At 43.8% G+C, this 115343-nt stretch carries 96 protein-coding genes and 6 pseudogenes (1 of these 102 running past the window's edge); 53 read left to right on the top strand and 49 right to left on the bottom strand.

Annotated elements, in window-relative coordinates:
* From speA to C942_RS03815, 11 genes are all read right to left on the bottom strand, one after another.
* A protein-coding gene (gene speA, locus C942_RS03865; protein ID WP_007462672.1) for a biosynthetic arginine decarboxylase crosses the window boundary here: on the bottom strand, window positions 1-632 show its beginning. The gene continues 1279 nt to the left of window position 1, outside the view; only the first 632 of its 1911 coding nucleotides appear in the window; the start codon lies at window positions 630-632; its stop codon lies beyond the left edge, outside the window.
* A 277-nt stretch (window positions 633-909) separates the two neighbouring features.
* On the bottom strand, window positions 910-1812 hold the full coding sequence (locus C942_RS03860; RefSeq protein ID WP_083882300.1) for a DMT family transporter: 903 nt from the start codon (window positions 1810-1812) through the stop codon (window positions 910-912).
* Window positions 1813-1981: 169 nt separating this feature from the next.
* Window positions 1982-3985 (bottom strand): methyl-accepting chemotaxis protein, encoded by a 2004-nt coding sequence (locus C942_RS03855; protein ID WP_007462670.1) that lies wholly within the window; start codon window positions 3983-3985, stop codon window positions 1982-1984.
* A gap of 259 nt (window positions 3986-4244) precedes the next feature.
* Complete coding sequence (sctU, locus tag C942_RS03850) at window positions 4245-5291, bottom strand: type III secretion system export apparatus subunit SctU (RefSeq protein ID WP_007462669.1); 1047 nt, start codon at window positions 5289-5291, stop codon at window positions 4245-4247.
* Window positions 5288-6064 (bottom strand): type III secretion system export apparatus subunit SctT, encoded by a 777-nt coding sequence (gene sctT, locus C942_RS03845; RefSeq protein ID WP_036798676.1) that lies wholly within the window; start codon window positions 6062-6064, stop codon window positions 5288-5290. Before sctT ends, sctU begins: the two co-directional genes overlap by 4 nt.
* The gene (sctS, locus tag C942_RS03840; RefSeq protein ID WP_007462667.1) at window positions 6061-6327 is read right to left on the bottom strand and encodes a type III secretion system export apparatus subunit SctS; all 267 of its coding nucleotides are present in this window, start codon (window positions 6325-6327) and stop codon (window positions 6061-6063) included. The genes sctT and sctS overlap by 4 nt, the downstream gene beginning before the upstream one ends.
* A gap of 69 nt (window positions 6328-6396) precedes the next feature.
* Window positions 6397-7053, bottom strand: a complete 657-nt coding sequence (sctR, locus tag C942_RS03835; RefSeq protein WP_007462665.1) for a type III secretion system export apparatus subunit SctR — start codon at window positions 7051-7053, stop codon at window positions 6397-6399.
* The gene (locus C942_RS03830; RefSeq protein WP_157372546.1) at window positions 7037-8233 is read right to left on the bottom strand and encodes a hypothetical protein; all 1197 of its coding nucleotides are present in this window, start codon (window positions 8231-8233) and stop codon (window positions 7037-7039) included. Before C942_RS03830 ends, sctR begins: the two co-directional genes overlap by 17 nt.
* A 14-nt stretch (window positions 8234-8247) precedes the next feature.
* The gene (locus tag C942_RS03825) at window positions 8248-8679 is read right to left on the bottom strand and encodes a hypothetical protein (protein ID WP_007462662.1); all 432 of its coding nucleotides are present in this window, start codon (window positions 8677-8679) and stop codon (window positions 8248-8250) included.
* An 82-nt stretch (window positions 8680-8761) separates the two neighbouring features.
* Entirely contained in the window at window positions 8762-9247 is a 486-nt protein-coding gene (sctO, locus tag C942_RS03820) for a type III secretion system stalk subunit SctO (RefSeq protein WP_007462660.1), read from the bottom strand.
* A 2-nt stretch (window positions 9248-9249) separates the two neighbouring features.
* Complete coding sequence (locus C942_RS03815; protein ID WP_007462658.1) at window positions 9250-10683, bottom strand: FliI/YscN family ATPase; 1434 nt, start codon at window positions 10681-10683, stop codon at window positions 9250-9252.
* 187 nt (window positions 10684-10870) lie between these two features.
* Between C942_RS03815 and C942_RS03810 the strand changes: the two genes are divergently transcribed.
* The 12 genes from C942_RS03810 to C942_RS03755 all read left to right on the top strand — a co-directional run bounded on the left by C942_RS03810 (window position 10871) and on the right by C942_RS03755 (window position 19883).
* Window positions 10871-11956 carry a TyeA family type III secretion system gatekeeper subunit gene (locus tag C942_RS03810; RefSeq protein ID WP_007462656.1) on the top strand — a complete coding sequence of 362 codons (1086 nt, stop codon included), beginning with the start codon at window positions 10871-10873 and terminating at the stop codon, window positions 11954-11956.
* Window positions 11946-12395, top strand: a complete 450-nt coding sequence (locus C942_RS03805; RefSeq protein WP_007462654.1) for a hypothetical protein — start codon at window positions 11946-11948, stop codon at window positions 12393-12395. The genes C942_RS03810 and C942_RS03805 overlap by 11 nt, the downstream gene beginning before the upstream one ends.
* Window positions 12388-12777, top strand: a complete 390-nt coding sequence (locus C942_RS03800; protein WP_036798674.1) for a hypothetical protein — start codon at window positions 12388-12390, stop codon at window positions 12775-12777. Before C942_RS03805 ends, C942_RS03800 begins: the two co-directional genes overlap by 8 nt.
* 127 nt (window positions 12778-12904) lie before the next feature.
* A complete protein-coding gene (locus tag C942_RS03795) occupies window positions 12905-13234 on the top strand; it encodes a hypothetical protein (RefSeq protein WP_007462650.1) in 330 nt (109 codons plus the stop codon).
* On the top strand, window positions 13231-15300 hold the full coding sequence (sctV, locus tag C942_RS03790; RefSeq protein ID WP_007462649.1) for a type III secretion system export apparatus subunit SctV: 2070 nt from the start codon (window positions 13231-13233) through the stop codon (window positions 15298-15300). The genes C942_RS03795 and sctV overlap by 4 nt, the downstream gene beginning before the upstream one ends.
* A 155-nt stretch (window positions 15301-15455) precedes the next feature.
* Complete coding sequence (locus C942_RS03785) at window positions 15456-15755, top strand: hypothetical protein (protein ID WP_007462647.1); 300 nt, start codon at window positions 15456-15458, stop codon at window positions 15753-15755.
* Between the two features lie 27 nt (window positions 15756-15782).
* Window positions 15783-16796 (top strand): DUF1521 domain-containing protein, encoded by a 1014-nt coding sequence (locus tag C942_RS03780; RefSeq protein ID WP_007462645.1) that lies wholly within the window; start codon window positions 15783-15785, stop codon window positions 16794-16796.
* Window positions 16797-16808: 12 nt separating this feature from the next.
* On the top strand, window positions 16809-17084 hold the full coding sequence (locus tag C942_RS03775; protein WP_007462643.1) for a hypothetical protein: 276 nt from the start codon (window positions 16809-16811) through the stop codon (window positions 17082-17084).
* A gap of 13 nt (window positions 17085-17097) precedes the next feature.
* Window positions 17098-17598: a hypothetical protein gene (locus tag C942_RS03770; protein WP_007462641.1), complete on the top strand. Its 501-nt coding sequence runs from the start codon at window positions 17098-17100 to the stop codon at window positions 17596-17598.
* A 15-nt stretch (window positions 17599-17613) separates the two neighbouring features.
* Window positions 17614-18120 carry a SycD/LcrH family type III secretion system chaperone gene (locus C942_RS03765; protein ID WP_007462639.1) on the top strand — a complete coding sequence of 169 codons (507 nt, stop codon included), beginning with the start codon at window positions 17614-17616 and terminating at the stop codon, window positions 18118-18120.
* Window positions 18098-19081 (top strand): type III secretion system translocon subunit SctE, encoded by a 984-nt coding sequence (gene sctE, locus C942_RS03760; RefSeq protein WP_007462637.1) that lies wholly within the window; start codon window positions 18098-18100, stop codon window positions 19079-19081. Before C942_RS03765 ends, sctE begins: the two co-directional genes overlap by 23 nt.
* A gap of 7 nt (window positions 19082-19088) precedes the next feature.
* On the top strand, window positions 19089-19883 hold the full coding sequence (locus C942_RS03755) for a hypothetical protein (RefSeq protein WP_157372545.1): 795 nt from the start codon (window positions 19089-19091) through the stop codon (window positions 19881-19883).
* Between the two features lie 163 nt (window positions 19884-20046).
* On the opposite strand, the gene C942_RS03750 is transcribed toward C942_RS03755, so the two are convergent.
* A complete protein-coding gene (locus C942_RS03750) occupies window positions 20047-20493 on the bottom strand; it encodes a hypothetical protein (RefSeq protein ID WP_036798669.1) in 447 nt (148 codons plus the stop codon).
* Between the two features lie 22 nt (window positions 20494-20515).
* Entirely contained in the window at window positions 20516-21334 is an 819-nt protein-coding gene (locus tag C942_RS03745) for a winged helix-turn-helix domain-containing protein (RefSeq protein WP_007462631.1), read from the bottom strand.
* 1185 nt (window positions 21335-22519) lie between these two features.
* Between C942_RS03745 and gltS the strand changes: the two genes are divergently transcribed.
* The 3 genes from gltS to C942_RS03730 all read left to right on the top strand — a co-directional run bounded on the left by gltS (window position 22520) and on the right by C942_RS03730 (window position 25469).
* Complete coding sequence (gene gltS / locus C942_RS03740; RefSeq protein ID WP_036798711.1) at window positions 22520-23740, top strand: sodium/glutamate symporter; 1221 nt, start codon at window positions 22520-22522, stop codon at window positions 23738-23740.
* Window positions 23741-23995: 255 nt separating this feature from the next.
* Window positions 23996-25162, top strand: coding sequence for a mannose-6-phosphate isomerase, class I (gene manA / locus C942_RS03735; RefSeq protein WP_007462627.1), 1167 nt, complete (start codon window positions 23996-23998; stop codon window positions 25160-25162).
* An 85-nt stretch (window positions 25163-25247) separates the two neighbouring features.
* Entirely contained in the window at window positions 25248-25469 is a 222-nt protein-coding gene (locus tag C942_RS03730) for a DUF3820 family protein (protein WP_007462624.1), read from the top strand.
* Window positions 25470-25538: 69 nt separating this feature from the next.
* Here C942_RS03730 and C942_RS03725 read toward each other — a convergent pair whose 3' ends face one another.
* The 3 genes and pseudogenes from C942_RS03725 to C942_RS25430 all read right to left on the bottom strand — a co-directional run.
* Complete coding sequence (locus C942_RS03725; protein WP_007462622.1) at window positions 25539-25961, bottom strand: DUF3010 family protein; 423 nt, start codon at window positions 25959-25961, stop codon at window positions 25539-25541.
* A gap of 92 nt (window positions 25962-26053) precedes the next feature.
* Entirely contained in the window at window positions 26054-27640 is a 1587-nt protein-coding gene (locus tag C942_RS03720; RefSeq protein ID WP_007462620.1) for a putative bifunctional diguanylate cyclase/phosphodiesterase, read from the bottom strand.
* 24 nt (window positions 27641-27664) lie between these two features.
* Window positions 27665-27775: pseudogene (locus C942_RS25430) on the bottom strand (metal-dependent hydrolase); the annotation flags it as partial.
* A gap of 428 nt (window positions 27776-28203) precedes the next feature.
* Here C942_RS25430 and C942_RS03715 point away from each other — a divergent pair.
* Window positions 28204-30072, top strand: coding sequence for a hypothetical protein (locus tag C942_RS03715; RefSeq protein WP_007462616.1), 1869 nt, complete (start codon window positions 28204-28206; stop codon window positions 30070-30072).
* A 260-nt stretch (window positions 30073-30332) separates the two neighbouring features.
* On the opposite strand, the pseudogene C942_RS03710 reads toward C942_RS03715, so the two are convergent.
* Window positions 30333-31244: pseudogene (locus C942_RS03710) on the bottom strand (IS3 family transposase); the annotation flags it as partial.
* Window positions 31245-31310: 66 nt separating this feature from the next.
* Between C942_RS03710 and C942_RS03705 the strand changes: the two are divergent.
* On the top strand, window positions 31311-32345 hold the full coding sequence (locus tag C942_RS03705) for an IS110 family RNA-guided transposase (protein WP_007462611.1): 1035 nt from the start codon (window positions 31311-31313) through the stop codon (window positions 32343-32345).
* Between the two features lie 188 nt (window positions 32346-32533).
* Here C942_RS03705 and C942_RS03700 read toward each other — a convergent pair.
* A pseudogene (locus C942_RS03700) lies at window positions 32534-32857 on the bottom strand (transposase); the annotation flags it as partial.
* Window positions 32858-32912: 55 nt separating this feature from the next.
* On the bottom strand, window positions 32913-33779 hold the full coding sequence (locus tag C942_RS03695; RefSeq protein WP_007462606.1) for an IS5 family transposase: 867 nt from the start codon (window positions 33777-33779) through the stop codon (window positions 32913-32915).
* Window positions 33780-34104: 325 nt separating this feature from the next.
* On the opposite strand from C942_RS03695, the gene C942_RS03690 reads away from it, so the two are divergent.
* Window positions 34105-35001, top strand: a complete 897-nt coding sequence (locus C942_RS03690; protein WP_007462605.1) for a hypothetical protein — start codon at window positions 34105-34107, stop codon at window positions 34999-35001.
* Window positions 35002-35226: 225 nt separating this feature from the next.
* On the opposite strand, the gene C942_RS03685 is transcribed toward C942_RS03690, so the two are convergent.
* The 4 genes from C942_RS03685 to C942_RS03670 all read right to left on the bottom strand — a co-directional run bounded on the left by C942_RS03685 (window position 35227) and on the right by C942_RS03670 (window position 38326).
* Window positions 35227-36108 carry a DUF4238 domain-containing protein gene (locus C942_RS03685; RefSeq protein ID WP_232428133.1) on the bottom strand — a complete coding sequence of 294 codons (882 nt, stop codon included), beginning with the start codon at window positions 36106-36108 and terminating at the stop codon, window positions 35227-35229.
* 25 nt (window positions 36109-36133) lie between these two features.
* Window positions 36134-36448: a hypothetical protein gene (locus C942_RS03680; protein WP_157372544.1), complete on the bottom strand. Its 315-nt coding sequence runs from the start codon at window positions 36446-36448 to the stop codon at window positions 36134-36136.
* Between the two features lie 165 nt (window positions 36449-36613).
* A complete protein-coding gene (locus C942_RS03675; RefSeq protein WP_036798663.1) occupies window positions 36614-37210 on the bottom strand; it encodes a tyrosine-type recombinase/integrase in 597 nt (198 codons plus the stop codon).
* A gap of 96 nt (window positions 37211-37306) precedes the next feature.
* Window positions 37307-38326 (bottom strand): helix-turn-helix domain-containing protein, encoded by a 1020-nt coding sequence (locus tag C942_RS03670; protein WP_007462601.1) that lies wholly within the window; start codon window positions 38324-38326, stop codon window positions 37307-37309.
* Window positions 38327-38570: 244 nt separating this feature from the next.
* Between C942_RS03670 and C942_RS03665 the strand changes: the two genes are divergently transcribed.
* The 4 genes from C942_RS03665 to C942_RS03650 all read left to right on the top strand — a co-directional run bounded on the left by C942_RS03665 (window position 38571) and on the right by C942_RS03650 (window position 43028).
* Entirely contained in the window at window positions 38571-39923 is a 1353-nt protein-coding gene (locus tag C942_RS03665; protein WP_007462599.1) for a metal-dependent hydrolase family protein, read from the top strand.
* Between the two features lie 153 nt (window positions 39924-40076).
* The gene (locus C942_RS03660) at window positions 40077-40709 is read left to right on the top strand and encodes a DUF3299 domain-containing protein (RefSeq protein WP_036798701.1); all 633 of its coding nucleotides are present in this window, start codon (window positions 40077-40079) and stop codon (window positions 40707-40709) included.
* A 134-nt stretch (window positions 40710-40843) separates the two neighbouring features.
* A complete protein-coding gene (locus C942_RS03655) occupies window positions 40844-42079 on the top strand; it encodes a carbohydrate porin (protein ID WP_007462597.1) in 1236 nt (411 codons plus the stop codon).
* Window positions 42080-42281: 202 nt separating this feature from the next.
* The gene (locus tag C942_RS03650; protein ID WP_007462595.1) at window positions 42282-43028 is read left to right on the top strand and encodes an SAM-dependent methyltransferase; all 747 of its coding nucleotides are present in this window, start codon (window positions 42282-42284) and stop codon (window positions 43026-43028) included.
* Between the two features lie 438 nt (window positions 43029-43466).
* Here the strand turns inward: C942_RS03650 and C942_RS03645 are convergent, their stop codons facing one another.
* Entirely contained in the window at window positions 43467-46037 is a 2571-nt protein-coding gene (locus C942_RS03645) for a hypothetical protein (RefSeq protein WP_036798630.1), read from the bottom strand.
* 799 nt (window positions 46038-46836) lie between these two features.
* Here C942_RS03645 and C942_RS03640 point away from each other — a divergent pair.
* A complete protein-coding gene (locus C942_RS03640; protein ID WP_036798627.1) occupies window positions 46837-47040 on the top strand; it encodes a hypothetical protein in 204 nt (67 codons plus the stop codon).
* Window positions 47041-47357: 317 nt separating this feature from the next.
* Here C942_RS03640 and C942_RS03635 read toward each other — a convergent pair whose 3' ends face one another.
* From C942_RS03635 to C942_RS03625, 4 genes and pseudogenes are all read right to left on the bottom strand, one after another.
* Window positions 47358-48551, bottom strand: coding sequence for a hypothetical protein (locus C942_RS03635; RefSeq protein ID WP_007462591.1), 1194 nt, complete (start codon window positions 48549-48551; stop codon window positions 47358-47360).
* A 367-nt stretch (window positions 48552-48918) separates the two neighbouring features.
* On the bottom strand, window positions 48919-49998 hold the full coding sequence (locus C942_RS03630; RefSeq protein ID WP_036798623.1) for a hypothetical protein: 1080 nt from the start codon (window positions 49996-49998) through the stop codon (window positions 48919-48921).
* Between the two features lie 558 nt (window positions 49999-50556).
* Window positions 50557-50843: pseudogene (locus tag C942_RS25780) on the bottom strand (transposase); the annotation flags it as partial.
* A 325-nt stretch (window positions 50844-51168) separates the two neighbouring features.
* A complete protein-coding gene (locus C942_RS03625; protein ID WP_036798621.1) occupies window positions 51169-52161 on the bottom strand; it encodes a hypothetical protein in 993 nt (330 codons plus the stop codon).
* 431 nt (window positions 52162-52592) lie between these two features.
* On the opposite strand from C942_RS03625, the pseudogene C942_RS03620 reads away from it, so the two are divergent.
* Window positions 52593-53441, top strand: a pseudogene (locus C942_RS03620) (IS5 family transposase).
* A gap of 76 nt (window positions 53442-53517) precedes the next feature.
* Here the strand turns inward: C942_RS03620 and C942_RS03615 are convergent.
* On the bottom strand, window positions 53518-54939 hold the full coding sequence (locus tag C942_RS03615; RefSeq protein WP_007462583.1) for a DEAD/DEAH box helicase: 1422 nt from the start codon (window positions 54937-54939) through the stop codon (window positions 53518-53520).
* Between the two features lie 5 nt (window positions 54940-54944).
* Window positions 54945-55496, bottom strand: a complete 552-nt coding sequence (locus C942_RS03610) for a hypothetical protein (protein ID WP_036798619.1) — start codon at window positions 55494-55496, stop codon at window positions 54945-54947.
* Between the two features lie 133 nt (window positions 55497-55629).
* On the opposite strand from C942_RS03610, the gene C942_RS03605 reads away from it, so the two are divergent.
* From C942_RS03605 to C942_RS03585, 4 genes are all read left to right on the top strand, one after another.
* A complete protein-coding gene (locus C942_RS03605) occupies window positions 55630-55836 on the top strand; it encodes a helix-turn-helix domain-containing protein (RefSeq protein WP_036798617.1) in 207 nt (68 codons plus the stop codon).
* Between the two features lie 1543 nt (window positions 55837-57379).
* Window positions 57380-57982 carry a hypothetical protein gene (locus tag C942_RS03595; RefSeq protein WP_157372543.1) on the top strand — a complete coding sequence of 201 codons (603 nt, stop codon included), beginning with the start codon at window positions 57380-57382 and terminating at the stop codon, window positions 57980-57982.
* Window positions 57983-58168: 186 nt separating this feature from the next.
* Entirely contained in the window at window positions 58169-59560 is a 1392-nt protein-coding gene (locus C942_RS03590; protein ID WP_007462574.1) for a hypothetical protein, read from the top strand.
* Window positions 59561-60177: 617 nt separating this feature from the next.
* Window positions 60178-60684, top strand: coding sequence for a YgjP-like metallopeptidase domain-containing protein (locus tag C942_RS03585; protein ID WP_007462570.1), 507 nt, complete (start codon window positions 60178-60180; stop codon window positions 60682-60684).
* Between the two features lie 43 nt (window positions 60685-60727).
* On the opposite strand, the gene C942_RS03580 is transcribed toward C942_RS03585, so the two are convergent.
* The 5 genes from C942_RS03580 to C942_RS03560 form a co-directional block, all read right to left on the bottom strand.
* Entirely contained in the window at window positions 60728-61210 is a 483-nt protein-coding gene (locus C942_RS03580; protein WP_007462568.1) for a hypothetical protein, read from the bottom strand.
* A 2-nt stretch (window positions 61211-61212) separates the two neighbouring features.
* On the bottom strand, window positions 61213-63366 hold the full coding sequence (locus tag C942_RS03575) for a hypothetical protein (RefSeq protein ID WP_007462566.1): 2154 nt from the start codon (window positions 63364-63366) through the stop codon (window positions 61213-61215).
* A gap of 2 nt (window positions 63367-63368) precedes the next feature.
* The gene (locus C942_RS03570; RefSeq protein WP_007462564.1) at window positions 63369-65720 is read right to left on the bottom strand and encodes a hypothetical protein; all 2352 of its coding nucleotides are present in this window, start codon (window positions 65718-65720) and stop codon (window positions 63369-63371) included.
* A 1-nt stretch (window position 65721) separates the two neighbouring features.
* Window positions 65722-67131 carry a tyrosine-type recombinase/integrase gene (locus tag C942_RS03565; RefSeq protein WP_007462562.1) on the bottom strand — a complete coding sequence of 470 codons (1410 nt, stop codon included), beginning with the start codon at window positions 67129-67131 and terminating at the stop codon, window positions 65722-65724.
* Between the two features lie 70 nt (window positions 67132-67201).
* Window positions 67202-67633: a YgjP-like metallopeptidase domain-containing protein gene (locus tag C942_RS03560; protein WP_007462560.1), complete on the bottom strand. Its 432-nt coding sequence runs from the start codon at window positions 67631-67633 to the stop codon at window positions 67202-67204.
* 206 nt (window positions 67634-67839) lie between these two features.
* Here C942_RS03560 and C942_RS03555 point away from each other — a divergent pair, with 206 nt between their 5' ends.
* The 3 genes from C942_RS03555 (at window position 67840) to C942_RS03545 (ending at window position 70170) form a co-directional block, all read left to right on the top strand.
* A complete protein-coding gene (locus tag C942_RS03555; RefSeq protein ID WP_036798613.1) occupies window positions 67840-68292 on the top strand; it encodes a methyltransferase family protein in 453 nt (150 codons plus the stop codon).
* A gap of 102 nt (window positions 68293-68394) precedes the next feature.
* Window positions 68395-68727, top strand: coding sequence for a hypothetical protein (locus tag C942_RS03550; RefSeq protein WP_007462556.1), 333 nt, complete (start codon window positions 68395-68397; stop codon window positions 68725-68727).
* A 156-nt stretch (window positions 68728-68883) separates the two neighbouring features.
* The gene (locus tag C942_RS03545; RefSeq protein ID WP_007462554.1) at window positions 68884-70170 is read left to right on the top strand and encodes an L-cysteine desulfidase family protein; all 1287 of its coding nucleotides are present in this window, start codon (window positions 68884-68886) and stop codon (window positions 70168-70170) included.
* A gap of 146 nt (window positions 70171-70316) precedes the next feature.
* Here C942_RS03545 and C942_RS25710 read toward each other — a convergent pair.
* Window positions 70317-70436 (bottom strand): annotated as a pseudogene (locus C942_RS25710) (transposase); the annotation flags it as partial.
* A gap of 304 nt (window positions 70437-70740) precedes the next feature.
* Here C942_RS25710 and C942_RS03540 point away from each other — a divergent pair.
* Both C942_RS03540 and C942_RS03535 read left to right on the top strand, forming a co-directional pair.
* Complete coding sequence (locus tag C942_RS03540; protein ID WP_036798611.1) at window positions 70741-72369, top strand: methyl-accepting chemotaxis protein; 1629 nt, start codon at window positions 70741-70743, stop codon at window positions 72367-72369.
* A gap of 370 nt (window positions 72370-72739) precedes the next feature.
* A complete protein-coding gene (locus C942_RS03535; RefSeq protein WP_007462549.1) occupies window positions 72740-73474 on the top strand; it encodes a beta-ketoacyl-ACP reductase in 735 nt (244 codons plus the stop codon).
* Window positions 73475-73627: 153 nt separating this feature from the next.
* Here C942_RS03535 and C942_RS03530 read toward each other — a convergent pair whose 3' ends face one another.
* From C942_RS03530 to C942_RS03520, 3 genes are all read right to left on the bottom strand, one after another.
* Window positions 73628-74440, bottom strand: coding sequence for a bifunctional 5,10-methylenetetrahydrofolate dehydrogenase/5,10-methenyltetrahydrofolate cyclohydrolase (locus C942_RS03530; RefSeq protein WP_007462547.1), 813 nt, complete (start codon window positions 74438-74440; stop codon window positions 73628-73630).
* A gap of 232 nt (window positions 74441-74672) precedes the next feature.
* Window positions 74673-75242 carry a YceI family protein gene (locus tag C942_RS03525; protein ID WP_007462545.1) on the bottom strand — a complete coding sequence of 190 codons (570 nt, stop codon included), beginning with the start codon at window positions 75240-75242 and terminating at the stop codon, window positions 74673-74675.
* Window positions 75243-75244: 2 nt separating this feature from the next.
* Window positions 75245-75781, bottom strand: a complete 537-nt coding sequence (locus tag C942_RS03520; RefSeq protein ID WP_007462542.1) for a cytochrome b — start codon at window positions 75779-75781, stop codon at window positions 75245-75247.
* Between the two features lie 570 nt (window positions 75782-76351).
* On the opposite strand from C942_RS03520, the gene C942_RS03515 reads away from it, so the two are divergent.
* On the top strand, window positions 76352-77149 hold the full coding sequence (locus C942_RS03515) for an EAL domain-containing protein (RefSeq protein ID WP_007462540.1): 798 nt from the start codon (window positions 76352-76354) through the stop codon (window positions 77147-77149).
* Between the two features lie 50 nt (window positions 77150-77199).
* Here the strand turns inward: C942_RS03515 and C942_RS03510 are convergent, their stop codons facing one another.
* Together C942_RS03510 and C942_RS03505 are read right to left on the bottom strand one after the other, a co-directional pair.
* Entirely contained in the window at window positions 77200-78585 is a 1386-nt protein-coding gene (locus C942_RS03510; protein ID WP_007462539.1) for a class II fumarate hydratase, read from the bottom strand.
* 11 nt (window positions 78586-78596) lie between these two features.
* Window positions 78597-78980 carry a hypothetical protein gene (locus C942_RS03505; protein ID WP_007462537.1) on the bottom strand — a complete coding sequence of 128 codons (384 nt, stop codon included), beginning with the start codon at window positions 78978-78980 and terminating at the stop codon, window positions 78597-78599.
* A 311-nt stretch (window positions 78981-79291) separates the two neighbouring features.
* Between C942_RS03505 and C942_RS03500 the strand changes: the two genes are divergently transcribed.
* Window positions 79292-79570, top strand: a complete 279-nt coding sequence (locus C942_RS03500) for a PepSY domain-containing protein (RefSeq protein WP_083882295.1) — start codon at window positions 79292-79294, stop codon at window positions 79568-79570.
* Between the two features lie 57 nt (window positions 79571-79627).
* Here C942_RS03500 and C942_RS03495 read toward each other — a convergent pair whose 3' ends face one another.
* The gene (locus C942_RS03495) at window positions 79628-81049 is read right to left on the bottom strand and encodes an alpha-amylase family glycosyl hydrolase (protein WP_036798608.1); all 1422 of its coding nucleotides are present in this window, start codon (window positions 81047-81049) and stop codon (window positions 79628-79630) included.
* A gap of 367 nt (window positions 81050-81416) precedes the next feature.
* Between C942_RS03495 and glgC the strand changes: the two genes are divergently transcribed.
* The 3 genes from glgC (at window position 81417) to C942_RS03480 (ending at window position 86503) form a co-directional block, all read left to right on the top strand.
* Window positions 81417-82634 carry a glucose-1-phosphate adenylyltransferase gene (gene glgC, locus C942_RS03490; protein ID WP_007462530.1) on the top strand — a complete coding sequence of 406 codons (1218 nt, stop codon included), beginning with the start codon at window positions 81417-81419 and terminating at the stop codon, window positions 82632-82634.
* Window positions 82624-84147, top strand: a complete 1524-nt coding sequence (glgA, locus tag C942_RS03485; protein WP_007462529.1) for a glycogen synthase GlgA — start codon at window positions 82624-82626, stop codon at window positions 84145-84147. The genes glgC and glgA overlap by 11 nt, the downstream gene beginning before the upstream one ends.
* 469 nt (window positions 84148-84616) lie before the next feature.
* The gene (locus tag C942_RS03480; RefSeq protein ID WP_007462527.1) at window positions 84617-86503 is read left to right on the top strand and encodes a methyl-accepting chemotaxis protein; all 1887 of its coding nucleotides are present in this window, start codon (window positions 84617-84619) and stop codon (window positions 86501-86503) included.
* Window positions 86504-86618: 115 nt separating this feature from the next.
* On the opposite strand, the gene C942_RS03475 is transcribed toward C942_RS03480, so the two are convergent.
* Window positions 86619-87524, bottom strand: a complete 906-nt coding sequence (locus tag C942_RS03475; protein ID WP_007462525.1) for a LysR family transcriptional regulator — start codon at window positions 87522-87524, stop codon at window positions 86619-86621.
* 250 nt (window positions 87525-87774) lie between these two features.
* Between C942_RS03475 and C942_RS03470 the strand changes: the two genes are divergently transcribed.
* Together C942_RS03470 and C942_RS03465 are read left to right on the top strand one after the other, a co-directional pair.
* Window positions 87775-89412 (top strand): glycoside hydrolase family 13 protein, encoded by a 1638-nt coding sequence (locus tag C942_RS03470; RefSeq protein ID WP_036798694.1) that lies wholly within the window; start codon window positions 87775-87777, stop codon window positions 89410-89412.
* Window positions 89413-89647: 235 nt separating this feature from the next.
* Entirely contained in the window at window positions 89648-90598 is a 951-nt protein-coding gene (locus tag C942_RS03465; RefSeq protein WP_232428130.1) for a tyrosine-protein phosphatase, read from the top strand.
* An 84-nt stretch (window positions 90599-90682) separates the two neighbouring features.
* Here C942_RS03465 and glgX read toward each other — a convergent pair whose 3' ends face one another.
* Window positions 90683-92632 carry a glycogen debranching protein GlgX gene (gene glgX / locus C942_RS03460; RefSeq protein WP_007462519.1) on the bottom strand — a complete coding sequence of 650 codons (1950 nt, stop codon included), beginning with the start codon at window positions 92630-92632 and terminating at the stop codon, window positions 90683-90685.
* 376 nt (window positions 92633-93008) lie between these two features.
* Between glgX and C942_RS03455 the strand changes: the two genes are divergently transcribed.
* The 5 genes from C942_RS03455 (at window position 93009) to C942_RS03435 (ending at window position 101613) form a co-directional block, all read left to right on the top strand.
* Window positions 93009-94364, top strand: a complete 1356-nt coding sequence (locus C942_RS03455) for a carbohydrate porin (RefSeq protein WP_007462517.1) — start codon at window positions 93009-93011, stop codon at window positions 94362-94364.
* A gap of 134 nt (window positions 94365-94498) precedes the next feature.
* Complete coding sequence (locus C942_RS03450) at window positions 94499-95398, top strand: MalM family protein (RefSeq protein ID WP_007462515.1); 900 nt, start codon at window positions 94499-94501, stop codon at window positions 95396-95398.
* A 95-nt stretch (window positions 95399-95493) separates the two neighbouring features.
* Window positions 95494-97293: an alpha-amylase family glycosyl hydrolase gene (locus C942_RS03445; RefSeq protein ID WP_007462513.1), complete on the top strand. Its 1800-nt coding sequence runs from the start codon at window positions 95494-95496 to the stop codon at window positions 97291-97293.
* Window positions 97294-97493: 200 nt separating this feature from the next.
* The gene (malE, locus tag C942_RS03440) at window positions 97494-98675 is read left to right on the top strand and encodes a maltose/maltodextrin ABC transporter substrate-binding protein MalE (RefSeq protein WP_007462511.1); all 1182 of its coding nucleotides are present in this window, start codon (window positions 97494-97496) and stop codon (window positions 98673-98675) included.
* A gap of 130 nt (window positions 98676-98805) precedes the next feature.
* A complete protein-coding gene (locus C942_RS03435; protein WP_007462507.1) occupies window positions 98806-101613 on the top strand; it encodes an amylo-alpha-1,6-glucosidase in 2808 nt (935 codons plus the stop codon).
* A 141-nt stretch (window positions 101614-101754) separates the two neighbouring features.
* On the opposite strand, the gene C942_RS03430 is transcribed toward C942_RS03435, so the two are convergent.
* Together C942_RS03430 and malK are read right to left on the bottom strand one after the other, a co-directional pair.
* On the bottom strand, window positions 101755-101982 hold the full coding sequence (locus tag C942_RS03430; RefSeq protein WP_232428129.1) for a hypothetical protein: 228 nt from the start codon (window positions 101980-101982) through the stop codon (window positions 101755-101757).
* 367 nt (window positions 101983-102349) lie between these two features.
* The gene (gene malK / locus C942_RS03420) at window positions 102350-103459 is read right to left on the bottom strand and encodes a maltose/maltodextrin ABC transporter ATP-binding protein MalK (RefSeq protein WP_007462501.1); all 1110 of its coding nucleotides are present in this window, start codon (window positions 103457-103459) and stop codon (window positions 102350-102352) included.
* Between the two features lie 635 nt (window positions 103460-104094).
* On the opposite strand from malK, the gene malE (C942_RS03415) reads away from it, so the two are divergent.
* The 3 genes from malE (C942_RS03415) to malG all read left to right on the top strand — a co-directional run bounded on the left by malE (C942_RS03415) (window position 104095) and on the right by malG (window position 107817).
* Window positions 104095-105276 (top strand): maltose/maltodextrin ABC transporter substrate-binding protein MalE, encoded by a 1182-nt coding sequence (malE, locus tag C942_RS03415; protein WP_007462499.1) that lies wholly within the window; start codon window positions 104095-104097, stop codon window positions 105274-105276.
* Between the two features lie 64 nt (window positions 105277-105340).
* Window positions 105341-106915 carry a maltose ABC transporter permease MalF gene (gene malF, locus C942_RS03410; protein ID WP_007462497.1) on the top strand — a complete coding sequence of 525 codons (1575 nt, stop codon included), beginning with the start codon at window positions 105341-105343 and terminating at the stop codon, window positions 106913-106915.
* A gap of 11 nt (window positions 106916-106926) precedes the next feature.
* Entirely contained in the window at window positions 106927-107817 is an 891-nt protein-coding gene (gene malG / locus C942_RS03405; RefSeq protein ID WP_007462495.1) for a maltose ABC transporter permease MalG, read from the top strand.
* Window positions 107818-107949: 132 nt separating this feature from the next.
* On the opposite strand, the gene C942_RS03400 is transcribed toward malG, so the two are convergent.
* Window positions 107950-108282 carry a DUF3392 domain-containing protein gene (locus C942_RS03400; RefSeq protein WP_007462493.1) on the bottom strand — a complete coding sequence of 111 codons (333 nt, stop codon included), beginning with the start codon at window positions 108280-108282 and terminating at the stop codon, window positions 107950-107952.
* Window positions 108283-108462: 180 nt separating this feature from the next.
* Here C942_RS03400 and C942_RS24545 point away from each other — a divergent pair, with 180 nt between their 5' ends.
* Both C942_RS24545 and arfB read left to right on the top strand, forming a co-directional pair.
* Complete coding sequence (locus C942_RS24545) at window positions 108463-108615, top strand: DUF2256 domain-containing protein (RefSeq protein ID WP_083882294.1); 153 nt, start codon at window positions 108463-108465, stop codon at window positions 108613-108615.
* Between the two features lie 45 nt (window positions 108616-108660).
* Window positions 108661-109074 carry an alternative ribosome rescue aminoacyl-tRNA hydrolase ArfB gene (gene arfB / locus C942_RS03395; protein WP_007462491.1) on the top strand — a complete coding sequence of 138 codons (414 nt, stop codon included), beginning with the start codon at window positions 108661-108663 and terminating at the stop codon, window positions 109072-109074.
* A 200-nt stretch (window positions 109075-109274) separates the two neighbouring features.
* On the opposite strand, the gene C942_RS03390 is transcribed toward arfB, so the two are convergent.
* Window positions 109275-110426 carry an iron-containing alcohol dehydrogenase gene (locus C942_RS03390; RefSeq protein ID WP_036798600.1) on the bottom strand — a complete coding sequence of 384 codons (1152 nt, stop codon included), beginning with the start codon at window positions 110424-110426 and terminating at the stop codon, window positions 109275-109277.
* 285 nt (window positions 110427-110711) lie between these two features.
* On the opposite strand from C942_RS03390, the gene C942_RS03385 reads away from it, so the two are divergent.
* The 3 genes from C942_RS03385 to C942_RS03375 all read left to right on the top strand — a co-directional run bounded on the left by C942_RS03385 (window position 110712) and on the right by C942_RS03375 (window position 112822).
* The gene (locus tag C942_RS03385; RefSeq protein ID WP_007462487.1) at window positions 110712-111608 is read left to right on the top strand and encodes an AraC family transcriptional regulator; all 897 of its coding nucleotides are present in this window, start codon (window positions 110712-110714) and stop codon (window positions 111606-111608) included.
* A 131-nt stretch (window positions 111609-111739) separates the two neighbouring features.
* Entirely contained in the window at window positions 111740-112303 is a 564-nt protein-coding gene (locus C942_RS03380; protein ID WP_007462485.1) for a hypothetical protein, read from the top strand.
* A 144-nt stretch (window positions 112304-112447) separates the two neighbouring features.
* Window positions 112448-112822, top strand: coding sequence for a hypothetical protein (locus tag C942_RS03375; RefSeq protein ID WP_157372542.1), 375 nt, complete (start codon window positions 112448-112450; stop codon window positions 112820-112822).
* Between the two features lie 145 nt (window positions 112823-112967).
* Here C942_RS03375 and C942_RS03370 read toward each other — a convergent pair whose 3' ends face one another.
* On the bottom strand, window positions 112968-114581 hold the full coding sequence (locus tag C942_RS03370) for a CHRD domain-containing protein (RefSeq protein WP_007462482.1): 1614 nt from the start codon (window positions 114579-114581) through the stop codon (window positions 112968-112970).
* Window positions 114582-115343 lie beyond the last annotated feature (762 nt).

The raw sequence follows: 115343 nt of genomic DNA, 5'->3' as shown, positions 1-115343 counted from the left end.
TTGCCTGCACCCTGAGAGGCAAGACGAATCCTCAGACCAAGCCGTGGTGTTACACCAAGCTTTTTTGCTTCATTGAGTACCAATTCAAGTTCAGACAGTTTTTCCAGTACGATGAATACACGATGGCCGAGCTTTTCACCAATTAATGCCAGGCGAATATATTCTTTGTCCTTGTAACCGTTACAAACGATGACCGAACTGGCTTGCTGAGCCAGTGCAAGTACAGCCATCAGTTCTGGTTTACTACCGGCTTCCAGACCTAACTGTTTGTGTTCCAGCTGCTTTTGGCTTGCCAGAATCGCATCTACGACGTCTTTCTGTTGGTTAACTTTTATCGGGTACACCAACAGGTAGCGGTTGTCATACTGGTAGTCTTCAATAGCCTGATTAAATGCCGCACAGATACTATGCACACGCTGGTGGATGATCTGCGGAAATCGGATCAATGCTGGCAGGCTTAAATTACGTTGTTCAAGCTGTTGAGCAATCTGGCTCAGGGGAACTTGATGAGCGCAATTGCTGCGCGGTGAAACATAAACTTCACCTTTCTCATCAATACCATAAAAATTCTGGCTCCAGTACTTTACGTTATACTCGGTACGCACACGATCCAAGTCGACTGAATGTTCCATTACGTGTTTCTCACAAGGAAAAGATGATAAACACCCTCAAAAGGGCTGCCTGACATTCCTGATGTCGCGTGCATTAACGTTGAATACTGCTCGTAAGTCCAACAATGAAATTTCATCGTTATGATGAAAAAAATACGCTTTACGAGGAGCTGTCTGTGGTGATTTATTGGGTAGTTTTTCTGTGGAATGGAGAGTCAGATAATAGGTGGTAAAAGTGAGATGAATTTGAAAAGCCCGCTTATTTTGAGCGGGCTTTTGTTTGCTTATTTAGAGTAAATCAAGCGGTACGCGTTTTCTTACCAGACATTTTTGCACCAAACATGTTGATTAGTGCACCGGCAACGATTAAGCCGCCACCGATATAGGTCTCGAAGGCCGGGTATTCTTGAAACAACATAATACCGAGGACGACCGAGAAGATAATCTGGACATAGGAGTAAGCCGAGGCTTTGCTCGCATCCTGAGTTTGCATAGCTTTGGTTAGCCCCAGCTGTCCGACCTGAGTGAAAAGGCCGACCAGGATCAGCAATCCGGTTAAGTAGAGATCCGGCATTACAAAACTGTCACCGATAAGCAGCACCGAGGTTGGCAAAGCTATCAGCGGGAAGTAGAAGATGATTACCGAACTGTCTTCAGTTTTGCTTAGCTTTTTGACGATAACATAAGCAACTGAACTGGCCATGGCGCCAAACAGGGCAATCATAACACTGAATAGCGGTAATTCTGCCGGGTTATTTACATTGATGGTTGGCTGAACGATGGTATACAAGCCCAGCATACACAGTACAATGCAGACGACAGACGAAAACTGGATGCGCTCTTTAAGAAACAGAACGGCGAGCAGCGCAGTGAATACTGGGTGGAAGTACTGCAAGATGGTAGCTTCTGCCAGTGGCAGGGTGGTAACGGCATAATAGACGCACATCAGTGCGCAGGTTCCGATTACACCACGTAGCAACAACAACTTCCGGTTGTTCCCCCAGATCGACATCCTTTTGCGTTTGACATCCAGGTAGCTGATAACAAGCGAGACAAAAGCACGCGCGGCGACGATTTCAAAAACGGGAATACCGTGGGTGCTGACCAGCTTAACGCAAGCGGTCATCAGAGCGAACCCCAGCGCCGAGAGCAGCATAAAACGCACGCCGACAGGGATATGTTGGTTAAAAGTTGAGGTCATGGAAGTTAAAAATATATCAGGCAACAAGAGAGAATAAGCTGCTGATTATCCTCTTGTCGGGGCAATATTCAAGTTAATCAGTGTCCTGAAAGCCACCGCTATCCGTTTCTCAAAATCAGAAAAGAAAATGGATAGCGATGTTCTTTAACTCTGGTGAAACGTTACCGGGTTATTCCACTGCATTGATTTGATTACGCATAATCGAAATTGATGTGGCGTGTTTAATGGTTTCTTCACCGATCTGGTGCAGGTCATTGGTGATTTCATTACTGGATTTCAGGAAGGTCACCGTATCGATCGCACTTTGATTAATATCGCCCATCGCGTCTTGTATCAGCTTAACTTTCTGCGAAGTGGAATCCATTTGTTCAGAGAGCGTAATGATTACGTCTGAAATTTGCTTGATACGCTTGATCAAGCCTGACACATTTTCATTGGAGTTATGCAGCGAATCCTGAGTGTTTTTTGCCAGACCGCGAACCTCATCCGCAACAACGGAAAATCCCCGGCCGAACTCACCAGCGCGTGCTGCCTCAATGCTGGCATTCAGCGCTAACAGGTTAGTCTGATCAGCGATCTTGTTGATGATCGACAGTATCTCACTGATGCTGGCAACATCGTCATTCACGGCGCTGACATCATCAGTCAGTGAATTGGCTTCACTGGCCAGTGTATGAACGAGGTTGGTAAACTGACCCAGATCTTTGTTCAGTTCAATTGAGTTTGAGCTGATAGATTCAATCGCCTTTAGTGCGTCGTTTGTTAACGATGTTGAGTTTTTTGCTACATCCATCGTCTTCATGTTGTCCTTAATAATATCGTCCTGAATATTAATAAGCAGGCGCTGTGCCATAGAGCGTAACTCTTTATTGTACAGGGAGTATTTACTGTAATCTAAGGCAAATGAACCGTGAGACAGTTGCTGTGGATTTTCCCTTTTGTAGAAGAAAATCGCACTGAGGGTTTCGTTGATATTGACACCATGCAGTTCACCAAAAGTCGAAAATCCGGCTGCCGGAAAGCTGTTAAAACAGGTCAAGTTGGAAAGTGCATGACTGTTTTGCAAACGGCGCAAAATACAGTCGAAGAACACTCCACCGACAGGTTCACCATGGCGGCGACGCAGAGAGGTATAGTCTTTTTCGGTTTGCTCGACAAAGTTGGTTCGCTTCATCAGGTGTAACTCAGTACCCAGTGGCGTGTTACAGAAAAAGCTGATTTCCTGATTGTTCAAATCAATATCTGATATTGAACGAATAAAATAATCATCACCGATTTTGGTTGCAAACGTGTAGTCAGATAAAACATCTGGCAGTTTATCCTGTGAGCAGCGGAAATACTGGCTTAAAGCTGACGTCGGTGTTGTCAGTTCTTTATTTTTAGGATTGATGAATGATTTTACTTTTCTGGTGGCAGAACAGGAATCGGCAATAAACCAGGAATCACTAACCGGTTTAAAGTTCTGGGTTTTAAACAGCTGATAATCAAATTCAGGCTGTAGCTCGACAAAAATAAAGATAGCGTGTTCGTTGCGTATTGCCTTGCCGTCATGGAAAGGGGCTGATTTGAAATCCAGCTTACCTGCCGAAGAACCACCAACGAACGGAATCGGGAACAATGCTGATTCATAAATGGCTTCCATCAGCCAGTCTTCACTGTTTGTTAAACCGTTCACTAAAGTGAAAGCAAACATGTTTTCAGCGTTTAAGTTTTTGCTGATGTGGATTCTTTTCAGTTGCTGAATCAAATGATCAACGCGTTGTGAGTCTGTCAGCTCTATTTTGCCCTGTTTAATATCGCTGCAAGGCAACTCGATTAAATGGGTTTGAGAGAAAGCAATCAGTCGTTGGGAGAAAAGTTGAAGGACGATTTTGTCTGATTGTGAGCCAGAGTAAAAAGGCGATTGTGATGAAGAAAGCTCGCCGGCTGTGGATGTCAGAATAACGTTTCCTTGTATTTGCCGTGAAACGCTTCTGTTAACCTCATTCAGGTTAATATGGGTTGGCACATACCCTAAGACTAAAACAGTGTTAAAAGAGGGAAGCTGTTCTTTGAACGCGGTCAGCTTAGATTCGATTTCGTTTAATTTACACTCAATAACTTTAATGACTTCTGAGCTGTTATTGATATCCCTTTCAGCAATCTTGCTTTTTCTGAATTTTCTAAAGAACATAACCTGAATTCACATATAACTGTATCAGCAATCGCTGAAGTGGAGAGAAAAGGCTGACTCTCACAAATCCTTTATAATTATCAAAATATCTATTGATAATCCGAATACTATACCATGAAATGCATAAGTATCCAGTGACCTATGGTTTTATGCATGTTTTATCTGTCAGGGAGGAATATCCTGATTACCAAAATACGTTTTACACCAGCGTTTGGCGACAAAGCGATTACAGCCGAGTCTCCTCAATGATTTAAATTGATTACTTTTCATCATTTTCCAACATTTTCAGCCAGTTGATGACTTCAGCAACCGGTTCAAACAGATGGGCTGGAATGGCGTCGTATAGATCAACTTCGGCATGTAACGTCCGGGCGAGTGGAATGTTTTCCAGTACCGGAATACCTTCTTGTTCAGCCAGCTTTCTTAGTTTTTTTGCCTGAACGCCTTTGTACTTGAGGGAAACTGCCGGAATCTTGCAGTCTTCTTCGTCATAACGCAGACCGACAACCAGATGAGTCGGGTTGGCAACAACGACAGATGTTTTCTTTAGTTGCTTAGGCATGGAGTTGGCCTGAAGTTCACGGTGAAACTCTTTTCGCTTACCTTTGATCTCCGGATTGCCTTCACTGTCTTTAAATTCGCGTTTCACTTCATCTTTGCTCATTTTGAGTTCTTTCTCGTGGTTGTAGCGTTGGTAGAGCAAATCGAGCAGCGCAATCAGAATCAGCGGTGAAATCACGAACAGGCAAAGCAACAGGAAAAGTTGTCCGGCAACCGGAAGCAGGGCCTCTGTCGGGTTATAAGGCAACAACAGAACATCGCGCAGATGGAATCGCATAACCAGTGCAACCATCAGTCCCAGAATCAGAATTTTCAGTAGTGAAATGAAGAACTCCACCAGGTTTTTGGTAGAGAAGATTTTTTTAGCGCCGGATACAGGATTGAGTTTATTGATATCGATTTTGAGGGCTTCCGGGGCAAACAAAGGCCCGAACTGACCGATGTTGGCAACAATCCCCGTCAAAACAATCGCCGCGAGAAAAGGCGCGAGCATTTCCATAATCAATGTCAGGGTCTGCTGCATCGCGACTTCGGCTGCTTTGCTGAACGGTAAATCAATCAGTCTTGTTGGCAGGGTAAACAGGGCTTCAAGTTTTATCATCAGACGACTGTGGTCGATAACCAGCCACATGATGGTGACCAGCATGGTTGCCAATGACGGAATTTCTTTACTCTTCGCAACCTGGCCTTTTTTACGGGCATCGCGGACTTTTTTGGGTGTAGGCTTTTCGGTTTTTTCACTCATGGCATCCACATCCTGAGTTGATCACTAAAAGCTGCGATATCCGTCAGGCGGATCATAAAGGCATCGAAAAACAGGCTGATGTATAGCAGGAGCACAAACAGGGCGATACCGCTCTTGATTGGCATTGCCAGAAAGAAGACGTTCATTTGTGGCGTAAAGCGGTTCATCAGGCCAAGACCAAACTCGCTCAGGAACATAGTGATAACCGCCGGGGCAGCCAGTCGCCAGGTGATATCCATTAGTTCTGAAAAGCACTGGAGCACCAGCGTTACTGAGCTGAATGCAAGTTGAGGCGGAAAGCTGGTGACAGGCCAGAGCAAGAAGGTCTTATAAAAGGCGCTGAGCCACAGCAAAATGCTGCCGGTAATGAAGAACAGGCTGGTTCCGGCATGGTTGAACAGGATGCCGAGCGGTGAAGTTTGATCGCCGGACAAGGGATTTAAGGTACTCGCCATTGAGGCACCGCGCTGGTTATCAATCACAAAGCCGGCACTTTCGATAGCCCAGAAGGGAATGGCACTGACAAAGCCGATAAACAGACCGATAACCGCTTCTTTGGCGATGAGTCCGATCAATAATGTTCCTGACTGGATTTCGGCCAAATGCGGGATCACGCCTGGAAATAGCGGCAGGGCAAGCGCAGCTGCTATGCTGTTCCTTACCACGGCTCCACCAAGCAACTGTTTGGCGAACCCCGGGATCAGGATCAGCGCGATCATGAAGCGCGGTAGGCACAGGCTAAAGGCCATTAGCAGATCAGAAAGGCCGTTCATAATAGTTCCGGCAGGCTGTCAAAAAGCTGAAGACTGTACTGATAAAGCTGGCTTCCCAGCCAGTGAGCGGTGAAGAACAGTACCATGATCACGGCGATTAGTTTGATCACGAAAGATAAGGTCTGTTCTTGCACTTGTGTCAGAGCCTGAAGCAGTGCTACCAGCGTACCGACCATCGCGGCAGCCACTATCGGCGGAAGTGATAACAACAGAACCAACTGAATGGCTTGTGCTGTCATGGCGATCAGTTCAGCTTGTCCCATTCATTCCTCCATGTTTCTTTGTCACCTTGAAAACTTACCACCTTGAAAACAATGCCTTCTTCCATCACATCACCCCATTTGATAGCTCAGGACAATGCCGTGGGTGAGCTTCGGCCAGCCATCAAGTAAGACGAAAAGCAGCAGCTTGAACGGCAGCGAAATGGTCATCGGCGAGACCATCATCATCCCCATTGCCAGCAGGATGTTTGAGACAATCAGGTCAATTGCTATGAATGGCAGGTAGAGCAGAAATCCGGCTTTGAATGCTGCGGTTAGTTCACCGACGGTATAAGCCGGGATAAGAACCAGAAAGTTTTCTTCGGTTACGATGTCTTGCAAATCGGCGGGCCAAAGCTGTTTGGCTGTGTCAGCAAAGAAACGTACTTCCGAATCCGTCACTTTGTTCAGCAAAAATTGACGATATGGTTCCAGCACCGTCGATGCCGCTTCTATTGCCTGACCGCTGTCTTTCCAGTCGACGTTGAGATTCAGTGCTTCCTGATAGCATTGGTAGCCGACCGGAGCCATGATGAAAATAGTCAGGATCAGCGCCAGGCCGTGTAGTGCCATATTGGGCGGAACCTGCTGGACACCAAGGGCATTACGGATCAGCGAGAAAATGACCACCAGTTTGACAAATGAGGTCGCCATCATGGCAATAAAGGGAACTAACCCCAGTGCGGCCAGCCCTGCAATGAGGGTAAAGGGATCAGGAATACTGAGCATTTGTCGGCTCCTCTGGTTGTATTGTGGAAGGAAAGAACCAGCGGGTAATAGCCAGCGCCGTTTGGCCCTGATATTCAACAATTTCAGCTTGTCCGCAGTATTGTTCTTGAACAAGTGCTCCTGGATATATCAGGAACAATTCGACCATAGGCCTTTCGGCCTGATTCATTGTTATGATTGTGGCGATTTCGTCACTGTTGGCGTCAATTTCAGCTCTTTTCAGTCTTGATGCGCACTCTGGGGACAGGAACAGTGTTTCTGATTTCATAACCAGCCAGTAGTTATCGGGCTGCTCATCTGATGCTTGTTCTGGGGCAGAGGTAGAACTCGGCTCATTGCTGACATTTGATGGCGAAAGTGCTGGTGCTGAGACAAATGGCAGCTTCAGAACCTGAACAAGATGGCTTGGTTTTTCAACATAATGGGCGTCATGTTCTGCGTTAATTGGCAGCAAGAAGCCATTGGCGTTTCCTTCAATTGCCAGTAAAGCGCGTGGAAAATAGTAATGCCCCTGACATAACAGGGCGCCTGTGTGGAGTTGCTCGCATTCGGCTCGACTCAGTGATTGAAAACCGGCAATCAGGCTGGATTTGACCGGCATTTTCGGGTGATTGTGCACCGGGCGAGGTGGCCAGCTTTTAAGCAGAGGTGCCAGTAAAGGATGAGCGGCTGCGCTGTCGGTTGAAAAATAGAGCTTGATGGTGTGAACGTCAGAATTAGCCTGGCTGTTGGTTCCTGTTCTAGTTTTCGTTCTGGAACCGTTAAGGCAAATAGTCAGGTTTTCTGATGTTGTGATATCAGCTTTGAGCGATTCAACAACAAGGTCGTTTGTAAGATCGTCGTTCTCAAGCTGATTGTGATTACTAGCTTGATTGGATGATGTTTTAATAGCTCGAAGCCAGTTTTCTGCGGCCTGTTGAACCAGCATCATCTGAAAACCATGAGGAAGGGCTGAAAAGATGCCTTCGGTGATCGCCTGTTCAATGCAGCTGAGTACACACTGAGGTTCACAACCAATATGGAAGCTGGTTCCATTCATATATCCGTTGATTAGCCAGCGAGGTTTAACGTCGTTGATAGACAGTTGCCATTGCCAGTGGTGGCCATCATCAACCTGAATATTTGTGCCAAAGTGGTAGTGGTCGGCAAACTGGCTTAGCCACTCTTTTGCTGTTGTCATAACGTGCTGCCGGGTCATACAGTCGTTTCTTCACTCATCGGGGCAAAATCAGCCATTTCTGGATTCTCCGAGTAGACAGATTCCGTCTGATGGGAGGCTTGGTAGCTAATGCTGGTATGGATATGGCGTAGTCCGGGTTTACGATCCAGCAACCATTTTTCCTGCTGCATTTTCTTGGTAAACGCTTCATCAGCGCAGTAAATGGCAATATTGATTTTGCTCTGTTGAATTGAGGATTGAATGGTGACAGGGGCTGAACCGATGCTGGTACTGATCAGTAGGTTATCGCGTTGGCTGTTGAGCCAGATACGATCAGCCCATTGCCGGATTTGCCGGATACTCTGATGTTCAATATTCGAGAGTGTGGTACAGGCTTCCGGGCGGTTATTGGCTTCAATTGCGCTTACTTGCCGCTCGTTGCAGGTTTGAGGTGGTAAACCTGCCATCTGAATCAGTTGTGAAAATGCCTCGGTTTGAGCCGATTCTGCCTGTCGTTTTTCTTTTTGATAAAAACCAGTATCCCGATCGCTATGACGGGAATGCTTCTTTATCGAGGTTAGCTGTTGGCCTTCGTGGAGGAAGCTCGTCGAGGGCATTGTCTTCTTGCTGGCGTTGACGGGCGATGTCGGCAGTTTCATAAAGCTTCTTGATCTCTTTAGATTTTTCTAATTTAAACTGTGCGTGTTGGTAATCGATCCGACACTGATTTAGTTTGTTTTCCAGTTCTGTAATATGTTGTTGGTGCTGGTGGAGTTGGTGCGCACACGCTTCAATGTGTTGTTGGGCTATCCCGAGCTTCTGTCGCCACAATTCCAGCGCGTGTTGTGACATCAGGCTTTGTTTGGAAAAAGGGGCTGTTGCCAACGTTTGATAGTCAGCTTCGGCCAGCGATAATTGCTGTTCCAGTTCCGGTAGTTTGGTTTTTGCTGATTCCAGCTCAGTCGCTGCTCGGTTAACCGTGCTCAGGGCGGCTTGTTTCCGCCGGTCTTTTATCTCAATCAGGGTTTGCCACATGGTTATCGGATCACGCTTTGCAGTTGTTCAAGGCCTTCCCTGAAAGGGCTTTTTTCATGGGTTGCCTGGCATAACAGACTACGGATTTGCGGCTGCTTGCTGATAGCCATGTCTGTTGCCGGATCTGTGCCTCTCTGGTATTCCCCCAAACGTATTAACAGCTCGCTTTTTTCATAAACTGCCATCCAGTTACGGATTTGTTCTGTTGCCTGACGATGCTCCGGTGCGGTGATCTGGCCCATAACCCGGCTGGCACTGCGCAGAACATCAATGGCCGGGTAGTGGGCCGCAGCTGCCAGTTCACGAGAGAGAATGATGTGGCCGTCGAGGATCGAACGAGTTTCATCTGCGACGGGTTCTGTCATGTCATCACCTTCCACCAGAACGGTATAAAGAGCGCTGATCGAGCCTTGTTCAGTATTGCCGGGACGCTCCAGCAACAGCGGTAGTTGTTCAAAAACTGAAGGTGGAAAACCGCGCCGTGTCGGTGGTTCACCAGCCGCCAGTCCCATCTCACGCATTGCACGGGCGAAACGGGTGAGAGAGTCCATCATCAACAACACTTTTTTTCCTTGCTCGCGATAGTGTTCTGCGATTGTTGTTGCGACCAGTGCAGCGCGTGCCCGTTCCATGGAAGGGCGATCAGAAGTCGCAATGACCAGCACTGCTTTTTTGCGAACTTCTTCGCTCATATGCAGTTCAACAAACTCCCGCACTTCGCGGCCACGTTCACCAATCAGGGCCAGAACCACGATTTCCGCTTCTGTGTTGGCGAGGATCATCGACAGTAGGGTACTTTTACCGCCCCCGGCTGCCGCAAACAGCCCCATTCGCTGGCCTTCGCCCATAGTGAGCATGGTGTCGATTGCGCGTACACCCAGCGCGATAGGCTTAGCAATTGGCGGCCGGGTCATTGGATTGGGAGCCGCATTGAATACTGGACGCCACTGACCGTTTTTATTGAGTTGCGGTTCTGCCTGCTGAAGCGAGCTGCCATCCATCGGGAGGCCCAATCCGTTGAGCATTTTTCCCAACACGGCATCGCTGACCCAGATCTCATGCTGACGCTTTTCATTGATAACCCGTGTCTGGCTTGAAATACCGCGAGATTCCCCAAGTGGTGCCAGCAGGGCATAAGGAGATTGAATCCCGACTACCTCTGCAAACAGAGTTGGCTGGTTCGGTGTCTCAAGTCGGCACATGTGGCCGATGGCGGCATCCGGCAGTACTGAACGGATGATATTGCCGGTTACGCCGATCACCTTACCTGCACTCTGACAGGAATAAGGTTTTACTATGCGTTGATGAAGTCGGTTCAGGCGGCTGATAAGACGGGCATCAGATGCTTCATTGAATGTCGAGTTTTGAAGCGTTTCTGATGCACTGTTATCAGGGTTTAAGTCAGCCTGACTGGTTGGGAATTCTCGGTTTGGCAATCGAATTTCCTGCCTGAAAAATCTCTTAGGATGATGATTCTCCCGTTTCATTTAATGAGAGTCTTAATAAAGTTGTGATTTCTCTCTGAGGCGCATTACCAGCGATTTTTGAGAACTTTTTTAGGCTTTTTATCTCGTAATTTCTTACAAAAGCACAATTGGAATCATCCTGTGAAAAGAGGTTGGCATGGCAGAAGTATCAGGACATATGCCGGGAAATTTAGCTGCGGTAGCCGGTCTGAATTCAGGCGGTGCGAAAGCTGATAGTGTAGTCTCCGGCGTCGCTGTGCTGGATAAGAGTAGCCTTGCTGATTCGGCAGAGGAACTGAGCTTTGCTTTGGCTGAAAAACGGCCGAAATCAATGGCCGAGAGAAAATCTGAGAAAGATGACAGTGCCAGGCTGGCCTGGATAGAAAAAATCCGTCAGCTTCTTGAGAAAGCACCGGATCTGGAAAAACAGCAGAAGCTGGTCGATTTTGTTGCGGCTAATCTGGGGCGTTCCCAGACCGCTGAAGCCTTTATCGAAAACCTGAAGTCGTTCAGCGACGATGAATCGCTGCAATACATGGCTGGTCAGTTGCTGGCTGAAGCCAGTGACTCGCAAGACAGTGAACACTATGAAGCTGCGCTGAAGGCGTTTAAAGAGAAAAATGCCAGAAATGTATTGGCTGGACTAAATACGTCTGAGGTTTTTGCTAAAGAGTTGCCAACGGAGCAGCTGTCTGAGGCGAGGCAGTCTTACCGTGATCTAACCGACTATCAGAGTCACAGCCGGGCATGGCGTCAACTGGTTCAGATGGCGAAACAGTATGGCTCGGTGGAGCAGGCGGCGGAGATACATCAGCGAGCGTTATCGGCTGACTATCATGCGCTGGAGCCAAGTCAGGACCGCGATATTCTGGCGATGGTGATGCAAAACCTCAATCAGCTTAAACAACTCAAAGGAATATTTGAGCAGACTGTAGATCTAGCCCGTCAGATACAGGGACAGTTTTTTGTGCCAGTTGATGAACAGTTATTGATGGAGCAGGTTCTGTCTTTTCCAGACAGCCAGTTTGTCACGGTACGCCAGATGGCTCAGATGATGCAGCGACTTAACATTACGGCTTTCCCTGCTCAGGTTGTCACACAGCAGGGTATGAAGGCGATTGCTGGCGATTTGCCGGACGGGCTGTATCCGGGACTTGAGCAGCGTAATCGGGTGATGGATAGCTTACAGCAATGCATTGATCAGGTGATCGATAAAGAAGAGATGTGGCTCGATGGACAGTAATGCACAGCACGCGCTGGTTGAGTTTCTTTCCGGTTTTGATATTGCGATTCCGGATACTCTTGCAAAGGGATTTGCTCAGGAACTCGGTTCGATTCGTTGTGCGTTACCGCGCCATGTTATTGAAAAGTCGGCCCTTGATAAACGCGTGACTGCGCAATGGCAGCAAGTTCAAAATGATACCGCTCAGCTGGAAGTAAGCTGGAATGCGCAATGGTTGTCTTTGGCATTACCTATTAAAGTGGTGAACGATCTTAAAGATCATATTTTCTTACTGAACTTGCTGGCACCTTCCCCGCTTTCTAATCAGGTTGTGCTGGATAAGCATCAACAGGTATGGCTGGTCAGTCAGTTGCCGTTGGCTGAGGTTCGCATTCATATTCTCAATCAACATATCGATTGGTTAATCGAACGGGCGGCGGCTTCTCAGAACAATGGTTAGTATTTCAGCCCGACTTAATCTTACTCGCTCGTCTGGCATATCAGGTTCTCCGGAATCTCAATCCCGCATTCCACTTTCAGGTCCGGCTCGTTCAGATCGTATTCCTGATAGATCACGACAGATTGAAATCAAATCTGGAAAAGTTCTGCCTCTTTCGTCCCAAGCTTTTTCCCCTTTGCCCGGAGAATCTTTGGACGAATGGTATCAGGCACATCAGATAAACAAGCCGCGTGCTGTCGGAGTGGGGGAATACCAGCAACTCGGACAGTTCTTGTTAGGCGAAAATACCGATGAAGCACAGCATGCGGTAAAGGTAATTGAAAGCCTTTGGCTGGTTCAGCGAGAAGTTAATTTAATTAAATCCGGTCTGGTGAGCTCCTGACTTTTGTTTCTCTGGCTCTCGGTTTACAGGCTTTTATTTCGGGCTTTTATATCTCTGGTTTTTATAACTGTAGTTTTAGAGCGCAGGTCTTTAGATTGCAGCCAGGCTGCAGGCGGTACGTATTTATATGGAATCGAAACAGGCAGTATCCCTGATGCAAACCTTATTGGTTAATTTATTGCAGCAGCGACAATGGAGCGCAGCTGCCCCGATTGCAAAGTGGTTGTCGGTGAACGGTGATGAGGCTGCCTGTGCGCTTTGTCCGCAGATATACAACCACCTCAGCTTGTTTGATGAGGCATTGCAGGCTTTGGCTATGGTGCCAATTAATATGCGTCGTCAGCCTGTGGTGCGCCGGGCTGAGGCCGTCACTCTTTTTGAATTAGGATATCCACAGTTGGCAAAAGAAGTTCTGTTGAGTGCCGTTTCCGGTGATTACCGGGAGTTGGCAGCATGAAAGCGATATTGAGCCGTCTTGCCGGTCGAAATGATTTGGTATTGGCATTGCTGTTGATAGCGGTTGTTTTCATGATGATTCTGCCGATGCCAACAGAGCTGGTGGACATTTTGATTGCAACGAACCTTGGAATTGCGGTCATCCTTATGATGATGGCGATTTACATTCATACTCCTCTGGAGTTCACCTCTTTTCCATCTTTGTTACTGTTGACTACGCTGTTCCGTCTTTCCTTATCGATTACGACAACCCGACTGATCCTGCTACAGGCTGATGCCGGACAGATTGTTTATACCTTCGGTAACTTTGTGGTCGGCGGCAATCTGGTTGTCGGTGCGGTTATTTTCCTAATCATCACCATTGTCCAGTTTTTGGTGATCACCAAAGGTGCAGAACGTGTGGCGGAAGTGTCGGCTCGTTTCAGCCTTGATGCGATGCCGGGTAAACAAATGAGTATCGACGGTGATATGCGCGCCGGGGTAATTGACATGGAAGAAGCCCAGCTTCGTCGTGGCCGGGTTGAAAAAGAGTCCCAGCTTTATGGTGCGATGGATGGGGCGATGAAGTTTGTGAAAGGCGATGCGATCGCGGGCCTGATCATCATAGTGGTTAACCTGTTGGGCGGGATCACGATAGGCGTTGTGCAGCGTGGTCTTCCGGCAGGGGATGCCCTCGGGGTTTACGCGATTCTCACCATTGGTGACGGACTGATTTCCCAAATCCCGGCACTCTTTATTGCCATCACTTCCGGGATTATTGTGACCCGGGTATCGACAGAAGCGTCGGCAGATTTGGGTAAAGACATCGGTAATCAAATTATCAATCAGCCAAATGCTCTGTTGATTGCCAGTGCCATCCTCTTGCTGTTTGCCTTGATCCCCGGATTCCCGACTGTGACCTTTTTGGTGCTGGCCAGCGGGCTGGGACTGGCATCTCAATGGTTGTTAAGACGCTCAAAAAAATCTCAAACGGCCTCAAAAAGCTTTTCATCATCACCATCTGAGGCGGCGGATGGTGATGACAGTGAAGATGGGTTTTCGCTGACATTACCGCTTTCGCTCTCTGTTGCTGAGCTGCCAGAAAAAGGGTTTGAGGTAGAGTCTCTGTCAGCTTCCCTGGCAAAGCTTCGCAAAAATCTGACCCGTGAACTTGGTGTACCTTATCCGACGATTCACTTGTTCTGTCAGCCTGCGGATGAGAATCAGGAAGCGGGAAATACCAAAGGGGAGTACCAGTTGATGGTGCATGAGATCCCGGTGATGTCCGGCCTGTTGCTGGGGGAGGCGGCGCTGGTAATGGCTGATGAACAGCAACTGCAAATTCTTGGCGTGAATTATGAGCAGGCTCCGTTCAGTTATCAGGGGCTGTTTTGGGTAAAAGATAAAACTGAGCAGGAGTTAGCCGGAATGGGGCTGACGATCATTTCGCTGAGTGATGCGGTTCTGGCGGATATTCATCAGGTGTTAATCCGTCATGCTCAGGATTTTATCGGTGTTCAGGAAACCCGCCAGTTGCTGGAACATATGGAAGGAGAATTTGAGGAGCTGGTGCGTGAAGTTCAGCGTCAGTTACCAGTTTTTAAATTGACCGAGATATTGCAGCGTTTGGTGTCGGAACAGATTTCGATCCGAAATTTGCGGGCGATTCTGGAGGCTGTTGTGGAATGGAGCCAGAAAGAAAAATCGGTCATCCAACTGACGGAATATGTCCGGATTTCCCTTAAACGTTATATCAGCCATAAGTACAGTAATGAGCAGAATATGTTGCCGGCATTTATGTTGACGCCTGAAGCGGAAGAAACCATTAGGGCGGCAATCCGCCAGACATCAGCAGGCAGCTATTTAGCAATGGATCCGGTGCAGTCTGAAAACCTGATCAATAATTTGCTGGCAACAACGGGGGATCTGCGCGCGAGACCGCACATGCCGGTTGTGATCACAGCAATGGATATTCGCCGTTATGTGAAGAAACTGATTGAGCCTAAAGCATATGAATTGCCTGTGCTGTCTTTTCAGGAGCTCAGTGACAGCGTTAATGTTCAGGCGCTGAACCGTGTCGGCCTGTAGTTAAAGTTTACTACAACGCCCTACAATACCCCCCTTAATAACCTAAAGCCGATCTGAGGTCAGATTAATTCCTCAAATCGGCTTTTTTTCATGTTTTTCATTTCTCAAACCATCAAAGTCATTGCCTGAAAAAGAATTAACAAGGGAGACAGGTGATGCCAATTGAAGGAGCCGATATCCGGCCTGAACCGCTGGCTTCCGCTTTGACTCAAAACGAAGACTTGCTTGCCACAGCCAATCAGATGCTGGGGCAGGGAGAACGGGCTATTGCCAGCTGTCCGGTTAGTGTGGAGCAGGCAACCCGATTGGTAAATACTCAAGCTGCATCTGGCGAACTGCAAGCTGCGGTAACGCAGGTTGATGCTTTGGCTACAGCCGGACCGTCTGCTCAGCCAGATCGTCAGAAACAACAAGCCAAACCTGTTCGACAGCGCAGCGGACGAGTGTTTATTTAGTTTTAAACCCACAGAAGGAAATTAGGGATGAATACGGTAAATAGTCTTGCCGGTACTCAGTCGGTCAATATGTATGCCGGAGATCAAAAGCCGGAACTGAACGACTTGATGATGGCTGTCATGATTGAACGTACCAGCATTCTGGACGGTCAGATCCGTGACGGTATTTCAACGATTAATGGTCAGAATGAGAAAATGCGTCAGCTTCAGGAGTTTACTGCGGAAGCTCGTCAGGCTCAGCAGTCTACCAATATTGTTGAGAATCCGACTTGGTCTGTCGAAGGTAATCAAATCAAGCTAGACAATGGCTACGTTGTGACTGTCGGCAATGAAAACCGTGACTGGACCATCACAGATGCGGCAGGTAACACCACAAAGATTTGGGGCGACCCGCATGTTGATGAAAACGGTGATGGCACAGACTGGGACTTTAAACAGAATGTGACATTTGCACTGGATGACGGTACCAAGATTTCAGTCGGTACGGCAGAACGTGGTTATGCCAACACAGTGACTGATTCTCTGACTATTACGAAGGGCAACCAGCATATCCAGGTAACGGGTATTGCGGATAACAACCCGACAATTTCGCAGCCGAAACTGGACGGATTGGAAGTTGATGCCGCAACTAACGATGGCACAGTTTTTTATGCCAATGGCAGCACCAATTCATGGTTCACCGACAAGGAATCTCAAAATCGGGTAACCAGTAATCAGGCAATGGGTAGCCAGCAAGTTATCAATGAAGATGACACCATCGGTAATAATTCGGTGAAGATGAGTGCCGAGATGAGAACATTCCTTGAGGATAACAATATTGAAATCCCTGATAACAAGGATGGCTACTTGAGCAAAGATGACTGGAAGAACCTGCTTTCCTCAATGCAGTCTTTCGGTGACAGCCTTACTTCTGTGTCCCAGCTTGATATGGCAAAGCTGCAGTCTTCGATGAATAAGTACAACCAGTCTTACGACATGCTGTCGAACTTCACCAGCAAGTACGCTTCAAGCATTGATTCACTGGTCGGTAATCTGCGTTAAGGCGAATTCATTATGGAAGAAGCGCGTTCTATTGAAGATTTTGTTTCTGAGCAGGCTGAAAAACTGGCAGAAGCAGAACAGAGCTGTAAACAGTACCAGGCTTTTGTTGCCCAACATAAGCTGGATCGTTTGCAGGCTATTCTTGAGGGCCAACTGACTCCTCAACAACGCAGACAGCGGGAAATCGAGCAACGCCAGTTTATGAACCAACCTGAAATGGCAACTATTTCCAGCACAACCACTCAATCTACCAAGTTACCACGCCGTATTCGTGGGATTTCTGTTTAATTAAGGACACATTATGACAGCGATTAACCCAACCGCCGGAGTGACCGGTACAACGTTTAACCCATCCGCCGCATCTCTGGATTCACTGATGATGATGGTAATGATGGATCGCTCAAACCTGCTTGATTCACAGGTGCGCGACAAAATCGAAAACATCAATGCTAAGAACGAAGATCTTAAAGAGATCAATGGCGTTATGTCACAACTGCGTAACGACATGAGTAAGGTCGGTACTGATGACGATGACACCGGTTCCCTTTCTCCCGAAGTTGAAGATTATCTGGCCGCTAACTTCTCTGACTTCAACCGCTCCGATAGCTACAACCGTAAAACCATGCAGCTACAGCTGGAAAACCTGAAAGGTAAAGCTGAAAGCCTGACTTCATCTTCTCAGCTGGATATGGCTCAGTTGCAGTCAACTATGGGTAAGTACAACAACAGTTTTGAAATGCTGTCGAACTTCGTATCCAAGTACGGCCAGTCTATCGATTCTATTGTTGGCAACTTGCGTTAATTTGAGGTGAGTGAGATGACGACAGCAGCAGTTGATGCATCCCTGATGCAGGAGATCGACAAGTATCTCAGCGGTGGCGGTACTATCGGTGAGCTGTATGAGCTGAGCCCCGAGACCTTAGAGACTTTCTACCAGGTCGGATACGGACTCTATCAGGGCGGAAGCTATGCCGAAGCCGAAAAAGTATTTCGCTTCCTGTGCCTGTTTGATCACTACGGGTTACGCCACTTCATTGCACTCGGTTCTTGCTTGCAAATGCAGAAGCAGTACCAGCCTGCAATTGAGTCGTTCAGTTATGCTGGTGTGCTTGACTGTACCGATCCCCGTCCGCCATTTCACGCGGCTGAATGTTATTTGGCGTTAGGTCAGCGGGAGAAGGCGAAAAGTGGTTTTTATGCTGCCAGTCAGTTATCCGAGAAGCACTCACAATTTGATGAACTGTGTAGCAGAGCTGCCAACTTACATCGGCAGTTAGATGCTTCTACTCAGGAGACAATGAATGAATCCAGTCAATCCGCTTAGTGACAAGTTCGCTGCGCCGGGATTGCAAACCAACCAGAATGAGTTGGTGGAAAATCTCAGGCAGGCTGTCACGCAAGCAGCTGTTCCACAGCCGGTAGCGGTGAGTAAAGGGCCGGGGAAGACAAACAATACGTCGTCTGTCCGTCCGCCGATACTCGATATGCCGCTGGCTGATAAGGAAGACGTCAGCCGTGCGCTGATGGAAGTGCAGATGAAACTGCAGGATCAACAACTTAAACTCAATACCAATGACATCAAAGGCATGCAGGAAAAAAATCAGGCCCTGCATGATCAACGTATAGAAAAGCTTCAGGAAGCCATTGAGAAAATGGCAGAAGCGAAGAAGGGCGGTTTGTTCGCCAAGATTTTCGGCTGGATTGCAACTATTGCAACGGTCATCGCTTCGGTTGCCATGATCGCAACGGGAGTGGGTGCCCCTGCTGCAGCGATGATGCTGGCAGGTGCGGCACTGATGTTGACACAACAGATTTCCTCTGAGACAGGAAACTGGTTAAACGATGCTGTGTCAGAGGTATTCCAGGCATGCGGTATGGATGAAAAGGCGGCGCAGATAGCTGCTAATGTGACAATTATGGTGGCGAGTATTGCGTTAAGTCTTGGAGCCGGAGCGACAACCGCCGCGGCGGCAGCCACGACAACCGCAATGAAAATCGCCAGGATTGTGTCGCAGATGGCGAAACTGACCGCCGCGGTTTCAGGGCTAGGACAGGGGGTCTCGCAAGGGGTCGCAACCGAAGCCAAATACGAGGCCGATATGTACAGTGCCGATGCCAAGGAAATCAGTGCCTACCTTAAGCGAATTCAGTTGATGCTGGAAGAGGAGATGGAACGGATCCAGGAGATCCTGCAAAAGATGCAGGACAACACTTCCGATGTAATGGCAATTCTGTCTGACGGACAAGAGTCCCGTTCTCAGATGGCCCGATATATCAGCGCATAGGAGAAAAATGATGACTGTTAATATGAATAATTTAACGTCGAATCGACCTCTAGATCCTGCGCTGAATGGGGCTGGTAATCTGCAGGGGGCCGAGGTTGTTCGTGGTGCGGAGAAAGCAACTGGCTCACAACCCGCCGTGACTGTTATACAGGGTGGAGGTACGTCGGTATCGGCTCCGGGAACGGGGAAAAATATGCTGGATATGCCAGCGGCTGTCAGTAACGGACAATATGCCAAAGCTTATAATGAGACAGGCAACTTGAGCCATGAAGACAGTATGGTGCAGATCAGCGATATTCTGACCCTTATGCACAAAATTGCCCTTACTCAGCGCCAGCAGGCACGTGAGAGCCGTACTGCGGAAAGGGAACTTACAGTGGACGCTATTAAAGGCCAGGCTGACAAAATGCGTGAGCAGGCCCAACTTGAGCGGGTTTCCGGCTGGGTTTCTGCGGGTATGACGATGGTAACCAGTGCAATGCAGATGAAATCGGCGATCAAGGGCATGAACATGAAGCTCTCTGATGCTCAACTGCAAAGTTACAATAATTTCCAGCAGGCTAAGACCCAGATCTATTCTGCGATGGGTCAGTTTGTCACAACCCAGATCGATTACCAGGCCAAGTTGAAGCAGGCTGAAGGTAAAGAGCTGGAAGCTGTGCAGAAAGTGCATGAAACGGCAGCAGAAGATGAAGGGCAGCAAATGCAGTTCTACCTTGATGTCATCCGTGATGCACGGCAGAAGCTGGAAGAAGTGATGCGAAGCCAGCAGGAGTCTGTCAAGAGTATTGTTCGGGCATAAGTTATTTGCTCGACAAGAAACAGAGATCTGAACACCTTGTATTGATAGTTACATTGTCACTTAATGAAAGACACCTCATTCAGAGGTGTCTTTTCTTATCGCATACGCTGTCTTAGCTCTGGTTTTTCTTGTTCAGCTTTTCGAGTCAGTTGGTTTTTTAGTTTTAATCCATATGGTAACGGTTGAAAGCCATCAGTTGACCATCACCCTGATTTGTGGCGACAACGACGTAATTATCGGTTGAAGCCAGCACTTTCCATTTATTGTGTCCCGGTAGTTTTCTCGCCGCACTAAGCAGTTCGTTGTACATGCGGATATCTTCCGGGGAGAAGATCAGTCCTTTGTTGTACGACTCTTCTGTAATGCTCATTGAATACTGGCCATTCAGGTTGTCATCGATGATTCCTTTGGTATGAACCTCAATGATGTTATTGAGCCCTGATTCGGAAAAGACGGTCGTAATATCAATGCTACGGTTTTCGATAAAGATCTCGATGTTACGTTTACCTTGATAGCTACTGGCAGTTGACTTGATCTGATAAGACCCGCTAAGTGCCGTTGCCGGCATCTTGTTTATAAAGTCCCAACTCGAAACACTAAATACAGCCATAGAACTGGCTAAAAATAATCCTTTAAGATACAAAACGAGAGACCTCTTTCATTGTGATTTTTTCAATGTCACTGATAGTTTCATTGTTCTCAAGAAGAATGATTTTGTTATGAATAGATTCATTCTTATCTATAACAACAATGGATAGGCTATTTTTCTTTAGCATCAGGAAAATTGACTTTGGTGATTTGCTTTCCGGTGCGGAAATAATTTTTGAATTAATTGAACTGGAAATCGCTTTAATGAAGTCATCATTGTCAGAATATATTTTCAATTTGCTGTCAGAATAAATCTTTTCCAGACCAACTGAATCATTTTGTTGCTCGTTTTTACTAAAGGGGAAATAAGGTGCATCACCTAAAAGATAGAATGAAAACATAAAAATAAGTGAGCCTGAGAAATAAGGCCATTTTGTTCTTACGAATTTAAATATTGTTGGTTTTGTTTTTTGCTTTGTTTGTTGATTTTTTTCTTCTGTTTTTATTTCTATTGCCTCTTGAGAGTTTTTTGTATTTTCATTCGTTTCGATTTTCTCAACAATTTCGCTTTCTAATTTGTAACCAACCTTAGCTATTGTTTTTAGCCACTTTTGATCTTTACCATTATCACCAATTAAATTGCGAATATTACTGATAGCTTGGGTGATAGAACTGTCGGAAACGATTTTTCCAGGCCATGCCTTCTCGAGAAGAGTCTCCTTTGATACGACAATGCCTGCGTCTGAGCACAGGGCAAGTAAGACAAGGAAGTCATGACTGCCGATGCGTTTTTCTTCATTGGTTTCTATATGACGTAACAGAGATGCATCTTTGATGAGAATCCAGTCATTTATTTTGTACATTAAGCTTCTCACTTCTTGTTCAAGTCGCAACGTTATAATTTGATTGTTTGTTGCTTATTTAATCGTATGCCAACTGACTTGCTGAGTAACAAGAGCACTCACATTATCATTATTAAATTAAATTGATTGCACCTTAAATCATAATTGTTAATTTTATCATGTTTTTTTGAGTAATTTGATTGGTGAGTAAATGCTCTAAAATCATCATGAAAAGAATAGATTTGATTTTATATTGATCAGTTTCAAAAATTGAACTGCAAAGGTGATTTTGACCGCAAAAAAATAGCGGTGTTAATTGATGAAATTATCATGTAAAGATGATTATTTTATTACTTTCTAATATTCTTTTATTCGAATAAAGATGCTCTGATGATTTACTGACAACAAAAGATTAGTGTTGCAGTAATGGTTTGAAGCTTTGGTTTTGTAATTGATAGTGTATTTTATAAAAGTACTACGAATGTTTTTTAAACTAATAGGTCAAAAATAATATTGTGATAATTGTACTAAATAACAACTTGAATTGGTTCCATATGGTTTTTCTATCAATATTGTTGTTTCTATATTATGAACCAAGTCAAAAGTCATTTATTTAAGTAAAACCCTCTGTGCGGATAATTGTGAATGAGTTCAACTTTGAGTTTGAGACTAATGGAATAATGTTCCTTTATTGTAATTCATCATGACTCAAAAAATTACGCAAATAAAAGCATAGTAGAATCAGAAATATACCGTCTTTTTTATCACCGCCACGAAATCAGCAGCTTTAATTATCATACAACACAAGTGTTATGTTATATCATAAGGTTATATCTGTTTCATATGTTTGGCGGCTTATACTGTTGTATTCAGAATATAAGAAGCGAATGAAAAGCTGAGTGCATTTTTACGCATCGCTCAGTTTTAATGTATTCATTTTGTGGACACTTGAAGTGTAAAGAGAGTTGTATCTCAATTCCGTTTCTTCTTCTCTTGGCATGATCGACTAATGTTAGTCGGATAAGTTGATATTCAGAGAAAATGTTATAGCTTTGGATGAAGTTAGGCATCAAAGTTCATTTAATGATGAAGGATCACTTATTTAAATTTGCTTACAAATAAACAATTTCATATGCGCGGGCGGAATTTGAGGTGTGATCTGACAATCAGACGAGTAGTCACTCTGGAGGGAGAGAATTAATGGAGATGGATTGGGCTAGCGGAATCTTGAGTATCGACTCTTTCTTTTCTGTGACTTTGGGGATTATCGTTCTGTTTGTCGGACGAAGGTTGAACCACATGTTTACGCCTTTACGAGAGTTCAGCATTCCTGAACCTGTCACCGGCGGAATTTTGTTTTCTGTTTTAATTGCTTTGGTTTTTATTGCTACAGGTGTTGAAGTTGAGTTTAACCTTATGGCGCGTGATGTGTTGCTGGTTTACTTCTTCACTACGATTGGCATAAACGCCAGCTTCAAAGATTTGCTCAAGGGCGGTGTACCGCTCATTATCCTGCTTGCCATTACTATCGGCTATGTGATTGTCCAGAACCTGACTGGTATCAGTGTTGCAGCGTTATTCGGGCTGGATACACCTGTGGGTATGTTGGGCGGGAGTGTTTCCCTGATTGGTGGTCACGGAACGGCTATTGCCTGGGCTCCACGGATATCTGAAGGTTTTGGTGTTACAAATGCGATGGAGATTGGGATCGCCTGCGCCACTTTCGGTTTGATACTGGCTAGCTTGATGGGCGGGCCAATTGCCAAGTTCCTCATCAATCGCTATGACCTTAAACCCGATCATAAAGAAGAGCTGGATGTTGGGGTTTCAGAGGAAGCTGAAGAGGGGAAAATCACCGGCTTTGATTTTCTGGACGCTATTTTGGCAATCCATATCTGCATGATACTCGGTTTCATTATTAATGAGTCTATAGAAGATATTGTACAACTGCCTCTTTTCGTTACCTGCTTGTTCGCCGGGATTTTGATCACCAATTTGATTCCTGATTCATACCCTCGGATTTCCGGTACAAAGTGGCCATCACGCAAGCCTGCTGTAGCATTAATCGCAGATATTTCACTGGGTACATTTCTGGCGATGTCGTTGATGAGTATGCAGCTCTGGACATTGGTGGATCTGGCCGGACCGATTTTTGCCATTTTAGGCGCACAGTTTGTTGTCGCTGTTTTGGTTAATCTTTTTATTGTTTTCCCTGCGATGGGGCGGGGGTACGATGCAGCTGTGGTTTGCTCGGGCTTTGGCGGAATCTCACTGGGCTCAACACCAACAGCGATGGCCAACATGTCTGCGGTTTCCCAGCGTTACGGTAATTCACACCTAGCATTTATTATTGTGCCGCTGGTGTGCGCATTCTTTATCGATTTGGTTAATGCCTTGGTGATTCCTTATTTTCTGAATAATTTCTGACGTTTTACGCCAAAGAGCTAGGAAAAATTCCTAGCTCTTTTAGGATAATTGCCAATTTTATCAATACCTTATTTTACCTACCATTGATGCTCTAGCAAATATTGGGTCAAAACTGTATCAGCTAAAGAGTGTCGCTAATAACAGGCGAGCTTGTGAGGCAGTAAGACACTGACCTCATGCCTTTTTGACATTTGTGGTCAGTATTTTTAGGAAGGTAAAATAGTGACCACGTTAAGTTCCCCGTGTTTTTTCCTTATGCACAATGTTATTCAAGACTATGCGTGGGGAAGTACTACATCGATTGAGTCTCTGTTCGGTATCGCAAACCCGGAGGGCAACCCTCAGGCTGAAATCTGGATGGGGGCGCACCCTAACGGTTGTTCTCAAATCGACGTAGCCGGCAATGAAAGCCGTCTGGCTGATTTCATTGATGGTGATAAGGCGGCTATTTTGGGTGAAGCCACTGAAAAGCAGTTTGGTGAATTGCCTTATCTGTTTAAAGTTCTGGCTGCTGAAAAAGCGTTATCAATTCAGGTTCACCCAAGCAAGGCACAGGCTGAAGTCGGTTTTGCTAAAGAGGAAGAAGCCGGAATCCCTCTTAGTGCCGGTCATCGTAACTACAAAGATCCTAACCATAAACCTGAGCTGGTTTATGCGTTGACGCCTTATCAGGCAATGAATGGTTTCCGTGAATTTGCTGACATCGTCAGCCTGTTCCGCGCTCTGGAAATTTCCGAACTACAAGATTTGGTTTCTGCACTTGAAGCTGATCAGAACGAGCAAGGTCTGCGCTGTTTCTTTGAAGCGATGTTGTCACTGCAGGGTGAAGTGAAAGATGCCGCACTTAAAGGCTTGCTGACTTATGCTGAATACCATAAGTCAGATGAACTGTTTGCACTGATTCTGGAGCTATCAGAGCAGTACCCGGGTGACATTGGTCTGTTTTCTCCGTTAATGCTGAACGTTCTGACGCTTCAGCCGGGTGAAGCAATGTTCCTCGACGCTTGTACACCTCATGCTTACATCAAAGGTACAGGTCTGGAGATCATGGCAAACTCAGACAACGTTCTTCGTGCTGGTTTAACACCAAAGCATATGGATGTTGCTGAGCTGGTGGCGAATACTCGTTTCGTTCCAATGCCGGCAGGTACTTTGCTGCTTGCACCAGAACAGTCTGAGGACGGTCTGCATTATCCGATCCCTGTGCCTGACTTTAAGTTCAGCGTATATAGCAAGGTCCAGGAGACTGAGCTGAAACCGGCAAGTGCAGAAATTTTGCTGGCTGTTGATGCCCCACTGACGGTGGCTCATGCTAACGGTGAAGTTTTGACGTTGGAAAAAGGCGAATCCGTGTTTATTCCTGCTTATGCGGGTAGTTATAAAGCAAGCACTGCTGGTCGTTTTGCCCGCGCCTATAACTAATGAATTAAGTTTGCGGTTGTATGCTTGACTCTGTTTGTTGCAACGGCATGACTGATCGGCGATCCTGACAGCTAAGGAGATCATCATGTTTCAGAAAGAACACTTAGTGAAACTGGCTAATGTCAGGATGCCATTTGGTAAATACAGTGGTAGGGCGATTATTGACTTGCCTGAAGAATATTTACTGTGGTTTCAGAAGAAAGGTTTCCCGGAAGGGGAGTTGGGAACGCTGATGGCGCTGGCACTTGAATTCAAAATTGAAGGCTTGGAGTCGGTGATCAGGCCGTTAAAGCGTCCTGAGTCCTGAAATATCAGAGTCGACAGAATGTTAAGTGGAAAGGGGGGGAGAATCATTGATTCTCCCCCCCTTTTTGTATTATTTGCTCAGGTAAGCATAGCCTGTTGTGAAGGCTGCTTCCTGGAACTGACGCAGGCCAGTTGCTCGGAAGTCGATTGCCAGCGGGTTACGCTTCAGCTTTTGTTTGATTTCTGAGTTTGAGATGAAATCAACATAGATGTCATCAATTAGCTGGATAGCTGCTTCCAGTTTGAAACCAACCGCGCTGCCTGCAAATTTGCCGCGAGTTTCACGAGTGCGGATCACTACGCGATCAACTTTGTAATCTTCAAGCAGTTTTTTGAACGCAAACTGGAAATCTCGCATCTCAACGTTGTCGAGAGAATCTTTCATGATGAACTTTTGAGTTCGGCACTCAGGGATATCAAATAACCCGTTCGACATAGAAAGTAGGCAGATAACCGCTTCGTTGCTTCGTAGCTCAACAGCACAAATTTTCATGTAAACACCTAGATATTTTGTTAGCGCTACATTGTAGGCTAAAACTGTGTTCTGTGTCAGATTTTTAACTTTATCTTTCGTATGAAAAATCGTTAATCGATATACAGAAGCTGTTCCTGTTGAAGATGAGCTTCAATATCTCGTGCACACATCGGCTCGCAAAGAAAGTGGCCCTGTAAAAGTGCATTTGGGATTGAACTGAGTCGCTTGAGTTGTCCTTCGTTTTCAATACCTTCAATGACAACCTCTGCACCAATGTTTTTAGCGAGGAAAGCCACAGAGGAAATAATCTGGAAGTTATTATTCTTTCTGCTCATCTCAATAACATAGCGACTGTCGATTTTTATCTGCTTTATCGGCAGATCGCTCAGCATTGTTAGGCATGTGTATCCTGCACCAAAGTCATCAACACACAGAGTCAGCCCTAATTTATACAGTGAAGTCATCGTTGCTTTGGCTGTTTGAATATCTCTCATCATCGCACTTTCGGTGATTTCCAGTACGACATGTCCGGGATCGACATCGAAACGCTCTAAACGTGCTTGGATATATTCAACTAACTGGTTGTCTCCCAGATCATGGGCTGACAAGTTGAGTTGAAGTCGTGGCGAGAAACCTTGTTCTTGCCACCGTGAAAGCTGCTGAAATGACTGATGGATCACTAGCTTTGAAATTGCCGAAACCAGTCCGGCTTTTTCAGCCACAGGGATGAATAGAGAGGGTGATATATATCTTCCGTCCGGTTGTTGCCAACGTATCAAGGCCTCGACACTGTATATTTCTTTAGTGCCGGGAATGTAGATTGGTTGGAAATGCAGCGAGAATTCTTTTTTTTCTATCGCATTTCGGATCTTATCGATTAGCTGCATGTGCTGCTTAGAACTTGGTTGGTAACTGGCGGAGTAATAGCAGAAGCTGTAATGGCTTTTCTTCGCTTCGTACATAGCCAGGTCAGCACATTTTATGAGTTCGGTAATTGAGCTGGATTGAGAGGGGTAGCAGGCAATACCAATACTCATGTCGACGTGTACGACGGTTCCCCGAACCAGAAACTTATGTCTGATGCTGTTTTGCAGCTGTTTGATGCAGTTATCTATTTCCTGGGCATCAGCGTAAGGGAGAATGATGGCAAACTCATCACCGCCAAGGCGGATAAGTTCTGCTTTTGAGGGAAGATTAGCCAGCATGCGTGTTGCAAGAGCTTTGAGTAAGGCATCTCCGGCCAGGTGACCAAAAGCATCATTAATGGGTTTGAATTTATCGAGGTCGAGCAGCATCAAAGCAAACGGACATGCATCCGTCATTTTGCTTTTCATGCTTTGAAGCATGAATTTCCTATTTTTCAAACCGGTAAGGGCATCATGCAGCCCACAGTAATGTTCTTTAACTGCGGCTTGCTGATATTTGTTGATGCTTCGCAGGCTTAGATTAGTGATGAGGTGGACATAGAAACTGCCGAACAGGAACACCGGAGCGATTAACAGTTCAATATGATCAAAGGGCAGCTTAATCAGAAAATAGGTGTAGCAGCAGTAAGCAAGAACAAAAAGAGAAGTCATTACGGCTACAATGCGCCAGCCAATACGTTGGTCTTTCTTACAGATAGATAATGTCGGCCTTATGGCATGGATCATTACGACTGTACCCAGAATGACTAATAGTGGCGCAATGTTCTGCATTGTCTGGTCTCTTTTATATTATATTCAAGGATATATCTGGCCGGAGAGCTCTATTTGAGTCAGAAAGAGCCGCATATCAAACTCGATTTGATGGTAGTCCGGCTCCATATGGCAACACAGTGTGTAGTAAGCTTGCAAAAAATATCAGACAAATTCCATGATAAAATCACAACAAACTCATTTTTAACAACAGCTTAACTTGATTTATATCAAGCTGAACACCATCTGTTTAACTTTGTCATATTTTTTTGTTTCTAACCGTACAAACCAGTAACAAAATCATAAAAATGTCATCGGTTGCTGTGGCTCATGCTCTTCTGCTGGCAAGTCACAAATAAATTATACAGCTGATGCTCTGGTATTGTGATGCTCTGGTATCGTAACTTTAAAGGGGACAGAAATGAGGTAGAGTAATTAACCAAATCTAGCCCATAGCATTAGGTAAAGTAGGGCAAAACTTAGATAAGAGAGAGTCAAGACGTGTCCCTACTACTTTTTTCTTTCGGGCCATACGCATGTGTATTAATATGAAAGCTTTAGTACTAGTGGATGGTTAAGCGCTAATGTATACGATACCTATAATGGACAATATCAGGCGAGAATATGAAGAGTTCCAGTTAAGGACTATTGAGTTTGAGCATTTAGGGCTGTACTCGAATGAAAGTGAACTTTTTGCAGTAGTAAAATATAGTAATGAAGCGGAAAGAGAGCTGCTCGAACGAACATATGAAGAATTTCGTGCTTTAGCATCCCCACCATTTAGTATTGTTAATTGTCTCGATAATTCAATGAAAAAAGTCCCCTTAAGGACAGTCAATGAACGCATAAGGCAAAACGGTGAAGGTTATACACATAACGAAGCCGCGCAAGTTTTAAACCTTCATATACCCAAAAAGTACCATCCATTCCATTTTGACTTTAAATGGGGAACAAATATATTCAAATTAACAGTTCGTAGAGAGTTAAGTGTTGACGAGAAGTCAGAAATACAGCTCATTTGTGAAGCTGCTGGTTTCGAAGGTTATGATTATCAATTTGAAGTTGATTCCGACATTAAGGATTATCCTGGGGTGATAGATTTCAAACCCAATGTTAGTAACAACCTAATTCTGATAAGCAGTGGGTTAGTTTCAAACCAATATTCAACAATAGTACTCGAACAATTGGAAGAAGATGAGGATTTTTGGTTAACAAATAGATACAAAGTGTTTAGTGGTGAAATTGAAGGGCGGAGCAGTCTACTTCCTGAAGGATTTAGAAGCAGCCATCAATCTTGCTTTGTTGATGCAAGTGTTTTCCCTAGGCAAAATTTAAGAAATTACTTGACGTTGTACAGACAGGTAATTATCGCTCTGCCAATGAGTGGAATGTCCAATAGTAATAGTTTTTTTAATTCATTTCAGATCTCTAAGTTTGAAATGCAAGAGCTAATTTCTCGAGGAAGGTTAAGATTTGTTGTTCCACAGTCAATCGTTCGGTATGACAATCAATTGATGTCGGATATCTTGTCTGTAGATAGAAATGCTCTAATATTTTCAAGGAGACTTGCTGCTAGTACATTAAATGGTATTCAGAAGCGAACTAGATTTCTAGGGTATTCTTTTTCTGGAGATGCTCAACAAGAATTTATAAGGCCTTTGGTATCATCCTCGAACCCAACGCTTCGTCACTTAGCTAAACTTGTGGCACGACAATGGGCAGATTTTGAATATGTTATTAATAGAGAAGGCGCTACAAGTGTGTATAAAGCTGGATTAGCAGGTTTTGCAACATTGCTAGCAAGTGGCGATTCTGCACGTTTAGCTCCAGAAATACACACGGCAGCTTCAAGTTTTGAGTTCTCTCAAGGGTTAGGGGCTCATCATGTTCCTTTTGACTCTGAAAAATATTCTGAAATTAATTCATGTCAGTTGGTTACATCGCTATATAATGGTGTAAAGCCAGTCTCCGATGGGTTAATGGAATCACAATTAGAGACTCTGCTTGGCGCGATTTTAGCTGTTAACAATGATATGAGTATATTATCATTGGATGATGAGTTGTCCGAAATTCATGATGATCGAATAGCTGACATCATAGCTCGTTACTCTAGCCTAACGTCTGAAGAGTTAGAAAAAGAGTTATATGTAATTAATAAGCAGATTAGATCTATTGAACGCTCGGAAGACAAACTCTCTAGATTTGATTTAAAAGGCTTTTTACCTGCGTTAGTAGGTGCAGGTGCTGCATTAGGCCTTTTCGGGCCTCAAGGAGCAGTTGTCGGTGGATTGGTGCCATTTGGTGTTTGGTTGCTTAATTACCTATGTGTGAATGCAAGTTCTGTAAGTAATAGTCACATATTTACGAAGTTAAACTCAATTAACCATGGGGCTAGTGAAGATATTGTTTTACTGCACAACTATCAGAAAACATTTAAGTCTTTATCCAACTAGTAGTAAACTGCGCTCATATATAGAGCGCAGATCTATGCCAGAACTTGCTTTGCACACTGATGGTAAAAAGTCAGTTAGGTTTAATAGTAAGCTATGAAGAGTAGTTATACTAAATGATAATGGGGGCTTTGTTGATCAAATCCTAAAGCAAACGGATCAAGCCACATTAAGTAGCTAATTATTTAATTCGCTGAGTTTCAGGCATACCTAGCCCTGTTAATTTGTTCAACGCACGGACGGCAGCAAGGGCTTTGAAGTGGTCAACTAAAATTGGCCACGGTTTTAGAGTCATCCCAGAACAACCGTTCTGATTCATTTGGTGTCAGACCACCGTTATATTGATGTGGCCTGATCTCGCTGTAATATCCTGTGATGTACTTCGTAATGAAACGCTGTGCCTGAGCAAAACTCTCATAGCCTATTGATGGTACCCATTCCGTTTTTAAGCTTCGAAAGAAGCGCTCCATCGGGCTATTATCCCAACAGTTTCCTCGACGGCTCATGCTTTGCTCAATCTGATATCGCCAGAGTAATTGTCGAAATTTCAAACTGGTATAATGCGAGCCTTGATCACTATGGAACATTACATTTTGCGGTTTTCCTCTGGCTTCAAAAGCCATCGATAGAGCTTTGGCTGTTAAATTAGTATCCGGTGATAGTGACATTGCCCAACCGACGGGTTTTCTTGCAAAAAGGTCGATAACAACGGCTAAATAAGCCCAGCGCGTTCCAACCCAAATATACGTGACATCACCGCACCAGACTTGGTTCGGCTCCGTCACGGCGAACTGGCGGTCTAATTTATTAGCTACTTCAACGTGTTCTTGAGTAGCTTTCTTGTAAGCATGCTTAGGCAACTGACAGCTTATTAAGCCAAGCTTTTTCATTAACTTACTAGCACGATAACGGCTCAGTGGTATTCCTTTTGCCGTAACGATCTCTGCAATAGTCCGAGCCCCCGCGGAGCCATTACTGATGCGGTACGCGGCTTTAACTTCGCTACATAACTCGACGAAATCAGAATTAATCGCCTTGGGGCGGCCAGACCAATATTTGTAACTGCTTCGATGGATGCTGAATACATCACAAAGTGTAGATACACTGTGGCTCTGCTTGAGTTTCTCGACTAGCGAGAATTGTTCAGCGAGTCGGACATCAAGAGAGCGGTAGCCTAATGGGATGGTCTGCTCCCCCCGAACTTCTTATGCTGAATGTAGGGCTGATGAAGGAGATATATTATGACCAACTCAAACGTGTACATTTATGGTATCGACCTGGGCAAAAACTGTTTTCACATTATTGCGATGGATAAACAGGGACACATTCTCTCCAGACAAAAGCTAACTCGAAGCCAAATGAAAAAGTTTGTCATCAATACGCCGCCAACAACCGTGTGTTTTGAAGCATGCCCTGGCTCTCAGTATTGGGGGCGCATGTTTGCTGATGCCGGCTTTGAAGTGAAGATAATCCCGGCACAGTTTGTAAAACCTTACTTGAAATCAAATAAGAACGACTTCAATGACGCCGCTGCGATTGCCGAAGCTGGTAGTCGTGGCTCTATGCGCTGTGTGCCATTAAAAACTGATGAACAGCTTGCGTTGCAGGCAACACACCGAGTCCGACAGAGATTTATTACGGAACGAACAGCTGTTGTTAATCAGATGCGCGCACTTTTGTTGGAATACGGTATAACAGTACCTGTAGGACGGAAGGTATTTGAACGAGCCCTTCCAAGTATTTTGGAAGATGCTGACAATGGATTGCCAGATTTCATGCGTGCCTTAGTTTTTCGTTTACGAGAACGCTGGCAGTACCTTGATGTTCAGATAGACGAGATGAGTGAATTATTGAAGCAGGCAGCAATCGCCTCCGAACAATGCAAGTTGATAAGCACAGTACCCGGCATCGGCCCAATCGTATCAACGGCTTTGATTGCGGCTGTTGGCAGCGGAAACCAGTTCAAACGAGCAAGGGATATGTCAGCCTGGTTGGGTTTGGTACCGAAGCAATATTCGACCGGAGGAAAGTCTAACCTCGGGAGCATCAGTAAACGAGGTAACACCTACTTACGAACGCTGGTTATCCAAGGAGCAAAAGCATTGAAAATTCACATGAATCGAGAGCAGTCTTCTCTTGGGAAGTGGATTGGCAGACTGGAGGCCTCACATCATCACCATGTGGTTCTTATTGCGTTGGCAAACAAACTCATTCGTATCTGCTGGAAAGTATTAACCTCTGGCCGAGAATATCAGGCATACCCGAGCGCTGTATAAAGCATCCACTACAACAATAGCTATCCTATGTTTTGCGGAAGAAAACTGATGAAAGAAGCGTTAATCCCACATCACTGAAGCCTGGCTAAAAAAGCAGTCTATCGTGACTGAAAGCTTTATTAGGACGGTGATGTGCGGATCCCATCAAGGCCAGAGTACAAAGATTGCTCGCGAATAGGCCGGATACATTGACGCAAACGACTTCTGGAATCGAACTTCTCTTGCAATTCAGGAGCAGACCATACATTTTTTAATATTTCATTATGTTCTTCGAGGCGAGCCAGTTTCTTCTTCAACTCTCGGATCTCGATTTGCTCTGCTGTCATCGGAGAAGCTTTAGGTGAAATGCCTTGCCGCTCTTCTTTGAGTTGGCGAACCCACTTATCCATGGTGGATTTACCTACATTCATTGCCTTGGCTGCTTCAGCTACTGAGTAGCTCTGGTCAAGAACTAATTGCGCGGCTTCAAGTTTAAATTCGGGGCTAAATGTTCTTCTGGTACGTTTAGTCATTGTGTCACCTGTTAACTTCCGAGGTGATGATATCACCTCTAATCAGGTGGCCAAATTAACTATGCCACTTCACTTCACCGACCTGAGCGTTGTAATCCCGCAAGCTTAAAGCAGGCCCAAGTAGTCGCTTGTATCTAGACATGGCCGTTTCGGATATCGATCTATCGTGGTAACCACTGGTCTTTTTCCAGTGCTCGTTATTACCATGGATACGCTGGTTTGCTACAGCACAGTTTCTCGGATGGCCGTGCTCCCAATAGGCAGCACCGGCTCGGGGAGGAATGAGTGGTTGTGCCTTTTTCCGTTTGATGGCTTGATAGCACAGCCTGGTGTCATAGGCTCCGTCGCCTGATATCGCTTTAATTTTTCGGTATGTCTGATTCAACAATGTGGGCATTGTTTCACCATCAGTCACCGTAGACAAGGAAAGCTCAGCGCAAACAATTTGATGAGTATCAGCATCAACGGCGAGATGGAGCTTTCGCCAAACACGACGTCGCTCTTTGCCATGTTTCTTCATTTTCCACTCGCCTTCACCAAAGACTTTTAGGCCAGTGGCATCAATGGCAAGGTGACGAATTTCCCCCCGAGCAGGCATCTTGATGGATACATCGACCGTTTTGGCTCGTTTACTAATACTGGTGTAATGAGGGCAAGTGAGTGGTACTTTCATCAGAGAAAACACTGAGTCCATAAAGCCTTGGACGGCGCGAAGCGACAGGTTAAACAGCCGCTTTACCATTAGTGTTGTCGTGATAGCTGTGTCCGAATACAAGTTGCTGCGGCCACGATTGCCATGATGTTCAGAGCATATCCAGGAGCTAATCGCTTCCTCATCGATCCAAAACGTCAGTGAGCCTCGATTAATCAATGCTTGGTTGTACTCTTTCCAGTTGCTTGTTCGATAAACGGCTTGTTCCATGGAAAAGACCTGTCTGAGATAGCTCTTCGATCAGATCATTGAGGATAGAAAAAGTTCACTTTGATTTGTTCAACAAAGCCGATAATGGGGCAAAAGCGTGCCAGGATGATTGACTGGCACGGAAGTGGACAAAAGGTTGTCAGTGGCTTTGCTAATTTAGCAGTTCACGAATTACTTTGATTATGGGCAACCTCCATTCTCGTGACCCAATTAGTCATACCGCTACATACCGTAGTATATTTATGACAGACGTAATAGTTTTATATAGAGGAAGCTGGCATCCTATCAATGATAAGCAACATGATGGATACTAGAGGCAGAGCCAATGGGAAAAGGGAACTTTTTAATCTTTGCTACGGTTATTGGTGGAGTGATTGTTTATGGGATGGGATTGGCTGAAAAAGATAAAACATCTAACAAAGTAAATGAATGGGATAACCAGATAGAGTTGCTGTGGGAAAATAGATCAAGCCAAATCAATCTTGGTGACTACCCAAACATCAACAAAAAAAACTGGTGTGGCCTATACTTTGGTAATAAAAGCACACCCGAACAAGATGACTTTGAGCAATACTTAAAAAAGTATAAAAGTAACACTCTCTCAAATACACAAGGACTTCCTGATGCTGACTTATATGGCAACCTTGATGGCTATAAAAAACTATCTTGCATGGAGCCAGATAATCAAGTCTTCATAGACAAAATTGCTTATTACGAAAGCAAGATTAAATCTAAAAACAATAAAAATATAGAACGCAGTAAATCGGCGTGGTCATATCGAGTTTCAACTGATGAAATGACTCAGGAGAAAAGTATTTACTTGAGTTCTAGAGTTGGTACAACAATAAAACCAATGTCATTTCCATACACTGGCACGGAAAGTGCTATCTACTTTGGTTGCAACAGTAAAAGTAAGTGGGCATATTTTTGGTTTAGTAATCAACCTAACATAAGAAACGACCAAACTAAAAGTGGCTATAGCCTTTCAAAGTCAAGAATTAGCTTTGACGATGAGCTAGAAAACATAACAATGACCCAAGAGTGGGGAAGCAAATTCATGCATGTTAGATACCCTGACTGGCTTTCTAAGAAGCTGACAGGAAAGGATATTGTAAAACTTGAGCTAGATTGGCACGGTGAGGGTCGTGCCATATTTTCGTATGATGTTCAGGGATTTAAGCCATTATATTCTGACTTTGTTAAAGAATGTTCAACTCTCTGATTAGAAAGCTAAACAGTACTTAAAAACATGAATTGTACTAACTCATACACCATCTGGCAGTTTTGGTGGCTCTACTTAACCAGAACGTACAATCTGAGCTTTAGCGTCACCCAAATCACTTTAGGAAATTCTGAATTAGCAACTATTGATAGCTCGATTAAGTTCGCATAAGCAGAGGTATTACGAATGCTACCACAGACCTTCTGCCAACATCGTCTGACTGCTTCATAAGTACTCAAATAACTCTTGTCGAAGATTATAAAGACCTTCTGAGCCATACATGCTTTCTTGTAGCTCAATTATCTTTGCCATGTACTCTCTATTTGCCCCAACAAGATACTTTTGGCTTTGAGAATTCATGACCATAGCCAGCTTGGTACTAAAAATGGGCGGAAATTCACCATGGTTGTTTCTGCTTGGAGAGTAAGTCACAAGTTGAGTCTTCGACAATGGCAATATGAATTTAGATTTAAAGGAGAACATCTCAGCGACATCCTCGAATATTAATGGATTATCGCCTGTTAAAAAATTATCCCAACAACCAAATTCAGGCGATACGGTATGTAGTCTCCAGCAATCAAAATCGCTCTTGTGTACTCGCAAGTCAAACGTTAACAAAGGCAAATAGAAACTACGGAAAGAATGGCGAAAACCTTTACTGCTTTCTATTAGTTGAGTTATTTCTTGAACTTGTCCTATAGGTTCATTGTTGACAGTAATGCGGTCGCCGAACTGGCTTAAATCTAATTTTCTTATGTAATCATCAGCGAAAAAATCCAGTAGTGGCATCCGCCAAAATTGAGTTGCAACAAATATTTTTAGCAAATAAATGCCATTTTCAGTTATCAACTCTTCTTGCGATATTCCCTTTCTAATTTTATCAAAAAGTTGACCTAGAGGTGTTTCAATAGAGCTGTATAACTTTTCAAGTTTGTCAGTACGAACACCATTTACTTCTATAGTATTACGGTGTTTCTCAAAAAGGACTGTTTTAGGTGTCTCCTTGTCTTTTTTGAAATTATTGTGTTTCTTATCATAGACTTGGAGCCTGCCATTATCGGCAGTAAACCCCCTCAAGTACAGCTGAGGTACATAGTGGTGCTTCACTGAATCCAACGTATCACCTTAATCATTATTTTTTGACGCCTTTGCAGATGGCGAAATCAATATCATCAACTCTAGCTTTCACAGTCCACTCAGGTGTAGCTTTTAATGCAATATGGTTTGTGGACGCTATAACTTTGCTATCTGCGCCTGTGACTTGATAGTAAGTACACTCTACTGAATATGACCTATCAAAGCTATCTGCCATTAAAAGAGTCACAATGCTACGCTGGGAGTTACGTGGGTCTTTATGTTTATCCATAATTTCAGTTGTTTCATAGGTAAATTCTTGACCTACAGCACTAAACGAAATCAAAAATAACCCAAATAGCCACTTTTTCATTTTCACCCTATCTTCAGTCTCAATTTATGCAGCGAGTATCACACACCATACCTACATTAGGAAAAGTAGGTCAAATGATGATTTGATGAAGTGAGAGATGGCAACGCTCTAAACAATAATGGGGCACAGGCTTTTCAGTACATTGAAAAGCCTGAATTGCCATTTCTAGCAGTCGGTTTGTTCTGAAAGCCTCAGAGCATCTTCCAACTCAACGCCAAGATAGCGAATAGTATTATCTAACTTAGAATGACCCAACAAGAGTTGCACAGCCCGGATGTTCTTTGTCCTAGCGTAGATTAATGTGGCTTTAGTGCGACGCATGGAATGCGTTCCGTAATAATCTTCATTCAACCCCAGTTTGCTTGCCCAATTCCTGATTATTGAACGATAAAACGAGTAGCTGATAGGTTGATCCTTTCGACGAGCACTAGGGAAAAGGTAACTGCTTGCTACTAGGGATGATGAATAGATCCAACGACTAATACTTTGCTGCGTTCTTGGTGTGATCTCGTAATGCACATCAGTACCAGTTTTCTGCTGAACGCATTGCACCCTCTCATGAATCACTCCTTGAGATGAAACATCGTATACATGGAGTTTTAGTAAATCGCTGGCTCTCAATTTACTATCAATAGCCAGATTAAGTAGCGCAAGCTGCATCAAGTCGTTCTCAAGTTCTAGTCGAGTTCTTATTCGCCAGATTTCTTCAAGTTTGAATGGCCTTTTTATACCGCTACATGCCCCAGATGATTGCTTCCTCATGTTGACCTCCTTTTGAGTGATTGGCCAACTAGGATTCTAGGAAAGCTAGCATGACGTCACAGCCAAGCCCCCCATGGACAGAATGGATTAAGAAAACTAAGTATCAAATCTAGCGTTACAATCTTTGGAATTCATGAGTCGATACTTCTTGGGTGAACAATTCATAGACTTTCTAAATGCTCTTGCAAAATGAGAGGTGTCCGAATAACCCAAATTTATCGCTATTTGATGAACTGTCCAATTAGTGTCTAGTAGGATCTCACATGCATACTCAATGAGAATGCTATCGTTAACTTGTCGAAAGGTTGTTCCGCATAGTTTTAGATGACGCTGTAAGGTTCGTACTCCTAGCCCAGTCAACTCTGCGGCAAAATCAATCGGCAACTTACCTGAGGAGATATATGGTCTAATCGCAGCTTTGAACGCCTTTAAAAATTCATCTGGACTTGATGTTCGAGCACCTTGTAACACCCATGCTTCTTTATGCTCTGGATTTTGTGGAAGGATACTCGAAGGGATAGAGATACCTGTTGCAGGCCTTTCACACATCACCTGAGTGTGCTCTAGTCCTTTAATTTTACGAACTCTCTCAATGAGTTCATTGTCACTTTGAATCGCCACATACTCAAAGTTAACTTCTTTTCCCACCAGCGCGTTGATGATCTCTTTGAACATAATAAAGGTGAAAATCTCAGAGGCTTTAAACCACGGCCTATCCTCAAATTCCCTTTGACGAATCAACCACCAGTTTTTGCCAATGAACTCCAATGACACTTGGCTGTCACCGTAGTAAATTTTCAAGGCATCACCAACTGCATTCAGTGAATCAAACAATGAAGTGTTTGCTGGGACAAGCTTTAATAAATTAGGCACTAGATTGGTATTGCTAACCTCACTAAGCAGCGAATCAAATTGCTGTGGCGTGAGTTTTTGCGCCAGTTGCTCAAAAATATTCTTAAATTCTTTAGGGGAAAGTTGAGAAATCCCAGAATGTTGCCTATCCAAAGCATCCTTTGGAACTTCTGATATGTTTAACACGTCGACTCTTTTCGATACTTCGGCGACGAAGTTAACGAAATAGCTCTTTTGAATAAGCTCAATGTAGGCTGACTTCATTGAATCCTCCAATTCAAAGTTTGTATTGCCTTGTCGCAAAATGGCTCCATTAATTTTGTTCGATGACTATTATAACTATGTTACTCAAACAATTTGTTTCAGATTATGAACCGCAGAAATACAAATCCTACTTTGACAAACAGACAGGCACAACCATTACCGTAAATATCTAACAGTTACAATGGCTTACACCATTAAGTCGATAATCAAACGATTCCCAACCAAAAGAAATTTGGAGGCACATGTGTCACTTTTTAACAAGCCTTTATTATCAGCACTTGCTGTTACTACACTCTTAACGACCCCTTTTGTCTTTGCAGAAGACAAATTACCGTCAGTGCTATTTCAAGATGTTAATGTTTTTAATGGTCTAGATAACAAGCTCTACAATGACTTAGATGTTCTAGTTCAGGGGGACAAAATCATTGCCATCGGTGAAGATGTTGCTGCTCTTGAAAATTCTCAAGTGATTAATGGTAAAGATAAAACATTGATGCCAGGGCTTCTAGATTCACACGTTCACCTCATGATAAATGCAGCACCAAATGTCAGCATTTACGAAGATAATTGGGGTTATGTTGGCGCACAATCTGTAGTATCTGCTAAAGATATGTTGCTCCGTGGTTACACTACGGTTCGTGATGTTGGTGGTCCTAGTGCAGGTATTAAGCAAGCTATAGATGAAGGCTTAGTGCCAGGCCCTCGTGTACTACATTCAGGAGCATTTATTAGCCAAACTTCAGGGCACGGTGACTTGGCGACTTCAAAGTTTAAAATTCAGAATAGTTTTACAGGTATTCCTGATAAAGCTGCGCTATTGGGTTGGTCATACGTGGCTGATGGTGTACCAGAAGTTCAAAAAGCGGCTCGTGAGGTACTCCGTTCAGGAGCTTCACAAATTAAAGTGATGGCGGGAGGGGGCGTATCTAGCTACTTTGACCCATTAGATACCACCCAATATACGTATGAAGAACTTTCCGCAATTGTAACGGAAGCAAAGCATTGGGGCACATATGTTGCGGTACATGCCTATACAGATTATGCAGTAAACCAGGCAGTACGTGCTGGCGTAAGATCCATTGAGCACGGTCCTTTTCTAACTGAAGAAACCATCAAACTAATGGCAGAAAAAGACGTTTGGTTATCACCACAGGCATTACTATTTAGAATGACTCCTGAACAACTCAATATCGTTGGCACGCCTAGTGAACCAAAAATGAGGAAAGTTAATAAGGAGTCTGAAGAGGTACTAAAACTTGCTAAAAAGTACGGTGTAAAAATTGCCTGGGGCACAGATTTATTTGGTCCTCCATCAAAGCAAGCGATGCAAAATCAAGAGTTTGTAGCAAGGACACATTACTTTTCAAATTTCGAAATCTTGCAACAAGCGACCAGCTTAAATGCAGAGTTATTTGAATTAAGCGGTAAGCGCCACACTTACCTAGAAGGTAAACTAGGTCAAATAACAGAAGGTGCTTATGCCGACATGCTGCTAATTGATGGCAACCCACTAGAAGATATTTCTTTACTAAGCAAGCCACAAGAGAACATGAAATTGATCATGAAAGGCGGCGTGATCTACAAGAACACATTGTAAGACTCATATAACAAAACTGAGGAAAGAGAGAATACTTCTCCCTTTCCTTCTTCATTCATCTATACCTAAATGGCACTTTCACCTAAAGAATAGAAAGTTAGGCAACATAAACCTTTGGTCCAAAGGGTAAGTTAATCCATGGGGAATAATTATATGAGTAAGCAGCTCTTAACAATCGTATTTACGCTATTAATGAGCTTGTCAGCTTTGGCACAAGATACATCTTGGGAAGATTTAACTTCGAAATCAAACGAGTTTAATGACCCCTTTCTTTCACTGACATCTGACCAATTGTATAACCTATCGATTGTTGCCCGATATCAAGCACGTGATAGTCTGAGCGAAAGTGAGAAGACGGAATACAACGACCTTTTGGCTCTGCTAGAGTCAGAGTCAATCGATGTAGACTACTTATTGGAAAGACGCCAGGATGTTACTGAGCATCGCAAACATCTAGCAATGCAACCCAATATAGAATTAAAAGGAAAACTAATAAAGATACCTGGTTTTGTTACTCCAGTAGAATTTGATGGAGATAAAGTTGTTAAGTTCTTCCTTGTACCAACGGCTGGTGCCTGTATTCACACCCCGCCGCCACCGCCAAACCAAATTGTCTTAGTTGACTACCCTCAAGGACTAACTTTAACGTCACTGCAAGATGCTTTTTTCATAGAGGGCAAACTCAAAATAGAAGCTCAAAAACAAAAGGTAAATTATTCAGATGGTGCAACAATGGTTAATGCCGTCTACATGATGAGTGCGGATAAAGTCACGAGGTACAATTAATCCATCATAGATTAAGCCTTTCATATATTGCGAGACAGTTGTTTTACTAACCCTTGTTAGGGTGTCGTGAAGTGGCCTTTCTATTTAACATATTTAGTTAGACTCAACGCTTACCTTCAACCTCGGAGATTCCCGTGTTACCTTTTCAATCAATAAAAAAATCAGCTGCTATTGTAGTAGCACTTTTTTCACTGTCTAGTTTTGCTGCTACATTGGAAGGCCCAGGTTCCGTTGAGAACACAATTTCAACTCAAAAAAAGCAACAAAAGCATTGGAGAGAGGCATTAGCTGAACAAGGTTTAGTTTTTGGTTTGGACTATATTTCACAGGGTTTTACCAGTCCAAATGGTGCTCACGGAAATCAAGCTAGTGCCGCATCTGGTGTAGGTCGTTTCTATGGTCAATGGAACGCCATAGGTCATGGAGCTAAAAATACCGGTAGTTTAATTTGGAAAATTGAACACCGTCACGCGTACACCGACAGTGCAATTAAAGACTACGCATTCCTCGCAGATGAAAACCTCGGTTATGTAGGTATGCTTAATCCGGCACTCAATGATCAAGGTGCTCGTATCTCTAACTTACATTGGAAACAGAAACTGAACGATGGAAAAACATCATTGGTTTTCGGCTTTCAGGATGTGACTGATTATGTCGATACGTATGCGTTAGCCAGCCCTTGGACTGGATTCTCAAACCTAGCTTTTCAAACTGGTAGCGGTGCAATGGGATTGCCTGATGACGGTATATTAGCATTATCAATGGGCCACATGATCACTGACAATTACTACGTAGTTGCTGGTATTGCTGATGCCAACGGCTATTCCGATATGGAAGATACTTTTCGTGGGTTTGACACACTGTTCAACGAGCATGATTTCTTCACGTCTGTTGAACTTGGTTGGACATCCTCACAGGAGGCAATTTACTTCGACAATTTCCACTTGACGTATTGGCATCTTGACCCAACAGAAAACTCCGATGGGACAGCACGTCATAGTAGTAAAACCAGTAGCGGCTTGAACTTTTCTGCAAGTTACGTGTGGGACGACCAATTCATGCCCTTCTTCCGAGCCGGACACTCATTTGAAGGTGATGCGTCATTATTTAAAACATCTGTAACAGTTGGGGTAGGTGTATTTGGTATTGGTAAAGAAACTAACAACTTAGGTATTGCTTTCAACTGGTCAGAAATTAATGAAGATATGTTCGGCATTGATAATACCCAGATGGTTGGAGAACTGTTCTACAATATGCAATTTGGCGACCACATCCAAATCACTCCAGACTTGCAAATAATTATAGACCCTGAGTTCTCTAGTGAGGATGTTGCGGTGGTATTTGGTTTGCGCGGTCGAATTTTCATTTAGTAGCCAATTCTGAGTATCTTAAACGTTGAAGGCAAAACCTTGTCAGTGGCTTTGCTAATTTAGCGTTTTACGGATAATCTCAGGTATTGTGATGACCAGACTAAGATCGGCTAAGTCATTACAACACCTCTAATCTGGTGGCCAAATTCACTCTACCACTACACAGGCCGCAATCGAATCCCCCATAAGGAAGTTTTTCACAATGGATATCCCACGAATATTCAACATTGCTGAAAGCGCTCATCGCATTCACAACCCGATCACTCCCGAAAAGCTCGCCACTCTTGGCGCGGCGCTGCGTTTGGAGTCAGGGACCCGCGTGCTCGACCTTGGCAGTGGTTCGGGGGAGATGCTGTGCACCTGGGCACGCGATCACGGCATCATCGGCACTGGTATCGATATGAGCCAGTTGTTCTCCGAACAAGCGAAACACCGAGCTGTAGAACTCGGCGTTGCTGATCGAGTCAAGTTCATCCATGGCGATGCTGCGGGCTACATCTCTGACGAGAAGGTCGGTGTAGCAGCTTGTGTCGGTGCCACTTGGATCGCTGGGGGAGTCGCCAGCACTATCGACCTTCTGGCGCAGAGCCTGTGCACCGGAGGGGTCATCCTTATCGGTGAGCCGTTCTGGCGGCAGTTGCCACCGACGGAAGAGGTTGCCAAGGGGTGTCTTGCGAACTCAATCGCCGACTTTCTCATACTGCCGGAACTTCTCGCGTCTTTCGGCCGTCTTGGCTACGACGTCGTTGAAATGGTTCTGGCCGACCAAGACGGCTGGGACCGATACGAGGCGGCCAAGTGGCTCACTATGCGCCGATGGCTTGAAGCCAATCCCGACGACGAGTTAGCCAAAGAGGTTCGAGATCAACTGTCCTCGGAACCCGTGCGTCACGCCGCTTACACACGTGAATACTTAGGCTGGGGTGTGTTCGCGTTGATGCCACGGTGATCATTGGTATCTTATCGCCGTCTCGCCAGCGCCGACTTTTGCGCTTTTGGCTATCAGCCTAACCCATCATCTCACCGGCCTGCGCGGCTTTTCGCGCAGGTGATCACAAAGCACAGGTGAGCTACTGCTGGCTCAGAAGTGGACAAAAATGAGTTTGAGCTGATGTACTAGCTTGTTTGATTTGGATTAGGAAATGTATGTAAAAGGGTCAAAACGCAAGACCTGATCCCATTTTCACACTTGTGGCGCGGTCGACAAGTATCAAAATAGGCGGCTTTAATCACAAGGTATCCGAATGGCATTCATGTAGTGCAGCTCCAAATTTAAGAATGGCTGGTTCAGTTGAAATTTATCAAAACCAGCCGCTCTCGTTATCAGATTTGCTCCAAATCCAAGTCAGACCGCAAAGATTATTAGCCCTTGTGCGATTTCTTCGAACTATGCAATTAAGTCTTTAAGGCGATCCGCATCCGGATGCTTTTCCTGAGCGATAACCCGACATAACGCTTCAACGAATTCTCGTTTCATAACATCGGTCGATGTTTGGTCAGGTTGTGTCATTGTTAACACGGCAAAAGGATTCGGTGCCAGATGGATGTCTTTCCAGATACTTCTACAAACCTCCGCGTGAAGGTGCTGAGGCAATTGCCCGGATTGAAGAAATATAGCCATAACGCTGTCATCATTCACGGACCATAAATGGCGGTACGCACATTCAAATAACTCTAATGCACGGAGTTGTCCGCTATATTCTTTGAGCGCTCGATGGTACAAAGTAGTCAATGTGTCTACGCTCCATTGTTGCCATATGTCCTCAGGCAAATGAGGTTTCAGGTTAGCATACTGACTGACGATCCATTGCGCGCTGACATAGATTGAGTCTTGTTGAACTAAGTCACTAAGGGTCATTAACCAGGCTTTGATTTCTGATTGATTATTTTCGTTATACCCTTCAATTTCTAACGTGCCTTTTAGTACTCCCAGATAGAAAGGCATATGATCAAAGTGACGTGAATAGACTCTCCGTTTCACTGCCAGTATTTCAGTCAATAGCTTGGTACGAGATGCCATCGGAAGCCGACAACTTAGTCGACTTAGCTGAAAAAACAACCGCCATACATACTGAGGGAACACCTTGGCCACTTCACTCAATAATGAAGCCAACAATTCTGGAGTAATGTGCTCTGGGTGGTCATGCAGATAACCGAGGATCGTCTTTAGTGGTTCCACCGCATAATCACCATCGCCTGGCTTACTTTTCCCTTTGTTCACGGAAGGTAACAGTGCGACAGCCTGATCAATTTCACCTGCGACAACAAACAGTTGAATCAAAGCACAGCGGTCATCATAGTTTTTTTGATATTTCTTCAACTGAGCTGCTTTTAACGCAGCATTAACAAACGCTTCATCCTGCCAGTGATTCTTGACAGCTTCTGCTAAGGCGCTTGCTGTTTTACATGTTTTAATTACCGAAGAAATATCTGCAACATCTCCCGAATAAGGCAGTTCATTCTTACCACTTTCGATTTCAGCAATAGTGATGAACGGTTTATCGGAGCTGAACCCTCTACGATAAGACGGCGTCCACTCTTCGACTGACGTTGCCTCGCCAAGCTGGCCAATAATCCTTGTCGCTTTTTGCAAATCTCCGTGTGTAAACCAATAAGCAGCAAGCAACGTTAAAGCTTCGCTTTGTTCATTCTCAACATAGAATTTTTCCGCCTTATCCAACAACTCGTTGGTTAAGTAAGGGAGAAGATCCTTTGTGTATATACCAAATTGATCACCTTCCGGATATCCCTTATCCAGATAAGGAAGGACACGCTCAGGTTGTCCATTGAACCCGTGCGCTACGCCTTTTATAAGACATTCTTTTTGCCAGGATGGATGAATCGCTGAGTAGAGTTTTTCTAATTCATCATCAGGCAGGCAAAGTTTGCACCCTAGTTCAAATCGATTGCCTTCTTTGGTGTTGTATGGGTTATTTCTGTCTTCATCAGACATTCTTTGTTCGACTAGCACGGAAACATCTTTGCCAGATTTGATGGCATTTGCCAGCTCAGTATCAGCATCTTGTTTCTGTCGGCTATTGCCATCTACATATTGATTGAGAATGAAAACAGGATCATCAATCGCTGACCAATCATACCCAATCGATTCGACACTTCCCTTTAGATCTTCAATTAGACGCTTTCCCATTTGGTAGGAAGACAGCTCTAGGGCAACCCGGGCTCTGTCATTTAGATCATCATTCCAGACATGGTTAGTTAAAGTTTCAGCCATTTTATACCAACCCTCGTGATTTTGCTTTCCAGCCAGTCTAGCCGCAGCCACTGCTGCGCAGAACGTACCGCCGGAACGCACATCTTTAGGCGCATAATGACGAGCAAGGCGCATTAATCCTTTAAAACAACGCTGTACTTCAGGATGGTGGCTGTCTAAGTTGATAGCTGCGAATGTTTCAATGGCTGTACCATATGCGGCCGCTTCTTCGCCCCCGTCTTGAATCATGGGTCTAAGTGTTCCAAGATCGGCCAGATTACGAATTGCTCGCTCTTTCAGTTCTCCGTCGGCTAAGCCCGGGATAATTTTTGCCCATGCCTCAGCCAGGAACTCACGAGAGTAGGTATTAGATGCCTGGGCATAAGGTATTGCTTTTTCATGTTGGCCTTGCTGACAAAGCGCATAAATCACTCCATGCAACGTACCATCACTATTGGAGTATTGGTTGCGATAAATGACCTCATCATAAGGTAATAAAACACCAACTTTTTCTTCCCAAGTTCTGGTCAGATCCAGATAAATATCCCTAGTGTTCACCGAGCCGACAGGCACATTTTCACGTAATCCCTGTGTAAATAACGGTAATTGCGTGACATCCCCGCCCAATTCCACTAACTGAATTTCAAGAATGATGGTGCTCAAGTAGTATTGCAGTTCATTTAATTCGTCTAATGCCGATACGGCACCACTAATATCACCGAGTTTGAGCTTGTCATAGGCATCCAAGAAAGGTTTACACCCTTTATCAGATTGTGAAGACAACAATTTTTCAGCTATGCCGTACTAGTTTATTACTTTTGACATTAAGCCAGCCTCCAGCTTATTGAAAGGCTGGAGCTGAAATGCGGAAACACATATCACACCAACCACTTAGAGAAAATGTTGGCTGATTCTAAAACAGGATGTATTGAATTGTAATTATCTTTTTTCTTCTCCACTAGAAGCTAAAATGAAGAAGTTAAAAAGGACAGGCACTTTACGGTCAATTGTTTTGGAGATTGAAACAGCTGCGTAAACATATCACGCCGCTAAGCGCATCAAATGTGCAGAGCGCAGAAGATGGGTCAGGTCTTTCCTTTTGCCCGCGCATTAGCTTGTGTAAAGTAAATCAAGAGGAACAGGATGTGTATGAGCTATTGCTCTAACAAGGAATGGGGCATCAACGTGTCAGCTGATACCCATAGCCCATTGTGGTGCAAAATTGAGTTGAACTGATACTGACGGAAACCGGTAGCCTGACTGACTATACTAGTACCCGCTACTGGCAGTGGTGGTTATGGGATATTGACATTAAACGTATTTTAGCCGTACTAAAAGGAGATCATATGTGAGTAGTTAGGTCTTCAGCACATCGACCCGAGCAAACCTATAAGCCATAGCTCCAGTTAGACATTGGAGCCTTTTTTGTATAAAATTCCTGTTGAGCTCACGCATCGAAAGCGGATATACGTTGGAAACCCGGGCTAGGTATTTCAACGTATATCCGTTTTTTATTGCCTGGCCTTTCGTTGTACGAGAAAGCACTATGACAACCTACATTATTAAGCATTCTGGAGATCTGATTACCAAACTGAAATATTGGAAGACATCCAGCCGAGGTTACCCAACTGTAAAAGGTACTATTGAGAAGTATCTGGAGAAGTACCCAAGTACGACCTTGAAAGTTGAAGTTTGGTACAACCATCAGTTGGCCTGTTTGCGACTGATTGATTCATATCATCGGTGGTAATAGTGTGAAGAGGGCGGTAAGCCCTCTTTTTGTAAAAGGGAAATGCGTTTGAACATCACCGTATTCGGATTATAAAAGGTTATGGAAGGGGGAAGCACTTCAAACTCATTTCAGGGCACTTCTGTGTAACGAAATGTCACATGTCACGTTTCTAGACGAAAACAAGTTATTAACTATGCTCCTTTAGCAAACCATGGATTAACTCGTGTCTTGCACCCCACCAACAGGTTGACGCCGATGGTATTCCCAGAAACACAGCGTCAGCCCTTCAGATTTGGAATGGGCTAACGCTGTGAGGCTTGATAGTAATCGCTAGTTTACCCTTCGTTATAGACTAATTTTGGATAGCCGTAAAATTCAGGTACCTTACCTTCAACCACGACTTGGTTTAATTTTGCAGCAAGTTCTTCATCACCGCCGCAATCTAGAAGTAACTCGCGGCCATCGAGCTCAAAGTCCGCAAGAACCTGTTTATATGAGCCAGTTGAATACAGCATGTAGCCAATCTTTCGTAAACGACTCACCGCCATCTTGGCAATGCGCATACCGAACATATTAAGGCATGCATGTAGGGGGAGACCACGTTTCTTGTTCTCGCGCAATCGCTCTAATGCCTCTTCATCCAAGAATGAATAGGCGATCCGAGCAATAATTTTCCCAGCAAACACGGCTTTTCGGTATCGATCCGGATCATTTCGATCGAACTCTAGGCCGCATAGCCAACAAAAAAACTCCCAGTCATCATCAGTAAACGCACGACCACGATACTTAATTTCATGCGAAGGTCGAGATACTGCTGCTAATTGACGGTCTACGAGAGTCATTGGCTGCACAAAATCGACCAACCGTTTTCGAAGAGCTTCTTCAGTCAATTGCTCGGCCAATTTATGCAGAATCACAGCCCGAACTTTCTGCTTATCATTTAGCTTAATTGAGCCATCGGTCTCATGCTGCCGTAGTGCTTGATCATAGGACGATGCGATAATTGACATTACCTTCAATGGATATACTGAATTTGGAGAGAGTGTTTCTGGATCACGAATCCTAATCGGGTTACAAAGCAACGCTTTTTCTTCTTCACGCAGGTATCTCACTGCCTGTGGGATCATAAAGGACGGCGTGGTTGGCGCCATAGGATGCTTGGAACCGAGCTCGCTGCTGTATCTGACAACTTTCCCCGTCGGCAACTCAATATTTCTTTTGCCTGTCCGATAAGCATAACCCAAAACATCGGTGTAAATTTCATCTGAACTGAGCCAAAAATCGCCCCCTATCTGATATGCCAACAGTGAAATAGTAAATGTTGGCTCCGGTACGATTTCACTGAAAAGCTTATAGCGGTCGGAATAGTTAATCCACTGCTCTTCAGTGAGGTTTAGGGTGATCGGCAAGACGACCTTCTTTGCATTTTCAATAATCACAACATGCTCCGCTGTGATGCCTTCTCGGTATATTTCATTGTTTGCTCCTGTAAAAAGATGCGCACATTGTAGATACTGATATTCGCCCAATCCAGAGAAAACCTTTAAAATTCAATCTATTAAATTTGACAAACACAGTTGCTTTCGTTACCACGGTTAATTTAACCCATGTGGAAGAGATACTTAGAAATAGCGTGAAGCCAAACAAATTTTTGGCCACGTTCAACGACTACAGGGGGAAAACTGACGCGGCCTCTTGTTGACACTAATGAATATCAAAGAGGTATTGCCATCGGGTCTATTGATGGCAAATAGTCGATCAACTCAAGGCGTTCCCTTGGTAAGGTTGGTATTTGCCATATAACAGGGCATACAATCTCTTAAATTGATCGACCTAACAAAGATAGGCTGAACTAGGGGCTGCATAGAAACAAACACGTTGTCACAGTTGATGGCTCTAATCAGCATTGATGAGCCTGTACATGTTCGACTCTCCCCTACGCACCACGACATGTATCAGTGGCGAGTTCAGGATCGCCTTTTTAATCGTGTCTCCATGAATACCGGTTTGCTTGGCTGCAGCATCATAAAGTGTTCGATAGTCAGCAACACTGAGGGATTGCAATACTGTCGCAACAGCTAGCTGAGATTTAGTGGCAGGAATTATCTCCCGCTCAAAGGTAGCAACCCCCCTAGAGTTGCAGCGGATAATCGTGCAGTGATGATGAAGGTAATCAAGAATTTCAAACTCTTCAGGGTAGTCAGCACCGCGCCCTCGTAGTGTTCGCGCGGCAGCGGCAGCAACTCGCTCTACAGGGAGCGCATTTGAAATTGAGAATGACCGCGATATAGACGTAAAAAGAGGATTCTGCCTGGCCAGCACAACAAATTTCATTTTCCGTGGGCCCTCATCCCACGCGTCAATGCAAGTTGCATTTATCAAAAGCTGCTTTAATCGTGAATAGATCTGCGCATTATTAATTGCTTTAGAAGTCAACGTGCCGATGCACTTTCTAGAGCTATCATTGGATAGCTTCAGCCACTCAGTACGCAACCTCTGTGTTAGCCAAGGCCTTTTTAAAAGGTAGCTCCCCTCACCGTCATCTACTGGTGCGAGTTTATCATCAACTATGACGTATGGCGGCATATGAGGTGAAACAAGCTTCCCTAACTCCAACAGAGCTGACAGTGAAATGCCGTCATCAAGTGCACCTGATTCGTTGAGCCTGCTTTTCAGAGAATCACAACCTAGTGCGCCGCATATTTTGATCGCATGATATACCTTGTTAACCGCTGTTCGGATGTGGCGATTATTTTGCGAATTAGACAACTGCTGTTCCGCTTGGCGACAAATCTGATGCACTCGCTGACGGGTCAAACCAAACCGCTTCGCCACGTGTTGATAGCTAGGTTGACGAGAGTCATATAACCAGCGAGCTGCAACCATTGCACAGTTGAAATTGTTGTAACCAATAGTGTTCAGATCTGATTTTATGGCGTTCCAAAGTGGTGTGTATCGGGATTGATTTAATGCCATCTTTACTAACGCGCAGGAGCGCGAAAAAAAGGTGGCGAGTGGGAGGGGGTATAGGTGGAGCGCGATCTCCACAGTTAAGTGACTTACTATAAGAGTAGACCCACAATATGGAAATACAAAAAATTTTCAATACCACACCAAAAGCCAAAGTAACATTTAATTCATTGATTTAAATATGATTTAAATCCAAAGCAGTGGCTACACAGAATAAAAACAGTTAAAAGAAAAAAATTTTTAAAATGTCTATCATCGCATAGTGTTGAAGTCTGCAACCCTATCTTTCGGCAATACTGCCTAAAACAGAAACAGATAAGAAGAGCTGTCGCGCAGCCGACAGCTCTATTCAGAGTTGAACAAGCCCGAGCGGCTTCTTTATAGTAAATTGCAGTTTTGATTGTTGGGTGGGGATGGGGTTAGCCTTTTTTGTAAGGACGAACAGAGCTATGGCGTGATTCAGAGCTGCATCACGCCCGTAATATTATGACTTTGAAAGCATATTTATATATACCTCCTAGATTTCAGATTGAGGCCATTATCCTTATAATGCCTGCCTTTCGGCTAACTCGGTCGGTTGATCCCCACGCAAGCCATATCGTGTTGACAGCAAGGGCACGGCCGCACTATTTTTCGTTTCACAGTTTTCCCTATTGACGGGGTGAGATATAGCCCAGATAAAAATAGCAACTGGATCTGGATGCGCAGTTGCCTTGTGTTCCTCTCAGGAAACCATAGTCCCTCACGCGCTGCATGCCTTTAGGAAGGACATGTTGCAGCATAAGCCACAGGAACTTCAGTATCGGCAGTGTCCGTATCTTTCTTTCATTAGTTTGACCGTCAAGGTACCTTCACCCAAATGGAGATAACATCATGGCCCAGCAGTGACGTAGTAACCAGAAATTGTTGGCAATCTTGCGCCAATTCGAAAACAGCCCCCTGATTCAGTGGGAGTTTTGCCGGCGACATGACATCAGCCCCTCAACCTTCTTTGACAAACGGTGCTTGTTGGAATGCGCCAGTGAAATCAACAGGGCGGGTTTGTTTGGACAAAAGTTGTTGAGTAGACAATCCATTATCAAGTTGCTAAACCTGTTGCGTCCTATATGTCGCTCAGTGATAACGATGTTGAACTGAGTATCCCTTAGGGCACGCCGGCCTCTTATATGGCAGAACTTATTGGTGCGCTTTTATCATGGAAGATTTAACTTTATTGTCGCTGCACATCTTTGAATACCTACTTGATTTATCATGGTAAGCATTTAACTTCAAACAGATAAATTCGGCGGTGTCGTATTCGTAGCGACTCGCGGAATAGAAAAGGGAGCAGAACATAACCACAGTTATCAGAAGAGATGGCAGGCCTGTTGTCTTGTCATTATGTTTGTCGTTTCTGATGTTATCGATGCCATGGGTGTACACCTCGACAGCAATGATAACAATACATAGGATGAGTGTTGCGATTAAGACGATTCCTGAAGTTGCCGCCCAAGCATTGTGGAAGAAGACATAAAGCGCAAAGGGGACCACTATCAAAACACAAATCCTTTGAGTGAGAGTACCTTTGTTTTGATTGGCAATGAAGCCGATTGAAAAAAACACCCCCATACAGGAATATACAAATGTTACAAAGTAGTTAATAGCTATCGAGACAAGAGTTAACTCAGAGATGACGATACTCTCAATTGAGAATAATGAACCGGCTAATAAAACGAGCGCTCCAAAAAGACCAGCGACACAAGTCATCATGATAGCGGAGCTGATTTTCAAGGTTACATGGAAAATGCGGTTATGCAGGGTCATGAGTGCCAAAAAGATTGAGGCAAATAGAATCGTGCCAAGTGTGATTGGAACCGCTTGGCCGAATAAAGATTCAAGGAGTGGTGTAAAGCGTAACTGACCCAGAACGGAACTTTCTACGATGAAGCCTTTTTTTAGAAGAACGACCAATAAAGGACCGATAACAAAAGCCAAAAATACCATTGTTAAGGTGGCTTGGAGTGTTTCCTTAATGTCGTTCAAAATCTTATATTTGATTGCCGATGGGGTAGCCTCAGTGTCGGTCGGCGAATCTGACTTTTTCTGAATACCTGCGCTGCCTTGAGGCTTGGTACCCATTTTCGTATGAGCTGATTGGAATGCTTTACTTTGTATAGAGTTATCTTTCATTATCTTCATTTTCAATAAGTTTGACCGGAACAATATGTATTGGACCAATTTCAGTGTCCGAATGCTTCTTATGACAGGTTTTTGATTAAAACTGGCAGAAATTTCCAGTCAAATTCTGTAATTAATGATGACATGTACAAATCGGGTTTGCTAGATGATCGCATAAAGGAATTGATGAAATTTTAGAGTTTTAAAAACAAATTTTAACTTTTTAAACTATTTCTAGTGATTTTTGGGTCGTGACGCCAATTTGTTGAATTAACATCTATAGAACTTACGCTCTATGAATGTACCTATAAGGCTTTGTTGACAAATCGTACTGAACTACTTTCTACTATCGCGAACTGTTCTGGTATACCTTGTACCGGACGTGATAGATGAGTAAAGCAACTTAGCGAACGTACAACTGGAAAAAATATAATCAAGCACTTATCAACCGAGGTTCACTCACCTTTTGGGTCGATGAAGAGGCTATTGAAGCCTTATTTAAGCCTGGAACTGTTCAGTTCACCATGGACGTCGAGGCCGAGGTTTCCAGTATTCTGATACAGCAATAACGATCGTACTTATGGTGAAGAGTATCTTCAGCTTATCACTTCGTTCTCTGCAAGGTTTCGTGGACACGGTTTTCACCTTAATGAATTTCCCGCTAAAGTGCCAAGACTGTCGATATCAGTATCAAAATTCCTGTCAGGGGCGAAATTCGTCACCTGGCCATTGATTCAACTGGCCTTAAAGTATTCGGCGAAGGTGAGTGGCACATGAAAAAACATGGTAAGGACAAACGACGAATCTGGAGAAAATTGCACATTGCCGTTGATGCCGATACTCATCAAATTGTCGCGGCCGAACTGTCCCTTTCTAATGTCGCTTATGGTGAAGTACTACCAGGGGTACTGAAGAAAACTGACCAAAAGATTAAAACTATATCGGGTGACGAAGCTTATGATTCTCATCGGTGGTATCAAGCTATTATGAGTAAAAAAGCTAAAGCATTGATAACTCCGAGGATTGGTGCTACATATTGGGAAGATGGACACACAAGAAATTATGCCGTCGCGAGCCAACGAATTCATGGCTGTAATCATCATTGGAAGTCCACTTCAGACTATCTCTCTCGCTCAATCTTCGAGACCGGTATGTCTCGTTATAAGAAACTGATAACCCCCTCGTTGTCCATGAGAGAATATGATGCACAAGTAGCAGAGTCTTACGCAGGTATCAGAGCATTAAACAAACTCACAAGGCTAGGTATGCCTGAAACTCGGCGAGCAGATTAACAACTAGTAAAAGCGGGAGTTGTCTGTTCAGAGTCTGAATTGATCAACAAAGCTCTTGAAATCCCACAAATCCGTCTTAAAAAGGTGAATCAAACGTAGTAATCACTTTTTCTCTGAAACCGCCAAGGAATTCAAAGGAACAAAGGGAGGTGCTATTTTTTAATACTTGGTTACTTGTTAGTTGCTTTGCTTGATCAGAGCGTGATTCGCTTGAGGTTAGATCAAACCCAATATCCAAGGTGGTAGTCGCTGTAGTTTGCAATGCATGTTTGTCCCTGTTTCTCTTGAGGGTAACTTGTTCAGAAGTTATTTCGTCAATGGTTTCTTTAATAATCACGGGAATATCAGGCAACTCTTGTTCGATACGGTGTGCAAAGTCAGTTAGCTGTGGATCTGCAAAAGTGTAGAGCCACGCTTCTTGAGTAATTGCGTTGTTTACTCTCAAAATCCGCCCCAGAATTTGTCTGAAGTAGAGTTCTGTTTTTACTTTGCTTAGATGGCAGCATACTTGAAGCCTTGGGATGTCAGTCCCTTCACTTACCATTCCAATACTGACTATCCATTCCGTGTGACTACACCGGAATTGATCAATGGTTTCTGAGGGGGATGGTTGCTTGTAAGTTACCAGTTCTGCCGTTTGGTAAAACTCATCGCGTAATATCCGAATAATATGTGAGGCGTGTTCAATCGATGAAGCGACAACCAAACCACCGGCATTAGGATTTGATTGCCGAATCTCGGACAGTTTTTTACAGCCGAGACTTAAGATATAACGGATGGCCGTATCATTAGTAATGATGGATTGATAAGAAATAAACGAATCATTTAGAAGATCTTTGAAGCTTGTGAATGTTTTAGTTTGGTTATCTCCGTTTGTAACTGATAACTTCTCATTGTCTATCAACACAATTTTTGGATTGCGGCAGACACTATCACGTACCGCCTCTTTCAAGCCATAGACATAATCGCACTGGATTTGTCTGTCAGGGTCAAGATAGCGAGAAAGTACGATAGGTGCGTTGTCAGAGCGCCATGGTGTGCCAGTTAAGGCTAAGGTGTATTGAGCCTGAGACTGAATGTTAAGGATAATTTCTTCACCCCAAGCATTGGCATTTTCAGGTGTTGTGCCGGCACAATGATGGATCTCATCAAAGATGACTAATACACGGTTATGCTTCAGTATCTGCCAAAAATCACTTTTAAAAAAAAGCATGTTTTGATAGGTATATGAGCAACCAATTGCACCTATGACACCATCAAATCGGCAATTAAAGCGATGGGAAAACGTGATTTGTATACTTTGAGATACATTTATGGAGGGGGAAAAACATAGCACGAAATCAATGAGATTCTGCTCATGTAACCTTCCAGCAATTTCTGCAGCCATTACCGTTTTTCCTGCCCCTGGTGTTGCAAGACACAGGAAATGTTTATTGCTGGCTTCGAAGTGATCGAGAGCACGTTCAACGCACTCTGACTGCCATTGTCTTAGCTTCATTTAACTTACAACTTTTTCTGATGAGTCAGAACGATTTTTATGGCTTTTATTTGGCCTAGTAGCTTTGAACTATTTTCACGAGCTTGCAGATATTGCGATTCCAAGTGCTCTTTCATTTCTGGAAAGGATTCGTACAATCGCATGTATTCTTCCGATTCACCGATACTTGTCAGTAAGTCCACTTCACACTGCTTTAAGCGCTCTTTGAGTTGCTGAATTACCGGATCCTTACACTCATCGATATGACCACAATTGTTTATTTGTCGAACCGGTGAGGCATCCTTTGGGTGAGGCTGTAGGTCCGATTCATAGAATAATGCTGTTTTCTTATATCTAGAGTCTCTTGCGTTATTTGCGCCATTCTTTTCCAGCAAACCGCGTCTTTGTAGACGCAGGATCTGTCGATAAACAATCTTTCGAGCCTCGGTCGTATCTAAGTGATTGTCAAACTTAGACAGATAAGCATCTCGCATTTCGATAACAGTAAAGTTATCAAATTGATCATCCATCAAGATGAAGTAGAGATACTGATTAATTTTAATGGGTTTGTTCGACATGACAGTGTCCGTTACAAGCCTTATGCACCTTTTTGAATCGCTTGGGAAACGCTCTTCAATGAATTTGCGGATTATAATCCGTGGCTTTATATACCGCAACTTTGGATAGTTTTCGTCTTTTGAGAGACGAAAAATGAAAGACTTAGCTAAACGATTTGGCGAGAAACTACGGGTAAAAAGAAAAGAGATGGGCATTTCGCAAGACAAACTTGCTTTGTTAGCAGACATCGATCGTAGCTACGTAGGTCGGATTGAGCGTGGTGAGGTGAATATTACGCTTGAGAAGGTTTACCAGCTTGCCGAAGTCTTGGCCTGTGATGTTAGAGAATTGCTTCCCTGACCAGTGCGTATTCCGGCCCATGCTGACACAGGGGGATGTTAAGTGTTCACGTTCAGCCGGAATAGGTGTTCAACTTCGCTGGAATACGCAATAATATTCTGAGCAAACCACTTCATTATCTATCAGCTCAAGCGTGACAGGAACGTCGCTCTCACCTGCTGTGCGTTGCGTCAACTCGGTTCGAGGCATATATAGCTTAGATTAATTACTCCAAAGCAAGGTCTGTTAGTTCTTTAATGAGGGGGGGGATACGGCTCACTTATGCCTCATTTCACGTTGGTGTTACTGATCATTCTCACGCTGTTCACGTCCATTTGCCATAGCAACTCTATGTGATCATTTTTAATATGGAAAAAATCACCCATAAAAACTGAAAGCATGAATTTAAATTTAAAATTAGAGATATAAACCACATCCTATTTTGATTTGTGGTCTTTTTGCTCCTATCAAGGTCTCAGAAAGTTATAGATTTATTCCACATTTACTCGATATTCTGTTCGTGGTGACCAGCTATAGTCATTGAGCAGAATAGAAATGTGGAAAAATGTATTGATAACTCACTTCATTCCGTTTTCAGTGAGATCTTTCCTTGATGAACGAGCAAACAGAATCGTTCGTAGTCATGCTGGTAAGCATAAATAGGATGTGGCGCTGCAGATCCAGCCAGATAACATTCGAAAGCAATCTGCAAGTTGGCTGGAAGATCTCGTGGATCTATAACGGTGAATGGGACATTTGGCAAAGTAAAAGGCGTGAGTGTTGGCAGTGGTTGTTTGTCTTGTGTGATCATGGTATTAGGCTCCTATGTTGCTTCAAACCTATGACTTCTTGCTCAGACAAGCAAGGGGAAGATGGTTCATGAGGGAAAGTTTCAAACTTTTATTCCACATTTATTCAAAGAGTATGTGGAGTAAATGTATGTTTAGGATGGTAGATAGTCTTGAAGCCTGATCGGTTCATATTGATGAGTTCTAAAGCCGGTTAACTCATTTTCTCCCAAACCTTCTTAGCCTGCTCTTTACTCCTTTCATGTTACTTTTAATTTAACTAACTTTTTCTGATGTAACAAAGTGACTACTAAGTTAGTGGCGATGTAGGTCAACCGGCCCGAAAATTCTAATTATGTGTGTAACTAATTAAGGAAGGTTTACAACACCATATTGACCTCCCAGTGTAATATGCTTAATCCCTTTGTGTTAATTTGTACTGACTCGGACGCTGTCAGTACAGTACGACAAGAACTTACACCTTGTCTGCCTTTTCTAACTCATTTCTACACAAGAAATGAGTTAGTTCCGGTGTAAGAGCAAACAACGTACGAGGACGTTTTCACTAAGCATATAACAAACATCAAGACATTGAATTTAAACACAATTACCAACTGTTTAAAGCACCGGTTACCGACTCAGCATTTATCAATTCTGCCATCACAAGTACAAGTGTAAAGTTATCCCAAGTCGTATAACTCCAAATAACTATTTACAACATTGCTAAGCTGCTATATTGTATAACTCAAGATAACATGTTTGAACTTGGAGGGAGTATGTTGTATCACGTAAGATCAAAGCCGCACAATATTAACCGTGAAGCAGAGTTTGTATCTGGAAGGGTTTCTATAGGCTGGCCTTGCGGGCGAGATTTAAGAGGGCTGAGCAGGAAGGAGTTGGAGGACATTCTCAACGAGCAATACAAACATCACATGAATGCTCACAACGTATCGCAGGTTGAGCAGTTTTTGCATATTAAATCGGGGTCCATAATTTTAACGCCCTCAGAAGCCGACAAAAAAGAAATGCACATATTCCGCACTTTGGGCAATGTAGAATACAACAGTGAGAGGGATAACAACACAGATGGAGATCCCCATGGCGTAGCAGTTGAGTTGTTAATTACGGTAAAGAAATCATTACTTCCAACAGGCGTACAAAGCTCACTTAAAGGTGCTAAGAAAACGGTGTCTAACTTCTCCAAACACGCTAGTGCTATGAAACAGTTTCTAGAAAAAGCAGAATCGTTAGAGAAACCAACTGTTACCACTCAGTTTGAAGTTCAAGAGAAAGCTAAAGAAATACTGATTGATGCTCTTAATAGTGATATCGAGAGTATTAGAGTGACCGCAGCAGCAGCACTGTATCAACCTTCGTAATTCGCTAGGGGCTTGAGAGTGTTGGATCTGGTCGTGTTGATTAGCTGATAGAGTCAGATTCTGCATTTGCTACTACTGTTCATAACGTACCAATTAGCTGATTTCAGGGTGAAATACTTATGTCCACCTGCTGGATTGGTGCTAAGTCTGTCGGTAGTGATTTCGAAAACAATATAGAAGAAAATAATGAGTTTAAAGAACAACCTAATTAAACTAGTTGACGCATTGTTCGAGGCTAACTCTCCGGGCTTTGATTGGGGTTCGGAGAAAACGTTCCCGGATTTCTTAACTACGGATAACGGATATCAGATACATTTTAGTTCATCAGCCAGAGAGTACTTAAGAAAGTTGGCACAAATCCTTTGTGAGAACAGACTCGATGGCGGGGTAAAGATTGAGCTACCATCTTACATACAAGTAGTTCGCAAAGTAGTAGCCAATATGCTTTCAGAAGGGCTATTTGATGGCTCTCAATGGCATGAGGATAGGCAGGCTATCAAGGAACTGAAGAAACGGATTGATAGCCAGTTAGATAAGATAGCAAAAGAGCATACCCATTATTTTCCAGCATGGACCTTTCATATGGAGCGTAGTGGCCCCATTGAAGTCGGGCCAGTGAAGATAATGACCAGAGAAGACTGGTTGGATGAAGTTGATTTCAGCGAGAATGCCAAGCGACGATTCGGTTTAGAATCAGGAGGTGGAATCGATTGGAAAGCGTCTGTTAAAGAGGCACTCAACGATCCTCGAAGTGACGTTTCTCTGCCGGACAGTACAGACTATATCTATGACGCAATCAAAGTCTGTCATACTGTCGTTGGGGTGACTATTTCAGGGTACGAAGCAGTGTATTCTGAAAGGTTTGCAAAACTTGCTTGTAAAGCAGCGCTAGACTCAATCTCTTTGATAATTGGTTATCAGGATGCATTTCTGCAGCAATCTCTCTACGGTGAGCGCTTGCCACCAATTAGAACTTACACTTTATTAGAGACTAATGGATACCTGCATTTGCCAGGGAGTGCACTTAGTAAAAGAGTGGTTGGTATTGATGGTGACGCTGTGCTGAAGGAATTATCTGACTTTCCTATTAGTACACAGGATATTGGCAGGATACTTGAAGGAGTGATAAATCCGGATAGTAGCCCCTGGCCAAAGCTCGCTTTACGATGGACAACAGCGCTTAATTGGCTTGCAGAGGCTTGCCGAGAAGAGAGTGACCAAACAGCTATAGCTAAACTTGGGACCAGCCTAGATGTCTTAGCTTGTGGCGGTAAGCATAGTGGTATTGCTGATATGGTTGCAAATTTCACTGGCATTGGAAAGAAGAGCGTGGTGAATAAATCAACGGGGCAAACCCTTAGCAGTCTTATTCGAGTGATCTATGAGGAAGGACGTTCTCAGATCCTTCATGGCACAAACATAGATAGGCTAAAATCGCTCAAGCAAGAACGTGCTGACGCATACAATGTAGCTCGTATTTCGTTATTGGAAGCTGCACATGGATTAATGACTTATGAAGGGCCTGATGACGACAAGGCTTTCAGAACAATGACAGCTCAGGTCGAGCAACAGGAATAATTGAAGGGTTACAAAAGGCTACCTGTTGTGCTCACTAAATAGAAAAGTAGAAGCATAATAAGCTATACCGTTAATCCGCACTTCAGGTAATAAGGCAGGGCAATAGCATGAAAATCACAACGTAACGGGAAATCAAGCTGTTACAGTCTAGGGCTGGAATAATCCTCAGATCGTAACATATTGATTATACGCGTAATTTCATTCTTCGTGCGTTTGCCCTGGGTAACAAGGCCCTCCAGCAGGTGGCTGGAGCTGTTACCAAATTTGCCGCCAGCGGCCACTGCTGAGGGCGGCGTTAACCATCCGAGTTACCCAAACCTTACTAGTTAGATCAAAAGCACTAACAAATTTCTGTTCCAAAACGTTTATTAAAGCCGACTATTGTTGGCTTTTTTCAGTCAGAAAATGTTAGCTATTGAGTGCACATATTGGTAGCGAAAGCGCAATGTTAGATTGTGATTATTAACAAATTTCTCATTTTATTCACGTGCAGTATGTGATGAGCTTTACCGAGGGATGTTGGAGTTCCTATATGTTTGCCAGAACAATAAAACTGTCGTTTTTTAACGCATTTACCGATAAAATTGAGTTATTTAAGTGTGACATGGTTTTATTATATGACAAAGTTGACTTATTTATCAGGATATTCCCCTCAACTACTTGAACAAGTACAATACCTTGTTGACAGTGAAAAGTTAGGTGTGTATTTAAAGAAAAAATACCCTGAAAAGCATAATATTACAACAGAGAAACTGTTATACAACTATGTAGTAGATTTACAAAGAAAGTACCTAAAGAAGTCACCCCTTATTAGTAAAGTCAGTTACGATAAGAAAATTCATGCTGTTCATAATGCGCTTGGTTTACATACCTTTGTATCTCGTGTTCAGGGTAGTAAGCTAAAAGCTAAAAATGAAATTCGAGTGGCTCAAGTCTTTAAAACTGCTCCTTTAGATTTTATGAGAATGATTGTAATTCATGAATTGGCACATTTAAAAGAAAAGCAGCATAACAAATCCTTCTATAACCTTTGTTGTCACATGGAGCCTAATTATCATCAGTTGGAACTGGATATGCGTTTATATTTAACGCATTTAGATATGTTCGGCCCAATATATAGTTAATTATAAGGTAATCATTAGAGCTGGCGTTTTGTATCTAAATACGCTATTTATTTAATAGAACAACATTATCAGCATGAGTATTAACAACTTTATCCATTGCAGCTTCCCTTTGTTCTTCTGGGATCATAAGCATTAACTGTTCAATCATTTTGACATGCTTAGCTGCTTGCAACGCTAAAGAATCTGCATCACGCTTCGCTTGCTCATGGTGCTTTTTCTTTAACTTGGCCTGATTCGTGCCGTACTCTTTCGCTTTTTTCAGTTCCGCTTGTAACACGTCGATCTGAGTGTTTGCTGTATCGCTTTTGGAGACTCGTACATCAAGCGATTTTTGCTTTATGAGTTCCATAATATCTTTGTGATTGCGAAGCGCACCAACGGACTTTCCAGCTTCTTTTTCAACGGTACTGTAATTTACTTTTAACTTACCTTTTTCAGCTTTTTTTCTAAGCTCAATATTTTGGGGGTTCCCTGCAACCAATCTCTCTAAGGCATCAAGTAGGGCTTTTCTTGTTGCATCTTTCATCTTTATACTCCAATGTATGGTATTAGCATATTTGTGATTTCTTTGGGATAGATAACAGGTTCATAATCCAGCCCTAAATCATCCATGATACGCTCTGCTGCGGTGATTTTTATATAACACTCAGAGGCCGATTGAGGGGTTAATTCATCGTGTAGAATGTCGTAGTGCATGTTCTCTTCCGCTTCTTTTCTTTTTGCCTCAGCAAACACTGCATCTACAATATAGTCATTATCACAATCCACACACTCCAACAGATTAACCTGTGTGCGTAAAGAGCAATTTGTCGATGTACAGTAAATGCCCGGGGCAACAACATGTACATGTCGTTCTCCTTTACGCAATTTATGCTCCCAGTATGCCAAAGTTAGCATGTCATTATTTCTTTTCTCAGTGAATAGATTATTTTCACCTTCTTGCACTCTTTTCTTGGCAAACGCTTTTCCTTTACCGCCAGCTACACGTTCTTTATTTGCCAATCGTTCATAAATATCGAGATAAATTTTGGCTTTTTGGGTGATTCTTTCGTCTTCAACTTCCTTGTAGGTACTCTTTTTAAGCTTCTGAAATTTACTGGCATTCTTGGCGTAGTGCCGAGTCATCGCTAGTGATACATGGCTAAATTGCTGTTTAAGTTGTGGGAATGAAAGTAGTTCATACCCTATAAGGTAGTATGCAAATGAGCGTCTTAGTTGATGGTTTGTAAAGCTGAACGTCCCACCAAGCTTATATTCAGTTTGTTTAGGGTCTGATACCTGTAAGTCTTTCATGTCATCAGAGGTGAGTTCTAATTCAGAGGTAAAGGTATGCTCAAACCAATTACGAATATTATTGCCTAGTGTATTCTTTGTCGTGGCTGAATGCTCCCCTTTAACTCTATGAAAAAAAAGTTGATTAGAGGAGGCCTGTGTTTGCCTAAGTGGCCGATGAATAGCATTTAACACTTCATACGCTTTATTGCCAACTTCTGTTGTGACAAAGCTGTCTTGCTTGGCTTGCTTACCTTTGGTTGTTTTGGATAAATCCGCATTAAAGGTGAAAATCTTCTGCCCTGAAATGATTTCATTAGTACAACCGTTTGAAGCGTGAAGGTGATACAACTCATCAATCCGCATTCCTGATAACGCCATGACTAGCCAGCTACAACACGCAGAATAATTAGATAAAAAATTACCAACGTCGTCTAAGTTTTTCAATGTTTGACCTAAAATGGTGATATTTAACGGTGGCAAAAATTTTTCGATATGCTCAGTTCTTATGATTGGTCTATGGGCCTTTATCGAATCATAAATCTGCTCTAGAGACGGTGAGGCTAGCTTTTGGTATTCATCTTTAAATATTCGGCTATTTTTATGGCCATTGTGCAAATACATAGCCTTACCTTTTTTAAATACAAACTCTGCGTAATGTTGATACAGGTTATCTTTAAATCTCACAAGGGAGTGGGACACAGATTCAATTTTATCTCGAATTGAATACAAACGCTCCACCTGCTCAGTAGCATAGTTCAAGGCGCAGTAGTAGATGCGTTGCGGGATAACCGCGTATTGCTCAGGCTCTTTCAAAGTTAAATTAAACTCATTGGCAATAAGTGTGCGCTTGATATTCACATCAAAGGGTAACCCTTCTGCTTCAATCACCAACTTATTAAGTGCCGAATAAGTTGGTTGATAATTAAAATCAATACCAACATCACCTGCTATTATCCATTCATCCAGCAGCTCAAAAGTGATATCAGAAAAAGAATTCATCCCTTCATCGAGCAGAGCTATGGAGAATTTCTTGAGTTGAGTAAGGGTTTTTACGCACGTAGCAAACGAATAATCCCTTGGGGATACCCATAGCATTTTGAGGATAAGTGCTTTAAGTTGGTTTCTGAGGTTACGCTCTAACACGTTATCACTAATAGTGAATGATAATGTACACTTTGTTGAAGCATTGGGTTCAAAGAACGACTGGATATTCCAAGTGTCATTGTTTATCTTACCAAGCGATTTACCGCCTGTTGTAAATCCAATATCCATCCTTTCTAGCACGTCCCAATCTCCGAGAGCTATTACAGACGTTAGAACATCAGCTAGATAGTTGGTGTGAGTGCCGACATTATTTTGGGCTTTCTTGATAGACTCAAAGCGCTCTACATTATTAATTTTAATCATGATTAAATCACTCCATCATTGATAGATATAACCGCATGATTCATGCTGATTCTAGGGTGTCGTCCATCTCTGATGAAACACTTAAACGCTTTCTCTAACACATCAGAGCTTGCACCTTCTAGGGTGTATTCAAATGCAGCAATTTTCTCCTGAACTTCATCCTTGGCATTTGGATAACGGTCTAGCGCTTCTTTGAGTACGTCAATGTATGAAATTAACTTATAGATAGAATTAGATTCATCAACCGCTTTGGCTGATTTGCATTTGTAGCACATATCAAATTCAGAGCAGGGTAATTCCATTTCCATCGACTTATTTGTCTGTCTTTGCGTTTTCTTCCCACTAATGAGGTCTTGTTGGCCATTACAGGAAATGCCATTAGGGTTAGTCTTTGTCTTCTGTTGCAACCATTCATCATGCGCTAACATTGCAATTTTATGTTGTTCTCGAACATGCGTTTTTGCGTCGTTGAGAGAGTCTCCTTTGCTGATACGCTCAAGAACCTGTATAGCTTGCGACAAAATCAACTCGTTTAATTCTGGATGACCATTTGTGTAGTGCCTCTCAAGGGTAGCAAGTGTACTGTGCAAGATATTTTTGACGTGACTTAGATACCCATCTCGATACTCTTGATGACTCGTTGTTTTTCTAAAACGACTTGAGGAGAGGTTAACAAAATACTCATTGGCAAAAATGCCAATTGAAGGCAAGAATGTCGGCCCAATCGGATTCAACCCTTCCCATTGGGTTGGCTTTGAGCCTGTTCCTGTTCTCAATAGATATCGAGCTTGAGTGCTGCGATACTCACGGGACTCACCCCACTTTTCAATATCTTGAACCAATTTTAGATAATTAGCAGGAATCGTGAATGAGCCCTTTTCATCATTATCATAGCGTGAAAATGAAACGGTTATATTCCCATCTGATTTTGTTTCTGAGAATGAAAGCGGAAGAACAATACCTTTTAGTGAAGCATCTGAAAAACAAGAAAAAATGAGGTAGCTGATTTTTAACAACTTAGCTGACTTCCAACTATTGCTGATAGGTTTCTTTGTTTTTTTAACTACTTTTCTTCCAAAATTATTAATATAAGTGCCCAATTCAATAGATTCGTTGTTGAGCCACAGTGAATAGAATTGCTCACTAAACCACTCAATATTCGAGGCTCTATCGCTTGTAACAAGGTTTAATGTCGAGGTTAGAGCTCTGTTTAAGACTGCCAAATCAAACCTATTATTGGGTTTACCATTACAGTCCAACATATAAAGTATCTCATCGGTATTCCCGTAAGCTTTCGACAATTCAGATAATGCCTCGATGAACGCCACACCATCGCGCTTCTCAACATCAAACTCCAAATCATCCATTTCATTACTGACTATTGAACTAACATCTTTGTTTGCCCTACGCTTGAACCCTGAGATTTTTATGGTTTTTAGGTTCTTATCTCGGTTGCTTATATTTACTTGGAGTGGGTGGCATACCTCTCTAATCACAGAGTCATTGAGTGACGTGAAGTAACAAAATAAATGATAGGCAGCCCCCATCGCCAAGTTAAACGCTGAGTCGGTACGTGTTTTACCTTTTCCATTTTTATTTTTGCTGTTTAGCGAAGTTGAAAAGGATAATGTTTCTACTTTGCCGTTAATGGTGATTGGTACATCCAAATATTGAAAACTAGAATCTTGAAATTCTTTTTTTATGACAATAAGCTGAGATGATAAACCGAAGAAAAGCTCACTCAGTCGGCTGACAATCATTTGTTCATCACGCCTAGAGTATGCTTTGAAAGGTGTTTTCTCTTGATAGAATGGTTTGCACAAGTGCGACCAAGACTGAAAGTCTATTCCACATAAATTTAATGCACAATGTAAACAAGTTTTTTTAACACTAGCACTATACTCTGTTATTCCGATGTCATCGCCATCAGCATACTCAAATAACCGCTTTGAGGGGTTATACTGTTTAATTTGATGACGAAGTTCACCATCATTTCCAACGAATGCGAGATATCCTTCCTTTGAGAAAGGTTCTACGCCTTTATAATCGCAAAAGGAGATATAGTTAGTTAACACTACATAATAAGCAGCCATTGATGTGGGAGACAAATTGCCATTATCAAACCTATTATATGCATTTTTTGATAAAGAACGAAGATAACGTAAGCGACTTCTTATTTGCTCATTGTCTTTATCACAACGAAAGTGAGCTAAATGAGAAATATCAAAGTCACGCACTTTTTTGTCTTGTGGATCCTTGTAAGGAATCATCAAAGAAATTGGTGTAACGTTTGCTGTTGGATTGGTCACTTTAAGTAGCTTTTTATTTGCTCTCGCCAATGGACTTTTCGCCATATTACCAACCTCTTTGTAACTTCTCGTTTTTTCTCTTAGCAACGACTAATTGGGATGCTTCCTGGTTCATGTACTTAATGTATTTCTCTGTCGTAGAGGTTTCTTCATGTCCCATCAACTCTGCTAGTTCGTCCATTAAAAAGTCGTAACCGACTTGTCGAAGCGCGGCTTCATGTCTTAACCAGTTTGTCGCAAAAGTAGCTCGCAAGTCATGTGGTCTGTAATACCACCAAGGATAGTCATTAACAATCCAATCGCGAAGATTATTAAAATGTACCTCTAGTGTATTAGTTGCGTAAGGCTTACCTTTGTTGCTCAGAAATAGGTAGTCCGTATCATCAAGGTCATTATCTGTTTGCCTCAGTGCAACACGCTTGGTGACATTCTTCATGCGTTGCTCTGAAAACTTATAGATCTCAAGCTCTTCATACAAGTCAACGGGCACTTGTAGTGTTCTAGGCTTACTAAATTTCGTTTCAGTTATTTGAATTGGTACTTCATCTAAGCCATCTGTTACCATTTCACCAATCTGATGCGCAGGGAATTTGTCTAACTCATCAATACGCAGACCTGCTCTTTTTGATAACCTAAACATAAGTGGAAACGGGTTAGGTAGTAGAACTACATATTCCTCAAAGATATCTTGATGCTGTAGCGTTAAAGGTTTGAGTTTTTTATGCGCCTCTGTTGACTCCGCTTTAGGGAACAACTTCATGATGTTAGAAACTTCAACTTGGCGGGGTTTACTGTTCTTTTTTGTATGAGCCAACATATCATTATGGTTGATTGAGTTATCAAAACCAGTGGTTACTTTACTGTAATGGGTGACAACTCTCTCATCATCTTTTTGTAAGTATCCTTCTTTGTAGAGCCACTTATAGAACCCAAGAACAGCATTCATATAGCATCTAGCGGTGCTGAGGGCGTAGGCTTCATTACCATCTGAGTTCCTATGACGACAATTAGCAATCAAAAACTCTGCAAATTGCCAAGGTGCGCCTTCTTCTTCATATTTTGAGAGGCTCTTATAGGTAAGATTTTGGGGACGAATGATCTCACCATCCTCATTTTCTTGTGGGTGATGAGTACTATCAAGCCAGCGAGTATAGGTGAGTAAGGCTAACGCTATAGAGCCAGTATCATCTACCTTGCCTTCACCTCTAAGCTTTGAGACCAAATAAAGTGATTGTGGGTATACAACAGTACCATCAGGAGCAAGAAGGATTTTTGTGGTTTTATGGTATGACTTTAAAGGACTGGCATCCAGTTCGGGAATAACACTTATTTCACCAGTATTGGCGTTTACTTTCCCTTCAAGTTTAACTTTAGCTAAATTATCTATTTCAACTTCCAATAATCTAAAGTCACTATCTTCAGCAGATAAGTTACTTTGTTCTCTAGTTTCTTCCACGATCAATACTCTCTAAATTCCCACTCTAAATTAATCGTGGTTTATCATAGAAATTTATCAAGAAATTCTGTCATAGTTTTTTTTCAAGCGTATTATAAAATGCTTTGTTATGCTCTTTTTCCCGCAGGTGAGCTAATTCATGGACGGCGATCATACGCAGAAACGGTAGCGGTGCTTCCCGAAAAATAGAGGAAATGCGTATTTCGTGTTTGGCTTTGAGTTTGCTTCCCTGTATCCGCGAAACAAAGGCATGTTGTCCGAGAGCGTGATCAACGGCATGTATTTTTTTGTCGTAGACCACTTTGCTGATAGGGGCAGACTTCTTCAGGTAATCTGATTTTAGCTCCTGAACAAAATCATATAACGCTTTTTCTGTTTTAATATCATGACAGCACGGGTATTTCTTTAACAGAAATGGCTTAAGTTGTTGCTTAGCGATTAGGTTGCGTACCTGATCAACGAGCGATTCAGGGTATCCTTGCAAGTATTTAAGTTCTGACATGATGCTTATAACAGAATGATATATGGCTTTTATTTTAGAAGGGATTCTATAAGGCTTAGCGAAGCTACGCAATTGATTACTTTGTCATCACTTTTTTGTTCTTTATTTTCAATAAATTAAAATCATTAAGAGTGTAATGTGCCAATTGTGCAATTGATTGAAACAGGCTATAAGTTAATACTTAAAGTTTGCTGGAGCTGAGCTTGATGTATTTGAAATTACCCCCCCCCCTTGTATTACTTGTGACGCTGGGAGGTATGTATTTACTTTCTGTCTACTGGCCTTTGTGGGTATTTTCCTTTTCTGGGCAGTATGCGCTGGTATGGATTTTAGGGCTTATCGGCTCCTTACCGGGGCTGGCTGGAATAGTGGCTTTCGCCAGAGCAAGAACGACAGTTAATCCTCATAAGCCTCATAAAGCATCCCGACTGGTTACTTCCGGAATTTATCGTTTTTCCCGTAATCCAATGTATCTCGGTTTGCTTGTGTGGCTTATTGCGGCATTTGTTTATTTATCCGCAATTTCTGCGGTTATTATGATCCCACTGTTTATCCTTTACATGAATAACTTTCAGATTGAGCCGGAAGAGGATGTATTGGAAGCAATGTTTGGCGATGAATTTCGCGAATATTGCAGAAAAGTACGCCGTTGGTGTTAAGCCTTAAGCATTATCGTCAAGTCATCAGAGTGATGATGAGAACTTGACCTGTCTTTGGTGGCAGATATTATGTGCCACTTTTGACTTACCTCTGTATATAAAATGACAAATCCATTTCAGGTTCGCTGGACATCAGTGGGGAACACCCTGTGTCTGGGCCATTGGGAAATTCACTATAACAACACCCTACTGCAACTACCGGAAGACAGACTGGAAAAAGATATGGGAACTTATGGAATTTATAACTTCATGGACCCTGATGATCCACTTTACACTGAAGGTGACAAAGAAGATGACTGGATTGTCGCCAATGTTGACTGGCTGGCCGATGTTTTTGAAAAGCATAACGTGCCTATTGATGAAGAACATTTTCGATTTTTCTATCATGCAGTAAATGCTGAGGACTGGCGTTGTGGCAGCTGTGGTGGTTGTTAGTTGTGAAATTGCTCAATAGGAGAAAATAATTCTCTTTATTCAGTAAGGCATAGCAAAATAGGCAAAATATTTTCCTTAAGACAGGTGTAAATTAACCCTATAAAACAAAAGGTAATTCCTTACTCCTACTTCCATCTGTTTTTTGAAGGGAATAACATGAAAAAGCACCTCTGGACCGGTTTTATTGAAACAGTAAAGAAAGAAGTCGTTCCGGCACTTGGCTGCACCGAGCCTGTTTCTGTAGCCTTGGCGGCTTCTATTGCGACTACTCATCTTAAAAGCAAGCCAACCCGTGTTGATGCATTTGTTTCACCGAACCTGATGAAAAACGGTATGGGAGTTGGTGTACCGGGTACTGGCATGGTTGGCCTGCCTATCGCGGCTGCTGTCGGTGCGCTTGCGGGTGATGCTGACGCTGGCCTTGAAGTTCTGAAAAATATTACACCGACAGACGTTGAGTCTGCAAAGCTGATGATCGATCAAAAGCAGGTTTCAGTTGGTGTCGCTCAGGTTTCTAATATTTTGTATGCCAAAGCTACAGTCAGCGATGGTGAAAATGAGGCGACAGTGATCATTGCTGACGGCCATACCAATGTGGTTGCCATTGAGGTTAATGGTGAGTCGGTATTTATTGCTGATCCTAAACCTGTTCAGAAAGAACAACAGCCGGGAAATATTTTCTCCGAGGCAACAGCTCAAGATATCTATGATTTTGCCCTTAATGTACCGGTAGAAGATATCGAATTCATTGTTCAGGCAGTTGAACTGAATGACGCGCTGTCGAAAGAAGGTTTGACCGGTAAATACGGCTTGAAGATTGGTGTTACTTTCCAGCGAAATGTTGAGCGTGGTCTGCTATCCGGTGGCTTGCTAACGGATGTGCTGTGCCGTACATCAGCTGCTTCAGATGCACGTATGGACGGAGCAATGAAGCCGGCCATGAGTAACTCAGGTTCCGGTAACCAGGGTATTGCGGCAACGATGCCTGTGCTGGTGGTTGCTGAGCATGTTAAAGCTGACAGAGATACTCTTGCTCGTGCACTAATGATGTCTCACCTGATGGCTATTTACATTAAGAGCTACCAGAATAAGCTGTCTGCACTTTGTGGTGCGACAACAGCATCAATGGGTGCAGTTGCGGCAATGACATGGTTGCTTGGTGGCCAGTTTAAGCAGGTAAGTGATGCTATCTGCAGCATGATTGGCGATATTACCGGGATTATCTGTGATGGTGCAAAAACCAGCTGCGCAATGAAAGTGTCTTCATCTGCTAGTGCAGCAGTAAAAGCGGCGTTGATGGCGCTGGATGGCATCCGTGTTACCGGTAATGAAGGTATTGTTGCTGACGATGTTGATGTCTCGATTCGCAATATGTCGGCATTGGCGAATGGTGCGATGACACAAACGGATGTTCAGATCTTGGATATCATGGTTCACAAGTAATTAACCTCAGAACGGTTTAAGCCATCGCTATTAATCCATTTTTTAGTCTGGTTATATAAGCGATGGCTTTTCTGATTTTAGGCTGTAGGCAACCAAGCCCCCAAGTAGGTTTTACATGAAACCTTATCGGCGTATAGCTTATCCTACAAGCCTTTGGAAAGAGTTCGAACAGGCATTTTATTATCAAGATCAGCTCGGGTAAGTTTTGCAGCAACGATATCACCTGCATGATTGACGATAATCTGCAATTTGAAGCCATATAACCAGTTTTTTAGTTCCTCATATTTTTATCCCGACTTCAGCTGATTAATTGGTTTGTGATTATTCCTTCATAAATGAATGAAAATGATTTGCTTATTCCTAATAAATATTGCTGAATATTAATTCAAGCTCTTAAGCTGCATTTGAATATAATTGCTGAATTTGTCTATAAATAGCGATTATAGTGAAAGTGAGATCTATGTGATTATTATTTCTTTGTAACTCTTCCCCCCTGTTGCTATGACTAATATATGCAGTGACGCAGAGCTTTCCCATTGCATTTTTATTAATACAATAAGGGGCAGTTGTATGTCTATATTTAAGAACATATCAATACGGCGCCAGGTGACAATTCCGGTTGTTGTAGTCTCTATCTTCTTTTTAGCCTCGTTTTTCTTGAGTCGTGGTGGTCTTGAAAATGCAGTTTCTGTAATGAACATGACAACTCAACAGGCAGTGATGGCAAAAAATAGTGTTGCGACTTTAATTAATGGAATGTACGCAACAAGAGTAAGCGCTATTTACGCTATATATGATAAATCGCAGTTAAAAAGCTTTGAAAACAGCCTTAATCAGACCGAGCAGGAAAATACTTCTGCGATTGAGAAGCTCAGAGCAGTGATTGGTCTTGAAACAGAATTAAATGCATTTAATCGAACGTTTAATGAGTATTTAAATTATACTCGCAATACCATGCTTTTCGTGCTGGCAGAGTATCATGCAGGGCGAATTAATGAGCTGGAATATCAGACTTATGTCACTCAGTACCGCTCTCTGGGTGACAATATGACCGTCGCGATTGATGCACTTTCCGATAAGCTGAATGTTATTACAGATCAGCAGATTGCAATTCAGGTTCAAAATCACAATAAAATTCTCGAAACGGCTTTGTGGCTTACATTAGCGACGATCTTGGTCGGTGTCGGATTTGGATGGTTATTATCTGGCTATATTGTTAGTCCTGTTTTAGTTCTGCAGCAGGCGATGCAAAAAGTAGCTCGTGGTGAGTTGAATGTTGAGTTAGATACTGATGGAAAAAATGAACTCACCCATCTGGCTCATGATATTGAGCGAATGGTTTCACAATTGCGTAAGACGGTCAGTGAGTTGATGACAATCAGCGCGAGTGTTGCATCTTCATCAACAGAGCTTGCTACGGTGATGAAAGAGTCGGAAAAGAATGCCAACCAGCAGACAGCCGAAGTTGAGCAAGTTGCAACTGCTGTAGAAGAGCTTTCTTCTACGGCTGAAAGCGTCAATCAGGCTGCGGTAAGGGCGGATGATAATGCCCGTAGCGCCGGTGTACTGGCAGCGGAAGGGGCAGGGTTATTTGACCAGACTACACACGCCAGTGAAGAGATTGCCTGCCGTTTGAATGATGCTGCTGAAGTAGTTAACCAGCTCGAACAACAGTCTGTGCAGATAAGTAAAGTAATTGAAGTGATTCAAAGTATTTCAGAGCAGACTAACTTGCTGGCTTTAAATGCTGCCATTGAGGCGGCTCGTGCTGGTGAGAGTGGGCGTGGTTTTGCTGTTGTTGCAGATGAAGTTCGTCAGCTTGCGGCTAGAACTCAGGAATCGACTGGGGAAATACAGGTCATTATTGAGCAGTTACAGGCTCAGTCGGCTAATGCCAATGAAACCATGCATTCAGTTCGAACAATGCTGGAAAGCAGCCATACACTCACAGATAAGGCGAATGAAGCCCTTCAAGGTATAAATGAAGCGGTGCAGGGTATTACTGATATGAATACTCAGGTTGCGACAGCGGCGGAGGAGCAATCTCAGGTTACTCATGATATTAACCGAAACATTAGTAACATCCATCATATTGTCAGCTTAAATGCGACAGGTATAAGTCAATGTGCGACAGCCAGTGATGAATTGTCTGTACTGGCAGAAAAACAGAAGCATTCGTTGTCATTCTTTACATTGTGAAGATCAGATAATAATTTTAAAAAGAATATAGTTTAAAGCATGAGGTAATTAGTGTGCCTCATGCTTTTTTATATTCATTAAAATAGTTATAAGCAATATGTTTTTATTTGAGTTTTTTATATTGCTCGACATTTGATGAGAGAAAACTCAATATAACTGAATAGTGTAGTTAATTACTATTATTTCATGAGACTATTCTCTGACATATCCGAGCAGTTGGTTTTGCAAACTTGTTACGCCTCATTTTGTGGGTTTCTTCTAATATCCATATAAATACTATGTTTTTGTTGATGATACATATTTTCAATATGCTAATTTAGTTTCAGTTCAAAAAATGTATTACTAATTGGTATTAAAATTGGGAGAAATCATGCTTAAAGATAAAGTGTGTGTCGTTACCGGTGGAGCGCAGGGAATTGGTCGCTGTATCGTTGAAACTTTCGCTAAAAACGATGCAAAAATGGTATTTGCCTGTGATATGAATGCTGCGGCGATGGCTGATCTTGAGTCTGATTATAGCAATGTAAGAGCAGTTGAGCTTAACGTTTGTGATCGTCAGGCAATCGAAAACTTTATTGCGAAGATCAAGCAAGAATTCAGCAATATTGACGTATTAGTTAATAATGCTGGTATCACCCGTGACAACCTGTTGGACAAAATGTCTGAAGATGACTGGGATATGGTTCTTGATGTGAACCTTAAAGGTGTATTCAATATGACTCAGGCAATTGCTCCGGTCATGATTGAAGCAGGTATCGGCTCAATTATTACTATGTCATCTGTCGTTGGTACTGACGGTAATATCGGTCAGAGTAACTACGCTGCTACTAAAGGTGGTGTAATTGCGATGACTAAAGGCTGGGCAAAAGAATTCTCGCGTAAAGGTGCACAGGTTCGTGCTAACTGTATAGCCCCTGGCTTTATTGAAACCCCGATGACAGTGGATTTGCCAGAAAAAGTACTGGATTACATGAAGAACAAAACACCACTTAAACGCATGGGTAAGCCGGAAGATATTGCGAAAGGTGCGTTGTTCCTAGCTAGTGATAATGCCTCATTTATTACCGGTCAGACCCTTAAAATTGACGGTGGCCTGGTGATTTAAATCGCTATATCCGGTAAACAGAACTCCCGTTAGAAGCAGTAATCACATAGAGATGACTGTTTTAATATGGTTATTAGATACAGAACAAATAAATAAGGCTACCTTCGGGTAGCCTTATTTTTATCGCAATTTCGGATTATAGCTGGCAGTTCATTAACCTTGCGCGCATTCAGCAAGCTTTACTGCATTACCTAATACATGAAGACAAGTTAAACGACCAACACCACCGGGTACAGGTGTGATAGCTGCCATTGGTTCAATCTCAAGGTTGTGCTTAACATCACCAACCAGCTTTCCGTCAACTCGGTTGATGCCGACATCAATGATCAGCTGTCCTTCAAAGAATTGTGTGCTTTCCAGTACACCGTATGCGCCGGTAGCAACAACAACAACGTCGTAACGTTTCCAGTCTACAGACTCAAGGTCTGAACGACTATTAAAGCTTGAAACTGTGCTTTGGCGGTTGATTAGTTCAATAGCCAGTGGCTTACCTACGATGTTACTACGGCCCACAACAGCCACTTTCAGGCCTGCAAAGTTGTTTTCACCGAAGTGGCTTGCAATGATATCGATAGTAGCCTGGACAGTGCATGGCAAGATGCTGTTTTGCCCCAGAACCAATTGCCCAAGAGCTTCAGAGCCAAAGCCATCGACATCGACTGAAGCTGGAAGATCCGGCGCTTCCAGCCCATTTGGTAATGGAAGCTGGAATAAAATTGCATGTTCAGCGTTGGCTGCAATTTCATCCAGATCCGACTGAGTGGTTGTCTCTTCTGCCAGAGTGATGTGGTTACAGGTAAGGCCCAGTTCATCGAAAAGACGAATTTTATTGCGGACATAAACCTTGCTCGCCGGATCTTCTCCGACAGTAACGATAGTGAGCTGAACCGGTGCGCTGAGTACGGCAATTTTGTCTTTCAGCGTTGCCAGTTTTGATTCATAAATAGTGTTGATTACTGCTTTCATTTTTCCAAACGCTTGTGACTTTTGTATGATTTATATCTAACTGGATTTTTATTCACAATGCTTTTGCGCAAAAAATTCAGAAATGATTTGAGTTTGGCCGATATTGTATTGGGTTTGTGGTTAAGAATCTTGTGTAAAAAGACAAAGCTTATAAGGAAGAGATAATTTAACTTTGTTTAATAAAAAAATCCGGCCAAAGCCGGATTTGAAGAATTTTAGTTGGAAGTTACTATTACTGGCGAATTCCTTCAACATGTAGTTCAAGATCCACATAGCTGGATTCGCCCATAACCTGAATGCCAAAGTCTTTTAGTTCAATGCGTGTGGTACCGGTAAAACCGGCACGGTAACCACCCCATGGGTCTTCACCTTCGCCGACAAATTGAGCGTCGATACTGATCGGTTTAGTTTGACCATGTAGAGTTAGTTCTCCATCAATGATCATTTCCCCGTTACCTTTCGGCTCGATTTTTGTGCTAGTAAATGTTGCTGTTGAGTATTTTTTAACATCTAGGAAGTCGCCGCTGCGAACGTGTTTATCGCGCTCTGCGTGGTTTGTGTCAAAGCTGCTGGTATCGATTTTAACATTTACTTTTGACGCTGAAAGGTTCATTGGATCATAGCTGAATGCCCCTTCAAAAGTATTAAAGCGCCCTTTGATAAAACTATAGCCAAGGTGTTTGACCTTCAGGTTGATAGAGGCGTGTGCTCCTTTGGTATCAATCATATAGTCAGCTGCTGATGCTAATGAAGGAATGGTAATTGCGGTTAGCAAACCCAGAGCGATCAGTTGTTTTTTCATCTTTACTTTACTCCCAACATTTTTTTTAAGGTATTGTCTTTGTTTATAAAGTGGTGCTTTAGCGCGGCAAGAGCATGAACGACAGCCAGACCAATCAGGGCGAAAGCCAGGTAATAGTGGATCTCACCGGCAATGTCAGCCTGATTAGGAAATAGCTCACCAAGCGCAGGAACAGAGAACCAGTTAAATACATCAATAGCCCGTCCGTCTGCTGTTGATATTAGATAACCGGAAACGAACATTCCAAATAACATCAGATAAATAAGCCCGTGAGCGAACTTAGCGCCGACTTTTTCCCAACGGGCACCTTCTATCTTTGGGTGGCCTTTAACAAGCTTCCAGCCTAGGCGAAGTACGGTGGCTGCAGCTAAGCAAAGCCCGACTGATTTGTGCCAATGCGGAGCAGGTTTGTACCACTGTGAATAGTAGTTAAGATCAACCATCCACAGACCGACAGCAAATAAACCGATGACAACGACAGCGGATAGCCAATGAAGCGTAATAGATAGCCAGTCATAGGTTTCTGGAGCATTTTTCATGGTTCTGTATAGCCTGTTCATGGTTAGAATAATTCTTATTTTAGTTTTTCCATTTAAGAACATAAGGCTTAACAGTTGAACAACAAGGTCAAAATATTTGAATGAACTATCAGAATTGGTGATCAAGGACTCACCAATGTTCTTAATATCAGTACCTGGTTAATGATAAGTAATTTGGATGAAACGCAGATATTAAAGCAGGTATCAGTCTGAGAAGGGGGGCGATAAGTTACTTGCGTTGTGGTTGTATTGACGCTGAAAAGAATGCCTTCGCGAAATTGGCGGGCAATAGCGTTGAGATTATTAAGACAATATTAGGGTAATAAGACAGACTTTTTCCAGCCATGTATATTTTTTAAGGCAACACTGAAAGTCTGACTTAGCTCTAAGAATTTCACTAATTAAGAGTAAAACAGTGCGTCGTCTCAAGGGTGAGACACTTCGTCAATGCGCGTGTAGGTATGATGGGGGAAAGTTTGTGAATTACATTGTATTTTTATAAGCGCTTACTACTCAAACTAGCGCTTACTATTATGGTTAAACTATAACAAGTCTCAATATAGGCGTTCAGTGGCTAAAATATTAAGAACAAGGCATGAACTTGAGCAGTATTTGAATAAATCTGAAGCGGGATACTTTTATGCCCGATATCAAGGGTATGCGATGCACAGCGCTTTCCAGCCTATTGTCTCCGCATCGGGTAAGCTTTTTGGTTATGAGGCTTTGTTGAGGGTTTATGATGAGGCTGGCAACAAACTAAAAACTGAGCCATTTTTTAATTCAGAATTTATTAGTACTGCTGAAAGGATTAATTTCGACCGCTTAGCGAGGGTGATACATCTTCGTAATTTTGCTTTATTTCTCTCTAAGGGAACTCTTTTCCTCAATCTTTCACCAATTGCAGCTCTAGACTCTGATAAGCAAGAGGCCACCCAGAAATCTTTTGTTCGAAGGATTGATGAACTCGGACTCTCTATCGATCAAATCTACTTTGAAGTCCTTGAGCATACCTGTTCTTGTGATGCTTTATTGGTAAATTCATTACGTAATTTACAAGGTTATGGAGCAAGAATTGCAATTGATGATTATGGTGTTGAAGCGTCTTCTGAAGCTCGAGCCCGCGATGTGAGACCTGACATCATTAAAGTAGACCGCAGCCTATTGCTTAACTATGTTGAAGGTAAGAGGGATGACCTGTTGAATGTAATTAAGTTGGCTCGGGAATTGGAGGCGCGTGTTTTGCTTGAGGGCGTGGAAGATTACCGTTGTTACGCAGCAGGCAAGCATTTGCAGGTGGATTATATGCAGGGGTATTTTATCGGACGTCCTGAACTGGTCGATAGTCTATGTCAGTTTGAACCGCTATAGCGCTCTATCCTTCGTTGAAGGGCAGAGCGCCGGTTGTTATTTCTCTAGTTCTACTGGGCAATGCCTCCCTCTGTCAGCTGTTGTGGGTTAAGCAAGTTCTCCAGCTCATTTCTGCTCAATTCTGTTTCTTCTTCTGCAACGTCAATAATTGCACGTTTTTCTTTATAAGCTTTTTTCGCAATTTCTGCGGCTTTCAAATAGCCGATAACTGGGTTTAGTGCTGTAACCAGAATTGGGTTTTTTGCCAGAGCTAGCTGCAGATTATCTTCTCTGACGGTGAAGCTGCTTATCGCCTTATCTGCAAGTTGCGTTGCTGCGTTGGCCAGTAGTTCAATACTTTGGATAAGGTTGAGGGCTATTACCGGCAGCATAACGTTTAGCTGGAAGTTACCAGATTGTCCGGCCACAGTGATGGTTGTGTCATTGCCAATAACCTGGGCGGCAACCATTGCGGCTGATTCAGGAATTACAGGGTTTACTTTTCCCGGCATGATAGATGAACCGGGTTGAAGAGATTCAAGTTCTATTTCCCCTAGGCCGGCAAGTGGGCCGGAGTTCATCCAGCGTAAGTCGTTCGAAATTTTCATTACAGCAACAGCGGCAGTTTTTAACTGCCCAGATAGGGCTACAATGGCATCCTGACTACCAAGGTTATAGAAAAAGTTATCGCTGGAAGTGAAGCTAATCTCGGTTGATACTGAAATATTGTTAGTAAAAGTGGCGGCAAACTCAGGATCGGCATTGATTCCTGTGCCAACCGCTGTTCCCCCCTGAGCTAGTGCAGTAACATTTTCCAGTGAATAGTTAATGCCCTGCAGCGCTTTTTCAATCTGAGTTTTCCAACCCAGCAGTTCCTGACCCATAGTGACCGGCATGGCATCCATTAAGTGGGTTCGGCCTGTTTTAACAATATGTCCTACGTTTTCAGCTTTTTGTTCGATGGTTGAAATTAGGTGATTCAGCGCTGGGAACAGGTGGAAATGGCAAGCCAGTGCCGCACTGACCTGAATAGCAGTCGGAATCACATCATTACTGCTTTGTCCCATATTGACGTGGTCGTTTGGGCTGACATTTTGTTTGCTTTTTTTCGATGCTAGGGAGGCAATAACCTCATTGGCGTTCATGTTTGAGCTGGTGCCAGAACCGGTCTGGAAGACATCAAGAGGGAATTGGTCAATGTGATTGCCGTCGATGATTTCCTGACAACTGTCAATAATGGCGTGGGCGATATCACCTTTGAGATGACCAAGTTCCAGGTTACTGCGTGCCGCAGCCTGTTTAACGTATGCTAATGCTTTAATGAATTGGCCCGGCATAGGCATTCCACTGATTGGGAAATTATTGATAGCCCGCTGGGTTTGAGCCTGATACAGCGCGTCAGTAGGGACGTGCACTTCACCCATGCTATCTTTTTCGATTCGAAATTGAGAGCTCATGATAATTATCCTTACAGATCTGAATTGTTATGGATTCGCAATAAGTTACGTTGTAGTGATAAGAAGCGTTTGTGGCCGTCGGCGGAATAACCGTAGAACTTTTTCAGGGCCATCATCGGACAGTAGAGGTGATCGGCACAGATTCGGCGGAATAAACGAGAGTGTTTCTGATGGTTGATCGCTTCAATGAGTAGAAAGAATACTCGTCGTAAGAAAAGTTCCTGCAGTAGTGGATTGGCAGCAGACGAGTAGCGGCAATAATAAGAAGCAAGGTTCAACCCTGACTGGATATATTCAATAATAATGTCCGGTTCATAACCGGAGGCGGCAGAGGGATTTAGAAATCTGTCTTCTGCTTTGAAGTATAGGGTATACAGGAGTGCTTGCTTTTCCATCTGGTGCTCCTTACTTGCATGGTAATGATAATTATTACCACTTGGTAAGGTGTATGCAAGAATAAGCGCTGGTTTATGTAAGTCTATACTATCTTTCTTAGTGCCTTGGGTTGAATACCGATAAAACGAAAGCCATCGTATTGTTACAGATAGTCGACAGGTTTGTCGGTAATGGAGAACGGGCGAGCTGACTCTATGTCAGCTTAGGTAAATGTGTGATTTAAATCACGTTTATTTGGGGGCTACATTAAGAGTTAAACTTAAGGCTTTGATATGATGACGCAAGAAAGTACTTTTAAGTAGGAAGTGGTATGAAAGTATGTCAGTTATGGTTGAAGGGAATCGTCCTTGGGAGCTGTTTTTTTTCCGGAATGGTAATGGCCGATCCGGTTGAACCTCCTCATCCGGATATGCTGACTGTTCCCGAAGCAATGAGATTACTGCAAAGCCAGGGATATCATGATTTCAGGAAAATCAAAGTTGAGCGTGACGAAAATGAAATAGAAGTCGAAGCGCGTGATAAAGACGGTAAAATGATCGAATTAGAGATTGACCTTTATACCGGGAAAGTTCTTGATGTGGAGTTGTGATATTTATCCACTGGTCAGGTTGGCAGCATCATAAACTGCCAACCATCGTCAATTTACTTACCTGACAAGCATTGCGCAGGACTGCGCTGGCAGAGTCACATTTAAATAGCTTTCCTTATTTGGGTTTGTGTCCTCAGGAGCAGTTGAGCTGCGGTCAGCTGATATCTTCGTTACTTTCACCCCTTCCATTTTTAGTAAATCTGTATATTGGCCTGCCGGTAAATCAACATTTATCGCTGAAAGTCCTTTGTTGATAATCACTAGTCCTTTGTCACCACGGCTAAACATAAGGTGGTCATCACTATGTTCAAGGTACTTCATTGGTTGACCGTGAGCATAGTTATGGAATTGGATCATCTTAATCAGTAGCGGGTTATGCCAGGAATCCAACCAGCGTGGAGAGCCATCTTCTTTAGCAATACCACTGGTATCCAGGTCTGAGTAAACCAGAGGTACACCGCCGTCACGTCCGAACAGATAGCAGTAGGCCAATTGTTCACTGATTTCCGACATAATCTGATCCAGAAAGACGTCGTTATTCGGAATATCGTGGGTAGTCGCAAAAGTTATTGCTCTGTCGACAGCCAGGGCTTGTCCCACAGAATACGGGTTGATCAGCCCAGACATTGACTCTTCCTTCTCAAACACATTGAACAGAGAATGGAAAAGTGGGAAGTCATAGGCCCCTAAATTAGTGGATTTCAAATATGGCTCAAGAAACAGCTCGTATTCTTCCTTAGTCGCCCCGCCATCTGTGATTATTTCACCGAAGATATGGGTTCCTCTAGTGATTTCTTCATCCCAAACCTGATGAATGTGTTCCAGCGTCATGTGTTTGGCTGCATCAATTCTGAAGCCATTAATCCCTAATCGTTTCAGTGCTTTCAGGTAAGACTTTTGTGCTTTTACTACATTTTCGTTGCATTTTAACGTTGGTAGGCCGGGATCATCACTTCCGCCGCTAATACGCCCATGCTGAACCTGCCATGGATCTTTCCAGTTTTTGATAGGGAAAGCGCTTACAAAATCCTGCTCAGTAAACAGAGGTTCGGTCAAGTCACCAAATAGGCGGACAGATTCAGAATAGTCTGGGTTATCTGCGTATTCTTGCTGAACCTGAGAATTAGGGTAGTCGAGATCTGTGCGAAAATCTGACTCATTGGCCATGTGATTAAATACCACATCAGCATAAACCAGCATGCCATGCTCTCTGAGGGCTGTGGTCATTTGTCGTAAATCGTTTGTGTTACCGAGTTGGTTGTCGATTACCCGGTAGTCTTGTGGTTGGTATCTTTGCCACCACGGAGTGCCATCTTTTGATTTCATTGACTTTAATGGCGGAGAGATAAGTACCGCCTTAAAGCCTGCTTTTGCAATGGCTTCGGCATTTTCAGTGATACGGCGGTAAGGCCAGTCAAAGGCATGCAATATGACATTGGTCGCCTTTGGTGAATCATAAAATGAAACGCTCGTCGTCATCGTTTTTATATCCGTACAAGAAACTGAGAAGAGTCTAATGGGCGGGATTGAAAAAGTATTCAGCTTTTCAGGGGATTGGGGAGTAGGAGATGGGGGGAGTAGACCTGTTTAGCCAGTAAAATCGGGCGATTCAGGACATGTGACAATTCTATAAAATTTATTTACCTGCCATTTTTGAACGATTTTTGTACTTTAGAAGCCACATATTTACGAGATTGTAAGTAGTCCTCATACCAAAAAGTGTGAACGCTGTAATAAATTTTTAATTCTGTAATTTATAAAACAAGATTCAGTGCAAATTCATTCTCAATAGGCATGGATGTGTGATATATATGTGCGTGATTGCTTATTAACAAGGAGGTACACCATGGCTGGTGTTTTAGGAATGATTTTGGCTGGTGGAGAAGGTTCTCGCCTGCGCCCTTTAACTGATACTCGTACTAAGCCGGCAGTGCCATTTGGTGGCAGTTACCGCCTGATTGACTTCGCATTGAATAACTTTCTGAATGCGGATCTGATGAAGATATATGTGCTGACGCAATTTAAGTCCCAATCTCTTTATGTGCACATGAAAAAAGGTTGGAATGTTTCAGGAATTACAGGACGTTTTATCGATCCTATTCCTGCACAGATGCGGATGGGGAAACGTTGGTATGACGGAACGGCTGATGCTATTTACCAGAACCTCCGCTTTATTGAGCTAGAAGCGCCGGATCAGGTTTGTATTTTCGGTAGTGATCATATCTACAAGATGGATGTGAAGCAGATGCTGAATTTTCATATGGAGAAAAAAGCCGATCTGACAGTTTCAGCCTTGCGAATGCCTTTAAATCAGGCAAGTGCATTTGGTGTTATTGAAGTTGATGAAAATGGCTGCATGATTGGCTTTGAAGAGAAGCCGGCGAATCCGAAAGCGATTCCGGGTGATCCTGAACATGCACTTGTATCAATGGGTAACTATATCTTCGAAACCGATGTACTGAGCAAAGAACTGGAAGAAGATGCAGTTAATGAGCACTCAAGCCATGATTTTGGTAAGGACATTATTCCTAAGTTGTTCCCGCTGGGTAAGGTCTTTGTGTATGACTTTACTACTAATATCATCCCTGGTGAGAAAACAACAGGTTACTGGCGCGATGTAGGTACTATCGAGTCTTACTGGCAGGCTCATATGGATTTGCTGTCAGAAGATGCGCCGTTCTCTCTTTATAACCGTCAGTGGCAGCTACATACCTACTATCCGCCGCTGCCACCAGCAACCGTACTGGACAGTGACGACTGCAAAGTAGATATCAATAACTGCATGATTTCTGCTGGAAGTTATATACGTGGCGCAAAAGTGTATAAATCGGTTCTTGGTTTCCGCACCAATGTTGATCACTGCACCACCATCAGTGAATCTGTCATTTTAGGTGATGTGAAGATCGGAGCAGGGTGTTCGATCCGTCGTGCTATTATCGATAAGAATGTTCAGATCGCGCCTGGTACTGTCATTGGTGAGAATATCGAAGAGGATAGGAAGAAATACCATGTATCAGACGATGGAATTGTCGTGATACCAAAAGGAGCAAAAATTGGTTACTAGGAAAAAACCGTTTTCGGGTAAACCTCTCAAAATTTTATTTGTCGCTTCTGAAGTTGAAGGGTTTGTTAAAACAGGTGGCCTGGCTGATGTGGCTAAGTCACTCCCTTCGGCATTGCAAGCAATGGGGCATGATGTTCGTATCGTGATGCCCTTTTATCAACGAATAGCGGGCAGGGAAAAAGCGAAGCTGCTTGTTGATACTGAATTATATGTTGAGACTCAGCCTGCACCGGTTGAATATCAAATTAAGGAACTAGCGTCGACAGTGCCTGTATATGCTGTTGATGCTCCTGAATACTTTGGCCGTGCAGAGTTGTACGCAGAAAATAATCAGGCTTATGCGGATAACGGAGAACGCTTTGCGTTCTTCAGTGCTGCGGCATTGGATCTGTGTGAGAAAGTGGGTTTTCAGCCGGATGTTGTTCATTGTAATGACTGGCATACCGGATTGATTCCGTTTTTATTGCGTACTCGTTATGCAGAAGATGCCTTCTTTGCTGAAACTAAGAGTGTGTTAACGATCCATAATGCAGTCTTTAAAGGGGTCTTTAACTACGATCAGTACAGCCTGATCCCTGAACTGATCCAAAAGCGCTATATCAACCTTGAAGTAGGTCATGCCCATATCAGTATGCTGAAAGCTGGTGTGGCGTTTGCGGATAAGATCAATGCAGTGAGTCCGAACTACGCCTCTGAGTTGTTAACTGAGTTGGGTTCTCACGGTATGGCCGAGGATTTCCAGAGCCGGGCAAACGACTTGTACGGCATTGTTAATGGTTGTGATTACGATGACTGGCATCCAGAGACGGATTCATACATCAAGCAAACTTATAAAGCGAGCAAGGTAAGTCTTACTCGTGGTAAGAAAGCCTGTAAGCGTGATTTACAGCAGCAGGTAGGTTTGCCTGTCAAGGATGTACCGTTTTACGGTATGGTCTGTCGCCTTACAGAGCAAAAAGGCGTGCATTATCTGATCCCTGTGCTGAAAGACTTTCTGGTTAATGATGTTCAGGTTGTTATTGTCGGAACCGGTGATCCTAAGCTGGCTGCGGCTCTTCGTGAAATTAGTGATACACATAAAGAGAAGTTTGCTTTTGTTGAAGCTTATAGCAACCCGCTGGCACACTGTGTTGAGGCCGGAGCTGATTTCTTCATGATGCCATCTGAATTTGAGCCTTGCGGTCTGAATCAGATGTACAGCCTGGCCTACGGTACTCTGCCTATTGTCCGAGCAGTAGGTGGCTTGAAAGATACTGTGATTGACTATGATCAGACACCTCAGGTTGCAACTGGCTTTATGTTTGAATCACCGACGCCGGAAGCGTTGTTAATCAAACTTCAGCGAAGCTTGTTGCTTTACTGTCAACGGCCGCAGGAATTCAAGCGGCTGCAGTTAAATGCGATTGCCTGTAAATTTGACTGGAAGGAATCAGCAGAACAATACATCAGTATGTATTTGGGTGAAGAGAAAGGGCTGGTAACGCCTGTTTTTTCGTCGCAAATAGCTGTCTGATAGTACGTTAATTAGCTGATATTTAGGTATTCCTATCCTCTTAAAGCCCTCACTCGTGAGGGCTTTTTTGTGTCTGTTATTCTCAGAATTCAATTGGCTCATTCATTCCAAAAAGACAAAGTTTTCTTGATTTTTATGTTGTCAATCGCAGTGTTACATGAAAATTAGTGAAGTATTGCTATGAGGAATTTTATAAGGTCCTGAAGGTACATATAATGAAAAATTATGAGTACATTTTTCTGTGTGTGAAAATTGTATAAATAAAAATGGTCAAAATGTGCTATTGACAGTGTAAACAGTTAAACAAAAATGTAATAATTTCGAGCTCAGAAATAAAACAAAATGACGTCGGGATAGCCACCAATCGGGGGAGCTTATTTTAAGTCGATAACGGCTGTTTCGTAGTCAATCATAATACAGCTAAAGCGTATTACTGCTAATGCGGTTAAAAAAATAACAAAGGGAATCAATGTTTAATCTAACTCTTAGGCAAAAGCTGGCGCTTTCTGCCAGTATTGCCATTATCTTGGGTGGAATGCTGGTGACAGCACTTTCATTTATGTCTTCGCTTGGACGGTTGGACGAGGAGCTCAATGACCGGCTTCGGGGTGTAGCATCTTCTTACAATACTTACGTAACTGATTGGTTGGAAGCGAAAGGTGATGCGCTTTCTGCACTGCCGGAAAGTATCATTTCAGATTCAGTGTCTGATCATCTTAAGCAGGTTCGAGACTCTGGTAAATTTGATAATGTCTTCCTCGCATTCAGTGATGGTTCGCAGGCAAACGCTAACAATGTTCAGCTTCCACCTGGTAATGACGACCCTCGTAAGTGGTCTTGGTACCAGAATGCGATGAAACTGAGTGGCCAGGTAACAGTAGAAAACCCGACGGTCGCTGCGGCAACAGGTGCAACAGTTGTGTCTATGGGTAAAGCCGTGACTGTATTTGGCCAGCGAGCGGTACTGGGCGCTGATGTTGAAATGGTTAACATCATTAAGCAACTAGAAGATGTTGTTTTGCCTGGTGAAGGTTACATGTTCATCGCTAATAGCGATGCAAACTTGTTTGCCTATGCAGATACTTCGCTGTTGAATAAGCCGGTAAGTACGCTGGACAGTGACCTGACAGGTAACTTGCTAGACAGTCTTGCCCGTGAAGGTCATATCGAGAAAGTAGTTCTGAACGGCCGTGAAAGTTTTGTATTCGTTTCGCCGATTAAAGGCAAAGACCTGAATACTGTTATTGTCATCGACTACGAGTCAGTGGTTGCACCACTTTACGATGCGTTGTTTGGGCAGGTTTTGACAACACTTTTAGTGGTTGTGATCTGTGTATTCCTATTCAACCTGCTTTGTGTTTACTTGTTTAAACCGCTGCAGCAAGTATCCGGAGCTCTGGCTACCATTGCACAAGGTGGCGGTGATCTGACTCGTCGTATTGATCTTGATAGTAATGATGAGGTTGGTGACCTAGCACGGAACTTTAACCAGTTTGTTGCCAGTCTGCAGGTTCTGATTGGCCATGTCCGTACACAGGGTGAAGAGCTGAACGAAACCTCGATTGCCAGTGAGGCACGTGCTGATAAAACTGCAAACGACTTGCAGCGTCAGCAGGATGAGATTGCTATGGTAGCTACTGCGGTTACAGAGATGGCGTCAGCAACGCAAGAAATTGCATCTCATGCTGAACAGACTGCGCGAGCAGCACAGGATTCAACTTCTCATACCAATAACGGTCGTGAGCTGGTGGAACAAAGCAAGGTGTCGATTAATAACCTGGCGACAGAAGTTAATGAAGCAACCGGCGTTATCGGTGAGCTGCATACTCATGCTCAGGACATCAACAGCATCCTTTCAACCATTCAGGGCATTGCAGAACAAACCAACCTGCTGGCACTGAACGCGGCGATTGAGGCAGCCCGTGCGGGTGAGCAGGGACGCGGCTTTGCGGTGGTTGCTGATGAAGTTCGTGTGCTTTCCCAGCGTACGCATACATCGACTGAAGAGATTCAGGGAATGATTGCCACCTTGCAGCAGACGACATCTAAAGCGGTTGATCTGATGGAAACCAGTTCGCAGCTGGCTCAGTGTTCTGTTGAGGATGCTGATAAAGCGACAGATGCATTGGTACAAATCAATGATTCTGTCGCCATGATCAGCGATATGGCAACTCAGATTGCGACGGCTGCTGAAGAGCAGACTCACGTGACTGATGAAATCACACAGAATACCACCACTATCAAAGATGTAACCGACCAGCTTGCTCATGATGCCAGCGATGCTCGTCGTCAGGCTGAAGAGCTGAGTGGTCAGGCGGCTAATCTGAATGAGAAAGTGGCAACATTTATTGTATAAGCCAAATGGTTTTGAGTTTTAAAAGTTAGCCATAAATTTAAAGCCCGTTACTTACAAAGTACACGGGCTTTTTTATATTGCTTTTCAGGAAGTCAGAGACATGGCCTTTTCCAGGCTATCGACTCCCACAGCTTATAAGTAGTTCTTTTATGTCAAATACATGATCGGCTAACACCTCATTGAGGTGATAGATTCCGACTGTGCCAGTCTGACCTTTCTTCGCCAGAGGTAAAGCAACAATATCCGACTTTGCAAAATACTCCGTCATACTTTGAGGGTAGGGCATGATGGCATTGGTGGTTTTCAATATATCGACGCTGGCAGACAGCGAATTAATCTCATACACAATCCGCTCTGATATTTTTTTCCGTTCTCTCTCCAGTTGTTTCGGTACAGGGTTATCGATGAGATGCTGGTAAGTATCGGAATCCGGTGTGACCTGTAGTAATGGATATAGCTCTGTATCGGCTGCGACTTTATTGTTGACCAGCAGGGGGTGAGATTGGTGTACAAACAGAGCCTCCTGATCCTGTAGTAACGGTGTGAAAGTAACGTTACATTTTCGAGATAACCCGATGATCTCGTGTCCGATGAAAAGATCGATATGACCATGGATCAGCATATCCATCAGTTTAAGGTGATTGCCAAATTCCAGTTGGATCGAAATCGAAGGATGATTGGCACTGTATTGTCGTAAGGCGTCTTTCACAAACACCTCCCACCAGGCGTCACCGGTCCCCATGCGGATCTTTTCGGTTTTCCTTTCCTTCAGGTCGGCCATCTTATCGAGTAGGGCATCATGCCGGCGTTGAAGCTCAAGCACTTGTTCCTGAAGCAGAAGTCCGTATTCAGTTAACTCAACACCTTTAGATTTGCGGATGAAAAGCGGGACGTCAAAACTGGCTTCGAGCTTTTTCATGTTATTGGTCAACGTTGGCTGGCTGAGACCTAAATGGCTGGCAGCAAGGCTGATATTACTCAGCTCGGCAACCACCAAAAACTGCCGGTAGCTTTTATCCATAAGCGTTTTTGTACCTGAAGGGAAAGGCTAAAAAGAGATTATCGACAAGTCTCACATTTATTGATTTTGATGGAAATCCGCTTTGGCCGAATATTGTGATCTGTGTCGTTATAAATAGCAGTGATATAGGAAAAAGCTATATCACTAGGGTTTGGATGTATTTTTCACCAAGGAATAATCACCTTATGCTATCAGCATTAAAGATATCACTTGTTTGATTCAAGCTTTTATGGAGCCGATGTCGATGAAAATGACGCCGAAGTGGTGGCATGATGCTGTTGTCTACCAAATCTACCCTCGCAGCTTTTGTGATTCCAACAATGACGGGATTGGCGATCTGCAGGGAATCATAAGTAAACTGGATTACCTGAAGAACCTTGGTGTGAATGTAATCTGGTTGTCTCCGGTATATCGTTCACCAATGGACGACAATGGTTACGATATCTCTGATTATCAGGATATTGCGCCGGAGTTCGGCACCATGGCTGACATGCAGCAGTTGTTGGCTGAGGCTAAGCAGCGCGATATCCGCATTATTATGGATTTGGTTGTTAACCATACTTCTGATGAACATCCTTGGTTCCAGGAAGCTCGTAAGTCGAAAGACAACCCATACCGTGATTACTACATCTGGCGCCAGCCAAAAGAAGGTGGCTCAGCGCCGGATGAGCAGGGCTCTATCTTCGGAGGCAGCGCATGGCAGTATGATGAGCAGACCGGAGAATACTACTTCCACTTGTTCTCTAAGAAACAGCCGGATCTGAACTGGGAGAACCCTAAGGTTCAGCACGAAGTCCATAAGATGATGAACTGGTGGATTGAGCAGGGTATAGGCGGCTTCCGTCTGGATGTGATCGACCTGATCGGTAAAGAGATCGATAAAGGGATCACCGGTAACGGTCCACGCCTGCATCCATTGTTACAGGAAATGAACCGCGCGACATTCGGTGATAAAGATCTTCTGACTGTCGGGGAAACCTGGGGAGCGACACCGGAAATTGCCAAGTTGTTCAGTAATCCTGAGCGTGAAGAGTTTTCAATGGTGTTCCAGTTCGAGCACATTACTCTGACTTGGGAGCATGGTGATAAGTGGAATCCGATCCCGTTGGATCTGCCTGCCTTTAAGAAAGTGCTGACTAAGTGGCAGGTTGAACTTGAGAATGAAGGCTGGAACTCACTGTTCTGGAATAACCATGACTTACCACGTGTAGTGTCCAAGTACGGTGATGAAGGGCAGTATCGTGTTGAGTCAGCCAAGATGCTGGCAACCACACTGCACCTGATGAAAGGCACACCGTATGTCTACCAGGGTGAAGAGATTGGTATGACTAACGTTGCGTTTGACAGTATTGATGATTACCGTGATATCGAAACCCTGAACTTCTACAAAGAACGTACTGAAAATGGTGTGGCACCGGAAACCATGCTGGCTGCTGTACATGAGAATAGCCGTGATAACGCTCGTACGCCGATGCACTGGGATAACTCCTATAACGCCGGTTTCTCGACAAACCAGCCATGGTTGCAGGTAAACCCTAACTACCCGGACATTAACGTTGCAGCAGCACTGGAAGATCAGAGCTCAATTTTCTATCACTACCAGAAGTTGATTCAGCTACGTAAGTCACTGCCTGTTATCGTTCATGGTACATTTGAGCCGGTTTTTGAAGATCACGACAAGGTCTTTGCTTATGTTCGCTCAGACGAGCAACACCGCTTGTTTGTACTGAATAACTTTACGGCGGAAGAGGTGGTGTTGGCTCTACCTGAGTCACTGCGAACAGATAATGCAGAGTGCATCATCGCTAACTATGAACATCGCCAGCAATTGGGTGAAGAGTTAACACTGAAGCCTTATGAATCTTTCGCGGTACTGATGCCGGCATAAAAGTTTAAATATGAATAATCTACTGTAATTTCAGTTTATAGTTTTAGCTCTATTCAATACCTGTTGAATAGAGCTTTTTTTGTTGAGGCAAGGAATTATGCTGCACTATCAACATATTAATAATGATATTATGTTCACGGTTCCATATCAGTGTGAGAAATTATATTTGATAGGAACTTTTACCAATTGGGAAAAGAAAGAAGCTTATAAATTCTCAAATACTGAGAATGGGCACATGCTTCGGAAAAATCAGGATGCATTTTATAAATTAGGTAACTCTGGTTATATTGAATATTGCTTATGGGATGATGAAAATCAGAGAACACTGCCTTTTAACTCAAATTACCCTGTCGGTTATTATTTTAATAATCAACATAATGGAAACTTTAATTATTTGTTGTTGCCTGAAAATATTACACCCGAAGAAATAGCACAAATTGCCAGTGACAGTAAGCGATCATTTCATATTAAGACTTCCGCTGAAGCGTTTTCTTCTCAGTATATTTTGGCAAATTTCAGAGAAGTAACAGGCGGAGAGTTAGTATCGGGGCGTTTGTATCGTTCTTATCATCCGGTTGTTGCCTCCCGTCAGAACCATGCCCAACTGAAAGAGATTGAAACTGAGCGCCAGCAGGTTGCAATGACTTTGCTAGAAGAACATGGCATTAATACGGTTATCAACCTGTCTGAAACCGACAGGGAGTTGGCTTTAGCTCTCGATTCGGCACAAGACAGTTACTATAAGACGTTGTGGCTTAAGGAGCAGGTGGTTAGTGTCCCGATGGCTTATGAGACGGTGTATTTCATGTCTGATCGCGATGAGAGCTTTAACCCGGATGAATTGGGTTTTCAGAGTGGTATCCGACAGGTGATTCAGTATATCAGTCAGCATCAGGGGCCTTACCATGTGCATTGCCGTTTAGGTTCAGACCGGACCGGTGTTGTGATCGCGTTTCTTCAACTCATGATGGGCGCGACAAAAGAGCAAATCCGCCATAATTATCTGCAGACGAATAATATGGCGATAGGGGAGTTTCGAAGCTTCCGTCTGCTTGAACAGGCGCTAACCAGTGCCTTGGGTATAGACTGTTTTGAAAACAGTGCAGAAACGGTCAGGCGTTATCTGAGTGAGCTCGGAGTGTCTCAGGATATTATTGATACTGCTTACGGTAAGTTAGCGAATTAGGTTGTAATGAGATAATAAAAAGCCCGGCTGAGTAATTACATCGCTGGGCTTTTTGAGTTTTGGTCTTAGTTAGCGTTTTGGCAATTATTCTCGGAACAGAATAGTCAGCGATTTGGCTGCTTGCATGTAAGTGGTCTGAATCTGGCGATTACTCAGGTAACGCTCAGAAGTATCACAAATGACCGACCATTTATTTCCTTCCGGCAGTCTGAAGCGGGTAGGGATGTCAGAATGATTAATGATATACATTAGTTCATTTCCTCCCTTATAAAGCCCCATGTAGAGACCAAAGGCTTCCAGGTTCTGCCAGTCTTCAGCCGTCATATTCTGGCCGCTTGAGTGCCGCCACTGAATCCTGTGATGGCCTCGCTCATGCCCACTGAAGGCTCGGATGAATGGCGCCATAATCTCTTTGCGGGCAGCTATCATTTGGCCCATCCAGGTATGGAACAGTTCATCGCCATGAGACATTTCCCAGTTCGCCCAGCTGATTTCATTATCCTGACAGTAAGCGTTGTTATTACCGCCTTGAGTATGCGACAGACTGTCGACAGCCAGAATATGCGGGATACCGAAGCTGAACAGCAGGGTTGCCATCAGGTTACGTTTCTGGCGTTCGCGGCGGTAAAGAATCGTCAGGTTGTTGGTTTCACCTTCGACTCCATGGTTGTATGAGCGGTTATCGCCGTGTCCGTCACGGTTGTTCTCACCGTTGGCATGGTTATGCTTATGGTTGTAAGAAACCAGGTCTTCTAGGGTAAAGCCGTCATGGTATGAGATGAAGTTAACCGGTAGTTTATCCGGCCAGCCACCGGCACTGAACAGATCCCGCGATCCCATCAGGCGGGTGGCAAACTCTTTGACATCGTTTTTGTTACACAGCCAGTAGCTTTTCACTGTATCTCGGAACTTGTCGTTACACTCATTCCAGCCGCGCGGGAAGTGGCCTAGCTGATAACCGTTAGGGCCGACATCCCATGGTTCGGCAATCAGTTTAACTTTCTTCAGAATCGGATCCTGAGCGACTGCCATAAAGAATGCACTGCGGGTGTTGAAATAATGGCGGTCACGGCCAAGGGTGGCTGCCAGGTCGAATCGGAAACCGTCAACATGGTAGTGCGTGACCCAGTGACGCAGGGTATCGAGTACAATGTTCAGACTCGGCTGGTAGGTCAGATCGAGTGTGTTACCACAACCGGTGTAGTTAAGCAGCTTTTTGTCTGTGGTTTGCAGGTAGTAGTTTTTATCAAGACTCTTGAAGTGGAATTGAGGGCCGCCGTCACCGCCTTCAGCTGTGTGGTTGAAAACAATATCAAGAATCACTTCAATATCATTCTTATGAAGTTCTCTGACCATGGTTTTCATTTCGGTGACAGCATCAGCAATGGCATAGCGAGGTTCCGGAGCCATGAAGCAAAGGCTGTTGTAGCCCCAGAAATTAACCTTATCCATGTCCAGCAAATGTGGTTCGGACATGCAGCTGGCAACAGGAAGTAGCTGTAGTGTGGTGACACCTTGCTGTTTCAGGGACTTGATAACTTCCGGCTGACACAGGCCAAGATAAGTCCCTTTATATTCTTCGTCCATATGAGGGTGGAGCTTGGTAAAACCTTTGACATGGGTTTCAAAAAGCACTGTTTCTTCATATGGAATTTGTGGGGAAACCGTATCTTCCCAGTCGAATGTATGCTCGGTAACAACGGATTTTGCGAAATCCCAGCTTTGTTCGGCACGGAATGGCGGAATATAGAAGGGTGTTTTGCTTAGAGCCTGGGCATAAGGGTCCAGTACTAATCTTTTTTCATTTTTATCTGTAATTTGATAGCCATAGCACTGTCCGGCCCGCATATCGGGAACAAATGTATATCTTATTCCCATATGTTGGTTGTCAAGTTCGACTATTTTCTTTTTATTATTGTTGTCAAACAAAATTAATTTAATATCTTGGTTGTCTGGACAATGAATTGAAAAATTACAACCTTGATCACACAATGTAGCCCCTAAAGGAAATGGCTGAGCTAATTTAGCGAACATTTATTACTTCTCTTTTCTTTTTTGAACTATTTCTACCCGTTATTAAATCGAGAAAATTTCCGCAGTCAAGGAATGATTTTTTTTGATAAAAAAATAAATTTAATTCACTTACTGATTATTTCATAATTAATGTGATTAAGTGATTGAGGTCTTACTTTTAAATTACATTTTGTATTTTTATTACGGGATTACGCCTGATCTTCGTGAGACGAATCACGAAACACCTCTCATCCCTAATTACTACGCCCCTCTAATCCTCCCTCCTCCCCCCCTGATTAGGATGATGTGCGTAACTGTACGAAAGCTGAATATGAGTCCCGAAAAGGTTGCCCAGATAGTAATAGCAACCGTGAAAATAATTAGAAGGGACATTCCTATGAAACACAAGTTAGTACCTGTAGCAGCGGCTTTACTTACCGCGCTTGCTTCTGCCAACGTAGCTGCTGAATCCGCAACCGATGTTGTTACTGACGGTTGGGAAGTACACGGTTATGGTTCAATGAACTACCGTATGGTTGAAGGTGAGACTGTAGATACTGAATACGGTAAGCCAGATTACAAAACTGCTGGTACACACGGTAAAAGTACTAACCAGGTAGAATTTACAATTAAGAAGCACACAGAACACCAGAACGGTGTTTGGTCTAACTTTACTGTTCGTTCTGAATACGGTAACGGTAATTCTTACGCTTATACATCATCTGGCAGCCAGAAAGACAACACTAAAGCACAGTTTGAAGTTAAAGAAACTTTCGTTGAAATCGGTGGTATCTCTTTCCTTGGCGAAGATACATCTATCTGGGGTGGTCAGCGTTACTTGAACCGTGCTTCGGGCCTTCTATCTGGTGAGTTCTGGAAACAGTCTTCAGGCGTGGGTGCTGGTCTTCAGACTAAATTGGCGGGTAACACTGCTGGTATTGCAGTTGTAACTGCTGACCCTGATGCTGGTGCTGCAGACTCTTACAGCCTTGATTGTAAGCAAAAAGATGGTTCAACTTCTACTGATCCTAACAAGTGTAAGGTTAAGTTAGACGGAGCTAAAGATCGCTCTACTGTGACATCTGTTGATTTTTACTACTACGGTGTTAACGCACTTGGTGGTAGCTTCGATTTCGATCTGAAATTGATGTCTCAGGCTAACAAAGATTCTGACTCTGATTCTGGTTACGGCTTCGGTATTACTTATAACCGTGACTACTACGGTTTCGATGGCTGGTCACAAACTGCAATTACTTACGGTAAGGGGATTGCTCAAAACCGTGGTCTAAACTTTGGTGGCTGGTCAAATGGTAATGATAATGCCGAATCTATCTTCCTTACTTCTTACGGTGTTCTGAACATTTCTGATAAGTGGCAAATGGGTTCGGAACTGACTTACTTAGGTGCACTGGATGAACTATTTGGTGCAGAAGATCTTAAACGTTACATTGTTGCTGTACGTCCTTCTTACAATGTGAACGACAACCTGCGTCTGGAAATGACAGCTTCTTACGGTCATGAAGAAGGTAAGGATGGTTACTGGGATCGTACAGGCGATAAAGTTGAAAGCGATATCATCAACGTAGAGCTGGCTTCTGCATTTACCGTAAATGCTGACTACTTCGGTCGTCCTCAAATCAAGCCATACGTAAGCTACATCAAAGCTGACGATGAGGCGAGTGCTGGTATTATCGGTATTAAGAACGGCGACGACGAAGTTGTTGTTGGTGTTCACACTGAAATTTGGTTCTAAGCCCATTTTATGTGAAGGGCAGCCCTCGGGCTGCCTTTTTGAGTATATATCTATTGGATTCTGCAGTAGATTTGAGCGAAAGCTAATAGATATATACCCAATATATTTGATTTCTCAGGGTATGGGAGACCAAGATGAAAATAATTAAAACAACTCTGGCTGCTATGTTGGCAGCTTCTTTGATCGGCTGTGCTGCTTCCCCTACATCAGGCAATAACTCTCCAGTGAAAGATGTAGTAATTACTGCACAGGCCTGTTGTACGACGTATAGTGAATTTTCCTGGGTTCCAATGCAGGGTAGCGAAATTGACTTTGTGGTTGATGAATACTCAAAAGTCGGTATGTTCCCGGAAGGAAAGAGCTACTTTGCCACTTTTGCTTTACCGCAAAATGTTGAGCGGATGCAGGTTGATCTTAAAAGCTGGATGAAATCATCTGGTGTTTTTGCTCCTAAAGTGGTGCTGCTGAATCCACAATTCCAGCCAGTTGAAACTATTTCACTGGAAGATTTTGATGTTGCGCCATCAAATCTGTTTAGCCTCTCCAGCTACCAGAAGCGTTTTACAATGGAGCAAAGTAAAACGCCTTATATGGTTGTTTACTCTCCGCTTGAATACCGTGAAGGTCAGATTCAGATCCCGCATCCTGAACGTGTACGAGCAGAAGAGTTAGGCTTAGCACGCCCTATGGTGACAGACCCTGTCATTCAGCATCAGAAATTCGGTTCGCTGACATTAGATCTCAAACCGTTGAACCTGCGTTCTTACCGTGCTGATCAAGTTGTACAGGCTCCGGTTTCGAAACCTGCACCAGTTGTTGTTGCGCCGGTAGTTGCGGTTAAACCGGCACCTCAGGCAGCACCTGCTGTTATCAGCGCGAAGATGCTTCCGGAAACAGAAGCCTTCTATAACGCGCAAATCAAGGCGGCGGTAGAGAAGAACGATATGCAAAAAGCGCTTCGTCTGCTTGAAGAAGCCAAACGTGCAGGCTCTGCGACAGCGGAATCAACCTTTATTCACTTAATTAAGAAATAACTTTCAGCGGGCAGGTATTCCAAGTAGACCTGCCCGTTTTCATCTTTCCCACTTTATTTTCCTTAATTTCTATTTGCCTTCTGAGTTGATATTTCATGACTGAATTAAGAAAATCAAACGTGCCTGCTAAACACGTTGTTTATCAGGTTTTTACTCGCTTGTTCGGCAATACAAATACCACCAACAAGCCTTGGGGAACTATCGAAGAAAACGGAGTCGGTAAATTTAATGACTTTACCGACAAAGCCTTACAGGAAATCCAAAAGCTGGGTGTCAGCCACATCTGGTATACCGGCGTGCCGCATCATGCGTTGGTTAGGGATTACAGCCAGTTCGGCATTTCGTCTGATCATCCGAGTGTGGTGAAAGGACGCGCCGGTTCGCCTTATGCCGTTAAGGATTATTACAACGTGAATCCGGATCTCGCGGTGGATCCTGCAAATCGCCTGGAAGAATTCAAGGCATTGATTGAGCGTAGTCATCGTAATGGTCTGAAAGTGATCATTGATATTGTTCCAAACCATGTTGCCCGCCGTTATCAGGGGATGACCAATCCGCAAGGTGTTGAAGATTTCGGGGCATCGGATGATACATCAGTCGCTTATCATCGTGACAATAACTTCTACTATATTCCGGGTGAAGCTTTTCAGGTGCCTGAAGCCAAAAATGGTTATCAGCCTCTTGGGGGGGAGGCACATCCGGACTTGGCTGAACCCTATGAAGAATTTCCGGCTAAATGGACAGGCAACGGCTCTCGACTGGCTCAGCCACAGTTTGATGACTGGTATGAAACCGTAAAGGTCAATTATGGTGTAAGCCCTGACGGCATTAAAGATTTCGATGAACTGCCACAAGGGTATGAGCATCAGGATCATGAGGCTCATTATCAGTTCTGGCAGGAAAGAACAGTGCCGAGCTCCTGGAAAAAGTTCCGGGATATTGCGTTGTACTGGCTTGATATGGGCGTCGACGGATTCCGTTATGACATGGCTGAAATGGTGCCGGTTGAGTTCTGGAGCTTCATGAACTCGTCGATCAAACATGTCAATCCTGATGCATTCCTGATGGCTGAGGTTTATCAGCCGCATCTTTACAGGGATTATATCCACCTTGGTAAGATGGATTACCTCTATGACAAAGTTGATCTGTACGACACCCTGAAACGGATCATGCAGGGTAAAGGTTCAACAGATGACATCGTTGGCGTACAGAACGAGCTGATGGATATCGAGCATCATATGCTGCATTTTCTTGATAACCATGATGAGCAACGTCTCGCGAGTCCGGAGTTTGCAGGATGTGCCGAAAAAGGTAAGCCTGCAATGCTGGTATCAACTACGCTAAGCACGTCTCCAACAATGATCTATTTCGGGCAGGAAGTCGGTGAGCCTGCTTCTGAAGATGCCGGTTTCGGCTTGCATTCCCGCACCACGATTTTTGATTATTTCGGCGTACCGAACCACCAACGCTGGATGAACGGTGGTGAGTTTGATGGTGGCCAACTGACAGATAAAGAATGTGAGTTGCGTGATTTTTATCAGCGATTGCTGAGCTTCTCCCTGAAAAACACTGCCATGACCGGAGCTTATCAGGAGCTACACCGTTATAACCGCCAGCATAGTCAGCAGTATAATGAGCATTTGTTCTGCTTTACTCGTTTTGATGAGCGACAAAAATTGCTCATTGTGGCTAATTTCGCAGATATCGATCAGGGCGCAGTGAAGATTAAGCTGCCTGCTGATTTGCTAGATACCTGGCAGGTTGGTGACGGTGACTATCAGCTTTCAGAGCAGCTTTATGGTAATGAAAGCGTCACTTTATCTGTTGTTGAAGGCAAAGGTGAAGCGGAGATTATGCTGCCGCCACTGGCTGCGAAAATCTATCAGTTAGACTAGTTTGATAGTAAAAATGACCGCTTTAAAGCCGCTGATTTTCAGCGGCTTTTCTATTTTCAGACCAACAGAACGTGTTCAGTTTCACAGAGTTGATTTAAACATCCGGGGGGCGTAGTAGGGGGGAGGATGCTCATCCTCCTCGGGGGGAGGAGAATGCACGTGTTGATAAAAATAACAATCGAGATTAACGGGAATTGATCATGAAACAAGTGTTTAAAACTCTGACCCTATGTTCGCTTTCTGCAGCGCTTGCGTTTCCTATGGCGGCTTCAGCTATGCAGGAAGGCGAAATTCTGATTTGGATTAATGGTGATAAGGGCTATGACGGTCTTGCTGAAGTTGGTCGTCAGTTTGAAGAAGATACCGGCGTGAAGGTAAATGTTCAGTATCCGGAATCTCTTGAAGCCAAGTTCCAGCAGGTAGCGGCAACAGGTGGCGGTCCAGACATTATCTTCTGGGCGCATGACCGTTTCGGTGGTTACGCCAAAGCCGGTCTGCTTGCAGAGATTCATCCGTCAGACGAGTTTAAGAACAAATTGGTCGATTTCACCTGGGATGCGGTGACTTACGAAGGCAAGCTGGTGGGTTACCCGGTTGCTGTTGAATCTCCGTCCCTGATTTACAACAAAGATTTGCTGCCAGAGCCACCTAAGACCTGGGAAGAGTTGGTTGAAATCGAGAAGCAGATGAATGCCAAAGGCAAGAAAGCCATCATGTGGGATGTGAAGAACGCCTACTTTACATGGCCGATGATTTCCGCTAACGGCGGTTATGCCTTCAAGAAAACAGAAACTGGCTTTGACGGTAAGCAAGTCGGCGTTAACAGCGAAGCAGGTATCGCTGGCCTGAGCTTCCTGGTTGATCTTACCAAGAAAGGTGTGGTTTCACCGGATATGGACTATGCCGTATCGGAAGCTGAGTTCAACAAAGGTAACGTGGCGATGACCATCAATGGTCCGTGGTCATGGGGTAACTTGGAAAAATCGAAGCTGAACTATGGTGTTGCTGTATTGCCAACGTTGAACGGTGGTGCATCTAACCCGTTTGTCGGTGTATTGAGTGCTGGTATCAATGCTGCCAGCCCGAACAAGGATCTTTCCGTTGAGTTTATCGAGAACTATCTGTTGACCAATGAAGGTTTGAAGATGGTGAACGACGACAAACCTCTGGGTGCGGTAACACTGAAGTCATTCCAGAAGATTTTGGAAAAAGACAGCCGAATTGCAGCAACCATGACTAACGCTGAAAACGGCGAAATCATGCCAAACATCCCTGAGATGACGGCGTACTGGTTTGCTGAAGGTGCGGCAATCGAAAATGCATTGCTGGGTCGTCAGACTGTAAAAGAAGCTCTGGATACAGCGGCTTCACAAATTAAGTAATTAAAAGGTTGAGGAATTTAACCTGACTTATCAATGCGCAGCCTGGTCTGCGCATTGTTGTTTGTAAAAACGTATTTTTGTCCTGAATGGCAAGCTTTGATGCCATGGCGACGGTTGATAAGGAACAGATGTGAACGGGTTAGCGCAGGCTCCATACAGTGAGCAATTGTATGTCAAAGGTACTTTTAACGGTTGGGGTGATGATACTCCGATGGTTTATACAGGAGACGGGTGTTATCAGGCAGTGATCTGCCTTTCAGCCGACCAGCACAGCTTTAAGATTTCAGATCAGCAGGGTAGTGAAGAGCTCACTTTTTCGGCTGATAAATATAAATCAATGGCATGCAAGCTCGATCAGGAGCAAGCTTTGGTTCCGGCAAAAGGGATCGGTAATGATCTGACTTTTCTGGCTCCTGAAACTGGCTTATATACCATTACGCTTAAAGTTCAGGAGCAGGTTCAGGATCAAGGTCCGGTTATGCTTATTGCCTCTGGTGGTGAGAACTCTGATGTTGCACCTGAACGAGAGTTGGTTGAAGTTGAAATTTCAGCAACGGCTCCTCATAAGCAGCTTCAGGCAAAGCAGGATCCTATTTTGGCTCCGGATGTTTTGTTTGATCATCTGGCAATTAAGGCTCAGGAAAGTGTTCCGTTTGTGTTCGGTGATAATGTGGACGGCTATTTTGAAGGCGTCACACACGGCTTTGTTGCTGCTGGCAAATATCGACATAAGCAAGGCTGGTATCTGGGGACATTCGCCTCATTTGTTGATGGCAAGATCAACGACAAATGTATGGCTCCTGAAGCTGATATTCTGCCTTACGGTGTCACTCATCAATACGCTAACCACAGCAGCGATACCTTTATGTTGTTCAGCCAGCAACGTGCCGCGGCTCTGACTGTCTGCTCTCCGCTGGCGGCACGACTGGCATTGGCTCCACAGCTGAATTTAGGGCTTAATGTTTCTTCTGTGTGTACTTTCGATAATGGTGTGGTTTATGCGCTGGACTCTTCGCTGCGACAGGAAAATACACCATCGTTTATTGCGATTTGTGCAGACAAACCGTTCCGTTTCAAAGAAGCGACATTTGCAGAGATGCCTGCCCTTAATGAGGTGATGCACCTGAACGGCAACCATGTGAAGCCGGTGATTGAGACGCTGGACGATGAAATTAGTCTGACTGTGTATCTGGCTTTTGCTGAGACAGAAGAGGAAGCCATCGCCGGAGCAAATCAGTTGCTAGAGCAGGATGGTTATGTCATGCATCAGCAGCAGACATACGACATGCTGACTCATTCTTATATCTGGACTTCGGATCTTGAATATAACCGTGCTCTGATGTGGGCCAAGGCTTCAGGAAAAGTTTTTGTATCCAATGAGTTTGGCAAAGGCATTTGGGCTGGTCTGCCTTGGTTTAAGGATTGCTGGGGACGTGATTCATTTATCGCGGTGCCGGGTATTACATTGGTAAATGGTGATTTTGATGATGCCAAGAGCATTATCGATAACTTTGCCTCTATGCAGTTGAAAGATAATACCAATATCAACTACGGCCGGATTCCTAACCGGGTGACCAGCCTGACCAATATCATTTACAACACGACAGACGGTACGCCGTGGATGGTACGTGAGGTCTGGGATTATCTGCGTTACAGCGGCGATAAAGACTACGCTCGTTCGATTTATCCTGTTGTGAAAACCTACATCGATGGCATCGAGAAAAACTACTTGGATCAGCATGGCTTAATGACCCACCGTGATCCGGATACCTGGATGGATGCCAAGCTTGAAGGTAAGTTGCCATGGTCTGCACGTGGTAATCGTGCCAATGATATTCAGGCATTGTGGTATACCAGCTTGAAGGTGGCGGTTGAGCTGGCGAAACTAAATCAGGATGGGGAAGGTGAACAGCACTATCTGGCGATGGCTGAAAAAGTGCAGGCAAGCTTTCAACAACTGTTTTGGGATGGTGAGTTGTCGCTGCTGGCAGATCGGCTTCACGCTGATGACAGCCGTGACCTCCAGATTCGTCCAAACCAGTTGATGACGCTGACAGTACCTTTTGATGGTGAGCTGGTGGATGAAACCATTGGTGCCAATATCGTCAAGAATGCAGTCAGTGAGCTACTGTTCCCATGGGGTATTACCTCGCTGTCTCAGAAGGATCCAATCTTCCATCCGTATCATGCAAATCGTGAGGAATACCATAAGGATGCAGCTTATCATAACGGTACTATCTGGGGCTGGAATGCGGGCTTCACGGTAACCAGCTTGCTGAAATATGGCTATACCGATTTCGCCTATGAGCTGACGAAGAATTTGTCACAGCAGATCCTGACTATTGGCCATCGCGGTGCTATGAGTGAGAACCTGGATGCTTTCCTTAATGATAAGGGCGAGCTAACGACTACCGGCACGTACGCACAAGCCTGGTCTGTTTCAGAATTTACCCGTAACGGTTATCAGGATTATGTTGGTTTTGCGCCGGATTTGCTGGCCGGTAAACTGAATTTGGCGCCAAGTCTGCCGTCATCATGGCAGGCATTTGATGCCAATTTACGTTTTGGGGCTGATAATGCACTGTCGGTTGCGTTTAAACGCCAGTTAAACGGCATTGAAAGTTATCGTTTGAACTATCAGAGTGAAGCTGATACTGCCTTGGATATTGTGCTTACAGCAAAAGGTAAAGCTAAGTACTTACTATCAATCGAAAGCACCTCTTTACCAGCAATGGTTGTGTTTAACCCTGAGAAAACAGAAGCTGAACTAAATGGTGAGGAAGTTGCGTTAACCTGTATTCAACAGAGTTATCAGCCTGAGATTGGCGAGCTGAAATTTGCTCAGCCTGATACACAGCGCAAATTCCCGGTACTTCTTGCTAATCATGTTTTGCAACAACAGGTTGAAGCGAGCAATCTGAATAAGGCTACGGACTAATTCGTCAGATTAATAATCAGGAATTAAGAATCTGGCCATAGTTCAGGAATGTAAACGCCGCAGTCCACTATTGAATAGGGGACTGCGGCGTTTTTATAATTCATCTTTGCCGGATATCAGATACAGAAATCTGCTCTGAACTTAGCTGTGGCTTGAGTCGTCGTCAAAGACTTTTCCTTCCATTGAATAGGGGTCTCGCTCATCGTATTGGTTGATGGTACTTTTTCCTCTGAGTTTTTTGATTTTTGCTTCCAGAGCCTTGGCCTCCTGGTAGTTTCCTTCCTGATAGGCCATAAAAATTCTTTGCTCGATATCTTCGATTCTGTCGCGGCTGCTCATGTACTGATCCTCCATCAATAGATATCTCATACCAACCAGTCCCAAATTACGCAGCCAGTGCTCGTTGGGATCACCGATGCGCATTCTAATTTTAGAAGTGACGGGAGTAGGGCTCCAGTCATTCTCAGGCGTTATTGATATAGAACATTTTGAGCATTTCGGGATAACGTTTTGCCCACGCGTCTTCACAGCGTACAGCATCCAGGTTAATCAATAACTTACATTGGATGTTGTCACTTTTGTTCAGTAACAGCTGATGAAAGTATTTGGCGTCTTCAAGATACAACGACGGAAAATCGGTTATTGCATGATCACTGGTTTTATTAAGGCACAAAAAAAGCGCTGCCAGTAATCTGGAACAGCGCTTCTACTACAGGTAGTTAATCTGAGTTGATGTTTATACACCAGCCTCTTTGTATAGGCGGCGGCATGCGCGACCATCACTGTGGAACAGGTGACAACGGTGAGCAGGAATACCCACTTTGAAAGTATCGCCTGCATCTACGTCCAGCGTATCCGGGCGACGGTAGATGAAGTCAGCATCTACTTTATCTAGGTGCAGGTAAGCCTGAGTTTCGTAACCAAGCTTTTCTACTACCTGAATCGTACCTTCAACGCTTGCATCACCTTCATCAGCCGGAACCAGGTGCTCAGGGCGGATACCCAGAGACATACGGTCACCTTTAGTTACAGACGTGCCGTCAACCGGGATCCAGAAGGTATTACCGTCAGCGAGCTGAACCATTACGCGTTCATCTTCCACTTCTTCAATGAACACACTAATGAAGTTCATTTTTGGTGAACCGATGAAACCGGCTACGAAACGGTTTTGCGGGTAGTGGTACAGTTCAAGAGGTTTACCCACCTGAGAAACATAACCGCCGTCAAGCACCACGATTTTCTGTGCCATAGTCATCGCTTCGATCTGGTCGTGAGTAACGTAGATCATGGTGCAACCCAGTTGCTTGTGCAGTTTGGCGATTTCGATACGCATCTGTACACGAAGTGCAGCATCCAGGTTCGACAGTGGTTCATCCAGCAGGAATACTTTTGGCTGGGAAACAATGGTTCGGCCGATGGCAACACGCTGGCGCTGACCGCCTGAAAGTGCTTTTGGCTTACGCTCCAGAAGGTGACCTAACTGAAGGATGTCTGCTGCATGGTCAACACGGCGTTTGGTTTCGGCTTTGTCCGCTTTGGCCAGTTTCATACCGAAAGACATGTTGTCGAAAAGATTAAGGTGTGGGTAAAGCGCGTATGACTGAAAAACCATACCAACACCACGTTCAGATGGTGCAACGTCGTTCATGCGCTCTTCGCCGATGTATAGATCACCGGAAGTAATGTCTTCCAAACCAGCGATACAACGAAGAAGGGTCGACTTACCGCAGCCTGATGGACCAACAAAAACAACGAATTCGCCTTCAGCAATATCGAGATCAACATTCTTTGAAATCAGGTTATCTCCATATGCTTTACATACATTTCGTAAAGTGACACTCGCCATCGAGCCTATTCCTCTAAGTTTGTTGTAGCCAGCAAGGCTTCTCTATGCGGAATGATATTCACGCCAGGCCTTACGGGTAAAGAATTTTTTATTCGGTGCAGTGAAGAAAAAAAGGGGTAGCAAACATGTTGCATTCAGGCAGTGGAATGAACTGCTACCCTGACCAATTCCACTTTACTTACTTCCCCAAGAAGTAAAGTGGTGCTGTCGTTTCCAATAAAAAAGTGGTTACTGTGAAAATCAACTGCGTAAGCAGAACAGTAAAAGCATCTTCATCTACCCCGTTGGGTATGTCGCTATTCTTACTCAGGTGGCATAGGTAAACATCCTCCTTATTAATAATTTCAAAGGTGGATGAGAGGGGGATGAGTGCCTGGATCACACTTTGTAATTTCGCTTGCTGATGAGGATATTTATTACCAGTACCATGTGCGTTGTATCACAATCAGGTGTTGTTTTTAGATCTCTGTCACTAACCAAAACGACGAAGATCACGCTTTTATATCTAAGGCTTAGGGGGCGTAGGGCGTAGGATGATGCTGAGTGCTCATGTCTGATGGATGATACACACTGAAAATTATGCTGCAGAGTCGGTTCTGGAGCATGAGATATAACAATCATGAAGGATGTTAAAAATGAAGAAAGTCCTCAGCACTGTAGCTTTTTGTACCCTTGCTGCTCTTGGTTCAGTTCACGCAAATGCTGCGATTGAAGAGGGTCAATTGACTATCTGGATTAACGGCGATAAAGGCTATAACGGCCTGGCAGAAGTAGGTAAGAAGTTTGAAGAAGACACGGGTGTAAAAGTAACAGTTGCTTTCCCTGACGGCCTGTCTGAGAAGTTCCCTCAGGTAGCGGCGGCAGGTGATGGTCCGGATATCGTTTTCTGGGCTCACGACCGTTTCGGTGGTTACGCAAAAGCGGGTCTGCTTAAAGAGATTAAGCCATCAGCTGAGCTGAAAGACAAAATCATCGATTTCACCTGGGATGCAGTGCAGTACGATGGTAAGTACATTGGCTACCCGGTTGCAGTAGAAGCACTTTCTCTGATTTACAACAAGGACCTTGTTCCAAACCCACCTAAGAACTGGGAAGAAGTTGAAGCTCTGGACAAGAAGCTTCAGAAAGACGGCAAGAAAGCCATCATGTGGAACCTGAAAGAACCGTACTTCACATGGCCGGTAATTTCAGCTGACGGTGGTTACGCGTTCAAATTCACTGCGAACGGTTACGACGTGAAAGATGTTGGTGTTAACAATGCCGGCGCGAAGCGTGGTATGAACTTCATCAAGTCACTGGTTGACAAGAAAGTGATCTCGCCAGATATGGACTACAGCATCTCTGAAGCCGAGTTCAACAAAGGTAACGTAGCAATGACAATCAACGGCCCATGGTCTTGGGGTAACGTTGAGAAGTCTGGCATCAACTATGGCGTAACAGTTTTGCCTAAGCTGAACGGTAACCCATCTAAGCCATTTGTTGGTGTTCTGACTGCGGGCATCAGCTCTGCATCTCCAAACCAGGATCTTGCTGTTGAGTTCATCGAGAACTACCTGCTGACTGACGAAGGTCTGGGCATGGTAAATGATGACAAACCACTGGGCGCTGTAGCACTTAAGTCATTCCAGAAGAAACTGGACAGTGATTCACGCATCGCAGCAACTATGGATAACGCGATGAACGGCGAAATCATGCCTAACGTTCCTCAGATGACTGCATTCTGGTACGCAGAAGGTAACGCAATCAAGAACGTTGTTGATGGTCGTCAGGACATTGATGGCGCGTTGGATGCAGCTGCAGGCCACATGCTTAAGTAACTTTTTTGCGGGGAGGGGCAACTCTCCCCATTTTATCGTCATTTTTTGCTAGCAAGGAGCTGAGATGCAGTCAGTTCAAGGTGCAGGACTTTTGGAACAGGAAACAGAAAGTCCGAAATTTGATTATCGTAAGTGGCTGAAGTGGTCACTGTTGGGCATGATCGGTGTTGTTAATGGTTATGCTACCGTTTTGATGTATGCAAAAGGTGAAATCGCCTTTGCACTTCTTACCGTTGTTCTAACAGCACTTGCTCTTTTTATTTTCGGCAGTAAAAGAACATACGCCCATCGCTATATTTTCCCTGGTATCGCAGGGATGCTTATTTTCATTATTTTCCCACTGATTTATACCGTTGGGCTTGCATTTACTAACTACAGTGCGTCGAACCAGTTGTCACTGGAGCGTACTCAGTCGGTATTGCATCAACGTACTTTCCAGTCTGGTGACAGCTATAAGTTCGACCTGTATAAAGTCGACAATGGCCATCAACTGGTAATTAATGCAAATGGTGAGCTGCTGGCTTCTGATGTTTTCGACATTGCCAATCCGTTTGCTGATCCTATGACGCTGCGTGATGTTGACGGCGTTCAGGGAGAGAAAGAGAAGATTAAGGCGATCGTTAAGAACCGTTCCAACTTGTCTAAAGTGGAACTGGTAACGCCTGAAGGTGAAAAAATCCGCATGAGCGGCCTGCGCAAGTTCGCAGCTGAAGCTCCGCTGTTCACCCTTCAGGAAGACGGTCTGACCATGATCAACAACAAAACTCAGCAGATCTTCATGCCAAACATGGAAATCGGCTACTACCAGCCTGTTGATGAGAATGGCAACTTTGTTGGTAAGCCAATTTCTCCGGGATTCGTTGTTGGTGTCGGTGGTGCTAACTTTGAGCGCGTCATGAAAGATGACGGTATCAAGGAACCATTCTTCGGCATTTTCGTTTGGACAGTTGTATTTGCATTCCTTGCTGTAGCGCTGACTCTGGCTGTAGGCATGGTTCTGGCTTGTATTGTTCAGTGGGAACCACTGAAAGGCAGCGGCATCTACCGTGTGCTTCTGATCCTTCCGTATGCAGTACCATCGTTTATCTCGATTCTGATTTTCAAAGGTTTGTTTAACCAGAGCTTTGGTGAAATCAACTTGTTGCTGGATGCGATGTTCGGTATTAAACCGTCCTGGTTCTCTGATCCAGTGATGGCGCGGATTATGGTAGTTATTGTTAATACCTGGCTTGGTTTCCCTTACATGATGATTCTGTGTATGGGTCTGCTGAAGTCGATTCCTGAAGATCTGTATGAGGCATCTGCCATTGATGGTGCCGGTCCGGTTCAGAACTTTATGAAGATCACACTGCCAATGCTGATCAAACCGCTGACACCGCTGTTGATTGCAAGTTTCGCATTTAACTTCAACAACTTCGTAATGATTCAGCTATTGACCGCGGGTGGCCCGAACATGGTGGGTACTTCAGAGCCTGCTGGTTACACTGACTTGCTGGTAAGTTATACCTACCGTATCGCGTTCGAAGGTGGCGGCGGTCAGGACTTCGGTCTGGCGGGTGCAATCGCAACCATTATCTTCCTGTTGGTTGGTGGTATGGCGCTACTTAACCTGAAATTCACCAAGCTATCACAAGACTAAGGAGAGACGTCATGCCAATGGTTCAACCTAAGTCATTAAAATACCGGGTATGGGCGACGCATATTGGTCTGTGCCTGTTCCTTGCTGCAACCATCTTCCCGCTGTTGATGATCATTGCGATCTCTCTGCGTGAAGGTAACTTCGCTGGTGGTGAGTTAATTCCTAGCCATCCGACACTGGATCACTGGCGATTAGCGCTTGGTTTTCCGGTAACAAACGCAGACGGCAGCATTACACCACCTCCGTTCCCTGTTCTGCTATGGCTGTGGAACACAGTGAAAGTGGCAGGTATTACGTCAATCATCATCGTAGCGCTTTCGACGACCAGTGCTTATGCTTTTGCCCGACTGCGCTTCAAGGGTAAGAGCACCATCCTTCAGGGTATGATGATTTTCCAGATGTTCCCTGCAGTACTGGCTCTGGTAGCTCTGTATGCATTGTTCGATCGTCTGGGCCAGTACATTCCGTTTCTGGGGCTGAACACTCACGGTGGTCTGATTTTCTCTTACCTGGGCGGTATCGCACTACACGTATGGACAATCAAGGGTTACTTCGAAACGATTGACGGCTCGTTGGAAGAAGCGGCTGCACTTGACGGTGCAACGCCATGGCAGGCATTCCGTCTGGTACTGTTGCCACTATCTGTGCCAATCCTTGCGGTTGTATTTATCCTGTCGTTCATCGGTGTGGTAACAGAAGTACCGGTAGCGTCTCTGCTATTGAGTGATGTAGAAAACTACACCCTTGCTGTAGGTATGCAGCAGTACCTGTACCCTCAGAACTACTTGTGGGGCGACTTCGCGGCAGCGGCGGTACTATCGGCAATTCCGATTACTTCTGTATTCCTGTTGGCTCAGAAGTTCCTGGTTGGTGGCCTGACAGCCGGTGGCGTGAAAGGTTAATCCACTCAGTTAAATCTAATCTGTCTTAAAGCCCGGCATAATGCCGGGCTTTGTTGTTACAGGCTATCTGGTGCAGGTTGGTATTAAGGTTTCACAGGTATAAAAACTGGCTGGTAAAAGAGTTGCTTGGTACTAAATTGCTCGGTTTCTCTGCGCCCAAGCACCGATAAAGACAAAGGTAACAATAACGATGCAGAACAGCCATTGGCTTGGAACCAGCCCCAGCTTCCCTGCAATCCACGGGGATACAGATACAATTAGAAATCCATAGCCGAAAGCATTGACCAGAATGAATACCAGTGTACGTACTACAAAGTTTGTACTGGCAAGATGGCGGCGGAGAATCCGGTTAATATCTGAGCCGAAGACGACCAATAAGCAGGCAATCATCGCGGTAGCAATTTCGGTTAGCCAGGGGCGAAGAAATTGTCCGCCGTCAGTGAGTAAAGCAATTACTGTGTTCATGGATATAAATATCTAGCGGTTGAATAGCCCCGAGAATACGTTTTCAGCTTTAGCTTCAGTACCATCTCAGGCTAAAGATGTAAGCATGTTCACAGAAACTAAAATTTACATGAAGAAATAACAAGCGTGAAATACGGCTTGTTTCATACAACTCATCAGAATCAGAGAGGGGGGCGCTGAATGAAGAACGTAAATCTGCCGTCGAAGATTTGTCCGGTTTGCCAGCGTCCATTTCATTGGCGTAAGAAATGGAAAAACTGTTGGGAGTCGGTTAAATATTGTTCAGAACGTTGTCGCAGGATGAAACAACTCAGTGCTGACAGAGGTGCATGAGTATATAATCGCAGACAGTTTCACAAGACAGGTTATTTCCTATTCATGTTAACTATTTCTAATTCTGTCGAACTTGCGGATTGGGAAATCGAAATCAGTGCGATTCGGGCCCAAGGAGCCGGTGGCCAGAATGTTAATAAAGTTTCCAGCGCCATTCATTTACGTTTTGATATTAAACGCTCGACGTTGCCTGCTTTCTATAAGGAGCGCCTGCTAAAACTCAATGATCACCGTATAACTAAAGATGGTGTGATCATTATTAAAGCGCAGCAATATCGCACTCAAGAGCAAAATAAAGAAGATGCTTTGTCACGTTTGAAAGAGCTGATTAAATCAGCTGTTGTACAACAAAAAGCACGAAGAGCAACAAAACCGACAAAAGCTTCACAGCGTCGCCGAATGGATAAGAAAACACAACGTGGACAGACCAAAACTTTAAGGGGTAAAGTTAAGTTTTAAACTATGTATGGGCTATTCGACTGAATAATCAATGACCAGATGAAAATATCTCCCAAATAGAATATTCTCGTCACCATAGTTTTCATGGGTTTATGCTGAACTCACTTGAGGCCTATGGCCTAAAACCAAAAAAGCCATCGCCTAATATAACCAGAATTGAAAAAGTTGGATGGCGATGGCTTAAATTGATCAGAGATTAATTACAGTGCCGCTTCCAAAATTGTTCGGCTGTCAGCAATGGTGATGTTGCCGTTCTCGCCTAATGCCTTCATTCCGTGTTTCTCTAGACTGTCGACCAGAATGTCAACGGCTGCTTTATCCAGTTCCACATCGCTCAGGTTGGTCGGCACTTCCATCTGTTTGAAGAAGGAAATAGTTTGAGCGATGGTGGCATCAATACGCTCATCTGTGCTGCCATCTTTGATGCCGAAGATACGTTCGCCATACTGAAGCAGCTTGGCTTCCTTATCGGCACGGCGTTCTTTCATTACAGCCGGAAGAACGATACTCAGGGTGCGCGCATGGTCGATGCCGTAGTTACCTGTCAGTTCGTGACCAATCATATGGGTTGTCCAGTCCTGTGGAACACCGACACCGATCAGACCATTCAGCGCCTGAGTTGCTGCCCACATGATATTTGAGCGTACGTCTATATCGTTTGGAGTAGCCAGAGCTTTCGGTCCTTCTTCCATCAGTGTCAGCAACAGGCCTTCTGCGAAGCGATCCTGAACTTTAGCGTCAGCCGGGAAGGTCAGGTACTGCTCCATCACGTGAACAAAAGCATCGACAACACCGTTCGCAACCTGGCGGGGCGACAGAGTTAGGGTCGTTTTTGGATCAAGAACCGCAAATGCAGGCTGAACCAGAGGCGACATAAATGCCAGCTTGTCTTTACCTCGGGAGACAACCGAACCCATGTTGCTTTCAGAGCCGGTTGCAGGCAGCGTCAGCACACAGGCTAGTGGAACGGCAGACTGAACTGCTTCATTACGGGCCAGGATATTCCAAGGATCTTCGTCTTCATAGTTTGCAGCGGCAGCGATGAACTTGGTGCCGTCGATCACAGAGCCACCACCAACGGCAAGCAGGAAGTCATACCCTTCAGTTTTAATCATATTAACGGCTTTCATTAGGGTGTCATATTGAGGATTGGGCTCAATACCTTGGAACTCTCCCCATTGATGGCCTTTAAGAGCAGCCGCAACCTGATCGTAAACACCGTTTTTCTTTATTGAACCACCACCATAGATCACCAGCACTTTTTTGTCGGTAGGAATTTCAGCGGTGATGTTCGCAATCTGGCCTTCGCCGAAATGAATGCGGGTAGGGTTGTGGTAAGTAAATTTGTTCATCATTGCTCTCCAGTGTGAAACTGTATGGCTTAACCTGTAAAAGTCGAGCTCTGATACAGCTCGGTTTGATCCATTCTGATGACATTGCTCAGGATTGATGTTCATTACGTGTTAACCAATGTGATTGTTTATACGCAATGAAACTTTATGGACTTAGTCTAGAAGAGAAAGACCTGCGGTTTAATACACAATCCTGTCAGAAAGTTGCCTGTTTCTGCTATTTGAGATGAAAGGCTTGCTTTAGCCATTATGATGGTGATGATGGGTGTGTGAGGAGGATTAGGCATGAAGAGTAACGAACGTTTAGCTGAGTCATTGTGTGCAGAATATGGGTTGGCCCAACAGTCCGGAGTGGTTCAAACTGGCTTACCTGGTGTACGTTTGTTTCGTATTACTAAGTACCATAAGGTGACGCCGCAGATGTATCAGCAAGGTGTTGTTGTCATTTTCCAGGGCAACAAAGTGGGGCACCTGAATGACTATCGCTTTGAATACGATACTGAACGATGCCTCATCGTTGCGACACCATATCCCATTGCTTGTGAAACATTTGCTTCTGAAGACTCTCCGTTGATTGGTATTGATATAGAGTTCGATTTATCAGTGATACAGCAGCTGGTGGAGATGGTTGAGCAGTTCGGGGATTCGCAGGTGTTTAAGGAAGATCCTAACGGACGCGGGGTTGCGGTTTCACGGATCACTCCGTCAATATCAGACTGCCTGTCCAGGTTGTTGCATATCATGCACAGCCCTATGGATTCTCAAGTGCTTGGTCCACAACTTCTCAGAGAGTTTTTTTATCTTTTACTACAAGGGCCGCAGGGCTGTTTGCTTGCCCAATACTGCCGTCAGGATAGTGCTTTGTCTCGAGTTTCTAAAGTGATCAATCATGTTCAGTCTCATTATGAACAGAAGCTGGCCATTGATGATCTTGCCAGTATGGCGGGCATGAGTGTTTCGGCATTTCACCGGGCCTTCAAGCAGGTAGTGACAGATCCGCCTTTGCAGTACATCAAGAAAATTCGTTTGAATAAGGCGAAGTCTTTTATGGTTCAGGACGGCTTGCCTGCCAATGTGGCAGCAAGAAAAGTGGGTTATGAAAGTGCAACTCAGTTCAGTCGTGAGTTTAAACGTTACTTTGGTTTGCCGCCGAGTAAGGTGGGGGAGCTGATTTCGCTGTAATACTGACAATTTGGTAACGATAACTTTCCGCTTCATATAGTTTTTAAATGGTTTATTGCACGTTGTTTTATTGTTGTGTAATATTTCGTTCGCTCAATTTGAACGGTGTTTTATTTTGTGGGGTGGACGTTTTGAACCGTTTCCTGATTTCATCTGTATTGCTACTGACTATGTTGCTGGGCTGTGTGGCATATCCGACGACAAGATCTTACTTTGAACCGAATTCGGAAGATGGCGTTTTAACAGCAACGAGTGGATGCGGTTACCACACTACAAAACTGGACTCTTTGGTTAGGGAAATTGGAGATATCAGTATTCAGGTGATCCCAGAATACTTAGAAGCAGATAATCTCAAGGTTACCATTTTTATAAAACGTGAGAATGACTACGTTTCTTTTGAACCGGAGTCTGTGGTGTTAGATGCGAAGTCAGTAACTACTTCGGGTGACGAAAATCAGACTCAGCTTAAAGCTTCTGATATCACTTCCAGCCTTCAGGTGCCAACAAAGAGTACGCCATACTATGGCCAATGGTATGTGCTGACGTTCCCGGTAGCAGCAGATGAATTGAATGGAATATCAATTACGCTTTCAGTAGAAAGTTTAGCGCTGGGTGAAAATAGTACCAACGACCTTGTCTTCAGATTCACAAAGATTGCCAAACAAGATTTTTATTACAATTCAATCAATTGCTGAATCCACCTAGATTGGTTGCAAATATTTGCTTTGCTCGGTCGGGTTTGTACAATGAGCGTGATTTTTGAGGGAATGGTTGATTGGTTTTCGAACCATTGGTTGGCGACTACACTGATCAAGAGAGACTTTTTTGCGGAGGTTTTCATGAGTAAATGTTCTCGTAACTGGGTTGTACGGCGGTTATGCGAGACACTTTTGTTATGTACTTTCGGTTTTGCCACTCATGCAACCTTAGCTGATACAATTGATGTCAGGTGTGATATTTACCCTAAAGGGGCTGATGAGCCTTCTGGGCGGTATTTTTGTGTTTATTCTCAGCGTCAGGGCTATATCACTATCGATCGTGCGGATGGTGTTTATTATGACTTTATGCCGGCTGGGGATGAAGTGGGAAATTACACTGATCGATATGGTAATCCTGTGTACAGACAATCCGGTTTGGGGAAAGATGGATATATCTTCAAAACCAAAAGTGAGTCTGTGTATGTGTACTGGAACACAGCAGGTTTAGAGCAATAACGACACCGTGATTTTGCTCATCAGATGTAATTATTTGCAGTTATTCCCTTTGCTAAACACAATCCGGATGATAAGAAAGCGGGACGGCCTCTGGGCTGTCCCGCTTTAGGTTTGTCTGCATCAGATAGTTATTTATCAAGAAAGCTTATTCAATCTGTCCCCTGATTTCTCCATCAGGATTAGCCGGAGTATGAACGTTAATATAATGACCGCCACTAAGCAGTGTATTAGCTGTTTCTTCATCCAGAACAACACTATTTGGTGTTTCCCAGACGGTGACATCCGCTTCGGACTGATCAAGAGGAACAATCACACCACCATTTTCGCCTGCTTCACCTTCATGGATATGTGCTTCATCCGCATCATCAACACCTGTTGTGACTATTCTGGCAACCAGTTCTTTGGTTATTTGATTAAAGGTGGCGTAGCCGCTGCCACTGGCTTCGGTATCTACAGGAGGTACTTCTTGAGCGCCATCCAGCGGGAACGTGAATAGAACAAAGTCTTTACTCAGTACCTGTCCGCGTATTTCTCCGCTTTCATTAGCCGGAGTATGTACATTGACATAGTGACCTCCGGCTAAAAGCCTGGTGACTGTCTCTGTATCAAGAGTTGTTCCGTCAGGGCTTGTCCAGATTGTGATATCGTCAGGATCCTGTTCCAGGCCAACAACTACTGAACCATTCTGTCCAATAAAGCCTTCATGCAAATGGGCTGCTTCAGCATCATCAACGCCAGATGTCAGCACTTTGAGATCCAGTGCTTCTGTTGTGCTGTTGTAGGTAGCATAACCGGATCCGGATGCTTCTGTTTCAACTGCTGGCACTTCTTGCTCACCATCGAGGGAGAAAGTCAGAAGGGTAAAGTCATCGGTCAGTATTTGTCCCCGGATTTCTCCGCTTTCATTAGCAGGAGTATGGACGTTGACGTAATGTCCACCATTGATCAGACGATTAGCCGTTTCTTCATCCAGAGTGGTGTTTTCCGGTGTCATCCAGGTACCGCTGGTATCTCCGGCAACCAAATCCACAATAACGCCCCCATTTTCGCCGATAAAGCCTTCATGAATATGGGCGGCAGTTGCATCATCTGCATTTTCAGTGATAACGGTAAGGTCTACGGCATAGTTTTCTGTATTAAGTGTGGCGTATCCGTTACCGGAAGCTTCGCTATCCACAGGCGGTACTTCTTGTTCGCCTTCAAGAACAAAAGTCACTATTGCAGTATTGCTGTCGACAATCTGCCCCCTTACTTCGCCTGATGGGTTGAGTAGGGTATGAACATTGATATACCACTTGCCGGATTGTAGCTCTTCTGCCTGCTCTTGAGTTATTTCGGTTTCGGCCAGAGACATGGTTCCATCGTTGTTATTTGTAAATTCAAATGCGACAGGTCCGTTAACTCCAATTTTCCCCTGATGGATATGTGCAGCCTGGACATCCGTGAGCATGCTGATATCAAGCTCAGCGCTTAGTGTCAAAGTGTCATCATCGGAATAATCAGGGGAATCGTCGTGGTAATCTTTATCGTAATCTTTGTCATAGTCTGAGCCATCGCCAGAATCATAATCTGAGTCGACCAGATGAGATGCGCTGTGCTGGATAGTCAAAGTCACAACAGCATCGGCTTTGGATTCAGCTGCAACGGGTGGGACTTCTTGGTTGCCAGAGAGACTGACGTTAAATGTCAGCTCTTCTTCGTGACAGCCGAGTAGTGAAAACAAAGCTAACAACACAGCAAAACAAAATTTTCTACTCATGATTTGCTACTCCAGGTTGTATTGCGATTGATACGACCCACAGAGTTTAGACAGAGTATTGATTCTTGGATTTAAGACAGAGTCTTACGCTTGGGAGTTTTACGTATGTGGGAAAGGAACTCTTTGTAAATGGTAGGTTAATAAGAATGTTTTATAGTTTTGTTATCTGAGATTTTAAAGCCTCCATATCGGAGGCTTTTTCATCTTCGTCTATTTCTTAGACTTCACTTCTTTCAGTATTTCTTTGATACGTTTATTTGAAATACGCTTAGCCATATAAACTCCTTTTTAAGGTTATAAACACCACGGACTAAAGTCGTTCCTGCGGCTTCCGAATAGCGACTTAGTTTATAGCGCTCTAACTACCGGAGTGGTTCATCCCCTAGAGCGTTAATGCCGCAGGCATGAATTCAATATACCCCTCTGACGGTTGAAAGGAATCCCTCTATTACCTTGAATCATAAGGGCGTGTAGTGTGACGGAGGCATCGTTTTGGTGTTTTATATAACACTGGATGCTTATTGTGGTAGTTTGTGTTAACAAGCTAAGGCCGTAAGATATTTTTTCATTAGTCTCGCTATATAAATGATATTTTATCTCATTTGAAAAAGTGTGATGAATGTCAAACTAAATCTGGATTGGGAAGCAAACTGTTTCGGTCGTTATCTTGCCAATAAGAACAATCACTGTTCAAACAAATGTTTACTGACAAAAAAGACTTTACACAATAACGGCTGATATGTATTATTCGCCGCACTTACG

The sequence above is a fragment of the Photobacterium marinum genome, from assembly GCF_000331515.1.
In the GTDB taxonomy this organism is placed as follows: Bacteria; Pseudomonadota; Gammaproteobacteria; order Enterobacterales; family Vibrionaceae; genus Photobacterium; species Photobacterium marinum.
Note: the sequence above shows the minus strand (reverse complement) of the source record. Positions and strands in the feature narration are given on the sequence as shown.

Coding starts and splice junctions, on each gene's coding strand:
- C942_RS03860 (WP_083882300.1), bottom strand. CDS start 1,812: ATGACCTCAACTTTTAACCAACATATCCCTGTCGGCGTGCGTTTTATG.
- C942_RS03855 (WP_007462670.1), bottom strand. CDS start 3,985: ATGTTCTTTAGAAAATTCAGAAAAAGCAAGATTGCTGAAAGGGATATC.
- sctU (WP_007462669.1), bottom strand. CDS start 5,291: ATGAGTGAAAAAACCGAAAAGCCTACACCCAAAAAAGTCCGCGATGCC.
- sctT (WP_036798676.1), bottom strand. CDS start 6,064: ATGAACGGCCTTTCTGATCTGCTAATGGCCTTTAGCCTGTGCCTACCG.
- sctS (WP_007462667.1), bottom strand. CDS start 6,327: ATGGGACAAGCTGAACTGATCGCCATGACAGCACAAGCCATTCAGTTG.
- sctR (WP_007462665.1), bottom strand. CDS start 7,053: ATGCTCAGTATTCCTGATCCCTTTACCCTCATTGCAGGGCTGGCCGCA.
- C942_RS03830 (WP_157372546.1), bottom strand. CDS start 8,233: ATGACAACAGCAAAAGAGTGGCTAAGCCAGTTTGCCGACCACTACCAC.
- C942_RS03825 (WP_007462662.1), bottom strand. CDS start 8,679: ATGGCAGGTTTACCACCTCAAACCTGCAACGAGCGGCAAGTAAGCGCA.
- sctO (WP_007462660.1), bottom strand. CDS start 9,247: ATGTGGCAAACCCTGATTGAGATAAAAGACCGGCGGAAACAAGCCGCC.
- C942_RS03810 (WP_007462656.1), top strand. CDS start 10,871: ATGGCAGAAGTATCAGGACATATGCCGGGAAATTTAGCTGCGGTAGCC.
- C942_RS03805 (WP_007462654.1), top strand. CDS start 11,946: ATGGACAGTAATGCACAGCACGCGCTGGTTGAGTTTCTTTCCGGTTTT.
- C942_RS03800 (WP_036798674.1), top strand. CDS start 12,388: ATGGTTAGTATTTCAGCCCGACTTAATCTTACTCGCTCGTCTGGCATA.
- C942_RS03795 (WP_007462650.1), top strand. CDS start 12,905: ATGGAATCGAAACAGGCAGTATCCCTGATGCAAACCTTATTGGTTAAT.
- sctV (WP_007462649.1), top strand. CDS start 13,231: ATGAAAGCGATATTGAGCCGTCTTGCCGGTCGAAATGATTTGGTATTG.
- C942_RS03785 (WP_007462647.1), top strand. CDS start 15,456: ATGCCAATTGAAGGAGCCGATATCCGGCCTGAACCGCTGGCTTCCGCT.
- C942_RS03780 (WP_007462645.1), top strand. CDS start 15,783: ATGAATACGGTAAATAGTCTTGCCGGTACTCAGTCGGTCAATATGTAT.
- C942_RS03775 (WP_007462643.1), top strand. CDS start 16,809: ATGGAAGAAGCGCGTTCTATTGAAGATTTTGTTTCTGAGCAGGCTGAA.
- C942_RS03770 (WP_007462641.1), top strand. CDS start 17,098: ATGACAGCGATTAACCCAACCGCCGGAGTGACCGGTACAACGTTTAAC.
- C942_RS03765 (WP_007462639.1), top strand. CDS start 17,614: ATGACGACAGCAGCAGTTGATGCATCCCTGATGCAGGAGATCGACAAG.
- sctE (WP_007462637.1), top strand. CDS start 18,098: ATGAATCCAGTCAATCCGCTTAGTGACAAGTTCGCTGCGCCGGGATTG.
- C942_RS03755 (WP_157372545.1), top strand. CDS start 19,089: ATGATGACTGTTAATATGAATAATTTAACGTCGAATCGACCTCTAGAT.
- C942_RS03750 (WP_036798669.1), bottom strand. CDS start 20,493: ATGGCTGTATTTAGTGTTTCGAGTTGGGACTTTATAAACAAGATGCCG.
- C942_RS03745 (WP_007462631.1), bottom strand. CDS start 21,334: ATGTACAAAATAAATGACTGGATTCTCATCAAAGATGCATCTCTGTTA.
- gltS (WP_036798711.1), top strand. CDS start 22,520: ATGGATTGGGCTAGCGGAATCTTGAGTATCGACTCTTTCTTTTCTGTG.
- manA (WP_007462627.1), top strand. CDS start 23,996: ATGCACAATGTTATTCAAGACTATGCGTGGGGAAGTACTACATCGATT.
- C942_RS03730 (WP_007462624.1), top strand. CDS start 25,248: ATGTTTCAGAAAGAACACTTAGTGAAACTGGCTAATGTCAGGATGCCA.
- C942_RS03725 (WP_007462622.1), bottom strand. CDS start 25,961: ATGAAAATTTGTGCTGTTGAGCTACGAAGCAACGAAGCGGTTATCTGC.
- C942_RS03720 (WP_007462620.1), bottom strand. CDS start 27,640: ATGCAGAACATTGCGCCACTATTAGTCATTCTGGGTACAGTCGTAATG.
- C942_RS03715 (WP_007462616.1), top strand. CDS start 28,204: ATGTATACGATACCTATAATGGACAATATCAGGCGAGAATATGAAGAG.
- C942_RS03705 (WP_007462611.1), top strand. CDS start 31,311: ATGACCAACTCAAACGTGTACATTTATGGTATCGACCTGGGCAAAAAC.
- C942_RS03695 (WP_007462606.1), bottom strand. CDS start 33,779: ATGGAACAAGCCGTTTATCGAACAAGCAACTGGAAAGAGTACAACCAA.
- C942_RS03690 (WP_007462605.1), top strand. CDS start 34,105: ATGGGAAAAGGGAACTTTTTAATCTTTGCTACGGTTATTGGTGGAGTG.
- C942_RS03680 (WP_157372544.1), bottom strand. CDS start 36,448: ATGAAAAAGTGGCTATTTGGGTTATTTTTGATTTCGTTTAGTGCTGTA.
- C942_RS03675 (WP_036798663.1), bottom strand. CDS start 37,210: ATGAGGAAGCAATCATCTGGGGCATGTAGCGGTATAAAAAGGCCATTC.
- C942_RS03670 (WP_007462601.1), bottom strand. CDS start 38,326: ATGAAGTCAGCCTACATTGAGCTTATTCAAAAGAGCTATTTCGTTAAC.
- C942_RS03660 (WP_036798701.1), top strand. CDS start 40,077: ATGAGTAAGCAGCTCTTAACAATCGTATTTACGCTATTAATGAGCTTG.
- C942_RS03650 (WP_007462595.1), top strand. CDS start 42,282: ATGGATATCCCACGAATATTCAACATTGCTGAAAGCGCTCATCGCATT.
- C942_RS03640 (WP_036798627.1), top strand. CDS start 46,837: ATGACAACCTACATTATTAAGCATTCTGGAGATCTGATTACCAAACTG.
- C942_RS03630 (WP_036798623.1), bottom strand. CDS start 49,998: ATGGCATTAAATCAATCCCGATACACACCACTTTGGAACGCCATAAAA.
- C942_RS03625 (WP_036798621.1), bottom strand. CDS start 52,161: ATGAAAGATAACTCTATACAAAGTAAAGCATTCCAATCAGCTCATACG.
- C942_RS03615 (WP_007462583.1), bottom strand. CDS start 54,939: ATGAAGCTAAGACAATGGCAGTCAGAGTGCGTTGAACGTGCTCTCGAT.
- C942_RS03610 (WP_036798619.1), bottom strand. CDS start 55,496: ATGTCGAACAAACCCATTAAAATTAATCAGTATCTCTACTTCATCTTG.
- C942_RS03605 (WP_036798617.1), top strand. CDS start 55,630: ATGAAAGACTTAGCTAAACGATTTGGCGAGAAACTACGGGTAAAAAGA.
- C942_RS03595 (WP_157372543.1), top strand. CDS start 57,380: ATGTTGTATCACGTAAGATCAAAGCCGCACAATATTAACCGTGAAGCA.
- C942_RS03590 (WP_007462574.1), top strand. CDS start 58,169: ATGAGTTTAAAGAACAACCTAATTAAACTAGTTGACGCATTGTTCGAG.
- C942_RS03585 (WP_007462570.1), top strand. CDS start 60,178: ATGACAAAGTTGACTTATTTATCAGGATATTCCCCTCAACTACTTGAA.
- C942_RS03580 (WP_007462568.1), bottom strand. CDS start 61,210: ATGAAAGATGCAACAAGAAAAGCCCTACTTGATGCCTTAGAGAGATTG.
- C942_RS03575 (WP_007462566.1), bottom strand. CDS start 63,366: ATGATTAAAATTAATAATGTAGAGCGCTTTGAGTCTATCAAGAAAGCC.
- C942_RS03570 (WP_007462564.1), bottom strand. CDS start 65,720: ATGGCGAAAAGTCCATTGGCGAGAGCAAATAAAAAGCTACTTAAAGTG.
- C942_RS03560 (WP_007462560.1), bottom strand. CDS start 67,633: ATGTCAGAACTTAAATACTTGCAAGGATACCCTGAATCGCTCGTTGAT.
- C942_RS03555 (WP_036798613.1), top strand. CDS start 67,840: ATGTATTTGAAATTACCCCCCCCCCTTGTATTACTTGTGACGCTGGGA.
- C942_RS03550 (WP_007462556.1), top strand. CDS start 68,395: ATGACAAATCCATTTCAGGTTCGCTGGACATCAGTGGGGAACACCCTG.
- C942_RS03545 (WP_007462554.1), top strand. CDS start 68,884: ATGAAAAAGCACCTCTGGACCGGTTTTATTGAAACAGTAAAGAAAGAA.
- C942_RS03540 (WP_036798611.1), top strand. CDS start 70,741: ATGTCTATATTTAAGAACATATCAATACGGCGCCAGGTGACAATTCCG.
- C942_RS03535 (WP_007462549.1), top strand. CDS start 72,740: ATGCTTAAAGATAAAGTGTGTGTCGTTACCGGTGGAGCGCAGGGAATT.
- C942_RS03530 (WP_007462547.1), bottom strand. CDS start 74,440: ATGAAAGCAGTAATCAACACTATTTATGAATCAAAACTGGCAACGCTG.
- C942_RS03525 (WP_007462545.1), bottom strand. CDS start 75,242: ATGAAAAAACAACTGATCGCTCTGGGTTTGCTAACCGCAATTACCATT.
- C942_RS03520 (WP_007462542.1), bottom strand. CDS start 75,781: ATGAAAAATGCTCCAGAAACCTATGACTGGCTATCTATTACGCTTCAT.
- C942_RS03510 (WP_007462539.1), bottom strand. CDS start 78,585: ATGAGCTCTCAATTTCGAATCGAAAAAGATAGCATGGGTGAAGTGCAC.
- C942_RS03505 (WP_007462537.1), bottom strand. CDS start 78,980: ATGGAAAAGCAAGCACTCCTGTATACCCTATACTTCAAAGCAGAAGAC.
- C942_RS03500 (WP_083882295.1), top strand. CDS start 79,292: ATGAAAGTATGTCAGTTATGGTTGAAGGGAATCGTCCTTGGGAGCTGT.
- C942_RS03495 (WP_036798608.1), bottom strand. CDS start 81,049: ATGACGACGAGCGTTTCATTTTATGATTCACCAAAGGCGACCAATGTC.
- glgC (WP_007462530.1), top strand. CDS start 81,417: ATGGCTGGTGTTTTAGGAATGATTTTGGCTGGTGGAGAAGGTTCTCGC.
- C942_RS03480 (WP_007462527.1), top strand. CDS start 84,617: ATGTTTAATCTAACTCTTAGGCAAAAGCTGGCGCTTTCTGCCAGTATT.
- C942_RS03475 (WP_007462525.1), bottom strand. CDS start 87,524: ATGGATAAAAGCTACCGGCAGTTTTTGGTGGTTGCCGAGCTGAGTAAT.
- C942_RS03470 (WP_036798694.1), top strand. CDS start 87,775: ATGACGCCGAAGTGGTGGCATGATGCTGTTGTCTACCAAATCTACCCT.
- C942_RS03465 (WP_232428130.1), top strand. CDS start 89,648: ATGCTTCGGAAAAATCAGGATGCATTTTATAAATTAGGTAACTCTGGT.
- glgX (WP_007462519.1), bottom strand. CDS start 92,632: ATGTTCGCTAAATTAGCTCAGCCATTTCCTTTAGGGGCTACATTGTGT.
- C942_RS03455 (WP_007462517.1), top strand. CDS start 93,009: ATGAAACACAAGTTAGTACCTGTAGCAGCGGCTTTACTTACCGCGCTT.
- C942_RS03450 (WP_007462515.1), top strand. CDS start 94,499: ATGAAAATAATTAAAACAACTCTGGCTGCTATGTTGGCAGCTTCTTTG.
- C942_RS03445 (WP_007462513.1), top strand. CDS start 95,494: ATGACTGAATTAAGAAAATCAAACGTGCCTGCTAAACACGTTGTTTAT.
- malE (WP_007462511.1), top strand. CDS start 97,494: ATGAAACAAGTGTTTAAAACTCTGACCCTATGTTCGCTTTCTGCAGCG.
- C942_RS03430 (WP_232428129.1), bottom strand. CDS start 101,982: ATGAGATATCTATTGATGGAGGATCAGTACATGAGCAGCCGCGACAGA.
- malK (WP_007462501.1), bottom strand. CDS start 103,459: ATGGCGAGTGTCACTTTACGAAATGTATGTAAAGCATATGGAGATAAC.
- malE (WP_007462499.1), top strand. CDS start 104,095: ATGAAGAAAGTCCTCAGCACTGTAGCTTTTTGTACCCTTGCTGCTCTT.
- malF (WP_007462497.1), top strand. CDS start 105,341: ATGCAGTCAGTTCAAGGTGCAGGACTTTTGGAACAGGAAACAGAAAGT.
- malG (WP_007462495.1), top strand. CDS start 106,927: ATGCCAATGGTTCAACCTAAGTCATTAAAATACCGGGTATGGGCGACG.
- C942_RS03400 (WP_007462493.1), bottom strand. CDS start 108,282: ATGAACACAGTAATTGCTTTACTCACTGACGGCGGACAATTTCTTCGC.
- C942_RS24545 (WP_083882294.1), top strand. CDS start 108,463: ATGAAGAACGTAAATCTGCCGTCGAAGATTTGTCCGGTTTGCCAGCGT.
- arfB (WP_007462491.1), top strand. CDS start 108,661: ATGTTAACTATTTCTAATTCTGTCGAACTTGCGGATTGGGAAATCGAA.
- C942_RS03390 (WP_036798600.1), bottom strand. CDS start 110,426: ATGAACAAATTTACTTACCACAACCCTACCCGCATTCATTTCGGCGAA.
- C942_RS03385 (WP_007462487.1), top strand. CDS start 110,712: ATGAAGAGTAACGAACGTTTAGCTGAGTCATTGTGTGCAGAATATGGG.
- C942_RS03375 (WP_157372542.1), top strand. CDS start 112,448: ATGAGTAAATGTTCTCGTAACTGGGTTGTACGGCGGTTATGCGAGACA.
- C942_RS03370 (WP_007462482.1), bottom strand. CDS start 114,581: ATGAGTAGAAAATTTTGTTTTGCTGTGTTGTTAGCTTTGTTTTCACTA.